Raw genomic sequence first — 115343 nt, 5'->3', positions numbered from 1 at the left:
AATCTGTTTGCGAACGCCAGGACTTACCAGCGAGTCACCTTGTGATGCTAAGAATGATAGCCCTGGGTCGAGGCTTCATCCAAATTTGTTTGCGTGTGACCCATATAATTGTAGATATGCTGCATTTGTCGAGGCTAATGTTCCATCATTAAAGAATGAGATAATTTTCCACGATAATATGATTAAGCATAGGTACTGTGGAGCGACTCAGAAGGAGTATTCGCAGAAACGAATCGCTGAAGCTTTTAAGAGGCTTCACGAGGTTGTAGGGGATGAGGCACATAATTTCCTTAAGCAGGTAGCGAATGGCTAAGCAAGAACTGCTCAACCGGGTATATGGGACTATTTCAGCGCTCCACAGAGGCGGCCGAAAAAAAATATCCGTGATGGAGGTTGCTAAATTATCTGGTGTCGCTCGGGCAACAATCAATCAAAAGCATGATCCTGACTGGGTGAAGGTCAGGGAAGTCATAAAAAGAACAGTTCATTCGGGGGGGGATGTAGAGGATTCAAGTGTGGTTTTCGAACAACCACTCAAAAACTCTCAAGAAATACATCATCGACTGAAAGAGTTGGAGGAGCAGTTATCCCTACTAAGGGAGAGAGCTAACACCACATATAATCAGTTGATCGAGAGGGTGCAATATTACTTTGCGTTGGCTAGTGAAAAGCCAGCTAAGCAAGTTGAGAAGGCTAAGGTCCTTCAAGAGCTAACTCATCAGAAGAATCAGAACGCAATTTTGCGTGCAGATCTCAAGGCGGCTCTTGCTGAATCATTAACTCCTGCGGTATCAGGAATTATTACTTCAAAAATTATTTTGGAAGTGCCTAATGCAGTATCAGAATCTGAGGCCATTCTGAATTTTTTGGAGAAACTGGACTCGTTATCTAATCAAAATCGATCTTCACTTGTTACCACAGTCTACATAATGTTCGGTCTTCCAATGTGCGGCAAGTCATCTTGGATTGAAAACCACAAGCCATCTACTCCAGGTGTATCCTTATATGTTAGTGGAGCAAGTGATACAGTTTCAATTCGGAGTTTGTTAATTTCTAGAATTAGGAAGGAATTTAACGTGCCTGTGCACTGTGTTCGATTTAGTATAGGCCTTGATGTCTGTATCTCTAGGGCCGAAAAACAGTTCAATGGTGCGGCTCTTGAATTGAATATTTTATCCATTAAAGGTGCGGCTGCGCGGCTCGAAGAAATACAATTCAGCGAAAATTTCGACTCAATCATTTTGGCATGAAATCAGTGAATGGTCTGAAGCGTTTCCAATCGTTTGTTGAAGAGCGACGTCGCTTGGGAGACTGGGCGGAATACGGTTCAGCAGATATGACTAGGCTTTCAAGAGTAAAGCTTGTTGAAGCATGTGGGATTAAGCGGAGCTTAATTTATCAAAATTCACAGGTAGTAGCTCTGCTTCGTGACCTAGAATCCGAATTAAGAGCACATGGTGTTCTATATGCGCGCAGTGCGGATAATAATTGTGTTCCCCAGAATGGTTCAACTCATGACGAGGAATTTGAGCTACGGTTAGTTGATTTATCTGCTTCGCTTTGTCAGTTTAATCAGTATTTAAGTGATGTTTCTAAGTCACTTCTGATGTACCCCTTATCGAGGCCAAAATAATTGTGTGTATCCTTCATTTTGGAAACGGTTTGGCCAGCCACTCTGGCTATATGCGAGCGCGCGTAGGAATTTATTTTGATGATAATCACAACGTCCTTGAAGCACCGACCATGTGGGCGATGGCTGTCTCGAAGATACGTTCAAGGAGTGATGAAACGACAAGAAACTATGCGAATATCCTGAGAAGGTTTTTGCAGTGGTTGGACGATAGCCCAATCGAAGGGGGTGAAGTTGTATTTGGTGCGCAGAACTGGCAGTTGGTGGATGAGGATGTTTTTGATGCCTTCCTTGTTCACATAGCATCTCCAACGGATGCGCTTCCTGATGGTCCGTCTCACAAAACCATGTATCACATTGCGGCAAGGGTCTGGAGCTTCTATCAGTGGGCCGAAAGGCAGGGCTATAAACACTATTTGGATATCAGTAGGACTGATATCCGATACATGCTGAAAGACCAGAAACTCCTGGCCCATATCAACCCAGGGGTTAAAGTTACTACCTTGGGATTTAATCTGCCCAGTGGTAGACCAGCAATGCATCAACGAGAAATGCAGAAATTTGTAAGGCAAACTGATTATGAAATAGCTCTCGGTGTGATGAATGATCCTGTTTATCAAATTATCGCAGCGATCATACGAATTACCGGGCTTAGACCGATTGATCTTTTTCAATTGCCCTACCGAGGGAAAAATGAAAATTATGGATTCATTCCTTATGATGAGGGTGAGTACCCAGAAGGGTTAGATAATGGAGCTATCTATTATTATTTTAGGTCCAAGGGAAAATGGCGTTCCATAGACTTTCCAGGGAAGCTGTGGAGAGTTATTTGCGAGTATTATTTACCCTTAAGGCGGCAACGAGCGAAGCTATATGAGGCTAAGCATGGCATTCCACCAAGGAATAGCGACTTGTTTCTTTCCGCTCGTGGTGATGTTGTTACTCATGGAATGCTTGGTTATAACTTTAGCAAGGTGGTTTCTGCAGCGAAGAACTCCGAGAGCGCTACTGATTTTAAAGCCATACGATTCAATGCACGAATGCTCAGGCACACCTGTGCGACATATTTTGTTTATGAGGCGTTGAAAGCCCAGAATAGACTTGGAAGGAGTTTTGTTTACGATGCAGCGCTCGACGAAGATCTCAGGAAAATGCTGGGCCACACTAATGTTAGAACTACACTTGAATACTATGTTCATCTAGTCAACCGATATGTGCACGACAATCTTCTGACTGATCTTCATCGCTCACGCGTTGATGCTGGTTTGTCCGCTATTTTAGACCGACATAATTACTCTGAGATTGTGGTATAGAACAGGCACTAGAGATGCTGCCTTCTTGGTGAGCAGCTCTGGACACGTCGATATGGTCCGCCTTCAGTCTCTTGGGGCGGCATTGGCCTGAACCCGCAGTCCAAGCTTGCCGCAATTTCCCCAATAATTTTCCTACCTGATTCCTGCGTTGGGAGGGTGTTCCGTGTGTTCTTTTTAGCGCAAGGCAGCTCGCGCGGTGAAATTATGTATTTTCACATAATTGCGCATAATTTAGAAATCTTGGCAGCAACGGCTTGATTCACCGCCCGGTTAGCAACTTTTCCATAGGTATTTGTTGGATAGGCGGAAATATTTGCGTGACAGGTGGAAGCTGGAACTATCTTCCGTCCTGGCCAAGTGACAGTATGCTCAATGTCTTGAGCACCTGGTTACTATGCCGAGGTGTCCTTATCTTCAGTAACTGGGCGGCCGCATGGAGGCACCATGACCACAGACCAGATCCCTGCTTCCTCTCTCACCGATAGCCCACCCTTGATCCCAGCGGGGCCTTCCCCCAAAGCAGCTGCAGCTATCGACACCCCACCGATCCGGCTCGCCTGCCTTGAGGTCTGTAATTTTCGACGCCTGGCCAAGACCCGACTTGAGCTCGACGAGGTCACTACCATTTTGGTAGGTGCCAACAACAGCGGCAAAACTTCCCTTCTTACAGTCCTCCGCAACTTCTTGAGCGAGTCACCCGGATTCCGCGCGTTCGACATTAGCCTTTCGCAGTGGGCGAAGCTGCGCGAGGTATGCCACCGCTGGGAGGCACTTGATGAGGATCCCACGACGGACTCCAAGGATGCCGAATCATGGGAGGCCGAGTATCAGGAACTCCAGGCGTGCATGCCCTTCATTGATCTTTGGTTCGACGCTAAGGAGGGGGCGTACAGCCATGTTGCGCCGTTCATCACCTCGCTGAAGTGGTCGGGTGGCGCAGTTGGTGTACGGGTACGGCTCGAACCTGTTGCAGACGCGAACGAACTTCGCAATCTGGCTTGGCGCTACCGTGAGGCGCGCGCCCCGGTCCGAGAGCTTCCGAAGGATGGCCATGCCTGGCCGATAGATCTGCTTGACTACTGGCTTAGACATTCTGCGGATCTGCGACGCATAGCCGCTTACCGTCTCGACCCCGTGAAGGGCCCCTTGGCCGATAAATCGCGCCGTGACTTGCAGGAGCTGCCACTTGGATCACAACCGATCGAGTTGCAGCATCTGCGCAAGCTCATTCGTGTGGATTTTGTACCGGCTCAACGAGGACTCGGTGCCGAAGAAGACGAAATGCGGTCAGAGTCCGCAAGTTCTCGGCCCGGATTGTTCTCAAGCCAACTCATGAAGTTCGCTCGGCAACACTTGAACGTAGCCCCATCCGGTCACGGACATCGAGAAGACTTGGTCAAGGCCGTTGCTAATGCACAAGCAGACCTCGACAAATCTATCTACAAGGCGTTAAAGCCAGCGATGGAGGACGTGGAGATTCTGGGTTACCCAGGCCTGCATGACCCTCACCAGTTCCATTTTCGTACAAGAATCCAGACCGCAGACCTTCTTGCTCACAGCACGGCCGTACAGTACCTCCTGGACAAAACTGCTGTTGATGAGTCCTTGCCTGAACACTCTATTGGCCTCGGCTATCAGAATCTGCAGTCGCTGAGCTTCATGCTCGTGTCATTCCGCGCCGCACGCCTCAATCCGCCGCAGGGCAGTCCGGCGGCAGTTCACCTCGTGATGGTTGAAGAACCTGAGGCCCATTTGCACGTTCAGGTTCAACGAAATTTTTCGAAGAACGCCCACGAGCTCATTCGTCCAAAGGAGCAGGTGCATAGCTACCTCCGCAGTCAGCTGCTGATCAGCACGCACTCGAGCCATCTGGCTCATGGAGACAACTTCACGCGTCTGCGGTACGTGAGGCGGGTGGCCAGCACGGTGCTTGGCGCAAAACCCAGCACGCAGGTCGTTAACCTGGGCGATGCGTTCGGCGAAGACGCTCCAACCAGGACGTTCGCCGAACGCTACTTTCAGGTGCAACACACCGACCTGCTTTTCGCTGACGCCGCCATCTTCGTGGAAGGAACAGCAGAGAGAATGCTGGTGCCACTTTTCATCGAGCGGGATTTCCCCAAACTTGCCAAGAAGTATGTTTCTTTCCTCGACATCGGCGGTAGCCACGCTCACCGCCTTAAACCCCTGGTGGAGCGATTGGGGATTCCGACGATCGTTATCACTGACTTGGATCCGGTTCTGCCAACCCGAACCGATAAGGGGCGCCTAGTCCGGGCAGCGGTGCACATCGCCGGCCAAGAAAAATTGGAGTGTGGGAATGACACATTGACCTCATGGCATCCGATGCTGGCGGAGTTTCAAGCTTTTGGTAAGCCGACGCCTGCCCAGCTGGTGTGGACATCCGACACAGGCGTTCAAGTCCGCTTCGCGTGGCAGCTTCCGGTTGCGGCTGCCAGCGAGCAGTGGCCCAGCTCGTTTGAGGACTCTCTAGTTCTCTCCAACATCGATTGGTTCAAAGCGTTGGAAGAGGAGGTTGACCCAATCACCGCTGCCAAAGTAAAGCACCGCGGCACCTTGGCAAAGGTGATAGGTCTTGTGCTCGACTACCCAGACCACGCCGAGCTGCTCAAGGAACTCCATGCGATGCTCCGCGGGAGCTTCAGTAAAGGAGATTTCGCGGCAACCCTGTTCGAACGGCTAAATGCTGGCCAAGACCTGAAATGCCCCGCATACATCACAGACGCGCTCACCTGGCTGAGCGGGCAACTCAACGTCACTGCGGGAGAGACCCCTTGAGTACCGCTCTGCCATCGTTTGGAAACGATCGCGACGCTCATGTCGTCGAAGATATCTGCGGCTACATCACGACAACCCCGCCTCGGAGTTTCTTTCTCTTCGCTGGCGCAGGGTCCGGAAAGACTCGCACGCTAATTGAGGTTTTGCGTCGAGTTACTGGAGTGATAAAGCATGAAGCGGGGGCTCACTATGCCGAACGACTTAGGTCTCGTGGACAGTCGGTGCGTGTTATCACCTACACCAAAAACGCGACCGCCGTCGTCAACGGTCGTCTCGGCGAAAATTACCTGACCGAAGTATCGACCATCCATTCCTTTTGCTGGGAACTCATCCAGGGCTTTGATGATGACATCCGGGAAGCCTTGCTTGCGTTCAATGCCGAAGATCTTGTGGCTGCCAAGGCCCATGCGATGGGTAAGAAAAGGGGCGAGTCCGACACCGACCGGCGGAAGTATGCGGAGATCGAGGCAGAGGCGGAGGAATTACGAAAGACTGATGAATTTAGGTATAGCCCGGACAGAAACACATTCGGTCCGGGGGCGCTATCGCACACCAACGTCCTGGACGTGACCGCATGGCTAATTGTTAAACGCCCAACGCTGCAGCGCATCCTAGAAGACCGTCACCCCCTCATCCTTATTGATGAATCCCAGGACACGATGAAGGGAGTACTTGATGCACTATTTGAACTCTCCAAAAACCGTCCGGATCGCATCACATTGGGGCTCCTCGGGGATCATCGGCAGCGAATCTACCCTGACGGTCACCACGACTTACCGTCACACGTGCCGGAAGATTGGGCGCGCCCTGCATTGCAGATGAATCATCGTAGCCAAAAGCGCATTGTTGAACTCATTAACAAGATTTGGGACTCGGACATCGAGGGCCGTACTCAGCCCAAGACTGGTGTCCCCCAGCACCCTAGGACAGAGAAAAACGGTGGAACCGTTCGAATCTTTGTCGGCGATGCTAAGACCGATTCCGCCGAAAAGATCCGGAGGGAAACGGAATGCGCGTTGGCCATGTCGGCCGAAACTGCCTTATCCGCCTGGCAAGAGCGTGGGAGTGGCTACAAAACCCTCGCCCTTGAACACAAACTTGCCGCCAAACGAGGCAATTTTTACGAGGCATACCGCGCGATGGAGCTGCTGGACAAGGATGCCGCAGTGCCTAAGAGCAATGGCGAGCGGACGGGGCCCACTATGGTGAGGCCGCTCCTCGGCCCAATGGTTGAACTTGCAGAATGTCTGCAGCCTGATGGTTCAGTGAACGAGTTCGCCGTCATGGATGTGTTGCGTAGGCACGGCGCACTTGCAAAGGTCCCGGAATCTCGCGCCGAGCGTCAGGCCGCGCTGGACAAAGCTCACGCTGCAGTTATGAGGTTCGCATCCGCCGCCACCAAGCCCGGAATAACCGTGCGAGAAGTCTTGGAACCGATCATCGAAGCCAGCCTCTTCGAAGTGGATAGTCGCCTAGTTGAGGCCTACGGTGATTCGTCGCCTCCTCCTCCAGAGCCAAAGACAAGGAGCAAGGAAGCGAAGGAGGACCGACGTAAGCGTGGCTGGCACGCCCTCTTCGGCACGCCCTGGCAAGAAATTGCTCGTTATCACGCCTATCTTGGGGGTGAAACCGAACTCGCGACGCATCAAGTCGTTAAAGGCTCTGAGTTCAAGCATGTCATGGTCATCATGGATGATGAGGAAGCTGGCGGCACGTGGTTCTCCTACGACAAGCTCTTCGGCGCTGAGGAATTGAGCCCGACTGATCTTGAGAACGTTGAAGGGGGAAAAGAGACCACTATTGATCGGACCCTAAGGCTACTTTATGTCACCTGCAGTCGAGCCGAGGAAAGCCTCGCTCTGGTTCTTTGGGCGAAGAACCCCGCTACAGCGCTCGACGCAATCAAACAGTCCGAATGGTTTACCGAGAACGAGCTTACCGCTTTGTAGTAGCTACTGCAGGCGCGTTGCGATGACCACGCGATTTTACAATTGTCGGTTTCCCTGCACTGGCGTTGGGTCTCCCTCAGCCGCTTGCCTTGTTATGCGACTAGATGATCTGTCTCGAAGAAACAAGCTTCAACCTCAGCGAGGTGCGACGGTAACTGCCGAATCAATCGCTGCCAGCCAAAGTGGCAACAGGCTTCGAGAACGGTATGGGAGTGCATACGGTCAGGACAAATCGGGAAGGTGCCGCCGGCTGACTTGCCTCTGTAGATAGGTCTGGACGCATCAGCGCTTTAAACGCCAACGGCTTTGGGTTCGAAGTGATTTCGCCTGCCCCTCTTCAGTTACACTCGGCGCTTTGCACGCCTTTCAAGGAGCAGTTGCGTGAACACGGAAAACCATTCCCAGACGGCCGCTTTCCTCTGGTCGATTGCCGACCTGCTGCGCGGTGATTTCAAGCAGTCCCAGTACGGTCGCATCATCCTGCCGTTCACCCTGCTGCGGCGGATGGAGTGTGTGCTGGAGCCGACCAAGGAAGCGGTGATCCGTGAGTCCTATGCGCAGGAAGGCCGGCCTGATCTGGTGCGTGAGCGTCTGTTGCTACGCGCCGCCGGCCAGCAGTTCTTCAATGCCTCCAAGCTGACCCTCGGTACCCTGTCCGACACCCAGACCGCCGCCGACTTGATGAGCTACGTGCAGTCCTTCAGCAAGGACGCCCGCGAGATCTTCGAGCACTTCCACTTTGAAGACTTCGTGCAGCAGCTCTCTGCGGCCAACCTGCTGTACCAGGTGGTGCAGCGCTTTGCCGCGACTGACCTGAGCCCGGAGCGCATCAGCAACTTCGGCATGGGCATCATCTTCGAAGAGCTGATCCGCAAGTTCGCGGAAAGCTCCAACGAAACCGCCGGGGAGCACTTCACCCCGCGCGATATCGTGCACCTGACCACCTCCCTGGTGATCACCGGGCAGGACGACAAGCTCAAGCCCAACAGCATCGTCACCATCTACGACCCGACTGCCGGCACCGGCGGCTTCCTCTCCGAGGGCGACGAGTACATCCAGTCCATCAGCCAGCAAGTCACCGTGTCGCTGCACGGCCAGGAGCTCAACCCCGAGTCCTATGCCATCTGCAAGGCGGACATGCTGATCAAGGGTCAGGACGTCACCAGCATCAAGCTGGGCAACACCCTGTCTGACGACCAGCTGGCCGACAGCCGCTTCGACTTCATGCTCAGCAACCCGCCGTTTGGCGTGGAGTGGAAGAAAGTCCAGAAGCAGATCACCGACGAGCACAGCGAAAAGGGCTTCAACGGCCGCTTCGGCCCGGGCCTGCCGCGCGTGTCCGATGGCTCGCTGCTGTTCCTTCTGCACCTGGTCAGCAAGATGCGTGACCCGCGTGAAGGCGGCTCGCGCATCGGCATCATCCTCAACGGCTCGCCACTGTTTACCGGCGGCGCCGGTTCGGGCGAGTCGGAGATTCGCCGCTACCTGCTGCAGAACGATCTGGTCGAAGCCATCATCGCCCTGCCCACCGACATGTTCTACAACACCGGCATCGCCACCTATGTGTGGGTGCTGAGCAACCACAAGGCCGCTGTGCGCCAGGGCAAGGTGCAGTTGATTGATGGCAGCCAGCACTTTGCCAAGATGCGCAAGTCCCTCGGCAGCAAGCGCCAGTACCTCACCGAGGAGCAGATCGACGAGCTGGTGCGCCTGTATGGCCGCTTCGAGCAAACCGCGCAGAGCAAGATCTTCCCCGTCGAAGCCTTTGGCTACCGGCGCATCACTGTCGAGCGCCCGCTGCGCCTGAACTTCCAGACCAGCGCCGAGCGCATCGAAAAAGTGCAGGAAGAAAAAGCCATCGAGAAGATGGACGCCCCGGCACGCCAGCGCCTGATCGAAGCCCTGCAGGCGATGGACGAAAGCCAGCTGCACCGCAACCGCGAGCAGTTCAGCAAGCTGCTGAAAAAGGCGCTCAGCGCTCACGATGTATCGCCCAGCACGCCCGAACTGAAGGCCATCCTCAACGGCTTAAGCGAGCGCGACCCCGAGGCGGATATCTGCCTGGTCAGAGGCCAGCCGGAAGCCGATGCCGGCCTGCGCGACAACGAAAACGTGCCGCTGGGCGAGTCGGTGTACGACTACTTCGAGCGCGAAGTAAAACCCCATGTGCCGGATGCCTGGATCGACGAGAGCAAGCGTGATGAACAGGACGGCGAAGTCGGCGTGGTCGGTTTTGAGATTCCCTTCAACCGCCACTTCTATGTGTTCCAGCCACCGCGTCCGCTGGCAGAGATCGACCGCGACCTGAAAGCCTGCACCGACCGCATCAAGCAGATGATCGAGGGGCTGTCGGCATGACGTTTCCGAGTTATCCGGTTTACAAGGATTCCGGGGTGGAGTGGCAAGGGGCTGTGCCTGCTGAATGGCCACGATCCGCATTAAAGTTTCTTGCCGATTATCAAAATGGCTATCCATTCAAGCCTGAGGACTGGGGTGAAGAAGGGCTACCGATTATCCGCATCTCTCAGCTAACAGGTGATACAGCACCAAATTATTACTCCGGCGAGCTTGATTTTCGTGTCAAGGTTGGCGATGGAGATTTGCTTTTTTCATGGTCTGCAACAATCGACTCGTTCATTTGGACGGGTGGCGCCGCCTGGTTGAATCAACACATATTTAAAGTCTCGCCTACAGTCGAAGCTGATCAAAAATTTCTTTTCTATTTGATAAAGCTTGTTGCTCCAAAATTGGCAGACTTTGATGCTCATGGCAGCACCATGAGGCATATAAAAAAGGAGAGCCTTTCTGAGCGTCTCCATGTTCCGACTTTGGTAGAACAAACCCAAATCGCCCGTTTCCTCGACCACGAAACCGCCCGCATCGACGCGCTGATCGAAGAGCAGCAGCGCCTGATCGAACTGCTCAAGGAAAAGCGCCAGGCCGTGATCTCCCACGCCGTCACCAAAGGCCTCGACCCGACGGCGCCGATGAAAGACTCCGGCGTGGAGTGGCTGGGTGAGGTGCCGGCGCATTGGGTTGTTAGGCGCATCAAACACTTGACCGAAGTGATTTCTAAGGGAACTACTCCAACAACCATTGGTGAAGACTTTCAGGACGAAGGTGTTAGGGATGGTCTGAAGTAGCCATGTATTTCCCCGGCATACCACCTAGCGCAACTTTTAAACTCGCCAAATGATCAAAAAACAATCAATTCGACGAGTATTTCTTACGTTTTCGCCACCCGGACCCCACTCCGGTGGCCATTTCCCGCATTACAGGCGCACCTCTCCTGCATTCGTCAGTAAATGTCGGCGCGCCATCCACAGGTTCGACAGAGCGAACAGTGTCACCAGTTGCGCCGTGTTTTTGGCCAAGCCGCGAAAGCGCACCTTGGTGTAACCGAACTGGCGCTTGATTACCCGGAACGGATGCTCGACCTTGGCGCGCACCTGAGCCTTGGCCTTTTCAATCTTGCGCTTGGCTTTGTACAGCACGCTGCGCTTATCGAGTTTTTTGTAGGTGCTGCGGCGTGCCGCCACCTGCCAGATAACTTCACGTCCTTCATGCTCGGGCCGCTTTTCGACACCGGTGTAGCCTGCATCGGCGCAGACCACGTTTTCGTCGCCATGCAGCAATTTGTCCACCTGGGTGACATCCGCCACATTGGCCGCCGTGCCCACTACGCTGTGCACCAGACCCGATTCGTCATCGGCGCCGATGTGGGCCTTCATGCCAAAATAATACTGGTTTCCCTTCTTGGTCTGGTGCATTTCCGGGTCGCGCTTGCCGTCCTTGTTCTTGGTCGAACTGGGCGCATTGATCAGCGTTGCATCGACGATGGTGCCCTGGCGCAGCGACAGGCCGCGGTCGCCCAGATAGCCATTGATGACAGCGAGGATGCCGGCCGCCAGCTCGTGTTTCTCCAGCAAGCGGCGGAAGTTGAGAATGGTGGTTTCGTCGGGGATGCGCTCCAGGTTCAGCCCGGCAAACTGGCGCAGGATCGTGGTTTCGTACAGCGCTTCCTCCATCGCTGGATCGCTGTAGCCGAACCAGTTCTGCAGCAGATGCACACGCAGCATCGCCATCAACGGGTAGGCCGGACGGCCACCTTCACCCTTCGGATAATGTGGCTCGATCAAAGCAATCAAGCCCTTCCACGGCACCACCCGATCCATCTCGATCAGGAACAACTCCTTGCGGGTTTGCTTGCGCTTGCCAGCGTACTCGGCGTCGGCGAAGGTCATCTGCTTCATCGGGAAACTCGGTGGGTGGGGTCGCGGTATTTTGCCAAATCAGAAAGTCTTTTTCAGAGTTTCCCTAGGCTGACAAGCCAAGCGCTGGATCGCAACCATCCATCACCTTATCCAGCTAGATCTGCCTCCTCCAATAAGTGCCGCACAAATCCCGGCGGGTGCAGATTTCCGGGAGGTTTGCGCCAGATCAGTTGGAGACGCTTTTCAAGCCCCGGGATGGGAAGAGCTACCAGCGCGCCACTGCGAACTTCGTCTTGTACTGCGGAAGCCATCACCAACGACACGCCGAGTCCCGCCCTCACTGCTTGTTTGACTGCCTCGGTGCTGCCTAGCTGCATACCGCTGCGAGGCACGCCCAGTTCGCCAAAGTATTCGGTCAGAAGCCGTCCGGTACCGCTACCCGGTTCACCTCCCAGCATCGGCAGGTCCACCAGACGATCACGTTCTATGCACCCTGCTTCAGCCAGCGCATGGTCGGGGCTGACGATAAGCACCAGCGGCTCGACCCGCCAGAGGCGGTGTTCGAAGTCGGGGTGAGGTAGCCACCATTCCATGATCGCGGCGTCGAGCTGGCCCGCCAGTAGCTGGTCGGCCACATCCGGGTTGGCGGCGATGCGCAGATCCACCTCGCCCCTCTCATTTGCGGTCGTCAGATAGTTGCGCACGAATGGCTGGAGAAGGTAGGTGCCGATGTTGGAGCTGGCCCCGACGCGCTCACGATTGCCATGCAGGGCTTCTAGCGCCCGGGCGTGCATGTCGAGCAAGGCGGTCGCATGCGGCATGAAGGCCAGCGCCCGTGTGGTAGGCTGGCAGCCGCTACGACTGCGCTGCACCAGCGTTACGCCGACCTGCTCTTCAAGCTTCTGCAAGTGCTGCGACACCGTCGGCTGGGCCAGCCCCAACGCCCTCGCCGCGCTCTGAAAACTGCCTGTTTGAACGATCGCTACCAGGCTCTTCAGCCAGACCGGATTCAACATGCGGCAGGCTCGGCCTTGGGCAGACGGTTCGCAGCGTTGATTGGGCGCGCACCTGCCAATACCTGGATGATGTTCTGCGCTGCACAACGTTCAATCTCCAGGCGCACCGCGCGCACTGCCGACCCTATGTGCGGAGTGAACAGCGTATTCGGATGCGCGAGCAGCGCAGGATCGATCAGCCGCGGCCGGTCCGCGCGAGCCCAGTCTTCCATTTCGAATACATCCGCCGCATACCCGCCGAGCTGGCCTCGCTCAAGCGCCGCGAGCACGGCGGCTTCATCCACTACCGAACCACGACAGGGGTTTACAAGCAGAGCGCCCGGCCGTACGAGGGCAAGCAGCTCGGCGTTGACCAGATGCTGGGTATCGGCATTCAAGGGAAGCGCCAGCAGGATGAAGTCCGAGCTGGCGAAGAGTTCGCTGCACGCCACCTGGCGCAGGCCGAGCCGTTGCTCGGTTTGTGTATCCAGAGCCTTCGCCTCGTGGTACTGCAGGGTCGCGCCCCATCCCTGCAAGCGATCAGCCATGGCCAGTCCGATGGCGCCCATGCCAAGGATGCCGACCGTAGCGTTATCCAGCCCCGTGCCGTAGAACTGTGGTTGCCAGCCCTGGAACTCGCCAGAGCGGACGAACGCATCTGCTGCCCGCAGATGCCGCCCCAGCCCCACCGCCAGTCCGATCGCCAGCTCGGCAGTCGGGACCGTCAACAGATCAGGCACGAAGGTCAGCCAGACCCCGCGGGCAGTACAGGCGTCCACATCGAAATTGTCGAAGCCCTTGAGCGCGCAGCCGACTACACGCAGCTCAGGGCAGGCTTGAAGAAAGTCTGCATCGACCCGATCGGGCATGAACGCCATCATCGCCTGAGCATCGCGGCAGCGGCGCAGAATTTCCTCGCGCGTCAGCGTGCTGTCGGTCTGGTTGGTCATCAGCTCGCAATGTGGCGCCAGCAGTTGCAGGATCTCATCGTGTACTCGGTGAGTTATAACGAGTTTCGGCAGCATGGTTTGTCCTATTTGAAACGTTTGCGCAGCACGCCACTGAAGGCGTCTACTAGCGTGACCATGGCCAGGATGACCAGCAGGATTGCTGCAACCTCCTGGTACTGCATGATGCGCAGCGAGCCCATGAGTTCGAAGCCGATACCGCCGGCGCCAACCATGCCCATCACGGTGGAGGCGCGAAAGTTGTATTCCCAGCGGTAGATCGCCACGTCGGCGAACTGCGGCGTCACCTGTGGCAAAACCGCGTGCAGCAGCACTTGCATCGGCGTAGCCCCCGCCGCCCGAGCGGCTTCCACCGGCGCTTCGTCGACGTGCTCGATGGCCTCGGCGAAGAACTTGCCGACCATGCCGACCGAATGCAGACCCAGGGCAAGCACGCCCGGCAAGGCGCCGAACCCTACGGCTGCAACGAAGATGATGCCCATGATCAGCTCCGGCACCGACCGCAGGGCATTGAGCAGCACCCGGGCAACACCGAACACAAGGGGGTGCGGCGCCGTATTGCGCGCTGCAACGAAGGCCACCACCAGCGAGAACACCACTGCGATGGCCGTACCGGCGATGCTCATCGCCAAGGTGTCGATCAAGGGGCGAATCCAGCTTCGATAGCCCGAAAAGTCTGGCGGCATGGCCTCGCCTGCCAGGGTCGCGATGGAGGGCAGCCCGTTCAGCAGCGTGGTGGCATCGAGCAGCCCCACGTACCAGCAGGCCAACAGCACCACTCCGAATACAATCGCCACCTGCCCCAGCTGGCGCCACCAACCGAGGCCGAAGCCTCGAAGGATGTGCTCGCGTTGCTCTGCAGGCAGCGCCTGCACGTCGTAATGAGTAGACATATCGGTGCTCACATCGTGGCGAAGTCGAGGCCGAGCAGCGATCCCATGTTGCGGATCACATCGTAGTCGGCGTCGGTGATTGGCGCGAAGGCCTCGGCCTTGAAGTTGCGCAGCACTTCGGGATCGTCGATACCGACGAATACATCCCGCACCTTGGTTTTCAGCTCGGGGCTCAGGTTCGAGCGCATCGCCCAGGGGTACTGGGGGTATTCGCCGCTGTAACCAAGTACTTTCACCTTGCTCGGATCGATTAGGCCACGTTCGGCTACGTGATTGAAAATTACCTCCGACAGCCCACCCGCATCGGCGTTGCCGTTCGCCACGTTGACGGCAACGGCGTCATGCGTGCCCACAAAATGTTGTTCGTAGTCCTGCCCACCCGTCAAATCGGCCGTCTCAAGAAGCACGGTTTTGGGAATCAAATGGCTGGACGTCGATGCCCGGTCACCATAGGCCATCTTCTTGCCCTTAAGGTCGGCATACTCATTCACGCCTGACGCCACATTGGCGATAATCACCGAGCGATAGGTCGGCTTGCCGTCGATGACCATGGCAGCGAAGGGCTCGATGTCGCTTTTGCTTTTGGCCATGACGTAGGACAGCGGACCGAAATACGCCAGGTCGATACGGCCAAAGCGCATCGCCTCAATCATCGAGGAATAGTCGGTGGTTACGATCAGCTGCACCTTCTTGTCCAGATGCTCTTCCAGATAATCCTTCAGCGGCTGGTTACGCTTGATCAGCTCGGAGGCGTTTTCGTCCGGCAGCAGGGCAACCTTTAGCACATCCGGATCGGCATCGGCCGCTAGGGCGGACAAACTTGAAACAGCGGACAGCAAGCAAGTCAATAAGAGCGCGGATAAGCGTTTCATCGGGACATCTCCAGTGAAGGTTCGAGCATGACAGGTGGTTCAGCCGGAGCATTCGCTGGCTGAGTCGTAGAGCGGCCTGCATAGATGCGCTCAAGCTGCGCATCGGTGAGTTCCGAGGGCGCGGCATCGAAAACGATCTGAGAATCGGCCAGCCCGACGACGCGATCGGCGAAGCGGCGGGCATATTCGAGTTGATGCAGCGAAACGATGGCGGTGATGCCGTCTTCCTTGCAGATGTCGCGCAGCAATCCGAGAACACGGACCGAAGTGGCCGGGTCGAGACTGGCTACCGGCTCATCGGCCAGAATGATCGCCGGCTGTTGCGCTAGCGCACGCGCGATGCCTACCCGCTGCTGCTGGCCACCGGACAGTTTGTCCACCCGGCTTAGCGCCTTGTCTGCCAGACCGACCCGAGCGAGGCAACTGAGCGCAATCTCCTGATCGGCACGCGGCAGAGGAAACAGCGAGCGGAGCGTGTTGTGAAAGGCCAGCCGACCGGTAAGCACATTAGCCAGTGCGCTTTGACGTTCGATTAGCTGGTGGTGCTGAAAGATCATGGCGGTACGCCGACGATGCTGACGCAAGGCCGAGCCGCTGCCGAGTTCACCGAGTTCGCTGGTGACACTGCCGCCAGTGGGCGTGACGAGTCGATTGAGACTACGGAGCAAGGTCGACTTGCCTGCGCCCGAGAGACCAAGCAGCACGGTGAACTCACCACGCCGAAATGCAATCGAGGTATCGCGTAGGGCTGTCACGCCGCCTGGATAGACGACGCTCAACCGGTCGACCCGCAGCACGGCGTCCTGTATCGGATGGGGCGTCATTTGATCACCTTTCGCAATATTGCTGGCCGCACAATTGCGGTTCGCGATGCAAAGGGTAGAAATTCCTTGTTAACGCACTGCTTCTAAAGGATGACATTTCGATGAATACTTCGAATCTGCCGTAGCGGGGCGGCAAGCGAAGCCGTGGAAGAACGGGCGCAACGTAGCGTCTTTCTTCACGCGGGATACAGGAGGCTTTGATTGATACTGCTGCGGATTCGCTACAGTAACGTTGGGCCAGAACGTAATGCCATCCAAGCAAGAGAGCGCACACTAGCGGACTATAGGAGACATTCTATTCTTGCCCGTCGATTGACCTAGGCCGTTATGTGGCTGGTCGAAACCTTCAGGTGCCGCCCAACTAGACGTCTGTTGTCGCGCCCAGCTTAATGCTAGGGAAACTCTGAAGAAGACTTCCAGATTTTGGCAAAATACCCGGATTCCACCCACCGAGTTTCCCGATGAAGCAGATGACCTTCGCCGACGCCGAGTACGCCGGTAAGCGCAAACAAACCCGCAAAGAGTTGTTCCTGATCGAGATGGATCGGGTGGTGCCGTGGAAGGGTTTGATTGCCTTGATCGAGCCGCATTATCCCAAGGGTGAAGGCGGTCGTCCGGCCTATCCGCTGATGGCGATGCTGCGCGTGCACCTGATGCAAAACTGGTTCGGTTACAGCGATCCAGCGATGGAAGAGGCGCTGTACGAGACCACCATCCTGCGCCAGTTCGCGGGGCTGAGCTTGGAGCGTATCCCCGATGAAACCACCATCCTCAACTTCCGTCGTTTGCTGGAGAAGCACGAACTAGCCGCCGGCATCTTGGCTGTCATCAATGGCTATCTGGGCGACCGAGGGCTGTCGCTGCGCCAAGGCACGATCGTCGATGCCACGCTGATCAATGCGCCGAGTTCGACCAAGAACAAGGACGGTAAGCGCGACCCGGAAATGCATCAGACCAAGAAGGGTAACCAGTACTGTGTGTCACGAACACAGGTCAGATGACCTGTGCTGCTGTGCCGAAGATGGAAGTAGGCCTTCCGAAGTCGGCTTGCAGGAGCGGACTTCAAACCACCCGGTGCTGCTGCATCCAAAAGGTGTGGTGGTGAGCGACCGAGGAAAAGTCATCCCTGAGGATGGCAGGTGAGTATGGAGAAGATGAGCGAAAGCAAACCGTCCGATGACGCATCGTTATGCCCAAGGTGCTGCCGAAACTGAGGTGGAGTACTGGCTTCAGGACAAGTCGGGGCGTTACCTGCTTACGGACCCGATGGCAGCCGGTGTATAGGCGGCATGATCTTCATACAGGCTTTGGTACGGAACGTGAGAACCTTGTTCCAGATGCGAAGGAAAATGACAAATGGCCAACACCATGAGGAAGAATACCGATGCTGGAACGAGGGGCGGAGCCTCCCGTAGTAGCGATGAAGCCTCTGTAATGGAGGTGGAGCGAAGGGGCGGCGTTATCCGGCCGACGAGCGTTGCCAACCTCCGGGGATGAGTGGCGTGAGCTCGGCGAAACCTTATGACATAGCGAAACGCACGGTATGGGACGCCTACCAGCAGGTCAGGGCCAACCGCGGTGCTGCCGGCATCGACGATGAAACCATCGCCGATTTCGAGCGGGATCTGTCTAAGAATCTCTACAAGCTGTGGAATCGGATGTCGTCGGGGTCGTACTTCCCGCCTCCGGTCAAGCAAGTAGAAATTCCCAAGGCATCGGGAGGCACGCGCAAGCTGGGAGTGCCCACGGTTGGTGATCGTGTCGCGCAAACCGTGGTCAAGCTTCTCATCGAGCCGGAGCTGGACTCGATCTTCCACTCGGACTCCTATGGGTACCGGCCGGGACGATCAGCGAAGCAGGCGGTGGCGATCACGCGTGAGCGCTGCTGGCGATACGACTGGGTGGTGGAGTTTGATATCAAGGCAGCCTTCGATCAGATCAATCATGGGTTGCTGATGAAGGCGGTGCGCCTGCACATCAAGGAGGACTGGATACTTCTGTACATCGAGCGGTGGCTGGTTGCGCCGTTCGAAACGGATCACGGTATGCGCGTCCGACGCGAACGCGGCACCCCGCAAGGTGGAGTGATCAGTCCCCTCCTGATGAATCTGTTCATGCACTATGCCTTCGACACCTGGATGCAACGTACCAGCCCCAACTGCCCGTTTGCCCGCTACGCCGATGATGCGGTGGTGCACTGCCGCAGTCGAAAGCAAGCGGAGTACGTGATGCGCTCCATTGCTTCACGGCTGGCTGCCTGTGGCTTGACGATGCACCCCGAGAAATCGAAGGTCGTGTACTGCAAGGACAGTAACCGTCGCGCAGGTTATCCGCATGTGAGCTTTACCTTCCTCGGCTTCACCTTTAGGCCGAGGAAGGCGCTCAGCAAACAAGACCAGCTCTTCACGAGCTTCCTTCCGGGAGCGAGTGCGGATGCCTTAAAGCGGATGCGGCAAGCGGTACGCAGGTGGCGACTCAATCGCCAAACCCACGTGACGCTGGTCGACGTGGCTCGGCTCTACAATCCAGTGATACAGGGGTGGTCGCAATACTATGGCTCGTTCTATCGGACAGCCATGCTTGGCATCTTCCAGCACATTGACCGCGCGCTTGAACGCTGGGCCCGACGAAAATACAAGGCTCTTCATAGGCGCAAGCGGCGCATTAGCCAATGGCTGGACAAGATGCGGACTGTGGTACCCCGGCTGTTTCATCACTGGCGAGTGACCGGGCAGCAAGGTTGGATAACGGGAGCCGTATGACGCGAGAGTGTCACGTACGGTTCTGCGAGCGGCTGCGGGGGCAGTTCCCGCGGCCGACTCACCACTTCGGCATGAAGGCGCACATCGGTGTCGATGATGAGTCGGGCTTGGTGCACAGCGTGGTGGGCACGGCGGCCAACGTGGCCGATGTCACCCAGGTCGATAAGCTGCTGCACGGCGATGAGAACATGGTCGGTGCCGACGCGGGTTACACCGGCGTCGAGAAACGCCCTGAACATGAAGGCCGGGGGTCATCTGGCAGATCGCCGCCCGCCGTAGTACTTACAAGAAGCTTGATAAGCGCAGTGCTTTGTACAAAGCCAAGCGCAAGATTGAGAAGGCCAAGGCTCAGGTACGAGCCAAGGTCGAGCATCCGTTCCGGGTGATCAAGCGCCAGTTCGGTTATGTGAAGGTGCGCTTCCGTGGTCTGGCGAAGAACACGGCGCAACTGATGACGCTGTTCGCGCTGTCGAACCTGTGGATGGCGCGCCGACATTTACTGGCGAATGCAGGAGAGGTGCGCCTGTAATGTGGAAAATGGCTGCCGCGAGGTGCTCGCGGCGGCTAAAAACACAGAAATAAGCGGGTGATCTGAGCGTTTTTGATCGATTTGCCGCTTTTAAAATCGGCAGGGGCTGAAGTCAGCCAGAAATACACAACTACTTCAGACCATCCCTAGGTTCGTCGGATCCTGCCGATGCTATTTACGGGAGCCCAGTGTACGAGCGATTTTGCGAGGAGATTGATAACCTGCTATCGGGCGAAGCGGCAGACACCAATGCCTACGACTATTCGTGTGAAGATTTTGAGGTGACATCTTCGTCGTATGATGAAACCAAAGGCCTACTGGTACTGGAGGTTTCGTTTACTTACTCGGGTGAGCAGGATCAAGATCGTCCATACGCTGGTTGTGAATTTTATCTGGACGTTGAAGTTACGTTGGTGCGGCGCCCTGGTGAGTGGCTATTCGAAGAGGGCTGGGTAGCAGTAACCAAGATTGAGACAGATCAGGATCGCGACCGAGAGGCTGAGCTTGCTGACATGTACGCAGATTACTTGAAGGATAAAAAGCGAACTGATGGCATGTAAGTAAGAGCGCTGCGTGCGCAAAATGGCCGATAGTGGACTCTGGTGATAGCCGCTGTCGGCCAGGAGCAGACATCTGCGAGCTGCAACTCGGACAGTCAGTACCCGCGAATTACCGCGATCATTGAGCCGTGGCTGGGCAGACCGTGACTGGTCGGAAGCTAGGGGCTCGGGTACGCTGGCGACTCCATGAGTTGTAGTGTTAATTCGAATTTATTCTATTTAGCAATTACGAGAGATCAAAAAAATGCAGGGAGGCGATGAAAAAAGCACTCCAGATGTGCTAGATGTTACTCAACTGATACGCATCGAAGCGGTACACAGAGGATTCTTATATCAGCACCTGTATACCGTTGGTTGCTTGCTATTAGCGCAGGCGGCCGCCGTCGATGTGGTGATGGTTGAGCTTGATGAGGATATTGAGCTTGTTACCGATCAGGGACGAATCTATGTGCAGGTTAAGACCCGTTCAAAACCAATCATTCCCAGCGATATTTCAAGCGCCCTAGAGCGTTTTGAAAACCTGCGAAATGAGCATGCTGAGGGGATGCGCAAAGGCGAGGCTGCCTTTGTTATCGTCGCGAACCAAGCACCGAGCGTTCAGTTCCAGCAGACTATCAACGATAAAAAACTCCCCCCTGATGTTCTTTTCGTTTGGCCCCAATCTACTTCTGAACGCCACCCGGCACTTCCGCCCGCCTGGGAGTCGCTAACTGATGCAGCGGCATGGTGTATCGCCCAAGCGGAGAAGCTGAATTTTTCATTGTTGTCCCCGGATTCCCTGATATGGAAGCTAGCCGGACTGGCGCAGCTTGCAGCCACGGGTAGTGCCCCGAACAAACAGCATGCGTTTCACGCCAAAGACCTACCTGCGCTATTTGAGCAACTCATCGTTCAACTACAGGATTTCCCCGCACCTCCAGCGTTTTACAGGCCACAAAAACTGGAGCCATCTCTCGCATCCGACGAGCGTGTACGTATCATTTGCGGATTATCCGGTGCAGGCAAGACAGCGTGGGCAGCGCAGGCAGCTCTACACTGCTCTCAGCTGTGTGCCTACTATGACACCGGCGACCTTCCGGGCCCTGCTCTGGCGAGCACACTGGTTCGTGAGTTGGCAGCGAAATTTGCAACGCCGGATCGGGATGGTCTGCGAAAAATCCTGCTGCCGGGCGCCAGTGGTTACGAGGCACTCAGAACATTCGACACATTTCTGGATCAGCAAGGAGCCACCCTGCTGCTGATTTTAGATAATGCGCATCGTGTTCCTGTAGAAAATCTGCGCGATACACTGAATGCAACCAAATGCATTCGTTTCGTCCTGCTGTGCCAGCCCCATGACAACGTCCGCGAGCTGGAAGCTGTTACTGGACTGCAGCGTGAGGCACTTTTGGGGTGGGATATTGATACGGTGGCCGCAGCAGTAGACGATCTCGGTGGCTATGCCACCGCTCAAGGCTACGAGCAACTGCGGACTTATACCGGTGGACTGCCGCTGTATGTTCAGAGCGCTGCAAAAATAGCGGTCACAGAATACGGAGGCAATGTCGATGTGCTGTGCGCTGAACTTCAGCAGCAGGAAAACAGTGTCGAGACTGCGCAGGAAGTCATCCTTACCCGTATTTATCAGGGGTTTGATAAGTTAACTCAGGATTCGCTGGCATTGTTCAGCCTGACTGATGTGGGGTTGAGTCGCGAAGAAGTTTGTGAGCTTCTGGTCAAGTCACTAAATGTATCCACAGGTGGCGCTGCCTCAATTCTTAAGAAAATGCGGGCCACCGGCACCGTTGAGATTTTTGGGAACCAGATGCTGAAGGTACATGACGCCGTCAGAGCACTGGGGCTGCAGCACTTGGAGCTTATGGATCCGGCGGTGGCAAATAACGCACTTATGGCATTGAAAGAGCTGCTGGTCGTGAGCCTTCACAAAACTCGCGACACATCAAGATTCGCGTTGTTGACCCAGGTTTATATCAAACTCAACGATGTCATGACACTCATCGCACTTTCAGGCGAGGAGCTATTTTATGAGATGGGTATTAACGTCGACATACTGGCAAGTCTAGAACGAGCAACGAATTCAGATACACTGGAACCTGTTCATAAATTCTGGGCGTTGGATGGACTAGTTTTCTCTGAGCTTCGAGAAGGCCGTCCTGATAAAATCGTCCAGCGACTTGAGGCCATGGAAGCTCTTCTTATTGAGTATAAGTTTGATTTTCGTGAACAAATTGCATATGCAATGAAACGGATATTATTCTCAGCAGAAAATGGTAACGCATACGAGGTTAAGCGGCTTGTAGAGCAGGCCATCACGAAGTTGCCCGATGCTGAGCATGAACGCATATTTGACTATAACCATGCCATAGCTCTATGGAAGTTAAAGAGATATAAGGAGGCAGAAGCGCTGTGCTGGAAGGTCACTGATGGATATTACGACCTGTTCGGTATTCGTCCGGCAGATGTGATGGGTAAAAATGCGGATGTGCTATGGAAAATTATAAAACGCCCAGAAAATGTTCATGAACATCTCAAACATCTCGCCGACGCACTAGAGTTGTACGCAATAATCCTTCAAGCGCGTGGAAAACCAACGCCATTCATCCGTATTCATTCGATGAAGTTCTACAACATGGCCGGTGCGCCAGAGTCTATGGTGCGGGTCGGCCAGGATTTGGCGGATGAATTTGTCGCCAGGAAAGACTATGAAGGCGCCAGAGAAGTCATGGAGCAGCACGTTTTGCCGATTGTAAATACGGCTGGACTGGTGAACAGGCTGGTTCAGGTACGAAGCCAATATGCGGTGATACTGGCACTATGCGGGCGGCACGATGACGCAGATGCTGAAATGACACGTTTGGGTCCTTATTTTGACGGGTTGACTGGCGAGCAACGTCAGGAAGTTGAAAATCAATCAAATTACATTGCCCAACTCGCCTATGAGGCGTTGAAACCTACTATCGGGCAGATGTTCGGTGCGGTAGGAAGAAATGATCGATGCCCCTGTGGCTCTGGCCTGAAATATAAAAAATGTCATGGGGCTTGACGGCCTAAGACTGAACAGGGCGCGAGCCTCTTCAACATCGCAGAAATGTCTGCTCTTGGCCGAAAACTGACCACTCCAAACGGTCAATGAGCCGGTTCGGCCGTACGCTTGTATGGTGGGTTATTAGCAGGGAAGCAGTCTTGGAACTCCTTGTAGATGCCTGCCATCATCCCTGTCTCCGGCGGTACACCACTAAGGATCAAAAGCAGATTGCCTGCGATTCCGAGCAGACCATTCGAGTGCTGGATCTCTGCTAAAACCAGCTCTGGCGGAAACCCCCTTCCGTGACGATTAACTGCATGGATGCCTCCATGCACGTAGGAACTCAAAGGTCTCCAAGAGTAATGCTTAAACTCCTTTAGGTGTGCTACCGGAGCGTGCGGAGCTTTCACCTCAATCTCTTCCAACATTTGGCTGAGCATAGGGATTTTGCTTGCCTGCTTTGCCGTCTCATGTGTGAGCTCAGCAAGCATTAAATCCGCCTGACCATCCTTGGCTACATAAAGCACCCACAGTGCGCGAACTAGTGATTCGTACTGTACTCGCAGCAATGCTGCAGCAGAGGTGTACAGCCCTGCTGCCACCAGATGCTTCAGGCCCCGGGCGTGCTCAAATCCTAGACTAGCTAGAGCTTGGGTTGCCTGCAGGCGACTGGAGGCATTGACCAAGGGCAGGGCGAAAAAGCCGACAAGCCTGTCCTCAAGCATGGCCGACCGTGCCAGTAATTCATCGAAGTGCATACAGATGCCCAAGTCAGAGCAGAGTCATGTAGCCAAGGATTCTATCGACACCGGGCAATGACCGCATCTGGCCGATTCCGGCCTGCTACTACCTGGAACTCCCAGCCAAAAGTGGCATCGTGTGTCTCAAAAGCTGGGACGATTCACTACCTGCAGCCATAAACCTATGACGTAGTGGCAGGTTCGGCTCTGGTCGAGGCTTGTTAAGGAGCCGACATCTGCTGTTAGCTGGGCAGCCAATGCCGATGAGCCCGTTGGCCCTAGGTCACGCCGCGGATGCGATTCATTTCTGTTAGACCCGGTATTTCTACCTCTCCCTGGTGATACCCTCACACATCGGTGTCTAGGGGTTGACTTAATGGATAAAGCATGGATGCCATCAGTGCCGACGCGCACGCCTGTACGGCGATTGCGCTGGAGGACAGCGAGGTGTGCCCCATCCACTTCGCCCACCTGGAGAGTCTGGCCCGCAACCTGCCATCGCTGCAGCACAACTTCAGCCGCTTGCTGAGCCGTGAAATCGTGCGGGACCACACCTTGCTGATGCTGATGGGCAACATGAATTCGGATGAGCGCCTGGTGGCGTTTCTGCTGAACCTGTCGCAGCGTTTCAGCAGCCGCGGGTATTCGGCCAGGCACTTTGTGCTGAAAATGCGCCGCGAGGAAATCGGCTCCTACCTGGGCTTGCGCCTGGAAACCATCTGTCGCGGCATCGCCCATCTGCGTGACCGCGGAGTGGCGCACATCGACGGCCGCAACGTCACAATCCACGACCTGGACGGTCTCAGGCGACTGGTCGCCGGGTGTGATCGTCCGGGCTAGCATTCGCGTCGATCATCTGGAGAGTCTTCATGCGTGCCATGGTTCTGCATACCCCCGGGCAGCCGCTGCAACTTGAGCAGCGCCCCATCCCGATACCTGGCGCCCAGCAACTGCTGATCAAGGTCCTGGCCTGTGGCGTATGCCGCACCGACCTGCACCTGGTGGACGGTGAGTTGCCGCAAGCGCGGCTGCCACGGGTGCCCGGCCATGAGATCGTCGGCGAAGTGACGGCCGTGGGCGCCGCTGTCGAGCCGCACTGGATCGGCCGCCGCGTGGGCGTGCCGTGGCTCGGATGGACCTGCGGCGAGTGTCAGTTCTGCACCTCGGGTCGCGAAAACCTCTGCGACCAGGCGCAGTTCACCGGCTGTCAACTGGACGGCGGCTATGCCGAATACACCCTGGCGGATGCACGCTTTTGCCTGCCGATTCCCGACGGGCTCTCGGACGTGCAGGCCGCGCCGTTACTGTGTACCGGCCTGATCGGGTTCCGTGCCCTGCAAATGGCGCCCCAGGCCCGCCACCTGGGGCTTTTCGGCTTCGGCGCGGCGGCGCATCTGGCGATTCAGGTGGCGCTGGGCCGAGGGCAGCAAGTGTATGCATTCACTCGCCCGGACGACCACGAAGGCCAGGCGTATGCTCGTTCACTCGGCGCCGTGTGGGCCGGCCCCTCGGATCAAGCGCCACCCCACTTGCTGGATGCCAGCCTGATTTTTGCCCCCGTCGGCGCGCTGGTGCCGCTGGCGCTGGAGGCCACCGTCAAGGGCGGCTGTGTGATTTGTGCCGGGATTCACATGAGTGACATTCCGACCTTCCCCTATCGCTTGCTGTGGGGCGAGCGCAGCGTTCGTTCGGTGGCCAACCTGACCCGGCAAGACGGTACGGCGTTTTTCGACACCTTGCAGCACACCCCGGTGCACTGCGACATCACCCGCTTTGCCCTGAGCGACGCCAACGAGGCGCTGGCGTACTTGCGAGCCGGTCAATTCAACGGTGCGATCGTGCTGACACCCTGACCGGCCGCAAGCGCCAGCGTTGCTTATTTCCGGCTGGCTTTGGTCAGCATGCGAATCGCGCGCTCGTTGGCTTCGTCAGCCGTGCGCTGGGCCTGGGCGGCCAGCGCTGCGGCCTGGTCAGCCTTGAGGTAGGCTTCATCGGCGCGCAGGCGCGCGGTGGCGGCGGTGTTTTCTGCGGCCTCCAGGCGCGCGTCGAACTCCTTGGCGGCTTGATGGCTGCACCCGGCAGACGTGGCCAACGCAAGCGCCAGCAGTGAAACGGACAGGTAGTTTTTCATGGTGTTCTCCTCGGCCCATGGCCGTAAGCGGTCAAAAAGTTCGTATCCAGTATCTGAGGCTGGCCAGCGGCCAGCCTGATTTTTATCAACAAATGCTCGCTCCGGACCCAGTTAGCCGTTGAGGCTGGTGGGTGGCTGCCGGATCGCTAACAGGCTGCCCGGCACCGAATACAGCGCCCGTTCGGTGTTGCTGCCGATCAACCGTTCGAGCCCGACCCGATGCGCCGTGCCCATGACCACCACATCGGCCTGGAACTCATCGACAAACGCCTGGATCACCGGCACCGGCTGCCCCATGACAAAGTGCCGCCGCTCCGGCGGTACCCCATAACGGTCGGCCAGGGTGACGAAGGTCTGGTGCAAGGACTGGCGCAACTCTTCGGCGAAGTCCAGGTTCCAGCCGCCCATCACCAGCGGCGCCTCACCGTTGAACGCCGGGGACAGGTCGTAGGCATGCAGCAGATGCAACGGCGCATCGCATTGCAGCGCCAGGGCCAGGGCGCTCTGGATGATCGCATCGTTGAGGCCGCTGATCTGTGTGTCGGGATCGAACGGATCGACGGCGGCCACCACGCGATGGGGCAAGCCGTAACGGGCCTGGCTCACCAGATGCAGCGGCGTCGTGCACTCGCGCAACAGTTGGCAGTCGAGCGGCGTGACGAACACACGCTTGAGCATCGGCTCGGCCTTGACGTCCTTGATCACCAGGTCGGGGTTCAGGTCGGCGATGGCGCGCAGGATGTCCAGCAGGGGGTGGGTGGTGAACACCAGGTCAACCGTGACCTTCAGCCCGTTCCCGCCATGACGCTGAAGTTCTTCGGTCAACCAATGGCGATAACGGTACAGGTAGTCCTGAAAGGCCGACTCGTCGACATGCTCCTCCCACAAATGAATGATCGGTGCAGGCTCGATAAACGCTCTGACATGCAGGGTCGCGCCACACGCCTTGGCCAGCGCCACCGCCCGTAACAGCGCCGGAGAGTGATACAGCGTGCGGTCGGCGATCAGCAGTAGATGTTGGTATTGGCTCATTTCACACCTCTTCAGGCCGCGGTCAACGCGGCCGGCAGGTTCAATGCTTAGCCGCGTGACGGTTTGATCGCCCACATACTGCAAGGCGCATGGTGCAACAGGCTTTCGGCGGTGGTGCCCAACAGCTTGTTCAGCCCGGCGTGCTGCACGGTGCCCATGACGATGATGTCGATCTGATGGTCTTGGGCGAAGTTGCAGATATTCATCAACGGCACCCCTTCGATAAAGTGCCGTTGTTCGGGGGCAATCCCCTGGCGCTCGGCCAACGCACTGAACGCCTCGTGCTGCGCTTCGTTGAGCGCCTCATACAGCCCGGCCGCCAGGGGCACCGCGCCGTAACCCATGTCTTTGGCATACACCGCAGCCCAGTCGTACACATGCAACAGCTCAAGCTGCGCATTGCACTGAGCGGCCAGCTTGGCGGCGGCCTCGACAATCTGGTCATTGAACACTTGGTCCTGCTCCTCGCTGCGCAACACATCGACGATCGCCAGCACCTTGCGCGGCTGCGGATGGCGCGCATCGGTGACCAGATGCACCGGCACCGGGCAGTCGCGCAGCAATTGCCAATCCAGTGGGGTGAAGAACACCCGCTTCAACGCCGGTACGTCCTCGGCATCCTTGATAATCAGGGCCAGCGACATCTCGTTGACGAAATTGAGGATTTCCTCATAAGGGTGATGCACCCACACCACCTCGCTGGTGACCTCGATCCCGTGCTTGCTCATCGAGACGGCCTGTTCGGTGAGCCAGTGCCGATGGGTGTCCAGGTAGCCTTCCCGGGCGCGGGTGATCTGTTCCGGCGCGAACAGCCCGGCAATCGCCAGGGCCTGCAGATAATTGAACGCCACGATGTGCAGCGGCAGTTGCATCGCGCGGGCCAACGCGGCGGCACGGTCGAACGCTGGGGTGCGGGTCATGGTGGGTGGGGCAATCAAGAGTAAACGCGGCGTCTGCAACATGGGGCACCTCGGCACGAGGCCATCTGGGTAGGTGGATTGGCCTTCACATTGAGCCCTGCGCGGCGGCGGCCAATTGATCTTTATCAGCTTGGGCCAGCAAAAGTTGATATTCATCAACAGCCGCCGTTGCCCTTGCTCCTAGCCTGAATCAAGGTTTGCCGTCTCACCAACGCTGTCGGAGGGCATATGATCGAAAATGAGCAGCAACTGTTGATGAGGGCACTGGACGCCGCGGCGAACCCGGTGCTGATCACCGAGAGGACGGGGTGCATCGTGTGGATCAATAAGGCCTTCAGCCTGATCAGCGGCTACTCCAAGCCGGAACTGGTGGGCAAGACCCCGCATTTGTTGTCGTCGGGTCGTCAAACGACGACGTTTTACCGGGAGTTATGGATGACCATCCTGGCGGGCCTGACATGGCAGGGCCAGATGACCGAGCGGCGCAAGGACGGCTCCCACTGCACGATCAACCAGGTCATCACGCCGGTGTGCGACCCCGAAGGAGTGGTCACGCATTTCATCGCCATCCTGCACAACTTTCAGGTGATGGATGAGGAACGGGCGCGCATGCAACAACTGGCTTTCCACGATGGGCTGACGGGGTTGCCCAACCGCAGTCTGTTCCTGAGTTTGCTCAATCAGGCGATCAACTACGCGACCCGGCAGCACAAGCCGCTGGCGCTGATGTTCATCGACCTGGACCGTTTCAAGGCAGTGAACGACACCCATGGGCATGCGTGCGGCGACAAGTTGCTGGTGGCGGTGGCTGAACGCCTGAGCCAGTCGGTGCGCCGCTCCGACGTTGTCTGCCGCTTGAGCGGCGATGAGTTCGCGATTCTTGTGACCGGCATGGAGCAAGCGGCACAGGTTGAGGCCTTGGCGGAAAAACTGATCGGCGCGGTCGACCAGCCCTTCATGATCGACACCCATCGCCTGCGCACGCACATCAGCGTGGGTATCAGCGTGGGCATCAGCCTTTATCCCGCCGATGGGGTGAGCGTCGAGCAACTGCTCGCGCGGGCTGACAATGCGATGTACCAGGCGAAAAGACGCGGTGGCAGCACCTGTCATGTGAGCATGCTCAACCAGCCCGTCGAGTGATCCGCGGGCATCTCAGGCCATGGCCGCCGCGCGGGTGCAGCGGGCCATGGTATGTGTCAAACGCATACCCCATTCTCAAACGTCATAATCCTGGGTTTTGCGGCGTGGTAACCTCCTGCCACTATGAATAGGCATTGATCGTCAGTCGACAATCGCCCCAACCAGGAAAGATCATGCCAAAAAAGTCCCATTCGGCGCTTCGTCGCAATTTCCGTGAACTGCTTGCCACACCGACTTGCGTGGAAACCGCATCGGTGTTCGACCCGATGTCGGCGCGTATCGCTGCGGACCTGGGGTTCGAGGTCGGTATCCTCGGCGGCTCCGTGGCTTCGTTGCAGGTACTGGCCGCGCCCGACTTTGCACTGATCACACTGAGTGAGTTCGTCGAGCAGGCCACGCGCATCGGTCGCGTCGCCCAGCTTCCTTTCATTGCCGATGCCGACCATGGCTACGGCAACGCCCTCAACGTCATGCGGACCGTCGAAGAGCTCGAACGCGCTGGCGTGGCCGCGCTGACGATCGAAGACACGCTGCTGCCGGCGCAATTCGGGCGTAAGTCCACGGATCTGATTTCCATCGAGGAAGGCATCGGCAAAGTCAGGGCCGCCCTGGAAGCCCGTGTCGACCCCGAACTGTCGATCATTGCCCGAACCAACGCGGGCGTGCTGCCCACCGAGGCGGTGATCGAGCGCACCCTGGCCTACCAGAACGCCGGGGCGGACGGGATTTGCATGGTGGGTGTCAGTGACTTCGAGCACCTTGAGCACATCGCGCAGCACCTCACGGTGCCGCTGATGCTGGTGACCTACGGCAATCCGAAGCTCCATGACAGCCAACGCCTGGCCAGCCTCGGCGTGCGCGTGGTGGTGGCCGGCCACGGAGCCTACTTTGCCGCAATCAAGGCGACCTACGACAGCCTGCGTGCCCAGCGTCAACTGACCCACAGCACTTCAAACCTCAGTGCCACCGAACTGACGCACACCTATACGTTGCCGGAAAGCTACGTGGGCTGGGCCGAGAAGTTCATGGATGTCAAAGAGTAATACCCGCGCTGAACGAGGGGGCCATCCCCCCTCCTCCGGCCTCGGACGCCTGGCTCTTGCCCGCGCCGATCAGGGCATCAGCCCACCCAGCCGACCGCGGTTTTGGGAATGACCTCCGATTCATCCATTTTCGACGCGAACATACTCACGGCCTGTACCGCATCGTTGGTGCTGGTACGAATCTGCTGGATCACTGCGCCGGCCTGATCCGCCAGGTTCACGCCGCGTTGCGCGCCTTCCTGAGTGACATTCATGCTGGTGACCGCATCGCGGGTCTCGGCCAGGATCAGGCCGATCATCTCGGCGATTTCCGTGGTGGAACGGCTGGTCCGCCCCGCCAGTTGCCTGACTTCGTCGGCCACCACCGCAAAGCCTCGGCCCTGATCCCCGGCGCGCGCCGCCTCGATGGCAGCGTTGAGCGCCAACAGGTTGGTCTGGTCGGCAATCCCGCGAATGGTGTTGACGATCGCGGTGATCTGCTCGGAGCGCTGCCCCAGTTGCCCCACCAGTCCCGCGGACACCCCGATGTTGTCGGCGATACGGCGCATTTCGGCGGTGGTTTCCTGGATCACCTGGGTGCCATGCTCGGCAAAGCGTTCGGTTTCTGAGGAAATATGGTAGGCCCGCGACGCGCCGCGGGAGTCTTCTTCGAATTTCTCGACGCGCTCGGTGATATCGCTGGCGAACTTGACGATCTTGATCAACGTGCCATCACCGTCGTACACGGGGTTGTAACTGGCCTCCAGCCACACCACCCGGCCGTGTTTGCCCAGGCGCTTGAACTGACCGGTGAAAAACTCGCCGTTGTTCAACCGGCGCCAGAAGTCCGTGTATTCATTGCTGTTGACCAGCGCCGGTTCGCAAAACAAACGGTGCTGTTTGCCTTTGATTTCCGCCAGCGTGTAACCCATCACGTTCAAGAAGTTAGCGTTGGCGTCCAGCACCTGCCCGGTCAGGTCGAACTCGATCATGGCCATGGCCCGGTCCAGCGCCGCCAGCTTGCTACGGGTGGCGGCTTCCTGCTCGACTTTGGTGGTGACATCGAGTGCGTACTTGACCACCTTCAGCACCTGGCCACGCTCATCCAGCACCGGGTTGTAGCTGGCTTCGAGCCAGATGGTCTTGCCGTTGCCGTCCACCCGTTTGAAGGTGCCCGAGACAAACTTGCCGGCCTTGAGCTCGGCCCAGAATTGACTGTAGGCATGGCTGCTGGTCAGCGCCGGCAAGCAAAAGTCGCGGTGGGATTTACCGGCCAACTGGGCGCTGCTGTAACCCAGGGCTTTCTGGAAGTTGTCATTGGCGCGTAATACCTTGCCATTCAGATCGAATTCGACCACCGCCATGGAGCGGTCCAGTGCGCTGATCAATCCCTTGTACTCGCTGATTTCGGCCGTCCTGGCCGCCAGTTCGTTTTTAAGTGTTGTGTTGAACATGACGTAACCTCGGACAGGGGAAAACCAACGCATACCGGGCTATCGGCCGCGAAATACGCGACTTTACGTTACTGAAAGGTTTATTTTCTGGCGTCAAAAAAAACGGACGGGCGCGCCGGCCCGTTTGCCCGGGCCGGCGTTTTCGAGGACCATGGCGCCTTTCTGCCACAGCCATCGAGAGGCACCCATGGCCAACCACGACCTGTCCTACACCCCCGACCCCGATGTCGACTCCATTTCCTCCGATGTCGTCGGCTTCAATGGCATCCTGGTTTCCACCCAGATCCCGACCCGCGCCGATGGCAGCCTTGAGCTGGGCGATATCACCCTGCAAAGCGAATGCACGCTGCAAGCCCTGAAAGTAGCCTTGGAAAAAGCCGGCAGTTCCATGGACCGTGTGATGCACCTGACCATTTATCTGACGGATATGGCCGATCGCGCCGCCTTCAATGAGGTCTACAAGCGCTTCTTCGCCAAGCCCTGGCCCGTGCGCGCGGCGGTGGGCGTTGCTGCCCTGGCGGTCGAGGGCATGCGGGTGGAAGTCACCGCGATGGCCGCCAAAGCCTGAAGAGATGCCGCTCAGGCGTTTCACAGCTACAATGCGCGCCTCAACCGTGACAAGCCTGACTAAAAAAACTATGTCCTTGCCCAAGCATCACCTGGAATTGCTCAGCCCTGCCCGCGATGTCGCCATCGCCCGCGAGGCCATTCTGCATGGCGCCGACGCCATCTATATCGGCGGCCCCAGCTTCGGGGCACGCCATAACGCCTGCAACGAGGTGAGCGATATCGCTCAACTGGTGGAATTCGCCCGTCGCTACCACGCCCGCGTGTTCACCACGATCAACACCATCTTGCATGACAACGAGCTGGAGCCGGCGCGCAAGCTGATCCATCAGCTCTACGACGCCGGCGTCGATGCGTTGATCGTGCAGGACCTGGGGGTGATGGAGCTGGATATTCCGCCCATCGAGCTGCATGCCAGCACCCAGACCGATATCCGCACCCTGGCGCGTGCCAAGTTTCTCGATCAGGCCGGTTTCTCGCAGTTGGTTTTGGCCCGTGAGCTGAACCTGCAGGAAATCCGCGCCATCGCCGACGAGACCGATGCTGCCATCGAGTTCTTTATCCACGGCGCGCTGTGCGTGGCGTTCTCCGGGCAGTGCAATATCTCCCACGCGCAGAACGGCCGCAGCGCCAACCGTGGCGATTGCTCCCAGGCGTGCCGCCTGCCGTACACCTTGAAAGACGATCAAGGCCGCGTCGTCGCCTTTGAAAAGCACCTGCTGTCGATGAAAGACAACAACCAGAGCGCCAACCTGCGCGCCCTGGTGGATGCCGGTGTGCGCTCGTTCAAGATCGAAGGCCGCTACAAGGACATGGGCTATGTGAAGAACATCACTGCCTATTACCGCCAGCGCCTCGACGAGATTCTCGAGGACCGCCCGGACCTGGCCCGCGCCTCCAGCGGCCGGACCGCGCACTTCTTCCTGCCCGACCCGGAAAAAACCTTTCACCGGGGCAGCACCGACTACTTTGTCAGCGACCGCAAGATCGACATCGGCGCCTTCGACACCCCGACCTTCACTGGTCTGCCGGTGGGCGTGGTGGAAAAAGCCGGCAAGCGCGACCTGCAAGTGATCACCCATGAGCCGCTGTCCAACGGCGACGGCCTCAATGTGCTGGTCAAGCGCGAGGTCGTGGGTTTCCGCGCCAATATCGCCGAGCCCAAGGGCGAGTTCGAAGAAGACGGCGAGAAGCGCTACCGCTACCGCGTCGAACCGAATGAAATGCCGGCGGGCCTGCATCAACTGCGGCCGAACCACCCGCTGAGCCGTAACCTCGACCACAACTGGCAGCAGGCGCTGCTCAAGACCTCAGCCGAGCGCCGTATCGGCCTGGCGTGGGTCGCGCGTCTGCGCGAAGCCCAACTGGACGTCACCGCCACCAGCGAAGAAGGCATCAGCGCCAGCGTCACCCTGCCCGGCCCGTTTGGCGTGGCCAACAAGCCGGAACAGGCACTCGACACCCTGCGTGACCTGCTCGGCCAACTGGGCACCACCGAATACCACGCCACCGCCATCGAGCTGGATGCGCCCCAGGCGTTCTTCATCCCCAACTCGCAACTCAAGGCGTTGCGCCGCGAAGTCATCGAAGCGCTGACCGTCGCGCGTGTCGCCGCTCATCCGCGTGGCGGGCGCAAGGCCGAAACCACACCGCCGCCGGAGTACCCGGAAGCGCACCTGTCGTTCCTGGCCAACGTCTACAACCAGAAGGCTCGTGATTTCTATCACCGTCACGGGGTGAAACTGATCGACGCCGCCTTTGAAGCCCACGAAGAAACCGGCGAAGTGCCGGTGATGATCACCAAACACTGTCTGCGCTTCTCGTTCAACCTGTGCCCTAAGCAGGCCAAGGGAGTGACTGGCGTGAAGACCAAGGTGGCGCCGATGCAACTGATCCACGGCGATGAAGTGCTGACCCTGAAGTTCGACTGCAAGCCTTGCGAAATGCATGTGGTGGGCAAGATCAAGGGGCACATCCTCGGTCTGCCACAGCCGGGTAGCGTGGTCGGCTACATCAGCCCGGACGACCTGCTCAAGACCATTCCCCGCGCGCCGCACTGATAGGTAAAGGGGGTGAGCCCGCTCACCCCCGCAAGCCCCTGACCACCGCGATCCCCCGCCCCACCGACCACCCCCGCTGCAACCCCGCTGCCGCCAGCAGAATCGCCGCCACACCCAGCCATTGCAGCCAACCCAGGCGGTGCCCGAAGGCAATCCAGTCGACGAAGATCGCCGCAATCGGGTAGATGAACGACAGCGCGCCGGTCATCGCGGTGGGCAGTTTCTGGATCGCGCCATACAGCAACACATACATGACCCCGGTGTGCACCACCCCCAGCGTGACCAGTGCCGCACAGGCATCGGGCGCGACCGGCAGGCTGTTCCACGGCACCAGGGGCGCCAGCAGCACGGCACCGGTGGTGACCTGAATCAACGCGAGCAAATGCGGCGGCACGTCCTTCAGGCGCTTGATGATCAAGGCAGCGATCGCATACAGAAACGCCGCGCCCAACGCTAACGCGATACCGCCAAGATAATCGTCGCCGCTTCGCGCGTCGCCATGGGCCGTGACGATCGCCAGCATGCCGAGGAACGCCACGCACAACCACGCGAGCGTCTGCAGCGTGATCTTTTCGCCGAGCACCAACGCCGCCAACAGCACCAACAGGAACGGCTGCACGTTGTACACCGCCGTGCTGATGGCAATCGAGGCGCGGGAATAGGCGTCGAACAACAGCAGCCAGTTACCGACGATGGCCACGCCACTGAGCACCGCCAACCCCAGCGTGGCCCGACTGAGCAGGTCCAGGCGCAAGTACCCCAGCAGCGCGCAGACCAGCAGCAAGGTCAGCCCGCCGATCACACAGCGCCAGAACACCACTTCGATGACCGACACCCCCGACACCCGCACAAACCAGCCGATGGTGCCCGAGATCAGCATGGCGCCGATCATTTCCCACGAACCGCGACGGATGGATGTGTCCATGATTGAGGCTCCTCAAGTGAGGCTCAATTATGGCAATCTGCTCGGCAGCGCCTCCAGCGGCTAAAAAAGGCAAACACCCCGGATGACCTTCACTTATTAGGCAAACATCATGATCGACACCATCGACCAGCAACTGATCACCGCTTTGATGGACGACTCGCGCCTGTCCCTCAAGGCCCTGGCCGGCATCACCGGGCTGTCATCGCCCAGCGTCGGCGAGCGCCTGCGCCGCCTGGAAGAGCGCGGCGTACTCACCCACTACACGGTCGACATCGACCCCAAGCATTTTGGCTACCTGCTGCAAGCCATCGTGCGCATCCGCCCCCTGCCGGGCAAATTGCAGGAAGTAGAGCGCCAGATCCAGGCGATCCCCGAATTCACCGAATGCGACAAGGTCACCGGTGAAGACTGCTTTATCGCGCGCCTGCACGTGCGCACGATGGAGCACCTCGACACCCTCCTCGACCGGCTCAATACCTATGCCGAAACCAATACGGCCATCGTCAAGAAAACCCCGGTAAAGCGACGCTTACCGCCGCTGACCAATGACTGAGCGGTCGCGGGCCTGGTGTGGAGAGTGGGGCTTGTTAGTCGTGAAGGGCCTTGGCAGCGGTCAGCAATCCCTGAAACTTGCGATAACGCGCCTCCAGCACCGGCCGTTGCGTCAGGTCAGGCTTATACCGGGCCTTCACCGGCATCCCCGCCGCCAGCAACTGTGCGCCCTGCCCAATCGCCACAAACCCCAGTTTCGCCGCCCCCATGCACGCGCTCAACTCACTGCCCTGCAGGGTGAAGATCTCGCGCTGCAGGGTATTCGCCAACAACTGGGCCCAATATTCACTGCGCGCCCCGCCGCCCACCAGGGCGCAAGCCCCCACGTCGGCGCCCGCTTCTTGCACGGCGTGCAACGCGTCCAGTAAGCCGAAACCCACGCCCTCCATCACCGCGTAACCGAGCATGGCCGCGGTGCAGTCATGGCCCAGGTTCATAAAACCGCCGCGCAGCAACGGGTCGTTATGGGGCGTGCGTTCGCCGGCGAGGTACGGCAGGAACAACGGTGTGGAGAGCGGCACCGCTTGCTCGATGGGCAACTGTGCCTGGACCTGCTCAAGCAGGGTGTGCTCATCCGGCATGCCCGTCAGCCGTGTGACCCAGCGCAGGCAACTGGCGCCGGCCAGCAGGGCGCCCATGGTGTACCAGCGATCGGGCAGCGCATGGCAGAAACTGTGCACGGCGCTGGCCGGGTTACCGGCGGCATGGTCGGTGATCGCTACGATGGCCGCGCTGGTGCCCAGGGTGATGAAGGTGTCCCCGGCGTTGATCGCGCCGATGCCCACGGCGGCCACCGGGTTATCGCCACCGCCACCGGCAATCACCACCCCAGGTGCCAAGCCCAGCCCGGTCGCGGTCAGGACCGCGCTGGCGGCGCCGCCCTCCACCAGCCCGGGCAGTTGCCCGGGCGCCAGGCCGCTGGCTCGCACCATGGGTTCGAACCATTCGCGCCGGGCCACATCCAGCCACAGCGTACCGGCAGCGTCCGACATCTCGCTGATGCGCTCGCCGGTCAAGCGCAAACGCAGGTAATCCTTGGGGGACAGCACGCAATCAATGGCCTTGAACACCTCGGGCTCGTGCTGTTGCAGCCAGAGCAACTTCGGCGCGGTCAACCCGGCCATGGGCAGGCTGCCGGTGATGTCGGCAAACGCGGGCCCCAACTGTTGCGCTTGAGCCACGGCGCGGGCGTCATCCCACAGGATCGCCGGGTACAACACGCGGTCGTCGTCCCCCAGCAACACCGCGCCGTGCATCTGCCCGGACAGGCCGATGCAGGCCACGCGGGCAAACGCCGGATGCGCGCGCAGTTGCGCCAGCGCCTGTACGCAGGCGTGCCACCAGTCTTGCGGTGCCTGCTCGGACCAGCCGGCGTGGCGCCGCGACACACTCAGGCGCACGCCGGCATGGGCCAGCACGTGGCCGTCGATGTCCATAAGAATGGCTTTGAGTTCCGAGGTGCCGAGGTCGATGCCGAGGGAAACGGGACGGTTCATACGTGGGTTATTCCGCTCAAGTACAGCCACAGGAATGGCGCAGTCGCAGAGTGGGCTGCAAGCGCACGCTTTGCACCGGCGCATGCGGCGATGCCATGCGTTGCAACAACAGGTGGACGGCCTGGGCGCCCAGGGCCTGCACCGGCTGGGCAATCAAGGTCAGGCGCGGGACGAAAAAGTCCGCCCAGTCAAAATCATCGAAGCCGACCAGGGCGATCTGCGCCGGCACGTCGAGATGGGCGTCACGCAGGGCCTGCATGGCGCCCAGGGTCATCAGGTTATTCGCGGCCATGATCGCCGTGGGCGGCACAGCCAGGCTCAGCAGTTGCACGGTGGCCGCCCGCGCAGGTTCGGTGTTGGAGCCGCCGTTGACCAGCAACTGCGGATCGAACGCCAGTCCCGCCGCCTGCAATGCCGCCTGGTAACCGGCCACCCGCTCGTCCGTGGTGCTGAACCCCGTGCGCCCGGCAATAAAGCCGATGCGCCGATGGCCATGGTCGATCAGGTGGTGAATCAGGGCTTGGGTGGACTGGGTATTTTCCACGCCCACCTGATCGAACTGCGTACTCATCATCCGATCCACCAGCACCGCCGGGATCTCGTTGGCGTGTAGATAGTCCAGGGCCAGCGAGCCGTTCGACGGCGCCAGCACAATGCCGTCGACGCGCCGGTGATGCAGCGCCGTGACCACGCGCAATTCCTGCTCGGGGTCGTCGTGGGTGTCGACGAACAGCATCATGTAGCCGTGTTTGGCGCACTCGGTTTCAATCGCGTGCACCGTTTCGCTGAAGTAGTGATTGGACAGCGCCGAAATCGCCACGCCGATCGTGCTGGTACTGGAGCGCGCCAGCGAGCGCGCCAGGGTGTTGGGGATATACCCCAGCTCCACGATGGCGCGCTGCACCGCCTGCACCGTGGCCGGGCTGACTTTGCGCGTGCCGTTCAGCACGTGGGACACGGTCGACGTCGACACTCCCGCGCGGCTTGCCACGTCATCCATGGTCACCACAATGCAGTTCCTCTCAACCGATCAATGTTGACTCGACCAGCCGCTGTACGTACCAACGTTGTCGCGGGTGATCAGTCTGGGGGTCAGCAGAGTAACCGCTTCGGTGGGGGCTTTGTCATTGAGCAGGTCATTGCCGACATCCACTGCAGTCTGCGCCATGGCCCATGGGTCCTGGCTGGCCGATGCCTGGATCTGGGTGTCGGTCTTGAGCGCGTTCTCGATATCCGGCGCGCCGTCCACCGAGGTAATGATGATGCCGCTGCGCTTGAGCTGTTTGGCCGCCAGGTCGCTGCCGATGGCTTGCGGGTCGTTGATCGCGAACAGGCCGTCGATTTTCGGGAAGCGCGTGAGGTAACCCTGCATCGCGTTCAGGCCGCCTTCACGCGAGCCCTTGGCGTCCTGGTCGTCGGACAGCACCTTGATGGCCGGCGCAGCGGCCAGTGCGGCCTTGCAGCCTTTGACGCGGTCGGTCACGGCGGTGACCTGCGGGCCGTTCTGGATGATCACATTGCCCTTGCCCGCGAGCTTGTCCACCAGGTATTGGCACGCCAACCGGCCGGCCTCAACGTTATCGGTCTGCACCGTGGCGTTCACGCCCTTGGCGTCGACATCCACGGCCACCACGACGATACCCGCGTCCCGCGCCTTCTTGATCGCCGAGGCCATGGCCGACGGGTCGACGGCGTTGATCAGGATCAGGTCGACCTTGGACGAGATGAAGTTGTCGATCTGCGAGAACTGCTTGCTCAAGTCGTAATCGGCGGACACCGAGGTGACCTTGACGTTGGGATTCAGCGCCTTGGCCCGCGCGGTGGCGCCGTCGGCCAGGGTCACGAAATACGGGTTGCCCAGCGAGCCCATGCTGATGCCCAGGGCCTTGAGTTCGCGGGCTTCGACGGCGTGGGACATCAGGGCAGCCAAGGCGACGACGGGAAAGATATGTTTAAGGTTCATGCCGGTCTCTCTTGTGATTGTTGTAGGAGTGAACTCAGGTCCGCGCACCGGACTGGCGATAGCGATCCAGCGCGACCGCGCCGATGATCACAATGCCCTTGATGATGTATTGCCAGATATCCGACACCCCCAGCAGCACCAGGCCGTTGGTGAGCACCGCGATGATCAGCGCACCGATCAGCGTGCCGCCGATGGTGCCGACGCCGCCGGTAAAGCTGGTACCGCCGAGGATCACCGCGGCAATCGCATCCAGCTCGTAGGATTGCCCCAGTTGCAGGCCGTTGGCGGCGAACAGGCGCGAGGCGCTCATCACCGCACCGAGCCCGGCCAACGCGCCGGACATGGCGTAGACGAACAGCAGCACCTTCCACACCTTGATCCCGGAAAGCCGCGCCGCTTCGGGGTTGCCGCCCACCGAATAGATCTGCACGCCCATCACCGTGCGGCGCAGGATGAACCACGACAGCAGCACCACCGCCACGGCGATCACCACCAGCCAGGGCACGCCGAGGATTGAGTCATTGCCGATAAAGGCGAATGGCAGGTCGGGGTTGAACACGGTTTTGTCGTAGGCCAGCAACCGCGCCAGACCGCGCATGGCGGTCAAGGCACCGAGGGTGACGATAAACGGCGGCAGGCGCATGAACGCGATCAACCCGCCGTTGACCAGTCCCAGCAACAGGCCGAAGCCGATACCGGCGGCAATCCCGAACATACCGAACTGCGGCGACATCGACGCCTGCAACGCCACTACGGCGGACGCCGCGAGGATCGCGCCCACCGATAGGTCGATGCCCGCCGTGAGGATCACAAAGGTCATGCCCGCCGCCAGCACCACGTTGACCGAGGCCTGCTGGGTTATGATCGACAGGTTCTGCACGGTCAGGAAGTTCTCGCTGGCCAGGGCAAACCCCACCAGCAGCAGGATCAGCACCGGCAGCATGCCGACCGTGCGCATCAGCTCGCGCACGCGCTCGGCCTTGCCGGTTGTTGCACTCATCGAATCAGCCATGGGCTACCACCTGATCGCCACCGGTGGCGAGGTCAATAATGCGTTCCTGGGAGATGACGTGGCCGGAGGCCCCGCCGACTTCGGCCACCAACTGGCCTTCGCGCATGATCAACACGCGATCGCAAGTGCCGATGATTTCCGGCAGCTCGCTGGAGATCACCACAATGCCCACGCCAGCCTGGGCCAGTTGATTGATGATGCGGTAGATCTCGGACTTGGAGCCGATGTCCACGCCGCGCGTGGGTTCGTCGAGGATCAGTACGTGGGGCTTGACCTCCAGCAGCCGCGCCAGCAGCACCTTCTGCTGGTTGCCGCCGGACAGCGCGCCGGCATTGACCTTGCCCGAGGCCACACGGATCGACAGGGACTTGATCGCGTCCCGCGCGCGTTGCGCGGCGTGGCCACGGTCGAGCACGCCGCCTGTATGGGCATCGCCCACACAGGCGCAGACGTTGATGTTGTCGGCCACGCTCATGTCCAGGAACAGCCCTTGGGCCTTGCGGTCTTCGGTGAGGTACACCACGCCTGCGCGAATCGCATCGGCGGGGTTGCGCAGTTGCGTGACGGTCTTGCCCACCACTTCCAGGGTGCCGCTGGTGCGCGGGTCGGCGGCGAAGATCAACCGCGCCAGTTCGGTGCGCCCTGCCCCGACCAGGCCGGCAATGCCCAGCACTTCGCCGGCGTGCAGGTCGAAGCTGCACTGGCGCACGCGCTTGCCGTCGGCCATGTCGCGCACGCGCATGACCACGTTGCCGGGGTTATAGGCCGCGTGTTCCTTCTTGTAGAAACCCGACAGGTCGCGGCCCACCATCATTTTCACCAGCACCTCGGCGGACAGCGCGTCACGGCTCAATTCGCCGATGTAGTGGCCGTCCCGCAATACCGACACGCGGTCCGACAGCTCGTAGATCTCGGCCATGCGATGGCTGATATAGATGATCGCCAGGCCCTGGCTGCGCAGCTGTTTGATCAGCGCGAACAGGCGGTCGGTCTCGCGGGACGACAACGGCGTGGTGGGCTCGTCCATCACCAGCAGCTTGGCGTGGGCATGCAGGGCGCGGGCGATTTCCACCAATTGACGCTCGGCAATCGACAGGCTACTGACACAGGTCGCCGGGGTGAATTCGGCGCCCAGGCGTTTGAGCACCTCGACGCAACCGGCCTGCATGCCTTGGCGGTCGATGGTCCAGCCACGGCGCAGTTCGCGGCCCAGGTAGATGTTCTCGGCCACGCTCAGGTTCGGGCACAGGCTCAGTTCCTGGTAGATCACGGCGATGCCGAGGGCTTTGGCGGTGGCGGGATTGAAGCTGGCGACGGGCTGGCCGTCCATGCGGATTTCACCGCCGGGGTCGGCCTGGTAAGCGCCGGAGAGGATTTTCATCAGGGTCGATTTGCCGGCGCCGTTCTCCCCCATCAAGGCGTGGATTTCGCCGGGGTAGACCTTCAGGCCGACATTCCTGAGCACGCGCAGACCGTTGAAGGTCTTGCTGATGCCCTGCATCTCGAGCAAGGGTTCAAGGCTCATGGCTGAGCTCCTGGTTTTATTATTTTTGTGTATCGACCCCCTTGGATCAGAGCCGATTGCCATCGACTCTAATCAGATACATTTACTTACGCAAGCGCTTGCGTGGTCCGTTTGTCGCTAGAAGAAACGTTTCACCAAGCGCCGTAATGTACGAATCAGCGTTTATAACGTTTTGGCAACATGCGCACCAAGGTGTTGTCCTGGACCCAATAGTGATGGAACAGCCCCGCCGCCGCGTGCAGGCCGATCAACCAATAACCCGCGCTGCCCAGCCACTCGTGCCAGTGCTTGAACTGCTTGGCCAGGTCCGGGTCCGGCGCCACCAGTGCAGGCAGTGCGAACTCGAAATACGGCACCGGTTTGCCGCCGGCGCTGAGCATCAGCCAGGCCAGCAAGGGCGTGACGATCATCAACGCGTACAACGCCAGGTGCATCAGGTGCGAAGCGGCTGTCTGCCAGGCGGGCGGGCGCGGCAGGATCGGCGGGCGCGGTGCCAGGCGCCCGAGCAGGCGCAGCCAGACCAGCAGGAAAATACCGATGCCGAACAGCGCATGGCCACCCAATAGCGCACTCCTGAGGGCATGACCCCGTGGCAACAGGCCTTTGAGTTCGATGCAGGCGTACACGCCGACGAACAGCGCCAACATGAGCCAGTGCAGGGTCATCGAAAGCTTCGCATAGCGAGGGGGCAGCAGGGTTTCGGTCATGGAGGGACGCCTTGTGCGTGAGTGGAAAGTCGGGGCCACCCTGCCCGCGCCGCCTTAAGGCAATCTGAAGATGGGCAAAGCGATCATTTTTGCCACCTTCAGACTTCGTTAAGAAATGCCTCGGATACTTCTCCCAACTTCACATGGGAGGCTTTACGCCAATGCCCGGTATTGATTGGAACATTCCCCTGCCCCTGCTTTTCGGCCCTGCCGACGGCGCAAAAATGCGCCTCTCCCGCGCCCTGCCACAAGACGCCGAACGCCCGATGTACGAAGCCTTTATCCAGCAGCGCTTTCGTCTCGCCCACGGTGCCGATATCCGCCATTTCATGCCCCAGCTGTTCGGTGTCAGCCAGGCCGACGGCGAGTTGTGTGCCGTGGCCGGCGTGCGGCTGGCGGGAGACGAGCCGTTGTTCCTGGAGCGTTACCTGGATCACCCCATCGAGCCACTGATCAGCGCCGCCGCCGACCAACCCGTGGCACGCAACGCCATCGCCGAGGTGGGCAACCTGGCCGCCAGCGATACCGGCAGTGCACGCCTGAGCATCATCGCGATCACCTGGCTGCTGGCCACGGCCGGCCTGGAATGGGTGGCGTTCACCGGCAATATCGGCCTGGTCAACAGTTTCCACCGCCTCGGTTTGAAGCCGGTCACCCTGTGCGCGGCCGACCCGCAGCGCCTGGGCGACGAGCGTCATCAGTGGGGCAGTTATTACGAAAGCCAACCCTGGGTGCACGTCGGCAATATCCGCGCCGGGTTCACCCATTTGCGCAACATGGGCCTGTTTTCGCGCCTGGGGTTGCCAACCACGAATGAGGACACCAGCCATGTCGCCTGAAACCCGCCGTTTCCATGCCGTGCTGCGCGGTTATGCCGAACGCAATGACGGCACCATCGCCCTGTGGGGCGATAGCCTGAAAATGGATTACACCGCGCTGTTCGCCGAGGTCGCGTATCGCCAGCAACGCCTGAGCGATGCCGGCGTGAAGGTGGTGGCGCTGGCCCTGGACAATGGTGTGGACGCCATGCTCTGGGACCTGGCCGTGCTGTTCGAGGGGTTGACCTGCCTGACCCTGCCGCCGTTCTTCAGCCCGGCCCAGCGTGCCCATTGCCTGGCGCAGAGTCACGCCGAACTGGTGATCGCCGAGCCGGAACTGGCGGGCGAATTGCTCGACGCCGGTTACCGTCAATCCGGCGAGTTCTGGCGCCGCAGTTTCACCGGCCACCCCGCGCTGCCACTGGACACCGCCAAGATCACCTTCACGTCCGGCACCACCGGCGCGCCCAAGGGCGTGTGCCTGAGTGCCGACAGCCTGTTGCGGGTTGCCCGCGAGTTGCATCAGGCCAGCCATGTGACTGATCCACGCCACCACCTGGCGCTGTTGCCGATCGCGATTCTGCTGGAAAACCTGGGGTGCTACGCCGCCCTGTATGCCGGCGCCACCTTGAGTGTGCCGAGCCAGAAGACCCTTGGCATCCACGGCGCCAGCGCGGTGGACGCGGCGCAGTTGCTCGGTTGCCTGGCGATGCGCCAGCCCCACAGCCTGATCCTGGTGCCACAGTTGTTGCTGATGCTGGTGATCGCCGCCGAGCAGAAGGCCTTCAGCCCCCAGGGCCTGCGCTTTGCGGCGGTGGGCGGTGCTCGGGTGTCCAAGGCTTTGTTGCAACGTGCGCAGCGCCTGGGCGTGCCGGTGTTCGAAGGTTATGGGCTGTCGGAATGCGCTTCGGTGGTCTGCCTCAACCTGCCCGACGCGCAGCGGCCAGGCAGCGTCGGCAAACCCTTGCCCCATGTAGAAATCCGCCTGGCCGAAGACGGTGAAGTGCTGATCAAGGGCTCGACCCTGCTCGGTTATCTGGGACAAGCCGAACCGCCAGCACAATGGTGGCCCAGCGGCGACCTCGGCGCCTTCGACGAGGACGGGTTTCTCTACCTCAAGGGCCGCAAGAAACATCAGTTCGTCACCAGTTATGGGCGCAACGTCAACCCCGATTGGGTCGAGGCCGAACTGACCCAGGGTGGCGTCATCGCCCAGGCGTTCGTGTACGGCGAAGCCCTGCCACAGAACCACGCCCTGCTCTGGCCCCATCGCCCCGACTGCAGCGACGCCCAACTGGCCGCCGCCGTGGACGCGGTCAACGCCGGTCTGCCCGACTACGCCCAGGTGCATGGCTGGACGCGCCTGCAAGAACCCTTTACCGCCGCCAATGGCTTGCTCACCGCCAACGGCCGGCCACGCCGCGACGCCATCGTCGCGCGTTATCAAGCCCGATTTACCCCTGCACTCAACGAGGAAACCTCATCGTGAATTTTTTCGACACGCTGCAAGACGCCACCCAACAGGAACGCCAGGCGCTGTTCAGCCTGCCGATCATCCGCGATGCCCTGGAGGGCAAGGTCGCCCTGGAAAGCTATCGCCAATTTCTCGCCCAGGCCTACTACCACGTACGCCACACCGTGCCGTTGATGATGGCCTGCGGCGCGCGCCTGCCTTCGCGCCTGGAATGGCTGCGCAAGGCCGTCTGCGAGTACATCGAGGACGAGTATGGCCACGAACAATGGGTGCTCAATGACATCGCCGCCTGCGGTGGCGACGCAGACGCGATACGCGACGGACGTCCGGGCCTGCCCATCGAGTTGATGGTCAGCTACCTCTATGACTTGATCGCCCGTGACAACCCGGTCGGCCTGTTCGGCATGGTCAACGTGCTGGAAGGCACCAGTATCGCCCTGGCCACCCATGCCGCCGGCAGCATCCGCGACCACCTGCAACTGCCGGAAGCGGCCTTCAGCTACCTGAGTTCCCACGGTTCCCTGGACATCGGGCACATGGAGACCTATCGCCGCCTGATGAACACGCTGGACGATCCCGACGACCAGGCGGCCGTGATCCGCGCTTCCAAGGTGGTGTACGCGCTCTACACCGACATGTTCCGCAACCTGCCGCGTATCGGGGAGGCTCCCCATGCGCCTGTCTGACGCTCGCGTGGTGCTGACCGGCGCCAGCGGCGGCATTGGCCTGGCGATTGCCACCGCACTGTGCGCCAGAGGTGCCCATGTCCTCGCCGTGGCCCGTCATCGCGCACCGCTGGAAGTCCTGTTGGCGCAGTACCCCGAGCAACTGTGCTGGGTGAGCGCCGACCTGACCTTCCTCACCGACCGGCGCAAAGTGCTGGCCGCCGCCGAAGCCATCGGCGGCGTCAACCTGCTGGTCAACGCCGCCGGGATCAATCACTTCACCATGCTCGAACAGCTCGATGACGCCGAAATCAGCGAGATGCTCGCGTTGAACATCACCGCGCCGATCTGCCTGACCAAGCTGCTGTTGCCGCTGCTCAAGCAAGCGGCGAGCGCGATGGTGGTCAATGTCGGCTCCACGTATGGCTCCATCGGCTACCCCGGCTATGCCACCTACTGCGCCAGCAAGTTTGCCTTGCGCGGGTTTTCCGAAGCTTTGCGCCGGGAGTTGGCCGACACGCGGGTCGGCGTGCTGTATGTGGCACCGCGCGCCACCCGCACCAGCATGAACAGCTCAGAGGCACAGGCCTTGAACGATGCGCTCAAGTCCAACGTCGACGACCCGCACACCGTGGCGTCGGCGGTGGTCCAGGCGATTGCCAGCGAACGCCGCGACTTGTACCTGGGCTGGCCGGAGCGGTTCTTCGTACGCCTCAATAGCCTGCTGCCGAACCTGGTGGACCGTAGCCTGCGCAAACAACTGCCGCTGATTCGTCGATTGAGCGCCAAACCCGTGAAAAAGGACCCTACTCCATGAAACGCCTGTTCGCCGCACTGCTCCTGATTGCCTTGAGTCCCCTTACCTGGGCGCTGGACGCCAGCGACCAACAACGCCTGGCGGACATCCAGACGCGTTGGGCGCATATTCAATACAACTTGCCCGAGGAACAACGCCCCCAGGCCTTTGAGCAACTCGCCGGCCAGGCGACGGCCTTTACCCAGGCACGTCCGCAGGTGGCCGAAGCCTGGATCTGGTCCGGGATCGTCAGCAGCAGTTGGGCCGGCGCCCAGGGCGGGCTGGGTGCATTGAGCAAGGTCAAGGCGGCCAAGGCCGATCTGGAAAAAGCCCTGGCGCTGGACCCCAAGGCCCTGCAAGGTTCGGCCTACACCAGCCTCGCAGCCCTGTATGATCGCGTGCCCGGCTGGCCGATCGGCTTCGGCGATGCCGACAAGGCGGAACAGTTACTCAAGCAGGCCTTGCAACTGAACCCGACGGGCATTGATAGTCTGTACTTCTGGGGCGACCACCTGTACCGGCAGAAACGCTACCCCGAAGCCCGTGACGCCCTGCAAAAAGCCCTGCAGGCCGCGCCTCGGCCGGGCCGGGAAACCGCCGACGCCGGGCGCCGCAAAGAAATCGAAAGCGTGCTGGCCGACATCAACAAAAAACTCAACTGACAGGAGTCTGCGTGCGCCTATTACTGATCGAGGATGACGTGGCATTGGGTGAAGGTATTCACCAGGCGCTGGTTCGCGAGGGATACACCGTCGATTGGCTGCAAGACGGCAGCAGCGCATTGCATGCGCTGCTCAGCGAAACGTTCGACGTGGTGGTGCTCGACCTGGGCCTGCCGCGCATGGACGGGCTGGAGGTGCTGCGTCGCCTGCGCGACAGCGGCGGCTGCTTGCCGGTGTTGATTCTCACCGCGCGTGATGCCACCGAAGACCGCATCGCCGGGCTGGACGCCGGTGCCGATGACTACTTGATCAAACCCTTCGACCTGGCCGAACTCAAGGCGCGCTTGCGCGCCTTGCTGCGGCGCAGCGCCGGGCGCGCACGGGTACTCATCGAACACGCCGGCATCAGCCTGGACCCCAGCACGCAACAGGTCAGCTACCACGGCGAACCGGTGCTGCTGACCCCCAAGGAATACCAGCTACTGCATGAATTGCTCTCGCCGCCGGGTCGCGTCATGACCCGCGACCAGTTGATGCAACTGCTTTACGGCTGGAACGAAGAAGCCGAGAGCAACACCCTGGAGGTGCATATCCATCACCTGCGCAAGAAATTTTCCAGTGACCTGATCCGCACCGTGCGCGGCGTCGGCTACCTGGTGGAGGAGCAACGATGACCTCCATCCGGCGCCGTACCCTGACGCTGATCATCGGCTTGCTGCTCGCCGGGCTGCTGTTGATCAGCGCGCTCAACCTGCATGACAGCAACCACGAAATCGCCGAAGTCTATGACGCCCAACTGGCGCAGAACGCCCGATTGCTCCAGGGCGTGATGAGCATGCCGCTGGCCAGCCAGGACCGTTCCGAGTTGTATCGCGCCTTCAACAAAGCCCTCGCCGATGCCGTGCCTAAGGTAGATGGGCACCCGTATGAAAGCAAAATCGCTTTCCAGGTCTGGAATGCCCAGGGCGAACGCCTGGTGTTCACCCGTAGTGCCCCGTCGTTTACCACACCGCCCACCGAGCCGGGCTACAGCAATGTCGACGACGTGAGCGGGCGCGAATGGCGCGGCTTTGTGCTCAAGGACAAGGACAACGGCCTGCGGATCTGGGTCGGTGAGCGTGACGATGTGCGCTCGGATCTGGTCGAGCGCATTGTGCGTCACACGTTATGGCCCAATGTGCTGGGCAGCCTGATCCTCGCGGCAATGGTCTGGCTGGCCATCGGCTGGGGCCTCAAGCCCTTGGCCGATATGGCGGCCACCCTGCGCGCGCGGCACTCCGGTTCCCTCGAACCGATGCTGCTCACCCCGCTGCCCACGGAGCTTGAGCCGATGCAGGCGGCGTTGAACCGCATGCTCGCGCAAATCCAGGACATGATTGGCCGCGAACGGCGCTTTATCGCCGACGCCGCCCACGAAATGCGCACGCCCCTGGCGGTATTGCGGGTGCATGCGCAGAACCTGCTGGAAGCCGGGACCGAAGCCGAGCGGCGCGAATCCCTGGCCTTTCTGATCACCGGCGTCGACCGTACCAGCCGCCTGGTCAACCAACTGCTGACCATGGCGCGCCTGGAGCCGAGCGGCGGGCGGCCACCGGTACAGACGATCGACCTGGCGGCCACGGTACGCGAAACCTTGATCCAACTGACGCCGTGGCTGCTGAGCAAGGGCCTGGAATTAGTGTTCGATGTCGACGACGACGCCTACACCGTCAGCACCGATGCCTCCGCAATCAATATCGCCCTGACCAATCTGGTCACCAATGCCGCGAACTTTTCCCCGGAAAACGGAGTGATCACCGTGGGATTGCACAAAAACGCCCAGCGTTTCGTCCTGACCGTCGACGACCAGGGCCCCGGCATCGACGAAAGCCAGCGCGACCGGCTCTTCGAGCGTTTTTACAGCCGCGGTAATGCGCAGGGGGCGGGACTGGGCCTGACCATCGTACAAACCATCGCCCAGCGCCTGGGTGGGCTGGTGCGTCTGGACAACCTGGCGGCCGGCGGCCTGCGGGCCAGCCTGGAAATTCCGGGCTGATCGGGTTTTCAGCGCCGGCTAGCTGGCCAGTGTGCCCAGCCACATCGCGCCGGTCAGCAACACCTGGCCGGCGATCACATAGGCCGCGAATCGACGCCCGCCGCTGACCCAGGCCACCAGGCACTTACTCACCGAGTTGCAACTGATCGCCAGCAATATGGGGATGGCCGCAGCGTCCAGGGAGAGCTGGCCGCTGGTAGCCAGGGCGGCAATCGAGGCGGTAGACGCGTGGGCGTCGGCGAAGCCGCTCAGGGTGGCGGTCAACATCACGCCCACTTGACCGAAGTGATGCAGCATCACCGATGACACAAACGTAATTCCGGTCAGCATCAACACCATGAGCAGCGCCAGCTTGAGATCGAACGCGCCGCCGACTTCAATGGCCTGGCGGGCCGGCACCGTCCCCGTGCGCAGCATCAAACCCGCCCCGTACAGCAGCGTAGCGGCCAGCCCGGCGAGCAGCGGCCAGGCCATCTTCACCAGCAACGCCGGCCCCACGGTACCGAGGATCATCCCCGCCTGGGCCACCGTCGCTATATTCGAGAAGATCGCCGCAGCTGCGAGCGTGCGTAAGTGGTCCGGCTCCTTGGCGACAAGCCGGCCCATGGTGGCAATGGTCACGGTACTGGAGGCGAACCCCGACGCAATGGCGCCGACGGCGTAGCCGTAACGAGGGCCGAGGGCGCGCACGGCAATATGCCCCACCGCGCCGATCGCCATCAACAACACGGTCAGGGTGCAGATGGTGCGCGGGTTCAGCGCGCCATAGGGGCCGATGTAACGGTCCGGCGCCAGTGGCAACACCACCAGCGCCACAATCAGCAGCAACAGGCCGTCACGCATCTCGGCGTCGGTCAATTGACTGCGGGCGAACTCATGCAGCCTCTGGCGGTACACCAACAGGCCGGCTATGACCACGCCGATGGCCGTGGCCAGCGCGGGAGCGATCCCACACAGGGCGCCGAGCACCAGCACCGTGAACAACGCCACTTCACTGGTAATGCCGGGGTCTTTGTCCTGGGTCTTCCAGTAAGCGGTGCTGGCGAGCACGGCCAGGCACACCGCGATCAATCCCAACAACACGGCGCCGCCGACCTGCAAGGTGACGTAGCCAAGCAGCGCGGTGATCGAATAGGTGCGAAAACCGGCAAAGGCCCGGTGCTCGCCCTGCCCCTTGTGACGCTCGCGCTCAAGCCCCACCAGCATGCCGATGCCCAGCGCGGCGGCGGCGCCGGCCAGTCCCAAGGTGTCTGTCATCCCGGCATCCTTGGCCTCGACTGGCGCCCCACGGGCGCCCTCACGGAGTAATCGCGACTTTCAACACGCCGTCGCGCTGGTGGGCAAACAGCTCATAGGCGGCTTCGATCTCGTCGAGCTTGAAGCGGTGCGTCACCAGGGGCGACAGGTCCACTCCGCCGCTGGCCACCACGGCCATCAAGCGCCGCATGCGCTCCTTGCCGCCAGGGCACAGGGTCGAGACGATGCTGTAATCCGCCAGCCCTGCGCCGAATGCGTCATAGGGAATGTGCAAGTCGCTGGAGTACACCCCCAGGCTGGACACCCGTCCACCGGGGCGCAACACCCGCAGTGCCGACTCGAACGTGCCTTGGGTGCCGAGGGCCTCGATGGCGACATCCGCCCCTCGACCGTCGGTCAACGCCATGATCTGCTCGACCACGTTGCCTTTCTTGAAGTCGACGATATGGGTGGCACCGAGGCCGCGCGCGACGTTCATGCGTTCGGCGACACCGTCCACGCCAATGATCATGGACGCGCCTTTGAGCCGTGCCCCGGCCACCGCACACAGGCCAATCGGGCCCAGGGCGAACACCACCACCGTATCGCCGATGTTCACCTCGCCGCGCTCGGCGCCGGAAAACCCGGTAGACATGATGTCCGGGCACATCAGCACTTGTTCATCGCTCAGGCCGTCGGGGATCGGGCACAGGTTGGCCAGTGCATCGGGCACCAGCACATATTCGGCCTGGCAGCCATCGAGGGTATTGCCGAATTTCCAACCGCCGGCCGCACGAAAACCGTGGCGCGTGTCGGGACCGTCCTGGGAGCCGCAGCCGCACAGGCAGGCATAACTTTGCCCGCTGGGGGTGATGGCCCCGGCAATCACGCGTTGGCCCTCGACGAAACCGCGTACCTGAGAGCCCAGCCGCTCGATCACGCCCACTGGTTCGTGGCCCACGGTCAACCCTTTGGCCACCGGGTACTCGCCACGCAGGATATGCACGTCGGTGCCGCAGATCGTCGTGGTGGTGATCCGCACCAAGGCGTCCAGCGGACCGACTTCGGGGATGGGCTTGTCCTCCAGCACGATGCGGTTTTTCTCAACGAAAACAGCTGCTCTCATGGTTGCCACGGGGGTGATCTCCTGCGCCTGGGAAAATCCGATGGGTGACCAGACTGCCCCGTGCCGCCCCCACACGAGTTGATCACGATCAACTATCCCCGGATTGATCGACCCGCCCGACCGGGTGTCGCTGAGCGTGCCCCAGGCGCAAGCCGACTTGATGCAAATCAAACCGCCGACGACGCCCGACGCCATTATTTAAAGCAGGCATCACTGCCGATGCTATCCACGGGTTACCCAAGGGAGATCGCCCATGTCCGCTCAAGATCGTTACTTGCTGCTGGTTTCGCCATTGATGGAGCACAGCCCGGCGTTCGACCGGGCCGCCGCCCTGGCCAAAGCTGACGGCGCGGCGCTGCACATCCTGGCCTTCGACTACCTGGAAGGTCTGGCCACCGCTGGCCTGGTCAACGAGCAGGCGCTGGAACAGATGCGCATCGGCTACGTGGAGCGTCATCACCAGTGGCTGGAAGATCAGGCCAGGCCCTTGCGCAAACTCGGCCTGACCGTCACCACCGAAGTGGCCTGGGTGGAGCGCCCGTTGCAGGAGATTCTGGTGCGCCTCAAGGAAGAGCCGATGGCCGTGGTGATCAAGGCGTTGGAGCATCAGTCACTGCTGTCGCGGTTGATGTTCACGCCGCTGGACGTGCACCTGATTCGCGAATGCCCGGTGCCGCTGCATTTTGTCAGCACCGCGCTGCACGCACTGCCGCGCAGGATTGTGGCGGCGGTCGACCCGTTTCATCACGAGGAAGCCTATAACAGCCTCAACGATCGCATCCTGCACGAGGCCGCCAAGCTGGCCACGGCCTGCAATGCCGAGGTGGACGTGATTTATGCCCATGACCTGTCGGACCTGAGCGCCCAGCAGTATGGGTTTGGCACCGGCGCCGGGTTTTTCTCTTCGGTGGCCGCCAAACGCCTGTTCGATGAACAGGGCCAGGCGTTCAATGAACTGGCTACACGCAACGGTATCCCGCCGGCGCAACGCCATATGATCCTGGGCAACCCGGCGAAAGTGCTGTCCAGTTATGCCGATGCCTATAACGTCGATGTGATCGTCATGGGGCGCGTCGGTCATCGCGGCTTGTCGCGCCTGCTGGGTAGTACCGCTGAATCGCTGTTGTACAAGATGCCGTGCAGCGTGTGGATGGTCGAACCGCAGATGATCGACTGAAACGGCGTAGATCCGCGCCCCTCGCTGCAACGTTCGCAGCGGGGGAAACCCGCCAATACACTCGTTTGAATAGATGTATTGCGGCACTTTCCGCTCGAATACAACGAGGAACTTGCGGAAGTCGAACTTGCACCTATCTTTTCCTGGCGCTTGGATGTTTAGTGGAAAGAGAATCTCTGTGTGCAAGAGGCTTTCGGCATGAAGTCAACACCTTTTCTTGTACAAGCCCAACATTTAAAAACAGCCTGCGCCAATTGCAGCGTTTTGGAGTTGTGCTTGCCCATCGGCCTGACAGAAGCCGAAGTGGGCCGCTTGGATACGCTGATTCCCCAACGGCTCAAAATCAAAAAAGGCACTTCGTTGTATCGCACCGCAGACCCTCTGCGCTCGTTGTATGCGGTGCACACCGGTTTTTTCAAGACTTGCATACTGTCCGTGGACGGTCGTGAACAAGTCACCGGCTTTCAAATGGCCGGGGAAATGCTCGGCCTGGACGCTATCAGCGCCGACAAGCACGCCTGCCATGCCATCGCCCTAGAAGACAGCGAAGTGTGCCCGCTGCATTTCAGTCAACTGGAACGACTGGCCAGTCAGATACCGTCGCTGCAACATAACTTGAACAAAATCATGAGCCGCGAAATCGTTCGCGATCACAGCATGTTATTGCAAATGGGCAATATGAACGCCGACGAGCGACTGTCTGCCTTTGTATTGAACCTGTCGGCGCGGATGAGTCGGCGCGGTTATTCGGCGCGCTCTTTTGTATTACGCATGAGACGCGAAGAAATCGGCTCCTATCTGGGCCTGCGACTGGAGACGGTGTGCCGCAGTATCGCGCAGTTGCGCAAACTGGGCCTGGTGCATATCAGCGGGCGCAACGTCGAGATTCTCGACCTGGCGCAACTCAAGGGGTTTATTGCCGGCTGTCATCGCCATGGTCCGGAGTAACACTGATCTGATCCATATCAGCTTTGCCGTCCGGTAAAGGCGTACAAACCAACTGAAAGGGCGCTGTCCCAAACCCGTCCCATCCCTGGAGGTTACGCTATGCCCACCATTGCAGAACACAACAGGCAAGCCGCTGCCGCCTATGCGGCCATTCCCCATGAACACTGGATCGAACAACTCGACGATGGCCGCCATGTGCTGGTGCGTCCGCTGACGGTCGAAGACCGTGAACGGGAGTACAACTTCATCAAGGGGTTGTCTCGCGAGTCGCGGCACGCGCGCTTTCTGGGGGAAATCAACGAGCCCGGCAAAAACCTGCTCGATCAACTGATGGATGTCGACAATCAGCAACGCGTGGCATTTATCGCGCTGGTGCACGACAACGGCCAGTTGATCGAAATCGGTGTCGCCCGTTACGCCGCCGCCCGTGAGGAAGAATGCGAGTGTGCGGTGACCGTCGCCGACCCTTGGCAGCATCTGGGGCTGGGCCGCATTTTGATGCAGCACCTGATGACCGCTGCCCGCAAAAACGGCTTCAAGTTGATGTACACCGTGGATGCGGCGACCAACACAGCGCTGCGTGAGCTGACCCACGCTCTGGGGTTTCATACCATCACTGACCCGGACGACAGCACCCAGGTGATCAGCAGCATCGTGCTCTGAGCCTCGTCACGCGATAAAAAGGGCGGGCTGCCGCCCTTTTCCGTCATACACCCGTTTGAGTGTATGTGTAACGTGCTGCGCGCGCGATCTGCTATTGTCCAGGGACCTCATCTCCTCCTCATCGCGTTCACGCGATTTTCTGTGAGCATGCTCTGCGGCCCTGTCACCGACGCGGCCAGGCCTGACCTGCATGGAAAACAGCGCAGTGGACAAACCAGCCCTTGGCACCCCGCCCGAAGCCCAATCACGGGCCGAAAAGATCGTCGAGTTCAAACGCCAGAAAACCCTGCTCAAGGCCGGCGCCCTGCAAGACGCGATCTTTAACAGCGCGCACTTCTCCAGCATCGCCACCGACGAAAAGGGTGTGATCCAGATCTTCAATGTCGGCGCCGAACGCATGCTCGGCTATGCCGCCGCCGATGTGCTCAACCGCATCACCCCCGCCGACATCTCCGACCCTGTCGAATTGATCACCCGCGCCGCGGCCCTCAGCCTGGAACTCGACACCCCCATCACGCCAGGTTTCGAAGCCTTGGTGTTCAAGGCGTCCCGTGGCATCGAAGACATCTACGAACTCACCTATATCCGTAAGGATGGCAGCCGCCTGTCGGCCATGGTCTCGGTGACCGCCCTGCGCAACCGCCATGACACGATCATCGGCTACCTGTTGATCGGCACCGACAACACGGCGCGCAAGCAGGAAGAAATCGAGCGCAAGGGTTTTGAACGCGCCCTGGAAGAAAAGAATCTGGAACTGGAACATGCCAGCCACATGAAGTCCGAGTTTCTCGCCACCATGTCCCATGAACTGCGCACCCCGTTGAATGCAGTCATCGGGTTTTCCGAGGCCCTGAAGGATGGGCTGGTGGGCGAGATGAGCGAAGTACAGCGCGAGTACATCGGCGACATTTTCACCAGCGGCCAGCATTTGCTGTCGCTGATCAACGACATCCTTGACCTGTCCAAAGTCGAGGCCGGGATGATGGACCTGGAGCTGGAAGTCGTGGAGCTCGCCGGCTTGCTGGCCAACAGCCTGTTGATCGTGCGCGAAAAGGCCGCCCTGCAGCGTATCCAGTTGAAGCTCGACTGCCAGGACGACTTCGGCACGCTGCTGCTGGACCTGCGCAAGACCAAGCAGATCGTCTACAACCTGCTGGCCAATGCGGTGAAGTTCAGCGAACACGGCAGCTCGGTGACCCTGGCGGTGCGCCAGGTGGCCCGCGAACAGGTCGGCCGGATTCCCGGCGACTGGCCGGTACACGGTTTTGCCTTGCAGCCCAGCGCCCAGCAGTCATTTCTCGAATTGAGCGTCAGCGACACCGGTATCGGCATTGCCGAGGACGACATGGGCAAGCTGTTCAAGGCCTTCAGCCAGATCGACAGCAGCCTGGCGCGCAAATTCGAAGGCACGGGCCTGGGCCTGGCGATGGTCAAGCAACTGACCGACCTGCACGGCGGCAGCGTCGCGGTCGCCAGCCAGGCCGGCCTGGGCGCGCGGTTTGTGGTATGGCTGCCGTTGCACCGCGCCTCGGAGGCCGCATGGCCAACATCCTGATCGTCGAAGACAACGAGGCCAATATGCGCCTGGCGCGACTGTTGCTGGTCAACGCCGGGCACACGGTGCAATGGGCCGCCGATGCCGAGACCGGCCTGACCCTGGCCCGTGAACAGCAACCGGCGCTGATCCTGATGGATATCCAGTTGCCGGGCATGGACGGCCTGGCCGCCACCGCGCTGCTCAAGCGCGATCCGCTCACCGCCCATATCCCAGTGATCGCCCTGACCGCCATGGCCATGAAGGAAGACCGCGAAAAGACCCGGCTGGCCGGCTGCGACGCCTACATCATCAAGCCGCTGCGCTACAAAGAGCTGTACCAGGTGATCGACACACTGCTGCAAGACAACAACACACCCCTCACATGAGTCCTCTCCATGGCCAGCCAACCCGCAACGCTCTTGATCGTCGATGACGAACCGCAGATTCGCAAGCTGCTGGAAACCCTGCTACAGCACGAGGGCTACCAGACCATGAGCGCGGGCAGCGGCGAAGAAGCGCTGGACCTGATTGCACGGCGCCCTCCCGACTTGATCCTGTTGGACATCATGATGCCGGGCATGGACGGTTACGAAGTCGCCAGCCAACTCAAGGGCGACGAGACCACGGCCAGCATTCCGATCATCATGCTCTCGGCCCTGAGTGAATCGAGCGCCCGTATCAATGGCCTGCAGACCGGCGCCGAGGAATTCATCAGCAAGCCCGTGGAACGCATCGAGTTATGGTTGCGGGTCCGCAACCTGCTGCGGCTCAAGGCTCACGGCGACCAGTTGAAAAACCACAGCCTGATGCTCGAACAGCAACTGCGCCATCAGAACGACGAAACCGCGCACATGCATGTGCACGACCTGGCCCGCCAGGATCTGGAAAACGCCCTGCGCCAAGCGGTGGCACGCCAGGAATTCACCCTGCATTACCAACCCAAGATCGAACTGGCCAGCGGGCGGATCTGCGCGCTGGAAGCACTGCTGCGCTGGGATCGACCGGGTTATGGCGCGGTGTCTCCGGCCGTGTTCGTGCCCATCCTGGAAAGCCTGGGATTGATCGTGGCGGTGGGACGCTGGGTGATCGACAGCGTTTGCCAGCAGATTGCAACGTGGCAACGCACCCCGATCGGTGCCGTGGAAGTCTCCGTGAACGTATCCGGCCATCAATTGATCGAGGGCGACCTGATCGCCGACATCGCCTCGGCGCTCGCCACGCTCGGGGTAGCGCCCCATTGCCTGGAGGTCGAGCTGACCGAAGGCTCGCTGATGGAAAACACCCAACACACCATCGCCAGCCTGCAGCGCCTGCGCGCCATGGGCGTGAAGATCTCCATCGACGACTTCGGCACCGGGTACTCCAGCCTGGCGTACCTGCGGCGCTTTCCCATCGACACGCTGAAAATCGACATCGCGTTCATCCGTGAAGTCACCAGCAACCCACAGGATGCGGCCATCACCCGCACCATTATCGAACTGGCCCATAGCCTGAACTTGCGGGTGGTGGCCGAAGGCGTGGAAACCCAGGCGCAACTGGCGTTCTTGAAAGAAGCCGGCTGCGACCAGATTCAGGGCTACCTGTTCAGTCGCCCGCTGCCGGTCGCAACCTTAGAGCGGCTGTTACTGGAGCGCTAGGACGGTTGCCGATCTACAACGGTTTGTTGAAAAGGCCAATGGGGTTCACCCGCCCGCTGTGGAGGTAGAAATCGGTATCCTTGAACTCGCTCACGTCGTACTTCGGTAGCGCCGGGTCATTGCCGAACGGTTTGCGGGTCCGCCCCACCTTGCCGCTCCTCAGCAGGCTGTCGAGCCCTTGCTCCATGGAGGCCTGGGTCGGGAATTTCGCCATCCCGAAGTTCGGGTCATAGAAGAAGAACGATTTATTGTTGTTATCGACGGTGACGCCCGCAATGACCCCATGCCCCTCATCACTGATCCTGAGCGTTTTGGAATGGGGAGCATTGGCCAGTTCGGACATGATCTCCCGATGTGTGAGCCGGCTGACCTTCGCTCCGCTGTGATAGTTATAGGCCAGGTTGGTGTGCAGTGAATCCAGGTCCTTTCTGAATTTGGCCACTGCCGGGTCTTTCGACCGCGCGGCAGCCTTGAACAAGTTGTCGATGAAGACATCTTCCTTGCCTTGCTCGATCGCCAACGCCATCGTGTTCGACAACGCCGCACATTCCCCGGTGCTCAGCACATCGACGTTACTCAAATAGAAGTCCTGGGGCATTCCCCTGGCGCTTCCGCCGGCGGCTTGGGTTTCGGTCTTGAAATGCAGGTAATCATTGAGGCTTTTTGTCGACTTGATTTTCTCCAGACCCTTGACCAGTGCGCCTACTTCTTCAGGTGTCCTCTCTGGTTTCAACGCCAGCGTTTTGATTTCATTGGCTTTCATTCCCGACGAATAGCCCGGAATATCTTCCGGTTTACCGCTGGTATACCCCCGCTCATAAGCCTGGGCTTGGGCACCGCTTTGCATCTCTTCGACCCGGATTCTGAAGTGGTCGTTGAGGTGGATATTAGGCGGGGTGCTATGCCTACCGAACCAACTGTCGAACAGACCGTCGAGCAAACCGTCGACACGCCCGGGGGGGGCGACCTTGGCGACCGAGGGGGGTTCAGGTAGCTCAATGGGTTTATTGAATCGGGCGGGCACTGGCGATGGCTTCGCCGACAGGTTTCTTCTGGCCAGGCTGTCAGGTTTGAGCGCCAGACTATCGGCGAGGTCACGTGTCTCCTGGTCACTGAGGGGCTCGTTTTTAAGCGCTTTGGTCAGCAAACCGCCGAGCATTCTAGCTTGGCCGTAGCTTGGAACGAAGCCCTGGGCGAAGTCTCCGGCGCTTTTGAGATCGGCGTCCATGGAGGCTTTGTCCAGACCGAACACCTTGCCGATCTGGTTGTTTTTGTTCAAATCGACCAGCAATGCGCTGAACGGGTTGTCGAAATACCGCTCAACGGTGTCTGCGGTATTTTTATTCACGCCGAACACCTGCAATGCATCGCCCATCCCGTAAAAAGGATGTTGAAGGTGAGCCAGCAACTCGTCGTAGAGCCCGCGGATATCGTTGGCCCCCACGTTGTTGGCAGCTTCGTTCTGAACCTTGGTTTTGAACTCATCAATGGTCATGGGCATCAGTGGCTTGTGACTGTTCAGGCCGTTCTTCACAAAATAGAAGTTCTTTTTCTGGTCTTCGCCCAGCAGGTTGCCGTAGGCGTCATACATAAATAAGACTTTCTCGCCATCGGCACGTTGCCCGGAATACAGCACCCGCCCTTCAGGACTGAAGCGCTCTTGCTTGATATTCGTCAAACCATTGACTGAACCCGGCGGGGCCGAGGGGGCGTTATCCAGGCGCTTGAAGATATCGCTGCCTTCATTGGCGTAGGGGCCCACGATGGCGTTGATGTCGTCGTCTTTGAAGCGCGTCATCGTATCGATGAGCCGCGCCTGCCTTGCCGGCGACCCGTCCTCGGCAAAGTGCTGACTGAAGGTCTCCAGCCGTTTTGGATCGGCGGCCAGCGCTTTCAACCAGGCGTTCATGTCCTTGAGCGTGTTGAACGCCTGAAACGAGCTGCCCTCTTTCTCCGGGATGTACAGCACGATATTCGGGCCATCGGGTACCGGCGGTTCGCGCTGGATAACCATGATGTCCTTGGCCTGGATGCCATCCACGGCGAAGGTCTTGACCTGCACTTTAGGCAGGCCGCGCTTGCCTGGCGACAATACGGCATCGAGCAGCGCGTTCGCCTCGGGACGCAGGCTGCCGCTGTTCACATCCTTCGTGATGTTTTCGATGAACCTGTCCTGAGTAGTTTTCAACGTATAGGTATCGGCGGCGCGCTCCCAGCCTTTGGAGGACGGCGCAGTGACAACGGGCGTGAGAGCAGATGAGTTTGGCGGTTGGATAGTCATGATCAGCCAAGTGCGAAAGTTTGACGGAGAGATTTCCCAACATCGCGTGATGTCTTCCAGCGATGCTGTCGTTATTGGGTGATCACTGCGTACGAAATTGTTCCAACTTGGGCTGCTACCAGATGTTTCAACGGTTTGAGTCAGATTGAACCCACCGCCGGCTGCGGTCCTCGAACCGGTGCCGGCGGGGTTGCGTCGAAAACGCCTATGAGGGCGTTACTTGGGTGGTTGTGTCTCGCCTGCATCGGCCGTTTCATCGGGCTCGCTGAGCGGCACTTGTGCATCGTCCATCAGTGAACCTGGGTCTTCATTGCCCGGGTCGTTGAGTTCTTCTTCCGGTTCTGTTTGCGGTTTTTCTGACATGACCGTCTCCTTTGTCCGCCTTGGGGGTCGATATCGGCATCGGTTTCAGGCTTGGGCTTGAAGTCTGGACTGTAGTCGTTTTCCGGGACCTCGGGGGCGGCGGTTTCTTGCACCAAGTTGGGGCGCAGGGCTTCACTGGAGGAGCGAGCTTGCTCGCGAAGGTCGCTGACGATGACGCGCGCATTTTGGATAAATGCGGTGTTCTTGGGTTTTTCGCGAGCAAGCTCGCTCCTACGGGGAATTGATAGCGGGCTGAAGGGGGTTTCGGCACAGGCATTGCTTTATGTGTTCATCTGCCCGAATACAGGAACATTCGTTACCCCCCGACCCAGAGCCGACCCCATAAGAAAGTAAGGACCAGGCCTGTTGGCACCCTCTGCCACGGGCTCATAAAAAAATGCGTTTTTTAAAGCGGCAGTGCCACCCAAGGCTTCCTTTGGCACTGACAAGGTAATGAAATGGCTCGATCTTTCTTTGATGAAATGAATGACGCAAACGGCGTGTGCCGTGCGCACTATCAGGATTTCTCCCGCTGGCTGGCCAATACGCCGCCAGAATTGCTGGCCCAGCGTCGTCGCGAAGCCGATTTGCTGTTCCATCGCGCCGGGATCACCTTCACCCTCTATGGCGACGAGCAAGACACCGAACGCCTGATCCCCTTCGACATCATCCCGCGCAGCATCCCCGCCAGCGAATGGAACGTGATCGAACGCGGCTGTATCCAGCGGGTCAATGCGCTGAACATGTTCCTCGCCGACATCTACCACGACCAGCGCATTATCAAGGCCGGGATCATTCCGGCGGACCAGGTGCTGGGCAACGAGGGCTATCAGAAGGCCATGGTCGGCCTGGACCTGCACCGTGATATCTATTCGCACATCTCCGGCGTCGACCTGGTACGCGACGGCGACGGCACCTACTACGTGCTCGAAGACAACCTGCGCACTCCCAGCGGCGTGAGCTACATGCTCGAAGACCGCAAGATGATGATGCGCCTGTTCCCCGAAGTGTTCGCCAAGCAGCGCATCGCGCCGGTGGACCACTACCCCAACCTGCTGCTCAAGACCCTCAAAAGCTCAAGCCGCCTGGACAACCCCAACGTGGTGGTGCTGACCCCCGGACGCTTTAACAGCGCATTCTTCGAACATGCGTTCCTGGCGCGGGAAATGGGCGTGGAGCTGGTGGAAGGCGCCGACCTGTTCGTGCACGACCTCAAGGTCTTCATGCGCACCACCGACGGGCCCAAGGCGGTGGACGTGATCTACCGCCGGATCGACGACGCGTTCCTCGACCCACAGGCGTTCAACCCCGACTCCATGCTCGGCGTGCCCGGCCTGGTCGCGGCGTATTGCGCCGGCAACGTGGTGCTGGCCAATGCCATCGGCACCGGCGTCGCGGACGACAAGTCGATCTACCCCTATGTGCCGGAAATGATCCGCTTCTACCTGGACGAAGAACCGATCCTGCAAAACGTGCCGACCTTCCAGTGCCGCAAGCCGGATGAACTGTCCCATGTGCTGGCCCATCTGCCGGAATTGGTGGTCAAGGAAACCCAGGGCTCCGGTGGCTACGGCATGCTGGTGGGGCCCGCGTCCACCGCCGCCGAAATCGAAGACTTCCGCCAACGCATCAAGGCACGTCCTCATGCATACATCGCCCAACCGACCCTGAGCCTGTCCACCTGCCCCACCTTTGTCGAAAACGGCATCGCGCCCCGGCATATCGACCTGCGGCCCTTTGTGCTGTCGGGCAAGGAAACCCGCCTGGTGCCCGGTGGTCTCACGCGGGTCGCCCTGCGTGAAGGCTCGCTGATCGTCAACTCGTCGCAAGGCGGCGGAACCAAGGACACCTGGGTGGTGGAGGGCTGAGTATGTTGAGTAGAACCGCCGCGGATCTGTACTGGATGTCCCGTTACCTTGAGCGCGCCGAGAACCTGGCGCGCATGTTGGAAGTCAGTTATTCACTGTCATTGATGCCCCAGGCCGGGCGCAACGATGGCCTGGACGAACTGGCGATGTCATTGCTCAGCAGCGGCACCCTGGACAGTTACCTGGAACGCCACCAGCAACTGGATGCCGAGCGCATGCTGCACTTCTTCGCCCTCGACGAAGAAAACCCCGCCAGCATCTACAACTGCCTGCGCGCCGCACGGGGCAATGCCCATGCGGTGCGCGGGCGCATCACCGCCGACATGTGGGAAAACCTCAACGCCACCTGGCTGGAAATGCGCAGCATCGCCGCCGGCGGCCTGGCGCGACATGGCATCAGCCACTTCTGCGACTGGGTCAAGCAGCGTTCGCACCTGTTCCGCGGTGCGACCTCCGGCACCATCATGCGCAACGACGCCTATCGGTTCATTCGCCTGGGCACCTTCGTCGAGCGCGCCGACAACACCCTGCGCCTGCTGGATGCGCGCTATGAGATGTTCGGCGAGGAATCCGAAGAAGTCAGCGACCTCTCGGCACGCGGTTATTACCAGTGGAGCGCCCTGCTGCGCGCGTTGTCATCATTCGAGGCCTATACGGAGCTGTACCCGAATGCGTTGAATGCACGCTCGGTATCCGAGTTGCTGCTGTTGCGCAGTGATGTGCCGCGTTCGTTGCATGCCTGTATCGAGGAACTGAGCCATATTCTGGCGGACTTGCCGGGCAGTTATGGCCGCACCGCGCAGCGCTTGGCCGCAGAGTTCGAAGCGCGGCTGCGTTATACCGGCATCGACGAAATCCTCGAAGATGGCTTGCACAGCCGCCTGACGGAATTCATCGACACTGTGCGCGAGTTGGCGCGGGCGATTCATAGCTCGTATCTGGAGGTGGTCTGAATCAGGCGGCGTAACGCGGTCAGTCGGTCGCTATCGCCCACCATCGCGGCAACAGTTGCCGCACCCGCGCTTCGCCGAACCGATCGTCGATCAACATCACCACGCCTTTGTCCTGCTGGCTGCGGATCACCCGACCCGCCGCCTGCACGACTTTCTGGATACCGGGGTACAAGTAGGTGTAGTCGTAACCGGAGCCGAAGATCGCGCCCATGCGCTGCTTCATCTGTTCGTTGACCGGGTTCAGTTGCGGCAACCCCAGGGTGGCGATGAACGCGCCGATCAAACGCGCGCCGGGCAAATCGATGCCTTCGCCGAACGCACCGCCGAGCACGGCGAAGCCGATGCCCTGGCTGTGTTCGGTGAACTGCTCGAGAAACGCCCGGCGCTCGGTTTCGGCCATACCGCGTGACTGCTGCCACAGCTCGATCTGCGGGTGCCGTTCGGCCAGCCGTTGCGCCACCTGTTGCAGGTAATCGAAGCTTGAGAAAAACGCCAGGTAATTGCCCGGTTGCTGCATGAACTGGCGGGCAATCAGCTCGACGATGGGGGCCAGTGAGGCGTCCCGATGTACGAAACGGGTGGAAATTTCATCGACGATGCGCACGCGCAGTTGCTCGGATTTGAACGGCGATTCCACATCGACCCAGGCCGTGTCCGCCGGCAGCCCCAGCAGGTCGGCGTAGTAATGGCGTGGGCTCAGCGTGGCGGAAAACAACACGCTGCTGCGCGCCGCCGTCAGTCGCGGGCGGATGAATTCGGCGGGCACCACATTGCGCAGGCACAGGGTCGAGCTGCTGCGCGTGGCGCTGAACGCGCGCTTGCTGATATCGAAGATGAAGTGCTCGTTGAACAGTTCGGCGACCTTGGCAAATTGCAGTGCTTCAAAGTAGAAGGCTTGCAGCTCCCCGGCCAGCGCCTCGGGATGGTCATTGAAGTAGTCGCCCATGGCGCTGGCGCACAGGCTCAGGGCTTGCAGGAGTTTTTCCGGGCGGGCGGCGTAGGCCTGATACGGCGCGACCTGGTCCTTGTGCAAGGCATTCCATTCACGGTTGAGGCGCTGCAAGGGTTTCTTCAGGGGCTCGGGGGCACTGGCGCGCAGGGTCTTGAGGCTGTACTGATCGAGGCTGGCGCTGTACATCGAGCGGGCGCGCTCCACCAGGTTGTGGGCCTCGTCCACCAGCACCGCCACACGCCATTGGTTGAGCTGCGCCAGGCCGAAAAGCATGGCGCCAAAATCGAAATAGTAGTTGTAGTCGGCGACCACCAGGTCGGCCCAGCGCGCCATTTCCTGGCTCAAGTAATAGGGGCAGACAGCATGGGCCAGGGCCACGTCGCGCAGGTTGCGCTGGTTCAGCAGGCGCACGTTGGCGGCGGCGATGCGGGCGGCGGGCAAGCGATCGTAGAAGCCCTTGGCCAAGGGGCAGGAATCGCCGTGGCAGGCTTTGTCCAGGTGTTCGCAGGCTTTGTCCCGCGCCACCAGCTCCAGCACGCGCAGTTGCAGGTCGGGGCTGCTGGCGAACAGTACCTGTGACGCGTCGAGGGCGAGTGTGCGCCCTGGGGTCTTGGCGGTGAGAAAGAACACCTTGTCCAGTTGCTGGGGCGCAAGGGCCTTGAGCAGCGGGAAGATCGTGCCGATGGTTTTGCCGATGCCGGTGGGCGCCTGGGCCATCAGGCAACGGCCGGTGCTGACGGCCTTGTACACCGATTCGGCGAGGACGCGCTGGCCGGGACGGAAGTCGGCATGGGGGAACGCCAGGCTTTGCGCGGCACGGTTACGCGCGTCGCGGTGCTGCATTTCCTGCTCGGCCCAGCCGAGGAACAGCGTGCATTGACGGTTGAAGAACGCCTCCAGCTCGGCGGCCTGGAAGCGTTGGCTGAGCAGGGTTTCGCCTTCGCCGACGATGTCGAAGTACACCAGCGCCAGGTTGATCTCGCCGAGGCCGAGTTTCTGGCACATCAGCCAGCCATAGACCTTGACCTGGGCCCAGTGCAGTTGCCGGTGGTTGGCGGGCTGGGCGTCGAGGTCGCCGCGATAGGTCTTCACTTCATCCAGGCGGTTGGCGTCCGGGTCATAGCCGTCCGCCCTGCCCTTGACCTTGAGTTGCCGGTACTCGCCTTCCAGGGCCACTTCGTTCTGGTAATGCGCGTTGCGCCGCGAAGCCACGGTGCGGTGGCCGACGATGCCTTCCTGGGCGCTGGGCGACGGGGTGAAGCGCAGGTCCAGGTCGCCGACCTTGGCAGTGAACTCACACAACGCCCGCACGGCCACGTGATAGGTCAAGCCGGTTGCTCCGCCCAGCGCACGTAGCAGACGGTCACGGGCATCTGGTATTCGCCGCAGAATTCCAGCCAACGTAGCTGGTTGTCCTGCAGGCGGTCACCGGGGCCCTTGACCTCGATCATGCGGTAGGTCTTCTGCGCCGGCCAGAACTGGATCAGGTCCGGCATGCCGGCGCGGTTGGCGCGGATATCCAGCAGCAGCCGCTCGAACCAGCAGCGCAGGTGCTCGGCGGGCAGGCAGGCCAGGGCCTGTTCCAGCAGGTCCTCGCTGAGCAGGTTCCAGAACACGAACGGCGACTGGATACCGCATTTTTCGCGGTAGCGCTGGCGAATGGTGGCCTTGTAACGCTCATCCCGCAGTTGCTCGAAACACGCGGCGAACAAGGGCGCCCGGCGTTGATGGAAGTCTTCGCTGTGCAGGTCCGCCGGCCCGCGCTGGAACGGGTGGAAAAACGCGCCCGGCAGCGGCGCGAAAATCGCCTCCCAGCACAACAGGCCGAACAACGAATTGATCAGGCCGTTTTCCACGTAGTGCACGGGCGCATCCGGTTCGCTCAGGTGGGCCTGCACGCAGTATTCCACCGACATCGGCGGCTCCGGCGGCGTGAGGGCCAGGTCCAGGCGCGTGACCGCCCGAGGCTTGGCCTTGGGCATGGCCGGCTCGCCCAGTTTGCGCCGCAGGCGTGGCAGCACACGCAACAGGTGCTGCTGCTCGGCGGCGCTTTCCGGAGCCTGGTGTGCGGCGTTCGCCAGGGCCAGGGCCTGGGCGTACTCCTCCTGGCGCTCCAGCACACGAATCAGCCGCGACCTGGCGCCGGGATAGGCGCAGGCGCGGTAGATCTGCTCGGCCAGGTCCAGGTCGGCGCAGCGCTCGCAATACTGGCCCGCCTGGAACAACAGTTTGGCCCGGCGTTTTTCCAGCCAGGGGTTGTCGGTGCTCAGCGTTGCGACACGGGACAACACGTCCGCCAACGCCTCACCGCTTTCAAACGCCTGCTGACAGTGGTGCAGGAACAGAAACCCGTGTACGTCCGCACGGCTGCGCAAGCCCCGGGACTCGGCGCAGAACGCGACTTTTTCATAGGTATAGATGCCCAGATCGGCCAGCACGAACTCAGACCAGTCCTGATGCAAGTTGCCGAAAAACATCAGGCGCAGGCGGTCGCACAAGTCCATCACCGTGAGGCTGTACAGCGTGTCGGCCAGGTCGGGGCACCATTGGGCAAAACTGCGCGATTCGCCCAACTGCGCCGCCAATCCCACCAGCCAGTCGGCTTTGTTGCCCTTGGGCTGGTCGATCCAGGGCTTGAACGCCGCCAGGATTTCGCCCTTCTGCAGCAAGGCGAACAGCGCCTCGAACGTCAGCGGGCATCCTGCGTCGAGCCAACCCAGTTCCAGCAGCGGCCCGGCTGCCGCGTGAGGGCAACCGATCTCCAGGTAATTGAGTTTGCTCGCACGGAAATGCACGCCCTTGCGCATCACCATGCGCACCAGCAGCGCCTGGGAGGGCTGCGGCAACCTGTCAAATTGCTGAATGAAATGCTGTTCGTCAGGATCAAGCAGATCGGCATAGCGTTGCCCCAGCCAATGCAGGACCTGACGGAAGTTATGCAGGTAATAGAGCGGGTCTTCGAGGGGATTGGCCATGGTGCGCATTGATCAAATACTGGTTATGCATACAGAGTGACGTTCCTAAAGCCTTGTTGCAATCGGTAATAGATAAATGGCGCAGGCAACTTTTTGCATAAAAGCGATCAGATGGGGAGTCGATGGCGTACCATTTGTCGCCCGCGCCTCAGGCGTGGGATTTTTCAAGGTTAAAGGTAAGGGTTATGAACATGAAGAATTGGGGTCTGCCCCTGGTTGCACTCACTTTTCTGGTAATGGCCGGTTGCGCGACGCAAACCGTGGTGACGCTGCAAAATGGCACACAGTATTTGACCAAAGACACACCCAAAACCAAGACCGCCGATGGGTTCTATGAATTCACCGACATTGCCGGCAAACACATCCGCGTCAAGGCCGACGATGTCGCCACGGTGCGCAAGGAAGACTGATCCCAGACAACACGCAATCCCCTGTGCCTGCACAGGGGACGCCACTCAGCGTCATCCCCTGCGCACATCAGCGCACGCCTTTAACGGGCGCTCGCCAACCGCTGTCATGCAGTGCCTTCAATAAGGTTTCGCCCGGCAGGTCGGGCACCTGGATACCGTCGTCGGTGACCATGGCTTCACCGGCCAGGATCGCATGGACGATCGCCTCCTCCACCGCCTCCGCTGCCGCACTGAACAACGGCGAGATATGGTCGTTGTTGACCATCTGCAACGCCGTGCTCAAGGGCAGGCCCTTGCGCCCATAATCCGCCGGCGGCAAATCGCGGTTGCCGGTGGCGAACGCCAGGAACAGATCGCCGCTGGAGTCCTCGGTGCCACCGCCGGTGCGCGCGATGCCGATGGACGCGCGCTGCGCCAGGCGTTGGCATTGGTGCGGCAATAAAGGCGCATCGGTGGCGATGATCACCACGATCGAGCCCATGCCCGGCGTGCCCCGTTCGGCAAACGGTGACGGGATGCCCATCAACTGGCGCCCCACCGGGTAGCCATCGACGCGCAGCTCCTGGCGCTTGCCATGGTTGGCCTGCACCAGCACGCCGACGGTCCAACCGCCCTGCTCCGCCGACAAACGCCGCGAAGCCGTGCCGATACCGCCCTTGAATTCATGGCAGATCATCCCCGTGCCGCCGCCCACGGCGCCTTCCGCCACCGGACCGCTGGCGGCGTTGTCCAGCGCCTGGCGCACATGCTCGGGCTTGACGTGCTGACCCCAGATGTCGTTGAGCAGGCCGTCGTAGGTCTCCATCACCACCGGCATGCACCAGTACACCGCCGGGTCCGCCAGGCGCTCGCGCTCCAGGGCGATCAGGGTGTCGCGCACGATACCGATGCTGTGGGTATTGGTGATAGCCAGCGGCGTGGTCAGCAGACCGGCTTCGCCGATCCATTCCAGGCCGGTGGCGTCACCGTTGCCATTGAGCACGTGGTACCCGGCAAAGCACGGCTGCTGCCGCGCCTCGCCGGCCCGCGGCTGGATCACACTGACGCCGGTGCGCACCTGCTTGCCGTCGATGCGGGTCTTGAGCGTGCAATGACCGACCCGGACGCCCGGCACATCGGTGATGGCATTCAACTCACCGGGCGTGCCCAGCCCCAACGTGATGCCCAATTGACGTGCGCGCATAACCACTCCTTACAATTTCTGAAAGACCGGACTCAACCGGCCACTGATGCAATACAGAATCACCGACAGCGCCAGCAGGCCGATGATGATCATGATGTCCCGCACCGAGGCCACCATGAGCGAGGTCACCAGCAGGTAGCCGGCGCCCAGCACGGCCGCCAGCGCCGGTAACGGCCACAGCGGCATGCGATAGGGATGCTCGCGGTCGCGCAGCAGCACCCGGCTCATCAACGCGCTCAACGCCACCACCAGGTACACCATGATGATCAGCAGCACGCTGAACGAGGTGAGGTCGGCCAGGTTGGAACTGAAGCTCAGCAGCGCCGAGGGGATCGCCAGGAACAGCGTAGCCAACCAGGGCGAATCCCAACGCGGATGAATGCGCGTGAACAGTTTATTGATGGTCGGCGTCCACAGCGCATCGCGCCCGCTGCTGAACACCACGCGGCCGATCTGGATGACGATGGCGACAATGGCGTTGAACACCGACAGGAAGATCCCGGCGCTGACCAGGCGCGACAGGGTTTCGTTGCCATGGCTGGTCAGTAGGTAGCCGATGGGGTCCGGGCTGCTGATCATCGCACTCAGGGACGGCGCGCCGATCAGCAGCGCGGTGATCGGCACCAGCTCGATCACCACCACCAGGCCCAGGGACCACAGCACCGCCTTGTGCACGCCCTTGCCGCCGCATTTCATGTCTTCGGCCAGCAACACCGCCGGTCCGTAACCGTTATAGGAAAACAGACCAATGCCCACCGCGCCGATCACCAACGCCCACGGCGCCAGGTGCATGACGCCGTTCTCGACGATCTGCGGCTGGAACAGCACGCTGGCCGGCTGTACCGGGTTACCGAAGCCGATCACCACGATCACCAGCAATGCCGCCACTTCCAACAGCAGGCAGGTGCCGGTGATCCAGGCGTTGAGCTTGATATTGAGGATGCCCAGGGCGTAACTGCACACCACGATGACCAGGGCGACGGTTTGCGAGTCGAACTTCGTGCCCAGGGCATTATTCAGGTACGTCGCCGCGCCCGTGGCCAAGACCGGCGGGATAAACAACAGCATCACCAGCACCGTCAGGAAGGTCGCGTAGCCGGCCATGCCGCCGAACACCCGCTTGGCGTACACGTACTCACCGCCGGCGCTGTTGTGGGCGCGGCCCAGTTCGGCGTAGCAAAAGGCAAACATCAGCGCGAGCAGCCCGGCGATCACAAAGGCCAGGAACACACCGCTGCCGGCTTGCTGGATGGCAAAGGGGGCGATCACGAACACGGAACTGGCGGGCGTCACCGCTGACACGGTGATGGTCACTACATCGAAGACGCTCAGGGTGGGTTTCAACACGCCGTCGGGCGTGGGGGAAGTGCTCATATCGTTATCCTCTGTCGTTTTTTTTGGTGTGAGGCAGAAATGAGTGCGAACAAGGCTGCTCGCAAAAAGGACTGACGTTGACTCGGGCGTCTTCGATGTACGCGGCGCTCTCGTTTTTTTCACGAGCAAGCTCGCTCCTACAGATGCGAAGGTAGGCGCTGGGTTGATGTCAGCCAATTCCCCTATTGGCGTACTCCCCTTGACGATACCCGGCAAAAGCCGAACCCTTGGCCGATCTTTTGCGGGTGGGAGCCTGAACCATGAGTCTGTTTCGGGAAGTCGGCATGCACGCAGGCCTGGGCCGCACCATTGCGCACATCGGCACCGAGCGCTTCTGGAAACAACTGGTGCTGTTGCTGCGCCAATGCCTGCCGTTCGATAACGCGCTGGCGATCTTCTACCCCCTCGATGGCGCGCCCCAGGCCCTGGAAGAATATGACGCCCAGCCCAGCAGCAAGCCGGCGTCGATGCTGGCGTACCTCAATGGGTTGTACTTGCTCGACCCGTTTTTCCAGGCCTGCCGCGAAGGTTATGCCAGCGGCGTATACCGTCTGGAGGAAGTGGCGCCGGACCATTTTCGCCAGAGCGAATACTTCCTCAACTACTTCCACGACAACGTGCTGGAAGATGAGGTGCAGTTCATCCTGCAACTGCCTGGTGCGGGGACGTTATCGCTGTCACTGGGCATGCAGCGGCGCTTCAGCGTGGATGAGACCGGGTTGATGACCACCCTGGCGGCGTGGGTGCTGCCGTTGATGCAGCAGCACTGGCAACAAAGCACCCGGCGCGTGCCGGCGATGGACAGCCAGATCCGCGATGCCTTGAGTCAATTCGGCTGCGGCGTGCTCTCGGACCGTGAACTGGAAATCGCCCGTCTGGTACTGCGCGGGTTCTCGTCCAAGGCCATGGCCGAGCGCCTGAACATCTCGCCGGACACCGTAAAAGTGCACCGCCGGCATTTGTACGCCAAGCTGGATATCTCGTCACAGCCGGAGCTGTTTTCGTTGTTTATCCAGTCATTGGGACATGACCTGGAAAAGCCCTGAGGTTTTACGTGGCGAGCGGGCTTGTCCCGCTCGTCACCGTCACAGATACAACCCCACTCCCCTCACCGCCCAGTCCGAATGGTGTTCCACACCCGCGTACGCACCCGGTCGATATTCAGCGGCATCGCTTCCAGCGCGAACAGCTTGCCCATCATCGCTTCGCTCGGGTAGATCTTGGTGTCGGCCTTGATCTCGGGGTCTACCAGGCTGTCGGCGGCGCTGTTGCCGTTGGCGTAGTGCACGGAGTTGGTGATGTCGGCCATCACTTGCGGCTCCAGCAGGTAGTTCATGAACGCATAACCGGCCTTCTCATCCGGCGCATCCGCGGGCATGGCCACCATGTCGAACCAGATCGCCGCGCCTTCCTTGGGAATCTGATAGCCGATCTTCACGCCATTCTTGGCTTCCTTGGCGCGGCTTTCGGCCTGCAGCACGTCGCCGGAGAAGCCGACGGCCACACAGATATCACCGTTGGCCAGGTCGCCGGTGTATTTCGAGGAATGAAAGTACGCCACATAGGGCCGCACTTTCATCAGCAGCGCCTCGGCCTTTTTGTAGTCCTCGGGCTTCTTGCTGTGAGGCGGCAGCCCCAAGTAATTGAGCGCGATAGGCAGCAATTCCGGGCCGTTGTCCAGGATCGCCACCCCGCATTTGCTGAGTTTTTCCATGTACTCGGGCTTGAAGATCAGGTCCCAGGAATCCACTGGCGCGTTGTCACCCAGCACGGCCTTGACCTTGTCGATGTTGTAGCCGATACCGGTGCTGCCCCACAGGTACGGGAAGCCGTGGGCATTGCCCGGGTCGTTGTTTTCCAGGGCCTTGAGCAGCACCGGGTTGAGGTTTTTCCAATTGGGCAACTGGCTCTTGTCGAGCTTTTTCAAGGCGCCGCCCTGAATCTGCCGGGCCATGAAGTGGTTGGACGGAAACACCACGTCATAACCCGAGTTGCCGGTCATCAGCTTGCCATCGAGGGTCTCGTTGCTGTCATACACGTCATAGCTGAAGCCGATCCCGGTCTGCTTCTGGAAATTCTTCGTGGTGTCCGGCGCGATGTAGCTGGACCAGTTGTAGATTTTCACCGTCTCGGCGGCCTGGCCGAGAGAGGCCACCAACATCAAGGGCAACAGGGCAATGGCTTTCATGGTTCGATTTCCTGGCGGTTTTAGGGCTGTTTTTATGGCAGGCGATCAAGGATCAAAGCGTTACAGAATCAATACGTAGGTCTTGCGCACGGTTTCCTGGATATCCCAGATTCCGGTGCTATTGGCTGGCAACATCAGTGCGTCGCCGGCTTGTATGTGAAGGGTTTCACCGTTGTCAGGGGTGAAAGTGCAGCGACCCTGGATAAAGTGGCAAAACTCCTGGGATTTGATCTGCCGGCGCCAGCGCCCCGGCGTGCATTCCCAGATGCCGGTTTCCACACCGTCGTTGCGTTCGACGCTCAGGGTCGAGGCCACGGCGACCGGTTCCCCCAAGGGCACAGCCACGGGTGCGGAGTCCGGCAGGTGGGTATTCAGCGTGTCTTTGAATTGCGTGATGCTCATGGTTTTTCCCGTGTGAGTGAAACGGCTCAGTGCATGAAACCTTCCATGAACCCGGCCACGCCGGACGCCAGCTTGCGGCGCCAAGGAGCGGTGTTGGGGTTGGCCAGCACCTGGTCTTCATGGACAAAACTGCGAATGATTGCGTTGTAACCCAGCCAGCGGCAGGGCTCGGGCTCCCAGGCTCTGAGCGCTTCCAGGCCGCGCTCGCGGATCACCCAAGGTTGGTGGGTCAGCGCGGTGTCACGGCCAAGAATCAGGTCGGCCAGGGTGCGGCCGCCCAGGTTGGTCGCGCCGACGCCCTCCCCGCCGTAGCCGCCGGACAGCGCGATGCCGGTCCGGTGATCGCACAGCATGTGCGGACGGAAATTGCGCGACATGCCCAGGTTGCCGCCCCAGGAATGAGTAATCCGCACCTGCTTCAATTGTGGGAAGAGTTCGCCGAACAGGTAGCGACGCAGCTCGACTTCGCTGTCGGTCAAATCGAAGTTATGGCGCAATCGGCCAGCGAATTGATAGCCGCCACGGGCACCGAACACCAGGCGGTTGTCGGCAGAGCGTTGCCCGTAGGTGACCTGGCGGCTGCTCTCGCCGAAGGCCTGCCCCTGGCTCAAACCGATTTCATCCCAGGTACTGGCGGGCAATGGCTCGGTGGCGACGATCAGGCTTTGCACCGGCAGTTGGTACTGGCCCAAAGGCGGCAAGGTAGTGGCATAGCCCTCGACGGCCGGCACCACCCACGCGGCGCGCACATTGGCCTTGGCGGTGCGCAGGCTACCGGACTGCCAATGGCTGACCGGGCTGTTTTCATAGATTGTCACGCCCATGCCTTCAACGACCCGCGCCAGCCCGCGCACCAGCTTGGCCGGTTGGATCGTGGCGACATGGGGGGCATGGATACCGCCATAGGGCCGGGCGATGCGAATTTGCTCGGCCAGTTGCTGCGGGCTGAGCCAGCGGTAGTCGGCTTCCGTCAGGCCTTGGGCGTAGAGTGAATCCAGGTAGCCGCGCAGGCTGCTTTCCTGCTCGGGATAACGCGCCGCGCAGTACAGGGCGCCACCCTTGCGGTAGTCACAGTCGATACCTTCACGGGCCAGCACTTGGGCGACTTCGTCGGGGATGGCGTGCAACAGGTCGAACGAGGCGCGGCGCTGATCAGGCGTCAAACCGGCCAACAGGCGGTCTTCGCCCAGCAGATTGCCCATCAGCCAGCCGCCGTTACGGCCCGATGCGCCGAAACCGGCGGTTTGCGCTTCGATGATCGCGATATTCAGTTCGGGCGCCTGGCGCTTCAGGTAGTAGGCGGTCCATAGCCCGGTGAAACCAGCGCCGATAATCGCCACATTGACGTCCAGGTCATGCTCAAGGGCCGGCCGCGCCACCAGCGGGTCGTCCAACTGCTGCATCCATAAACTGATATTGCGCCATGCCGGCATGCCAAGCTCCCCTACCTCGTTTCGATAGGGGCGATCCTAGAGCGTGGTGTCAGTGACTGTCTTGTGCGCGTGCACGCAGAGAAATTTGTTTGACGTAGGCCTTGGGCGACTGGCCCGTGTGCTGGCGGAACGCGCTGTAGAACGCCGACAGCGAATTGAAACCGGCCGCGAACGCCAGATCGTCTATCTTGATCGGCGGCACGGCAGTGTCCAGGGCCGCCAGCAAATGCTGGAGCCGCGCCTGGTTGACGTAGCGGTAGAAACTTTGCCCCAGCACCTGGTTCAGCAAGTAGGAAATCTGGTTGCGGCTGTAACCACACTCCTTGGCGACGCGCTGCAGGTCCAGCTCCGGGTCCAGGTAGGGTTGCTTGAGCTCGAAGTACTGCTGCAGGTCATTGGCCATATGCCCCAATTGCTGGGGTGACAGGCCCAATCGGCTGACCGTCGGGCGCAGCGACTGGACGAGCTGTTCATGCACCAGGGACGCGTATTCATTGACCCGCCAGATCAACCCATCGCGCACCGTAATCGCCTCGCTGGTGCGAAACGACACCAGGCCCTGACTGCCACGCAAGGTGATGCGGTACTGAATGAAGGCCGTGTCGCCATCGGCGCGAATGCGGTCGATGTGTTCAATCGCCTCGTCGGCGGCACGGGGCATGCTCGCTTTCAGGTATTCGCGCAACTCGGCGTAACCGATGACCCGGTTCTGAAAGAAATCGTGGTACTGGATAGCCGGGTGATAGTAGGCCATCACGCCGTCAAGGTCCCGATGACGCCAGCACAGGTGGTGACGCAGCACCAGGTCACCGGTGGCTTGGGTTTGCTGGCTATCCTCAGCGTGGGCGATGTCAGGCATGAAACGCTCGTTGGCGGGTAAACCGTGGAGATTGCCGAAATTCGGCGAGGCCTTCAATGGCCGGTGGCAACTTCTGACTGATGGCCTTTAGCCTGGTTCCCCCGATAACGTGACGTGCATCAAATGAATGGATACCAACCGTCCAACGGGGCGAAAAAAGTCACCTTGCATGGACAGGCGAATGCTACTTTTAAAGCTCTTCGACGCCACGACCAGTGACGGTCCTGGCCCCCTGCCGCGAGCTAAAGGAAGCGCTCAATGAACAAGGTGGGCAACATGAATAAAGTGACGTTCCCCAACGCCTGCCAACTGATGCGCTGGCATTTTCATCCGATGGGCTTCGAGGCAAGCATGGACGCGCCCGGCAGTATGATCGCCCGCCTGTTCGACCGCGCCAGCGGTGAGACCTTGATTGCGATCGCCGGCATCCCCTGCGCCACCGTGATGAATGCCGCCGATGTAGAGCGCATCATCGAGGCGGTGGAGGATGAGCTGGAGTCCTTTGTGCCGCCGCTGTCATTGCGGGCCTGAGCCCCCTTCGATCAGCGCACTCAAGTGCGCTGATCGTCGAAAAACGCTTTCTTCCCATCGACCCGCTCCGAGGCCTTCGGCCCATTCATTGCCTGGCCTTCCGGCTTCTCCACATACCAATAACAGTGGCTCACCGCGCGGGTAATGCCGACGTAGGCCAGGCGCAGCACCTCGTCCTTTTGCGCCGTGTCATAGGGTTCGCGGTCACCGTTATTGCCCAGGCCGGCCATGCGATAGACCTGATTCTTATAGGGCGAGCTGGTCATGTGCTGACAATCCCCGAGCAGAAATACCGCGTCTGCCTGTAGCCCCTTGGCGCTGTGATAGGTCAGCTGTTTCAATCTACGCGACAAGGGCGGCAAGCTAGAATCAACATTAACTACAGACTTAATATGCTCTTGAATCAGTAACTTATCACTGCTTTTTCGATAAAGCATTAACACTGAATCGCCCTTCTGATAATGCTCCAGCAGTTGCCGTCCCAGCGCTGCATCGTCCCGCTCCAGCACCACCACAGGCACCAACGCCTTGGGTGCGCCACTGGCCTTGGCCTTCTTGCCGGGAATCGACGGCGCGGCCCGCACGATATGCTCGGCGGCGTCGATGACGTGCTGATGGCTGCGGTAGTTCTCGCTCAGCAACACACGGGTGGTGCTTGGCGAGGGGAATTCCTGGTTGAACTCCATGAAGTACTTGGGCGAACTGCCACGCCAACCATAGATGGACTGCCAGTCATCCCCCACACACAGTAACGACGAACGTTGCGCGCCCCGGCCGACGTGCATGGCCGGGCCGCGGCTGCGGATCTCACGCAGGCTGGCGCGGATCCACGAGACGATCTGCGGCGAAACGTCCTGGAATTCGTCGATCATCAGGTGGGACAGTGGCCGCAGCAGCGCATCGCTGAGCAGCTTGAGGTTTTCCGGAGTGTTTTCCCCGAATAGCGAGAACATCCGGTTGTAGGTCATGATCGGGGGCGATTGATCCAGCAGGTGATCTTCCAGGGCTTTCCAGAAAATACTCAGGGCTTCGAAGAAGAACCGGTCCGGATCGTCCTTGGCGAAGCTCATCTGGCCGACCGCGGTCGGCACATCCAGCCCGAGGTTCTCGATAAACCCGGCGGCCATGACGAAGCAGTCCAGTAGCGGCGCCGAGGCCAGTTCGCCCTTGACCTTGTAATCGAAGCCGGGCCCGGCGCTGGCATCACCGGACAGGCTGCTTAAAAGACGCTTGGATGACTCATAATTATCAAGCCATATCAAAGGCTTACGACAGAAAGCTTGAAACAGGGTGCGTTTTACCGCCCACTCGGCGCGGACCGACAGTTTCGCATTCGGGCGGCTGAGCTGCGGGTTCTCCCGCGTGTCGAAACCCAGCACGACCCAGGCATCGAGTTCTGCAACGTAGCCATGGCAATGAAATCGAGCGCCATTGATGTCGAAGGTCTGGCGATTGGGGGCGATGCCCTTGATGGGCCAGGCGCCAGCGCGAAACCACAGGTCTTCGATCACATCGCAGAGTTCTTCATCGCGCTTGGCGGCCAGTTCGGTCACGGCCATGCGCTTTTGTACATCCGGGTGATCGCGCTCCAGCTCCTTGAGTTGCAGCCCATGACGGGCCAACGGCGCGATCAGCTCGCGGAACCGTGCATGACGCCCCTGCAGGCGGTGGTAGCAGGTATTCATGTGTTGGCGCTGGGCATCGCTGATACGCAGGTCGAACGGGTTGCTGTCAGGGTCCTCGATACCGGCGCCGAGGTTTTCGAACGCCTGCAGGCGCTCGAAGCCCGGCAGGCTGCGCACCATCGGCAGGATGCGTGAGTGAAAGGTCCGCACGACAGTCTGGGCGTGTTTTAAATCAATGGGTTGCCCCCACAGACTCAGTATTTCCATGAGCTTGTTGATGAAGTCTTTACGCGACTCGCGGGTAAAGGTCACCACGGTCATCGAACTCAGCTCGAACCCCAAATAGTGGGTAAGCAGCAGGATGCGCAGCACCAGCGCAGTGGATTTACCCGCACCGGCGCCGGCGATGACCGAGGTTGACGGCGTATCGCTGAAGATCATCTTCCATTGCGCCGTACTCGGTTGCCCATGGGCCGGCAGTAAGCGGGCCACATCGGCCTTGATACGCTTCTTGATCTCGGCGGTCAGGGGCAGGCGCCAATCATCGAACAGGTTATCGTCGACGCCCGGCGCACGGTGCTCGTCGGAACGGAAGTCGCGAATCAGCAGGACTTGCCGGCCTTCCTCGATGCCATCGGCCTTGCCCTCGCGATAACCGTACTCCACCCCGGCTTCATGGCCGCTGCGGAATCCGTCAGCCTGCCCATGCAACCAGGAGAACCGGTGCTGGGCGCGCAAGCGGGTCAGGCCGTGGCCAAACAAGCGTGCGGCAAGGCGTTTGAACAGCGGCATGTCTGCCAACGGGCGCAGTTCGGGGGGCAAATCGGGCGTTTGTTGCGGCACGCGGACTCCTGCGATGAGCTTGGCTTTGACAAGGCGGCCATGGTCGCCGGAATCGACGCTCAGTACCAGCCAATTGCTTTGCGGTCATGCAGTTAGGCGATGAAGTGAAAGTCAAAACGCCTGCATTCAATCCGATTTATCGATAGATTTAACGCACTCTTTACGCTTTTTTTCGATCATGTACTGCCGGATCATAAGCGCCATCCACAGGAGACGATCATGCTTGAACTTCGACCTTTCAACGCCCTGGGCGGCGCCCACCATGGCTGGCTTGACGCCCATCACCACTTTTCATTTGCCGAGTACCACGACCCCAAGCGTATGCACTGGGGCAACCTGCGGGTATGGAACGACGACATCATCGCCCCCGGCACCGGCTTCCCACAGCACCCGCACCGCGACATGGAGATCATCACCTACGTGCGTGAAGGCGCCATCAGTCATGCCGACAACCTGGGTAACAAAGGCCGCACCGAGGCCGGCGACGTGCAGGTGATGAGCGCAGGCACCGGGATCGCCCACAGCGAGTACAACCTGGAAGCTACGCCGACCAAGATCTTCCAAATCTGGATTATCCCCAACGAAGCGGGCCTGCCGCCGTCGTGGGGGGCCAAGCCCTTTCCCAAAGGTGATCGCCAAGGGTTCGTCACCCTCGCCAGCGGCAAAAGCGGCGACAGCGAAAGCCTGCGCATCCGGGCCGATGCCCGCCTGGTGGCGGCCAACCTCAAAGCCGGGGAAAGCGCCGAATACCACCTGGACAGCGGACGCCGTGCGTACCTGGTACCGGCTACAGGGGTGATTGAAGTCAATGGCTTGCGTGCGCAAGCTCGAGACGGTGTGGCGATTGAGGACGAGCAGGTATTGCGGGTGACGGCGATTGAAGACAGCGAGATCGTACTGGTCGACCTGGCCTGATACGCCCCATTCCCCCGTAGGAGCGAGCTTGCTCCTATAGGGGGTGGGGTTGCGCTTAGGGGTTACTGGCTGATTGCACCGTCCACCAACACCTGCGCCTCTTCCACCAGTTGCTTGAGGTGGTCTTCGCCAATAAAGCTCTCGGCGTAGATCTTGTAGATGTCCTCGGTGCCCGAGGGCCGCGCGGCGAACCAGCCGTTTTCGGTCATGACCTTCAGCCCGCCAATCGCCTGGTTGTTGCCCGGCGCGTGGCTGAGGATCTGCTGGATGGTTTCTCCGGCCAGTTGCGTGGAGGTCACCTGCTCCGGCGACAGCTTGCCCAACAGGGCTTTTTGCGCCGGGGTGGCCTTGGCGTCGACCCGAATGGCGAACGGTTCGCCCAGGGCGTCGGTCAGCCCACGGTAGATCTGGCTCGGGTCCTGGCCTTTGCGCGAGGTCATTTCAGCGGCAAGCAAGGCCGGAATCAGACCGTCCTTGTCGGTGCTCCACACCGTGCCGTCCTTGCGCAGGAACGAGGCACCGGCGCTTTCTTCGCCGCCAAAACCCAACGAACCGTCGAACAGGCCATCGGCAAACCACTTGAAGCCCACCGGCACTTCATACAGGCGACGGCCAATGCGGGCGGCCACGCGATCAATCAGGCCGCTGCTGACCACGGTCTTGCCCACGGCCGCGTCGGCGCGCCAGTCGGGACGGTTCTGGAACAGGTAGTCGATGGACACCGCCAGGTAGTTGTTCGGCGCCAGCAGGCCGCCGGACGGGGTCACGATGCCGTGGCGGTCGTGGTCCGGGTCGCAGGCGAAGGCCACGTCGAAGCGGTCCTTGAGGCCGATCAGACCTTGCATGGCGTAGCTGGAGGACGGGTCCATGCGGATCTGGCCGTCCCAGTCGACGCTCATGAAGCGAAACGTCGCGTCGACTTCGGTATTGACCACGTCCAGGTTCAGGCGGTAGTGCTCGGCAATCGCCGACCAGTAGCGCACCCCTGCTCCGCCCAACGGGTCCACGCCCAGGCGCAGGCCAGCGCTGCGGATGGCGTCCATGTCGATCACATTGATCAGGTCGGCCACATAGCTGTTGAGGTAGTCATGGCGATGGGTGGTGTCGGCCTTGAGCGCCTGGGCGTGGGTGATGCGTTTGACCCCGGCCAGTTTATTGGCCAGCAGTTCGTTGGCCTTGGCTTCGATCCACTTGGTGACGTGGGTATCGGCCGGGCCACCATTGGGCGGGTTGTACTTATAGCCACCGCTTTGCGGTGGGTTGTGGGACGGCGTAATCACGATGCCGTCCGCCAGGCCGCTGGTGCGGCCACGGTTGTAGCAGATGATGGCGTGGGAAATCGCCGGGGTCGGCGTGTATTCATCGCCTTCGGCCAGCATGACGTGCACGCCGTTGGCGGCCAGCACTTCCAGGGCGCTGGCACCGGCCGGGGTCGACAGCGCGTGAGTATCCAGGCCGACAAACAGCGGGCCGTCGATGCCCTGGGCCTGGCGATACAGGCAGATGGCCTGGCTGATGGCAAGCACGTGCCATTCGTTGAAGCTCAGCTCGAACGAACTGCCACGGTGACCGGAAGTACCAAAGGCCACGCGCTGGGTGGAGATTGCTGCATCAGGCTGGCCGGTGTAATAGGCCGTGACCAGTCGCGGGATATCCACCAGCAACTGGGCTGGCGCCGGTTTGCCCGCAAAAGGACTGATTGTCATGCATAAACCTCGGAAAGAAGGAGTCGGAAAAAACGGCAGTTTACTGAGAGTTTGACTGCTACGCGACGTTATAAATCCTACAACACCAAGAGAAATTTCACGCACCTAGCCCATCTGCGCGTGCCTCAGTGCCTCGCCCAATGCAGACAGCGCACTATTGAGGTTGGGCTGCCCGTGGAAGGTATGGCTCAAGCGCAGGTGCTGATGATGCAGGCCCCGGACGCTGAACAGCTCACCGGGCGCCATGACCACCTGCTCGGCCAGCAGGCGCTGGAACACCTGGCGCATATCCACCGCCCGCGTGGAGCCCAGCCAGAACGTCGAGCCGGCGCACGGCGGCCGATAGGTCACGTGATCGCCGAGGTGCTCGTCCAGGCGCTGGCTCATCTGCGCCGCCTGCTCGCGCAGCAACTGGCGCAGGACGCGCAAGTGCTGGTCGATCCGTCCACTTTGGTACAGGCGAGCAATGGCGCGCTGACGGATCGACGACAAACGGAACGAACGCAACAGGAACTGGCGCTGCAATTCACTGCTCATGCGCCGGGACAGCAAATAGCCATAGGGCGCTTCCGAACCGAGGATTTTGTCGAATGCCGAAAACACGATCAGCCGCTCAGGGTTGACCAGCTCACGCAGCGCGGTTTGCGGCGCATTGAAGCTCAATTCGCCAAAGGTGTCGTTTTCCAGCAACCAGCAACCGTGGTGCTCCAGCAGTTGCGCCACGCCGAGGCGGTCGCTGGCCGGCATGACCACCCCCGAGGGCAGGCTGACGGCCGACGACAGCATCACCAGGTGCACCGGCTCATCGTGCAACAGCTGATCGAGGGTGATCCTGTCGAGGCGCCCTTCCGGTGTCCAGGGCAACTCGATGATGCGCACGCCCGCCTCTTGGAACAGCCGCAGGATCAACCAGTCACAGGGCGATTCCACGATCACCGTGGTCCCCCTAAGCCCCAACACTTCCACCAGGATCTCCAGCACACCGCGCAGATCGGCGCCGATATAGACATCATCGGCATGCCAGCAGCGCGTGGGCGACGAGGTGTAGCGCGCCGCCAGTGCCGCACGCAGCTCCCACACACCGCACGGTTGGGACCAGGGTTGCAAATGGCGCGGGTACTGGCGCACCAGTTCCCGCTCCAGGCGCAACAAGGTTGCATCCAGGGAGGCCAACAGTGCGGGTTCATCGCCACTGAGCACCACCATGCCGGGACTCCGTGCCGCAGCGTAGAGCCGATCAAGCAAGTCGCCGCCTCCGGCCGGCGGGCTCGTCGAGATAGGCCAGGCGTAATACCCTGACTTGGCCACTGAATAGACCCTGCCCTCCTTCTCCAGCAGCGAATAGGCATACTGGATCGTCGAAATCGACACGTTCAAGCGCACCGCCAATTGCCGCAGGGAGGGCAGCTTTACCCGCCCATCGGTACTGACTTCGTTAATCAGGTTGATCATGTAGCGATAGACCGCCTGATACGCAAAGTCCGCCTGCCGTTCGCCGCGCAGGATCATCGCCCGGACAATTGACAGGCCCGCGCTTGGCCGCGCGGCGTTGCGCAGGCACCGCGCAACTGGACGCCCGCCAGTGGCCGCTTGCGGTACAGGTGCTGTAGCAAGGGCATGGACAAGCCACTGGTGTCAGTGACCCACTGCTGCAGCATCTCGGAGGACGGCTTGCCCTGCAGCACCTTGTGCAGCTCAGGCAGTGCCACCAGCATGCCGGGGTGGCATTGGCGCAAATAGCCTTCCAGCCGCTCACCATGGTGGATGAATGGTGAAAACAGCAGGCAGGTCAGTTGAGTTTCATCCAAGCCAAAGAACTGATTCGCATAGGTACTCGACAGCATGCGACCTTCGCGGGTGCTTGCCTGGGCGAGCAACTCCTCGGACATGTGCAAGCGCCGCATATACGGCGCTGCCTGCTGGATAAACCCTTCCACACCCTCGCCGTAGTCGAGTTCTCGCAAGCTCTGCGCCTGCAAACCGCGCAGGTGGGCCATCAGCAACGGGTTGGAATAGGACGGGTAGCTGAAGTGAAAGCCCAGCGGGTCGGGAGCGTAGGCCATGAATTCACTGAGCAACGTCGATGTTGCTGGGTCGGCGTCCGACAGCAAGTCGGCAACACCGATGTAGGCCAAGTGGCGATGACTCGCTTTGCTGGGATTATCGCTGGCCACGTAATACTCGCCGTAGACATCGCGGTAGTAACCGGTGCTCCACTCCTCCATTCGCGCGAACAACCCATTGAGCGAGCGCGGCCAGCCCCGGGCGACTGAGATGCCACTTCCCTGGGCGGTTTTCTTGAGCCAAGCCAGCAAGTGGCTTTGCTTGCGCGGCGAGTCACCGCTGACCAGCGCATGCACACCGCCGTTCCAAGTGCTGACACGCTGGTAAAAATCCCCCAGGGACAGGTAGGTGTCATTGCACAGCGTCGCGCGACAGTCTCCAGACGTCACGTGCCCCACCATCAGCATATTGCGCTGGCTGACTTCCCGGCCTACGGCAGAGGCCGGGCGCTGATGATTGAACGGTTGGACATCCTGGTTTTCCACCATCAGTAACTCCACCCGTGAATCATCGTGGAGAAACAAGCGGCTGTAGCCTCGATTGATGGTGTCGAGCCGGCCCTCGGTCATGCCTGAGTGACGCAACGTCGCGACCCGCAAATGAAAGGTGCGCGGGGCTCGCATGGCGATACTCAATTGCGCTGCGCGCAGCAATGCCAGGGTGTAGCTGCTGACTTCGCCGCCGCCGTGGGCCACCAGTACCCTGTAATCCCCGACCTGCTCCATTCCTCCGGCCGCCACAACTATTCGCTGCACCAACAACTGCAGTGCCGTCCGTTCCGCACGAGTAAAGTGCCCGATCAAACGCTGCAGAACTTGCTGGTAAACATAATTCATAGCCTGTTCGTGAATAGTGCTCATCGTTCTACTACCTGAGTTGAAATATCAGTTTCAAGCAAGTGTCGACAGGACTTGCCCGACTTAATGACTTGCGTGAGTAAGAAGTTCGTGTGCCGCCTTGTGCGCCGACGAATAAACACTAGCACCGCGCAACAAAACGACACGGGTCCCCTTGGAGGCTCCCCATTGCCCAATAAACGCATCAACGCCAGGCTTTACTGGGCAGGAACGGATCAAGGCAACAGCCTTAGGACCCTTCCGACAAGCTCCTACACATCGTTAACCAACAACTTAAAGAAGCGTCCGACAAATAGAGCCCGACAACTTCCCCACTTGCCGACTTTAGACTTTTCATGGAATTCCCTATTCCTCTGGCACCACGCCGTTACCGCACCGTTAGTTCGAGGAACCCGTGACAGCGGCGTTAGACATTTATTCATTGCTCAGTCCTTGAGATGAAAGTGAAGGTGTAATTATCAGTGCTGGAATAATGATTAATAGATACAGAAGCCGGAAGGAAACCAGTGCAGATGAGCGGCGCGCAACACGTGAATCGCGCGCATACGACGACGCCGCACTGGAATTCAGGGCGGCGTCAGGGAGTAAGGATAGAGTTCAGGGGCTAAAGGGCCAGGTAGGCGCTTCAGTGGCGGTGCGGGTTCAGCCCTGTCAAATGGCGCATTTGCCCCATGCGCCCCTTGCCGGAAATACTCGTTTTGCGAATGTTCCTACACCTTAAACAGCTTCAACCTGCAACGCGACCCGCTCGCGGCATGGGCATTCATCCATATAACGGTGCGCTTCCACAAATTGGCTGAACGGAAACACCGTGGTTTTCAGTGGCACGAGCACACGATCAGCGGTCAACTGGTTGATATCGCGCAGGGCACGCTGCATCGCCACCGCGTCCTGGGCGATGCCCAGTTCAGGCTTGCCGGTGAAATTACCGATGCAGTGCACGAAAAACTGAATGTTTTTCTGGAACGCCGCACACGCCGGGAAAGGTGTCTGGTTGCCGCCCTGCAGGCCATACAGCACCAGGCTGCCACGGGGCGCCAGTACATCACCGAGCAACGACATCTGCGGGCCGCCCAAGCCATCGAACACCACGTCGACGCCACGGTTGTCGGTAAACTTGTTGACTTGCATCAGCAGGTCCTGCTCTTCGGTGACGATGACCTTTTCCGCGCCCAGGGACAGCAGGTACTCACGCTCCTCGCTGTTCTTGGTCGCCGCAATCACCCGCACACCCAAGGCCTTGCCCAATTGCACGAACGACGGGCCGGCGCAATGGCTGGCGTCGGTCACCAGGGCGAACTGCCCAGGTTTGACCCGTGCCAGGTCGATATACGCAAAGTAAGCGATCAGCAACGGCGTGTAGTGCACGCTGGCTTCGATGGGGCTCAAGACATCCGGGTAACGGGTCAGGGCCGAACGGGGCAGGACGATCTGCTCGCCATACACCGGATAATCGTTGGGGCTCTCGGCGGGAAAACTGGCAACTTTATCGCCCACGCCCAAGTCATCCACGCCTTCGCCCACGGCGGTGACGACACCGGCCATCTCATGACCAAGGCCGGACGGCAGACGTGCATGGGAAGACGCCAGGTTCTGGCGCCACAAAATGTCATACCAACTGATGCCAATCGCTTCGACACGCACCTGCACTTCGCCCGGTGCGGGCAGTGCGGCTGCATGCTCTTCGCATTTGAGCACCTCGGCCGGACCAAACTTGTGAAAACGAATCGTGCGGGACATCGCAAACCTCGTCAAAGTAACCTCTAATGCCATGAACTTTATCTGGGCTTTCCGGGTAAGACCACCGGTCGCCGTTAATAGTCGACATGTCTGTCATTGATTCCGCATCTGAGGAATACACCTCAAGTATCGTAGGAAAACTCAATAATCCAATGCAGAGTACCAGTCTTTCCCCGTAAGATTCATGCCGTTCATGCGTCTGACTAGAGCCCAAGGGTTCTTAAAAGGCCGCTCTCGTCAAGTAAGCTGACTCTTCCAGGACACAAGATGAACCGTAACGACCTGCGTCGTGTCGACCTGAACCTCTTGATCGTATTCGAAACCTTGATGCATGAGCGCAGCGTAACCCGCGCCGCCGAAAAACTGTTCCTCGGCCAGCCAGCCATCAGTGCCGCCTTGTCGCGCCTGCGCGGCTTGTTCGATGACCCACTGTTCGTGCGCACCGGACGCAGCATGGAGCCGACGGCGCGTGCGGTAGAAATCTTCGCCCTGCTCTCCCCGGCCCTGGACTCGATTTCCACCGCCGTCAGCCGCGCCGCCGAATTCGACCCGGCCACCAGCACCGCGGTGTTCCGTATCGGCCTGTCCGACGACGTCGAATTCGCCCTGCTGCCCCAACTGCTCAAACGCCTGCGCGCCGAAGCCCCAGGCATCGTGCTGGTAGTACGTCGCGTCAACTACATCCTGATGCCCGGCCTGCTGGCCTCCGGCGAAATCTCCATCGGCGTCAGCTACACCGCCGACCTGCCGGCCAACGCCAAGCGCAAGGTACTGCGCCGCAGCCTGCCGAAACTGCTGCGCGCCGACAGCGTACCGGGCTCCCTGAGCCTGGACGACTTCTGCGCCCGCCCTCATGCGCTGGTGTCGTTTGCCGGGGATTTGAGTGGGTTTATCGACGAAGAACTCGAAAAGCTCGACCGCAAACGCCATGTGGTACTGGCCGTGCCGCAATTCAACGGGCTGGGTACCCTGCTTGCCGGCACCGACATCGTCGCCATCGTGCCGGACTACGCCGCCGAGGCCCTGACGGCCGCAGGCGGCTTGCGGGCTGAAGAACCGCCGCTGCCGGTACGTTCGTTCGAGTTGCACATGGCGTGGCGTGGGTCGCAGGATAATGACCCGGGGGAACGGTGGTTGAGGTCGCGGATTCAGATGTTTTTCGGCGACCCTGAGAGTCTTTAGGCGTCGTCTGGCAGGCTGTTAATCTGATCATTTTTTGCCTTTCCACAAACCATGTAGCTCCATTCACTTCCAGTGGATTGCGACATTGGGGGCATATTTGAGGGCATGCTTTGGATGGTTTGAAAAGGATGCCCCCAGCCTGAGGCCAAGCAGGCTATGGATGAGGATGGTTGGACTGAGGGAGATATGAACCCTCGGCCCTACCCCCGTATCAATGGCCGAGCCTTAGTGAGCGCACCACCCACCACGCTGGACAAATGCGTGCAAATGTAAAAAATTATGATGGCACAATGCCTCGGAAACCGGCAATATCCACACGTTCCCAACGGATTTGAAGGAGCGGTTCCGATGACATGGCCTGTCACGCTGAAACTCGACAGCGAAGCCTACCCGCTCAGCGTGGTGCAACGCGCCGCTTATTCCCTTGCCGACACTGTCGCGATCCAGGTCGGTATTGAAACCAATCAGATAAGTCTCACGGCCCACCCCGCTGAAGCAAGGCTAACGCTTTCCCCGGAGCAGACTCACTCGCTGATCCTCCAGCATCTGAACGACTTCGCCCTACGCGACCATATCAACCGCGAAACAGTAGGGTTGCGCGAAGTCCTGGCCCGAGCCGCGCTCGCTGGATGTGGGGTTTCGCAGTGACACTGATTGCGACAGACGCCAAGCACTACCGCTTGCTGCCTTTTCGATTCATGCGCATGAACACGGGACATGACCGTGACATCCTACTCACCTCCGATACCGGTGAGTACATGCACGTGAACGACGCGCAATTACGAGCCCTCAGTTACTTCGACGTTCCAGCAAGTACGCCTTTTTACAAGGACCTGCTGGCCCGCCACTTCATCTATGAACCATGCCGCCACGACCCGTTCCCTGAAATGGCCGCGCAGTATCGCAGCCGCAAGGACTTCATTTTCCAGGGCCCTGCACTGCACTTGTTCGTGGTTACATTGCGCTGCAACCACACCTGCCAGTACTGCCAAGTGTCGCGGGCCCCTCTGGGAGGATCCGGCCACGACCTGTCGGAAGCGGATGCACAGTCGGCGGTCGATCGCCTGTTCGAATCGAACGCTCCCGCCCTGACTGTGGAGTTTCAGGGTGGCGAGCCACTTCTGGCCTTCGAGCGCGTCCGCCAGATTGTCGAATGGATCGTTGAACGGAACGTGGTCGAACAACGGGATATCCAGTTCGTCGTCACCACCACGCTGCACCACCTGACGGAGGAAATACTCGACTTCGCAGAACAAAATCGCATCCAGTTTTCGACTTCGCTCGATGGGCCGGCGCCCTTGCACAATGCCAACCGCCCTACCCCGTCACGAGACTCCTACGAGCGCACTGTAAAAGGCATCCAGTGGGTCCGTGAGCGCCTTGGCCATGATGCAGTTTCCGCGTTGACCACGCTGACTTCAAGAAGCCTCGAACAGCCTGAGGCGATCATCGATGAGTATGTAAGCCAGGGCTTCTCCAGCATCTCGCTTCGGCCTCTGAGCCCTTATGGGTTTGCCACCAAGAGTGCCCATCGACTTGATTACCCTATTGAGCGATACCTGGCCTTCTACAAGAAGGCACTGGCCTATTTGCTGCATATCAACCAACAGGGCGTATACCTCTCAGAGAGTTATACGAGCCTGTTGCTGAAGAATATCCTGACACCCTTCTCCTCCGGCTATGTAGACCTCCGCTCCCCTGCTGGCGCAGGCACTGCAGCGCTGGTTTACAACTATGACGGTTACGTCTATCCATCGGACGAAGCCCGAATGTTGCTGGAGATGGGTGAAGAAGGCTTTAGGCTCGGCACCGTACACCAACCCTTGTCTGAATTACTCGCATCGCCCGTTATTAATGCGTTGCTCGCCAGTGGTGTAGCAGAGGCGCTGCCGGGCTGCTCCGACTGCGCACTTGTCCCGTACTGTGGTGCCGACCCTATCGAACACTATGCCCGCCAAGCTGACCCGATCGGACACCGAGTGTTCAGCAGCTTCTGCAAAAAGAACATGGGGCTGCTAAAGCATCTTTTCGGCCTGCTTTGCGATGGCGACGACAACGTCCAAAGGGTGCTGCTGTCTTGGTTGAACAGGCGCTCTTACAACGATGTTCGATTTCCGGGTTACAGGGGCTGATGGCGATGCTACGCAAAGATACCCACTTCGAAATCCATCATCTTAATGAGCCGAAACTGCTCAAGGTCATCACTCTGGATGAGTTCATCGAACAAGGCTTGGCTGTTTGTGCCGGAAACGCTGACTTCGGTGAGCTGCTACTTTGGCTACCAAACCAAGAAAGGCTACGAAGCCCGAACTTGCTTTCATTGCCAGTGGGTGGATTCCTGACCCCAGAGCCATTGATTGGCGACTTCGATAGCGCGCACCTACACCTGCACACACCCAAAGATGCGGATGTCGTGCAGCCCGGCGATGTCATTGCCATCACACCCGGCAACGCGTTGGTGCGAGTGCTCTATCGACGAGGCTCGGATAGCAACCTGCTGTTTATGACCGATCGTTGCAATAGCCTCTGTCTAATGTGCCCGCAGCCGCCCAAAGATATTGATGACCGTTGGCATATCGAGGAGAACCTACGGCTAATCGACCTGATGGACCAGGGCGAGGAAAATCTGGGAATCAGCGGCGGAGAACCAACGCTTTATCGCGATGGCCTGCTCGAAATTCTGGCCAAGTGCAAAGCCGTTTTGCCGCAGAAATCCATTCATGTGCTCAGTAACGGGCGTCTGTTCCAAGACCCGAGCTGGATCGCTGCGCTTTCTTCCATCGGTCACCCTCAGTTGAGCTGGGGCATCCCGCTGTATGCCGACAATGCCGAAGACCATGACCATGTGGTGCAGGCTCCCGGCGCGTTTAGCGAAACCCTGCAAGGCCTTTACAACCTGGCGCGCGCCAACCAGATCATCGAGATACGCGTGGTGCTCAATCGCCTGACCGCGCCACGCTTGCCAGAGCTCGCCCACTACGTGTTCAGGAACCTGTCCTTCGTGCGGCATGTTGCGCTGATGGGTATCGAAAGCACCGGCCTGGCCAGGAAAAACTACGAAGATCTGTGGATTGACCCGCTGGACTATCAGGAGTCGTTGAGCCAGGCCGTGTATTTCCTGTTCAACCGAGGAGTGCCGGTTTCGATCTACAACCTGCCCCTGTGCCTGATCCCGGCCCACCTCTCGCGTTTCGCCCGGCAGAGCATCTCGGACTGGAAGAACCTGTTCATCGATACCTGCCAGCAATGCGCAGCCGTCAAACATTGCTCCGGCTTCTTCAAATCCCACACCGACCGCTGGCAGAGCCGCGGCGTACGACAACTATCGACCGAGGCCTTTAGCGCCTACGCAAGGAGTGCACAGTGAAATTGCTTGACCGCTGGAAAGTCCTGATCAGTGGGATCACCCTGCTGCCGATGGCAGGTACCACCCTGGCCCAGGCAGGCAATATGTCGCTCGCCGATGCGAACTGGCAGCCTGCCGACAAGCTGCAACCCCCGGTATTTGCCGATACGCTCAATGTGCCAGACGCCGTGAACATCTATGCGGCACATCGCTCGCACAGTTCACATAGCTCCCACAGCTCGCACAGTTCTCACTACAGCGGCTCGGGTGGCTATAGCGCACCTCGCTACTACAGCCCACCCGCTACCAGCACCCGAAGCTACAGCGCGCCGAGTGCTTCGAGCAGCACCCCAAGCAGCAACAGCCTTTATCAGTCGTCTGGCACTACCAGCGGGACAAGTTCGAGCACTTCTAAGAGCCGCGCGACCAATGAGCAGAAAAGCAACTTGGTCACCCGTGTGCAGACCGCGCTTATGGTGCGCCATTATTACCAAGGCTCCATTGATGGGGTGATGGGCAAAGCAACACGTGGGGCGTTAATGGCCTTTCAGATGGACAGTGGGCTGACCGTGAATGGCCGGATGGATACACCATCGCTGAATGCGTTGGGGATCAAGATTCCATAAGTCGATTCAGGTTAAAGCTCGCGCCCGTTCAGCAACGAAGGAACTATCCCATGCAGCACATCACTCAAGTCGACAACACTCTCTGGGCATTGATCAGCCGCCTGCAAGGCAAGGAACTGCAAACACCGTCGCGTAGCGCCCGTTTCCGTATCACGACCGTTGACGCAAATCGTGTTGTGATTGAGACCGGATCGAAAGACTCGCAGTTGGCGCTGACTCGAACAGCTTTCCAGCAAACGTTGGACTACCTCGCCGGTAACAATCATTTCGGCCAAGCACAAGCTGTGGAAATCAGCTCCAACCATACGTACGAAAACGCCGGCCCACTTTGCCAAGCGGCTCGTTACAGAGCAAAAGGCAAGCCGGGCCGTACCAACATCACCTACATTCTGCCGATTCTGGAGCATTGCCAGGCAGTCGGCATCCGGTCCACTACCCCAAACAGCACTTGGCTGCTGCCCTGAGCCGAGTTATAGGCCTCCTTTTAAGGCCTAAACTTGGTCGACCTCAGATAACAGCCATAGTCGGTTAGCAGGCAACATATACAGACTGATTGAAGACCCAACCATTGAGCGCAGTTATGAATTAACCTCTGACCAAGACAGACCAGCGGGCTATTGCAGCACATCCCGCCATCAACCTGCTTTGTCGCTCTTTTTTTAGAACTCGAAGGTCCCCAACAAAGCTAGAAGGCTCTAGCATGGGATCTGACGCTTACTGATGAGCAATACGTACGGATACAGAAATGGCAAGGATTGATCTAAAAGTCCCCTTCTCAGAAAAAGATGAAGCGAAATCACTCGGTGCCAAGTGGGACCCGGGCCTGAAGACTTGGTACATCCCCGAGGGTGTCGACATCGGCCCCTTGGCTCAATGGCTACCCGTAACAGAGCAGGCAGACCTCGAGCACGGACCTGAATTTAGGGTCAGAGCACCGTATTACTACATCATAGAGTCAGTGTCCGACTGCTGGGGCTGTTCTAATTTGACCCGCGTGTTTTCGTTCAAGCTGCCCGAGCAACACGAAGAGTTCGATTACTACGAGGATGAGGACGAAGATTTCGCGCTCACAAGCAACCTCGGCGAATGGAAGTGCCATGGGTATCGCGGAACGGTCTCCAATATCGCCAGCCTCTCTCCCGGGGTCACGAAGCAGATCCATCACTTCACTAACAAGTTCAAGCAGGCCTACAGCAAAACGGTAGGCAGCCGTTACCTGATGAATCACTGCGAAAACTGCGGAGCCAAGCTCGGCGATTTTTTCATGCACAGCGAACCTGGTGGAGCTTTCTTCCCAACCTCACCACAAGAAGCTCAGCGGATGACTCTAATCAGAATCAACGAGCGGTTCGACGCGAACTGCAGCGTCGGCTTTGCATCCGAAGATTTTTTCGAATGGATGCAGGTTCGCGAGCAACCCTAATTACCCTATCCAATACCGTACGGCTCGAGGACCTCAGCTTTTCACGACAGCGGACCGTACTGAGCTTTCCAAGCCGTCAGGCCGGAGTGATTGTAGTGGTCAACTGATCCCGGACACGACGTTAAGTCTTTTTTCGGACTGAGCTGGTGCCAGCCCGTTATTGAACTGGTGTGGCCGAATCCAGTTATAGCGATGCATCAAATAATGACTGATATCGCGCTGAGCCTCTTGGGCCGTCATGTAGCCCACGGTCGGTATCCACTCAGTTTTCAGGCTCCGAAAAACACGTTCCATCGGCCCAGCCCATTCCGTGCCAGCCAATTCTCAAAATCATAGAATCAATGCCAGATTCTATCAGGCCTCGTAACTCCCTTATTTTGTGTATTATCGATTTCTTTATGAGCTTAGCCACAATTTACTGGATTTAACCATCATAAATTCCAAGAAAAACATCCAGCCAGACCCGCGGTTCAGCCTGGTAAATGTCGTCGAAGGGACTGCTTTCGCCGCCCACCAACAACACGTCCGAAACTTTCGCCAGGCGCCCGGGCCCGATGATGTGTGCCAGGCTGTACGCGCCGTCCTAGAAGAAGCCTAGCGGCCGTCGCTGATCTCGAGGATCGACATCCTTCGCGACCAGCGCCCTGTGGGATTTTTTATGTCAGCAACAGAAGGCGAATACCCACTTATCCATCAGCCAATAAAAAGCTCAGTCCGCCGCCCTCTCGCCCACATATTGACGTGACACATTCAGCGCCACTGACAACGCCAGGATCGCCATGAGAATCCCCGCAAGAAACCCGCCGCTATAGCCCACCTGCGCAGTCAACCCCACCAGCAATGTCGAAGACAGCATCTCCCCCAAATCACGCGTGCTTTGCACGGCGGTCATGTCCGTACCGGCCTGGTCGCTTTGGGCGGCGAAAGCCATGGACGCGGTCATGATCACCACCGAGGTAGCGCCGGTACCGAACGAGCCCAGGCCCACGGCCAGCCAGATCAGTCCGGTTTGCGTGGCGAGCAGGCCGCTGGCTTGAAGCAGCCAGGTCAACGCAGCAACGCCGGCCATGCCCACCGCCAGAATGAAAGTCGGCCACAACCCCAACACACGGATCAACCACGCGCCGCCACCGCAGCCAAGGACGATGGTGACCACGCCGCCGCTCATGCCCAGCTGGCCGATAGCCTGCAAAGACCAACCCGCGTCATTCAGGAATAGCTTTGACAAGCCAAAACCTGAGACTGAAGTCATGGCCGACAACAAGGCCAGCACCACCAGCGCCAGCGCCTTCGGCCGCTTGATAAACCGCCATAAGGAGGCATGTGCCACATCTGGCTGTTTCTCCTTGGTCGGTGCCACGTGCAACCAGCCGACGCACACCAAACTCAACGCCGGCACTAAAGCCAGCAGACTGAACGCGCTTTTTTGCCCCAGGTAGCCACTAAGCAGCAAGGTGCCGGCGCCGCCAACAAAGAAGCCGACCATGGTGCCGCCCACTTGAATGGCGTTGATCCGCGCGAGCATGTTGCCTGTAAAGTACTCGGCGGCCATGCCGTCGGTGGCGATGTCCTGGGTGGCGCTGGCCAGCGAGGCAACAATCAGCAGGCCCACGGCGATGCCTGCCGTCTCGACGCGCAGGCCGATGCTTGCCAGGCAGGCAATGCACAGCAGCACCAGTATCTGCATGGGAATGATCCAACTGCGCCGCCGTCCCAGGCGTGGGCTCCAATGGTTATCCACCTGGGGCGCCCAGAGGAACTTGACCACCCACGGTATCCCCACCAACGGCAGGAAGGCCAGGGCGTGGAGCGCCGCGCCGTCATGACGCAGCAGGGTTGGCAAGGCGTCCATGGCGATGCCGAAGCAAATGCCTTGGGACAGGTACAGCAGTGCAAAGGTCAGCACCATGCGCCAATGTTTCAACAGATCCAGCATTACAAGTCTCCCCTCAGGCAACATTGGCGGCGGCAGACCGTGCCGCACGCGTAAAAGAAATCAGGCGACGCAACGCCCACAGGGCACTGGCCGCGCACAGCAGCAACACAAGATCGATGGGCCACAGCGGCACGCTGCCTTGTTTCAGGCTGCCGGCCAGGTGCAGCAGCGCCGCCGCCAGGAAGCCCAGGCCCGTCACGGCCAGCAGCAGGTGCAGCGGTTGACGCCTGGGGGGCATCAGGCAGGCCAGCAGCAGGCTGGCAAGCCAACCGCCCCAGAACCACCACGCCAGGTTGGCACTGCCCAGCGCCCCCGCGCAGAGCAATACCGCCGTGGCTGCCAGCAACCCGCCGCCGCCGCCGATCACCAGGCGCAGTAGCACCTGCCAACCGCCGCCGGCCTTGAGGCGCCGACGCTCCAGCCACAGGTACAAGCCGCTGAGCACCAACCCCGCCGCCGCCAACGCCATGCCGAAATGCACGGCACGCAGCAGTGACCCGCCAACAGGCACCCAGCGGTAGTCGGCAAAGTGCAGCGGCTGCACCGCAATAAACGCCTGCAACCACAGCCCGCGCCCGCTGGCGCTGCTGGAACCGACGACGAGGCCGTCAGCGGCGCGATAGGCATGCCGTTCAAAGACGGCCGTACTGGGCAGGCCTTGTTGGATACCGCTCACTTCCACCCAGGCATCCGGCTCACCCCAGTGGTGCAAGGCGACGTTTTGAGCAGAGAACCCCGGATGGGCGACGGCGTCCTGGTGCAGCAACTGATCCAGATCGACCGCCGGCGCCGAAGCCGTTGTTCGGCCGACCTGCGGCGGTGCCCCCAGCAACTGCATGAACGCCTGCTGCGGAGCGCCCGGGAACGCCTGTGCGGCAAGACCCAAGGTGCCGAGCGCCCCCAGGCCGGACAATGCGCCAGTGATACCAAACAACAGCAACCAGGGCCCGCACCAACGGCCGATCAGGCTGTGCAAGTCATGGGCGAACACCCGTGCCCCACGGTCGCGTCGCAGGCGCTTGAGGTCTTGCAGGCGCCCAGTGTGTAATGCACTGCCCGCCCAGATCATCAGCAACAACACCACGCCCAACAAGCTGATCAACACCCGGCCGGGAAAACCGATGAACAGACTTTTGTGCAGGTTGAACAGGATATCGGCCGCGTTGCCTGACGCCAGCTCACGGCCGTTGACGGGGTCCAAGGCGACCGTGCAGTCCTTGGGCGATGCACACAACTCGACCACCGAGTGGCTGCTGTCCGGCAAACGAATGCGCAATTCACCGAGCGCCAGGCCGCGCTGGCGAGCGATAGCCGGCCATTGCGCGACCGGTAGCGCCGGCCCGTGAGCCAACGCCGCCGGGCCGCGAAACCAGGCGCGCAAGTCTTCATGGGCCATGCTCCATGCCCCCGTCAGCAGGATCACGAACAGCAGCACCCCAAACACCCCGCCTGCGCCGGCGTGTACACGCTGGACCAATGCCCTCGGTGCGCCCATCAGGTTCATCGCCAGGCTCCATCCCAAAGCAGCCAGGGCGTAAACAGCAGCAGCCAGACGCTGGAGCGACACATCACGCGTTTGCGATCCGGCGCCAGCAACGACCACAGCAGTACCGTCACCAGAAACCCCAAGCCCACGAACACGCCGGCATACAGCCGCTCCAGCCCACCGCCCCACGGATAATGCCGCGCCAGCAGGACGGCCAGTTGCAGGCTGCTGAGCACACTGCCCGCCAGCGCCAGGCAAATGCGCAGCGGCCAGGAGCCAAGGGCCGGCGCGCCCATCAGAATGTACCTCGCAGGGTCAGATTGAGGCTGCGCGGTTCGCCATAGCGGTTGTTCCAATTGACGTTCGACAGGCTCTGGTAGTACTTGCGGTCCGCCAGGTTGTTGCCGTTGACCGCGGCAGTCCAATGCTCGTCGATGCGGTAGGCGACCCGCGCATTGAGTAAGGCATAGCCGCCCTGCTCCAGGGTTACGGCCCCGGATTGGGTGGAGTAATCACTTTGCGCCTGCACGCCGGCGCCGACACTCCAGCGACGGTCCTGCCACGGCAACTCGTACTGGGTCCACACCCGCGCCATGTGGCGCGGCGTGAAGCTGGCATAGCGCTCACCCGAAGCGTTGGTGTCCTTGAGGTACTCGGTGCTGGTGTAGGTATAACCGGCGGAGACGTTCCATTCGGGGGTGATATAACCGCTGCTCTCCAGCTCGAAGCCCTGGCTGCGCACCTTGCCGCCGCTGATGTAATAGGTGGTCGACCCCACACCCGGATGGTCCGGGTCGACTTGCGGGTTGTTCTCCAGGTCGATGCGGAACACCGCCAGCGACACATTCAAACGCCCGTCCGCCAACTCGCCCTTGATCCCGGTTTCATAGGTCTTGCCCTCCACCGGTTTGAGCAGGTCGCCGCTCCAGGTTTGCCCGGTCTGCGGCTGGTAGACCTCGGCGTAGCTGGCGTACCACGACCAGTTCTGTGCAAAGTCCCAGATCAAGCCGCCATACGGGGTTATTTCCCGGCCGGGGGTGAAGTGGCTGGTCGGTGCGTCCTGGTCCCACCAACTGGCCCGGCCGCCGATGACCAGGGTCAACGGATCGAGCAGTTTGTAGCGGGTCAGCGCGTAGACGCCCTTGGAAGTGGTCGTCGTGGAACCGGGCGACTTGTAGGCGTCGATACCGGGTTTGGGCACACTGCTCGGGTCCCAGCGATAGACATTCACCGGCACATTGAGCGATGTGGTGAACTGGGCGGTGCGCTGCTCGGTTTCGCCGTGGCTGTAGTTGGTGCCCAACAACAACTCATGGCTGCGGCCAAATAATGAATACGGCCCATTGACCGAGGCATCAACGCTCTTTTGGGTGCTGCTGAATTTATACGCAGCGCCCGTCAAACGGCCGCCATCGCCGGTGAGCGGGTCGATGGCGCCAAAAGCACCGGCATAGCGCAGGCTTGAGTCGGCATCCTGGTATTCGGCGGCGACCTTGGCTTTCCAGTCGTGATCCAGTTGCTGCTCAAGAGAGCCGAACACCCGGCGTGTGGTCCACTTGAAGCGGTCCCAATCCACATCCAGATAGGTGGAGCGCGACAGGTTCAGGCTCGAGCCATCTTTGGCCATGGGCACGCCGGCCATGTTGGTCACCGAGTCGATGGTCTGGTATTGCGCGCCCAGGGTCAGCAGAGTGTCGGGGCTCAGGTCGAATTCGGTAATGCCGTAGAGCAACTGGGTGTCTTGCTTGCCGACGTCGTAGAAGTAGTCGCGATCCTCGTAGGCCGCCACCACGCGCCCACGCACGTTGCCAGTCTGGGTCAGCGGCCCGCCGACATCCACTTCGCCACGGTAACGGTCCCAGGTGCCGCCGCTGAGGGTGGTGCTGGCGGCGAATGCCTTTTGTGGGCGCTTGCGCACCAGGTTGACCGTGGCCGCCGGGTTACCGCTGCCGTGCAGCAAACCATTGGAGCCACGCAGGATTTCGACGCGCTCATACACCGCCATGTCCTGAGGCGAACCGGCGGTTTCACCGAGCATCGCCGGCACACCGTCCAATTCGAAAGAGTTGATCTTGAAGCCACGCACGTAGTACGCGGTAGTCAGCAACTGGAACGGCTGCACCGTCACACCCGTGGCCTGCTGCATCACTTCATCGAGGCTGAACAGGTTTTGCTGCTCAATGCGCTCGTGGTCGATGACGCTCACCGACTGCGGCGTTTCCCGCAGCTTAAGCGGTAGCTTGCCAATGGTGGTCACGCCGGGCGGGGTCACCTCGCCCGAGGTGTCGTCACCCGCGACCTTGATGTCAGGCAGTTGCACGGTCGCAATCGCCTGCGCCAACGGACTCAAGCCCAGCACCAGCACCATCCCAAGTTGGGCCCCATTACGTTTGAAATCCCGCCCCGCCTTTGTTGCTCCCCGGTGTGACATTGCCCAGCCTCATTATCGATAATAATTCGCATTAGTATCGTTTAAACGAACGCTGCGACTTTTCGATTAAGGGACTTTTTCAATGGCTGCCCGGCAGGTTTTGCTCGACGAACTGCCCATACCAGCGGTGCGTGGCCAGCAAGTGCTCATGACTGCCGCAGCCACTGACGCTACCGCGTTCCAGCACCAGGATCTGATCGGCATCGCGCACCAGTGTCGGATTGTGCGACACCAACACCAGGGTGCGCCTGCCACGCAGCGCCTGCAGGCTGCGATTGACCCGCGCCTCACTGCGCGCATCGAGGCTGGCGGTGGGTTCATCGAGCAACAGGATCGGTGCCGTCGACAACAGCGCACGCGCCAGGCCGACCCGTTGCCGCTGGCCGCCCGAGAGTAATGCACCGTCCGGCCCGACTTCGCTATGCCAACCCTGCGCCAGGCTGGCGAGCACATCATCCAATGCGGCTTCCCTGGCGGCTTGCTGCAATTGCGCAGACGTGGCTTGCGGCCGGGACATGCTCACATTCCACTGCAGACTGCCAGCAAATAGTCCGCTGTCCTGGAACACTTGGGTCAACTGGTTGGCCAAGGTGCGTTCGCTGAACTGGCGAATATCCACCTGGCCGAGTCGCACTTCGCCGGTGTGTGGGTCCATGCGCCGGCCCAGCAAGGCCAGCAGGGTGCTTTTGCCCGCCCCCGACGGGCCGACAATGGCCGTGAACGTGCCGGGCGCGCAGTGCATGTCCAAATCCTTGAGCAAGTGCTCGCCGCCTTCGCCGAAGCTGTTCAACCCTTGCCCCTGCACACTTGCATCCTGAGGTTGCCCTCCGGACTGCGGGCTGTGCAGCGTCGGTGCGGCCAACACCGCGAGTACCTGAGATAACGCCTCCCATGCCATGCGCAAAGCCTGGTCCAGATAAGCCAGTTGTGACAGCGGTTCGACGAACCGCACCAGCAACACCAACACTGCCACCAACAGCGCGCCGGATAACTGTCCCGCCGCCACCGCCTGCACGCCACCTGCCAGCACCAGCGAAAACACCATCTGCACCGCCGCCGCAAAACCAAGCCCGCTGGGCAGCGCGCGGCGGTTGAGACGGCGCGTGGCCTGGTGTTGCTCATGCAGGGCCTGACGTAGCGCCAACTGGCCCTGGCTGGCATCAGCGGCGCTGCGGATCAAGGCCTGTTGCTGCGCGAATGTCTGCAACAGTTGCCCGGCGCGACGGTCGACTTTCTGGCGCAGTTGCTCCAGCGCCAGGCTACGTCGCCCGGCCCAACGCAACAGGGCGAACAACGGCAGATAAGCCAGGGCCAACGCCAGCGCCAAACGCGGTTCAATAAAGAACAGCCCCAGCACCACTATCGTCGGCGTCACCAGCGCAGTTACCAGCGGCGCCAGCAAGTGCGCCGGAATGCCCATGCTGTTGAACACCGGCCCGCGCACCAAGTCTTCCAACCGGCCCTGGCGCGCCAATGGCAAGCGCGGCAGGTGTTGCACCAGTTGCGAGACCAGGCCGGCCGCCAGCCCGGCTCCCGCCAGATAGCCACGGCGCTGGGCAACGTAGCTGACCAAGGCCTGCAACAACGTCAGCCCCAGCAACAGCAGCGCGCTTGGCTGCACACTCTGTTGATCGAACCAGGCCAGTATCAGCGGCACCAACGCCAGCCCCGCCAAGCCATCCAGCATGGCGGCCAGTAGCATCCAGCCCAGGGCGCCGCGCAGTGCGCGTCGGGCCTGGTCGGGCAAATGACGCAACGGCGAAAGTACACTCATGACACGAACTCCAGTTGATCAGCCGTCGACATTTGCTCGTTCCATAGCTGGCGGTACAGGCCGTCCATGGCCAACAAGTGCGCATGACATCCGCGCTGCACAATGCGCCCTTCGCACAGCACCAGGATCTGCTCGGCATGGACGATGGTTTCCAGCCGATGGGCGATGATCAGCCGCGTGCGCCCGGCCGCGTCATCACGCAGGGCAGAACGCAAGGCGCGTTCGGTCTGCGGGTCGATGGCAGAGGTGGGTTCGTCGAGCAACAGGATCGGCGCATTCGACAGCAGCGCCCGCGCAATCGCCAGGCGCTGTAATTCGCCGCCGGACAGCCGCACATCATCGTCCACCACACTGGCGTAGCCCTTGGGCAACCCCATGATCCAACTATCCAGGCAGGCGGCCTTGGCCACCGCACGGATTTGCTCTTCACTGGCAGCCGGTCGATACAGGGCGATGTTCTGCGCCAGAGACAGGCGCAACGCGCCCGCCTGCTGAAACACCAGTGCCAGATGCTGCTGCAATTGGCGGCTGGCGATCTGTCGAACATCCACCCCGCCCACGCGCACTTGCCCGCTGTCCACGTCCATAAAGCGTGCGATCAAACCGGCCAAGGTACTTTTACCCGCGCCGGACGGCCCTACCAGCGCAGTGGTAGTGCCCGGTTCCAGGCGCAGGTTGATCGACTTCAGTATCGCAACGTCATCCTGGGCGAAGCTCACATCGAGCATCTCCACGCTGGCGTCCCGGGGTGATTGCGGCGCATCGGGCTCGCTCAGCGGCGGCGTACTCAACACCTCCTGCAAACGCTGGGCGCTTACGTGCGCATTGTTCAGTGCATCAAACCCGTGCCCCATCGCCAACACCGGCGCCGCCAGGGCACGCACCAGCAGCAAAAAGCCGCATACCTGCACTGCGCCCACCTCGGTCACGCCGATAAATAGCGTGCCGAGTACCACCCAGGCCAACAGCCACGGTGCGCTCAGCAGGACTTGGATCAACGCGCTAATGTGACCGGCGCGGCTCACCCAATGGCTGAAACGCTGATCAAACTGCTGCACCGCCTCCTGCACACGGCGATGAATGCCCGCGTCGGGAAACTGCCGGACCAGCCCCAGGTTGCCGGCGAACTGGCTGTAGTCGCTGAACAAGCGCTGGATCGCGCCATTGCGCCCGGCCACGTCTGCGCGGTAATGCGCCGAGCCCAGGCGCCAATAGCCCAACATACCCAATGCCAACGGCAGCAGGCACCAGAGCGCCAGGGCACTGTTGCTCCACAGCAGGTAGGCCAGGGTCGCCAGGGGAATCAACAGCAGGTTGACCAGATCGGTCGGCGCATGGCCTACCAGTTGGTGCAAGGCCCGCACATCCTGCTCGGCATAACGGGTGACACCCTCGGGCCCCAGCCGTGCAAACCAGCCCAAGGGCAAACGTTGCAGATGCTCGGCCAGGCGCACGCGCAGACGGTCACACAGGTCGGCGTCTACCTGATGGGTCAGGTGCAAGGCCAGGGTCTGGCCGCACAACCACAGCGCCGACGCCGCCACCGCCACCACCACCCAGTTCAGTGCCGAAGACGCCAGCGGCGGAGCCTGGCGCAAGCTGTCCGCCAGTTGCGCCAAGGCTATCAGCGGCAGCAGCGAGCAGATCCCGGCGACGGCCTGCAACGCGATCGCCAACCCTAAGCGCGCACGGAAAGGGCGCAGCATTTCGCTCAAATGGCTCATCGGGCGTGCTCCAATGCCTGGGCCAGGCCGGCCGCAGGTAACGTGAGCGATGGCTGCTGCGGGAAGCCGAGCGCCACCGTTACCTGCTGCCATAGCCTCACCACTTCCAGGCTGCGCTGTTGCAGGCGCGCCAGCCCCACCCCCGTGATCAGCGGTTGCAATGCACTGGCCGCAGCTGTCGGCCAGACGCGGCGATAAACCTGCGCCCAATCCGCCGCCGCAGCCTCCAGCACTTCGGCGCACGGCAGCGGCTCATCGGCCTGCGGCCCAAACAGGTCGAACACCCCATCGGCATCTTGCACCGGCGCACGCACGGCCGGCAGCCACAGCAACGGCCCGTGGGGCGAGGCCAACAGCAACGTGCCGCTGTCAGTGGCGATGCTGATGCGCTGCAGCTTCTGCATGCGCCCGTCATCATTGGCGGCCAACTCATTGAGCACGCGCAACGACACCGGCACTTGCGCCATGACCAGGCTGATATCCCGCCAGGCCGACAGCGCCGGGGCAACGCAGTCCAGCGACCATGGACCTACCGATTCCAACACCGCCGCCAGCACATCGAGGGTCGCGTAACTCACCTGCACCGCGCAGTCGGCGTCGATATGACGAATGCCCTGTTGACGATGCAACTGCCGCGCCAGCTCGATGAACCGCGCCACGCACGGCAATTGCGGGTAGAAACTGTTAAGCAGGCAGCGCCGATGCAGGCGCGCCGCCGTGCTCAGTAAGTCTTGCAGTTCCTGGGGCAGCAACGGGTGCTCGATCAGCACATCGATGCCCCGCTCCATCAGCGCTTGCGCCAAGGCCGGGCCCTGCTCGCCCCTTGCCGCGCCGCCCACCGCAACGCAGGCCAGTTGTGTGTCGGCGGGTACGTGGGCCAAGGCGTCGAAACACGGCACTTCGAGATGGCGTGCCAGTGAGCGCGAGCGACCACCGCCCTGCCCCAGCACCCCGACCAACTCCAGGTGCTCGGCCGCAGCCACACCAACGGCGTAGAACTGGCCGAAGCGCGAGCCCACCACCAGGGTTTTCACAGGCATAGTCATGGGCGTTCCTCCAGCAAGTAACGACTCAGCCCAGCGTTCAAGCACTCGAAGTGATTGCCGCACAGGGTCTGCACAGTCAGCGGCGCCAACGACGCCGCCTGCCACCAGGCTTGCAGAGCGGCCTGGTGATCGGGGATCAACGGGTTGGCGACACTTGGCACAAACAGGCGGATGGCGCCCACATACGGCGCGCCATCACTGTAGTGACTGGCGCGCACGGAATGAGCGAACACCCGATACAACTGCTCATCGGCAATGCCCTTGGCCGCCGCCAGTACGCGGGATTTGAGCGCGGCAGCGTCCAGATCCAGGTGTTTGTCGAGCAGTTGTTCAGCCGTCGGCAAGCCCAGCGCAGTGGCGTCCAGCCCCAGGGTGCCGGCGAAGCTGTAGAGCATCTGCACGTCATCCTCCACCAGGTACGGAATGCGGTAGCTGGACACGATGTCCACATGACGCACCTCGGCGCCCAATTGCAGCAGAGCCTTGGCGAGTTCCAGCGTTACCAGCCCGCCGGAGCAATAGCCCAGCAAGTCGAAGTGGCGCCGGCCGCTGTCCCACAGCGCCTGGGCATACCGTTTGCCGAGGGTGGCGTTGATATGCTCCGGGGGCAGGCTCAGGTAATCGTCGCTGTCATGCACCGCCAACCCCAGCAACGGACCGCTGCCGGCCAGTTCAGCGATCAATCCGCGATACGGCAGCAGCGTGCCGAGCCCTTCATGCACCAGCACCCGCGCGGTGCCTTCACCTGCGGCCAGTTCCGTCAGCGCATCCACCCGCCCACGCCCACCCAGCGGCGCACGGCGGGTGTCCATGGAGTGCACCCCTGCGGGGGCCTCACTGCTCGACTCACTGCGCAAGCGCTGGGCCAGGCCTTCCGGGGTCGGCTGGCTGAGGGCCCAGCGCAACAGGCGGTCGAAAGGTTGCGCACGGGCCAATGGCTCTTGCTCGCGCAAGCCGGTGATCAATTGCGCGATCAGCAGTGAGTCACCACCGGCGCCGAAGAAATCCTGATCCGCCGACACCCCGCTGCAATCGAGTACGCGCTCCCAATGCGCGATCAAGCGCTGCACCAGCTCATCCGCCACTTCCGTGCGCGCAAGGCGTGCCGGTTCGAGCTGGCGTTGCTCGGCTTGGGTGGTCAGCGCGCGGCGGTCAATCTTGCCATTGGCGGTGACCGGCAAGCGGTCAAGTATCCGCACCTGCGCCGGCACCATATAACGCGGCACGCGCTCGGCGATGAAGGCCAGCAAGGTCTCCTGGCTCAGTAATGGCCGGTCGGTTTTCACGCGTGCGACCAACAGATCGTAGCCCAGCAGGTGCAGCACACTGTCGGCCGACGCCAGCGATTGGGCCTGGTCGCCGGCCTCGCTGTTGAGCCACGCCAGCCACTGGTCCGTATGCACAAACAACTGCCCGGTGGTGGCGCGCACGTCCTGCGGCGTCTCCATCATCAGGCTTTGGCTGATGCTGATTTCGCGGTGTTCGCGGGTCAGTTCCTGGATCACCAGCCAGGCATCGGCTTGCAGCAATTGGCGTAGACCGGTGAGCAGGCGCGGTGTATCCAGGGCGTTGTTCAATGCACCGGAGCTGAGCAGCAGGTCCAGGGACCCGGCGCAAAGCCCCTGTTCGCAGGCGGGTTTGTTCATGTCGAACGGCATGAAGCGCACCCACGGATACGCGGCAAAGCGTTCGCGCGCAGCGTTAAGGAAATAGCTCGATACGTCGGAAAACACATAGTCGATCTGCACCCCGTCCGCCACCAACGGCGCCAGCGCGGGGATAATCAACGCACTGGCGGCACCGGTACCGGCGCCCACTTCCAGGATGCGCCAGCGGCGCTGGCGCTGGCGCGCAACAATCGCGCTGACCGCCTCGGCCATGGCCTGATGCAATACTTGGGCATGTTGGCCGCGGCTGTACATCGCCTCGGCAATATGCGCCGAGCCTTGCGGGAACATCAGGCTTGCCGGGCTCAGGCGCCCGTCCAATTGCTCGGCCAGGCGGGTCGCGCTGGTGCGCAGGTAATCGACCAATGCCAGTGGCCAAAGACCGCTCGGCGCCAGGCGGGCGAACTGTGCCCAGGCATCGTCCTGATTCAGGTCTGCCGTGCTGACCTGGCAGCGCCAGCCATCATTGTCTGCGCACAGGTAGCCGCTGTCGGTCAACAACGTCAGCCAATGCCGCAACAGGCGATGCTGACCCGCGTCGAGTTGCAACGCCTGGCACAGCGGTGCGAATGCCACGGCCTGCCCTCGGATCAGCAAACCGCTGCCGGCCAACCAGTGCAGCAACGACACATCCGCCGCTCGATCCAGCGCAGCCAGTGCCGCCTCGATGGCGGCGCGCGAGCCGAAACTCGCGTGCTCAAGGGTGAGGCGTGCCTGGCGCACAACCTCGCCCAGTTCCGTGCTCAGGTGAGGCGCAGGCGCGCTGGTGTGCACGGTGACGAAGCTGCACAACGAACGTTCGTGACGTTCCCCGAGCAACACTGTGGTACTCGCGGCGATCTGCGGATGGGCCAGCCAGCTCGCGTCGATTTCCGCCAGTTCGATGCGGTGACCGCGAATCTTCACCTGGTCATCCTGGCGCCCAAGAAACTCGATCAAGCCATCCGCATTCAGGTAGCGCCCCTGGTCACCGGTGCGGTACAAGCGACGCCCGCTGGCATGGGTGATAAACCGCTCGGCGCTGCGTTGCGGGTCTTCGGCATAACCCAGGGCCAGGCCGAGTCCGCCGATATGAATCTCGCCGCGCACGCCCACCGGGCACTGGCGCCCCAGCGCGTCGAGCACTTCCAGGGTCTGGTGCTTGAGGGCACGACCGTAGGGAATGCTCGGCAACGTCGTATCTTCGGCGCGAATCGGATGCTCCACCGACCAGATCGCCGCTTCGGTGGCGCCGCCCAGGCTGAACAACTGGCTTTCGGGCCAGCGTTGCCACCAACGGGTCGGCAGTGTGGTGGGGATCCAGTCGCCGGACCACATCACGCAGCGCGGCCCGGGGATGGCGGCGGGCTCGGTCTCCAGGTAATCCACCAGCATCTGCCCTTGTGCGGGCACCGAGTTCCACAAGGTGATGCCGTGTTCCAGCATCAATTGCGCCCAATGCGAAGGATCGGCGCCGCGCTCGGGGTCGGGCAGCACCACCTGCGCACCGACCGCCGTAGCGCCGAAGAAGTCATACACCGACAGGTCGAAACTCAACTCCGCCAGGCCCAGCACGCGGTCATCGACGTTCACCGCGTAGCGTTGGTTGATGTCATCGAGGGTGTTGACCACCGCGCCATGGCTGAGCATTACGCCTTTGGGCGTGCCGGTGGAGCCTGAGGTGTAGATGATGTAGGCCAGGTCCGCAGCCTCTACCGCCAGCGGCTCACGGGGTGGCCAATGTAGGTCGGCGGCAAGGGTGTCGATGGCAAGCCGTGGTAGCTCAAGGGTATCCGGCAATGCCTGGGCTTGCAGGGTAACGACCGCCGCGACCCCGGCGTCGCGCAGGATGGCTTCACGGCGTAGTGCCGGCTGGCGAATATCCACCGGCACATAGGCCGCGCCCATCTGGGTGATGCCCAGCACCGCCATCAATTGCCAGGCGCTCTTGGGTAGCATCACCGCCACTCGCGCACCGGGTTCAACGCCGAGCGCTTCAAGGGCTTCGCGCACGGCGCCGGCATGTTGGGCAACCTGGCGATAGTTGTAGCGACCATCGCGGTCAATGATTGCGGGGGCATCCGGGCTACGCAGTGCCTGCAGGGCAAATCCGGCGGCGATATTGCGCCTAGGCGCGCTGGCGCGGATCGGCGTGTTTGCCTGTTGCCCGGGCAGCACGATATCGCCACGGACTTGCCACAGTTGTGGGTCACAGGCCAGGCGTTGCAGCAAGTCGACATAGGCTGCGAACATCTGCGCGGCCATGCCCTCGGGCAGCACACCGATGCGCACATCCCAGCCGATCTGCAAACCGCCGTATTGGTCGCTGACCTGGCAGTCGATCCACACCTGCGGGGTTTGGCTAATCATGTAGCTGGGCGGCTGCAACACTTGCCCGGCATCGCCGAGCATGCGCTCGACGCTGCCGATGCCACTGGTGAACACCACCGGCATCAAGTCGGCGCCACGCCCTCGCACACGAGCCAGTTCGCGCAGCACATCAACGCCGGTGAAGCGGCTGTGGTCGAGGTCATCGAACAACTGCGCACCGATACGCCGCGCACGCCGGACAAAACTGGCCCCTTCGGTGCCATCCACCGCGAGCAGGCTCAAGGCGGTGAAGTCCCCCACGACCTGGTCCAACTGCGGGTGCAGGTTCGGCCGGTTGAGCACGGTGAGGTTCAGGCAAAAGTCCGGGCTTTGGCTCCAGCGCCCGATCACCTCGGCGAATGCGGCCAGGGTCACGCCCGCCGCGCTGAGGCCTTGGGCGCAGGCGAGGGCGCACAGGGCGTTCCATTGCTCGGTGCTCAACACGCCATGGTGATGGGCAAAACGCGTGGAGCCCAGGCCCGCGTGTTCACTCAGCGGCAGGTCCGGACGCCCCGGCAGGCTGTCCAGGCGCGCCAGCCACCAGGCCTTGTCGCTGTGCCAGGCCACGCTGTTGCGCGCTTGCTGTTGGTGCTCAAGGTAGTCGCGAAAGGTCGCTTCCAGCACCGGCCAATGGCGCGTCGGTTCCAAATAGCGCTGGGTGAGTTCTGCCAACAGCAGTTGCAGGCTGGCGTAGTCGAACAAGGTGAAATCCACCGAGCAATGCAGGATCGCCTGCTCGCGTCCCACACTCAGTTCGGGCAGCAGGATCGGCCACTGATCGAGCGCATGGCAGGCATGGTCCAGGCGCTTGCGCACGCTGTTCAGGTGCGCCTCGAATGCCTCGGGCGTGGCGTCGCGGCGGTCATGCACCGGCAGCTGTTGCCATGGCACCTGGGCTTGCACACGTTGCTGATGGTTATCGACCACCGCGCGTAGCATCGGGTGACGCTGCACCACGGCGTTCCAGGCCTGTTCAAGGTGTTCGGTGTCAACGTTCGCCGGCCACGGGTATTCGACATACACGTGGCAAGCGTTGCCGCCATACTCAAAGGCCGGGTTGCGCCCCAGTACATAGGCGCCCTGCACCGCGCTCAAGGCGAAGGGTTGCAGCGCCTGCTCCGGCTGTGCGCGCCATTGTTGGGGCGCGAGATGCACCATCAGCGCATCACGCTCTGCGCGAATGCGATCGGCCAGGGCCGCGTCCATTGCGCCTTGCGGTGCGCGAAAATGCAGCTTGCCGTCAGTGGCCCAGAGTTCGATCTGGCGTTCACGGCAGATGTGCAGCACATCATCCAGGCTCATAACACGCCCTCCTCGATAGCCACTTCGCCGCTGCGCACCAACAGCGCGGCCATGCCGGCCAATGTCGGCCGCAGGTAGAAATCGCTCATGCGCAGGCTGGCGCCCAGTTGTTCACGCACGCTGGCCAGCAGCCGCGTCGCCAGCAGGCTGTCGCCGCCCAGGCTGAAAAAACTCGCCTGGGCACTGCGTACCGGCCGGCCCAGGATGGCCTCCCAGCACGCCGCCAGTGGCTGTAGCTCGGCACTGAGTTCGCCGTCTTCGTTGTTCGGTTGCCTGCGTTGCAGCGCGTCGCTGAGGCTGGCGTGCAGGCGCGCGCGGTCGATCTTGCCATTGGCATTCAGTGTCAGGCGCGGTACAGACCACAGATGCTCGGGCCGCATCGCCTGGGGCAAGCGTTGTTGCAGCCATTGGTCGAGACTTTCAGCGCTCAGGGTTTCATCCGCCGCACGTGCACTCAACAGCAGCATCGCGGGGTTTTGCCACAGGCATTGCAGGTGGCTGAAACCGCTCTGGCCGAGCAGGCGCGCGAGTTCGGCAGCGTCAGGCAATACCGGTGCGCGCTCATCCAGCAGCGCCGCGCTGACCAGCCGCAACGGCGAGTCGCGCAGCAGGTCGGCCAGCAACAGGCGACCTTGCGGCTTGAGCAGTGCCTGCGCCAGATTCAGCCCATCGCCGGGCTGAGCATAACTGTGCAAGGCGGCGAAGCTGATCACCACGTCGTACTGTGACCAGTGTTCAGCGGGCAGCACGCCCTCCACCAGTAGCTGGCTCGCCACGCGCTGGCGCTTGCCCACGCTGGCGGCCAGCAGGCCGGGGCTGCTCTCGAACAAGGTCAGTTGCACGTCGCGCGAACTCGCGTGGTTCAGCCATTGCTCCAGCAACTGCCCGCCGCGCACATCCAGCACCGCTACCTTCAGCGGTGTGCCGCTGTGTTGTTGGAGCGCCTGGCTCAGGGTGTCCAACACCTGGCGGCCCGCCGGCAGGTTCAACGCCATGGCCTGCGGTGCCAGCAACGGATCGAACAACACTTGCGAGGCGCCGCCTTCGGTACGCAGCAGCACCTGCAAGGCACCGACCATGCGGTGCAGATCCGCCTCGCGCCACCCTAAGTGCGCCAACGCGTCGTGCAGGCTGAGCGACTCGACATGCTCGGCCAGCCACCCGCGCCACGTGTCGAGCAGTATGGTGGGCGGCGGGTCTTGCAGCAGGCGGTGCAACAGTTGCGCGGTGACCCGGTGTTCTGCGGCCAAGGTGTCGTCGAGCATCGAGATAGCCGGCAACACCTGCGCCGATACAGATTCAGGGCTGATCACCACGGCCGCGCCAAGGCTGCCGTTCAACACGGCAGCACAAGCGCTTTCAACCCGTGGGTGGGCGGTGAGCGCCGCTTCGATTTCCCCCAGTTCGATACGCTGCCCGCGCAGCTTGACCTGCTGGTCCATACGCCCGAGAAACTCAAGGGTGCCATCGGCCCAGAAACGCCCGCGATCGCCGGTGTGGTACCAACGCCCGTGCTCATCACTGCGAAAGCGCTGTGCGGTCAGCAGCGGGTCATTGCGATACCCCCGCGCCAGGCTTGCGCCACCGATCAACAGTTGCCCGATCACCTGGTCCGGCACATCGCGCCCGGTGGCATCCACCACCCGATACGCCTGGCCGGCCAAAGGTTTGCCATAGGGAATCGACGGCCAGTGGCCGGGGACCTCATCAATGCTTTGCAGGTTCGACCAGATACCCGCCTCGGTGGCGCCGCCCAGGCCATACACGCGGCACTGCTGGGTGGCGTGGCGCCGCAGACGCGCGGCGAGGTCGAGGGCAATCCAGTCGCCTGACAGCAACACCGCCCGCAGGCTTTGGTAATGACAGGCATCGGCACCGATACTCAGGGCCATTTCCAGCAACGCCGGGGCCGAATTCCACACGCTCACGCGGTGTTCGGCGATCAACTGCGCCCAGCGCGCCGCATCGCGGGTTTCTTCAGGTTGTAGCAGCACCAGGCGAGCGCCCTGCCCCAGCACGCCAAACAGGTCGTACACCGACAAGTCGAAATCCAGCGCCGACACGGCCAGCAGGCAATCGTCCGGCGTGACCTGCAGTTGCGCCTGCACAGCATCAATCGTGTTGATTGCAGCGCCATGGCTGACTTCAACACCTTTGGGAATGCCGGTGGAGCCCGAGGTGTAGATCACATACGCGCTGGCGTGCGGCGATAGCGTTTTCGGCGCGGCCAATGGCGCGGACTGCTCAAGCACCGCCGGGTCAAGCCATTGCAGCGCGTTGCCCGGCGGCTGATCGGCAATCACCCGGGTGATGCCCGCCGCCGATTCGATCAGGCGGCGCCGCGCAGCCGGCTGTGCGGTGTCCACCGGCACATAGCAACCACCGGCCGCCAGCACGCCGAATACCGCGGCGATCTGGCGAGGCCCACGCGGCAGGCAAACCTCCACCGCCTCGCCCTGACGCATACCGGCATCGAGCAAACCCGCCGCAATGCGCAGGGCTTGGGTGGCCAGGTCGTTATATGTCCAGCGTTGCGCGCCGCAGATCAGTGCGAGCGCGGCGGGTTGCCGGGCACTTTGGATAAAAAAGTCTTCGAGCAGGCCACGCCCCGGCGCCAACGACGGCAGGCTGTTCTGGAGGTCGCGGCGGGCCTGCTGCGCCAGCGGCAACAGCACCGGTTGCGGCTGGTTCCAGTCGCTGTCGGCGAGACGCTGCACCAGTTCGACATAGGCGCTGAACATCGCCTGCGGCACGCCTTGCGGGAACAGTTCGGCAACACTGTCCCAGGCCAGCAACACGCCGTCCTCAAGCCGATACAGTTGGTGGTCGAGCCACACTTGCGGGGTTTGCGAGAGCATGTCGTGCAGGTCGCCGAACACCTCGCGAAAGCTGGCGGGGACAAAACCCGAATCGCTCAGGTTGCAGGAAAACACCACCGGCGCGGAACGCGGATGACCTTGGCGGCGCGCTTCACGCAGCACTTCCAGTGCGGGAAACGCCGCGTGGTCGATGGTGGCGTGCAAGTCGCGCTGGTAGCGTCGGGCGCCTTCGGCAAACGGCAACTGCGGCGCGTCTTCACACGCCACCAGCAGCAAGGTGGTGAAGTCGGCGATCACCTGGTCGATGGATTGCTGATCATCGTGGCGATCGAACAACGGCACATTGAGCAGGAAGCTCGGCTGTTCGCTCCAGCGTGCCAACACCGCGTTGAACGCTGTGGCGAACACGCTGGGCAACGTCAGGCCATGGGCCGTCGCCTGGCGTTGCAGGCGTTCGACTTCTGCGTGACTGAGTACGTAAGCCTGGCGGGTAAACCGTGGCGCACGGATCGATTCCGGCGCACAGGCCAGCGGCAGTGCGGGGCCGTCCGGCAACTGCGCAAGGCGTTGGCACCAATGCTCACGATCTCGCGCATACGCCTCTGCGCGACGTTGGCGGCGCCGGCTCAGGTAGTCGGCAAACTGCACGCCCGGCGCGGGTGCAAGCGCGGCCGGCGCCTGATAGGCCTGGCCGAGTTGCGCCATCAACAGGCGCAGGCTTTCCACGTCGACGGCCAGCAGGTCGACACTCAACCACACACGATCACGGCCTTCAGGCAACTGCACCAGGCCGACCAGCAACACCTGCCCCGCGTCCACGGCCAGGCATTCATGGGATCGCCATTCACGCAGCGCGTGCCAGGCTTCTTGCGCAACCGCTTGAGCGTGGTGACGCCAATCCTGATGGTCGAAAACCGGCAATTGCGTTGCGCCAAGAATGCGCTGACGACCGTCGTTGAAACTGGCACGCAACATCGGGTGACGCGCCTGCACACACTTGACCGCCGCTTCCAGGCGTTGCGGATCGATGCCCTGGCAATCGAACTCCAGCCACGCGTGGCAACTGATATTACCCAGCACTTCGGCGGGCCCGCGCCCCAGCCAGTACGCCTGTTGCACCGCGCTGAGTTCAAAACTGTCGTCGGCTGCGCTCAACGGGACGATATCAGCCACCACAGGCCGCACCGCCTGGCCATGCAACAGGCCGAGCCAGGCCGCAAGGCTGGGTTCGGCGCTGAGTTGGGCGAAGTCGACCTGCAACCCATGACTGCGCAGGCGCTCTTGCAAGTACATCAGTCGGATGGAATCCAACCCGCAGCCCAAGAGGTTTTCCTCATCGCCCAGGCTGTCGATTTCTTCCACGGTAGCGCCCAGCAACTGGGCAAGGTGTTCGGTCAGCCATCTGCGCAGTGCGGTGGTGTCTGCTGTTGTCAGCTCGCTCATGAAAAGCATCCTGTGGCCCGTCTGGATAAAGTCCCTGGCTCACCAAGATGGAAGCCATTCTCAATTGGAACTCTATCGCAAGCGGTTTTTCAGAAAGCGCTCAGGGCTTTAGATAAACAGGCCTTTTCATTCGATTCAGAGACACCGTGCCGTGATTAACGGATTTCGCTGGGCGATACACCGTAGCGCTTGCGAAAGGCGATGGAAAAATGCGCCGGGCTGAATCCCACGCCGTAGGCGACGGTAGACACATTGCTTTCCTCATCGCTGAGCATGCGGTGGGCTTCGTTGAGACGATGTTCGTGCAGGTAGCCGAACACGCTGGTACCGAACACTTTGCGAAACCCCGCCGTCAGTTTGCGCGGGCTCATGCCCACGTGACTGGCCAGGGCGTTCAGGCTGGGCGGTTCGAGCAGCGAGCGCACCAGACGGTCGCGGGCGGCGTGTACACGCTCCACATCCGACGAGGTGATGCGCAGCTTATGCTCCGGCTGCCCGCGCTCACCGAGCAGGAACTGCGCGCTCAACGCGGTCAATTCCAGCGCCTTGCCACCCAGGTACAACGAGCGGCTCGGCCCCTGCATCGGGCATGTCGCAATTTGCGTGGCCAGTGCCTGCATCGCGCGCGGAGCCGGGCGCACCATCATGTACGGGTCACCGCCGCCATTGCCGAGCAGCTTGCGCGGGGCCAGGCCGAGATGGCGGTCGAGGGATTCGAGGTCCAACTGGACGATGGTGTAGCGCAGTGGCGTGGTGGTGCCGTAGATCTGCGACGAGGTGAATTCGCCGTCGTTGACGATGGTGCACAGACTCGGCCCCTTGATCGACTGCTCGCGGTGCCCGGGGATACGGCACGACAGCTCGCCACTTTGCACCAGGATCAACTTGAGGCCGCGCTCCAGCGGGTCCTCGACCCAGTTTTCGCTGTCTGACCACAACGTGCCGGTGACCAGGGTCATGTGCGGTTCCAGGTAGACCGTTCCGGGTTGGTTGCCCTTGGGTTCGGCCTGCGTCTCTTGTCGACTGGAGGCGATGATCGTAATAGTCATTGGGTTTTCCCTTGATCCTGAGGCCATTACGCGGGGCCTGACCTGAAATGAGGAGGAGGCTTTTAAACCGTAAACCTCCCTGTTTATAGCCGCTGGGTATTTCATCTAATGAAAAAGTCACAGGTCCGAAAGCCTTGGCGTTGAGAAGCACTCGGCGAAGGACAATGATAATAGATCTCATTTAGACATTTGTAGCCAATTATTTCTACAAATAGGGGATTCCATGTCATTGCACACCTGCGCACCCGATTCAGACAGCGTTGGCGACGCGCCCGACTGGCCTGCCGCATTCGCCGAACGCTACCGCCAGGCCGGTTACTGGCACGACCAGACCTTCGCTCAGGCCCTCGATGCGGTCGCCGCGCGCACCCCATCGGCCATTGCGATAACCGACGGCCCCTTGCACCTCAATTACCGCAGCCTGGCAGACCGCTGTCGGCGCCTGGCTGGGGGGTTGCACGCGCTGGGGGTCGCGGAGGGCGACAATGTGGTGGTGCACTTGCCCAACGGCGCTGCGTTTATCGAAGTGTGCTTTGCGTTGTTCCGCCTGGGCGCTCGGCCGATCCTCGCCCTGCCCGCCCACCGTCAACATGAGATCGGCGGCTTTTGTGGGTTTGCCCAGGCCTCGACCTACATCGGCGGCGCTCAATTGGAGGGCTTTGATTGCCGCCCGATGGCGCGGCGATTGGTTGCTGCCAACCCGCAGTTGCGCCACGTGGTGATCGACGGCGACGCGCAGGAATTCACCGCGTTGAGTGGGCTTTACAACAGCGCGCCGCTGGAACGGGACGCCGGTCGCGCCGACGCTGTGGCGTGTTTCCAGCTGTCGGGAGGCACCACCGGCACGCCAAAATTGATCCCGAGGCGCCACGCCGAATACCTCTATAACGTGCGCGCCAGCAGCGAAGTCTGCGAGCTGGATGCGCGTACCGTTTACCTCACCGCGTTGCCCATGGCGCATAACTTCACCCTGTGTTGCCCGGGTGTGATCGGCACGCTGATGGCCGGTGGGCGCGTGGTGTGTACGCGCCGCTCGGACCCTGAGTCCTGCTTTGCGCTGATCAGCGAGCAGCGTGTCACCGTCACCGCCCTGGTGCCACCGCTGGCGATGCTCTGGCTGGACGCCCAGGCCCAGCGCCAGGCGGACCTGTCCAGCCTGCGCGTGCTGCAAGTGGGCGGTGCGAAATTGCTCAGCAGCGCGGCAGAACGGGTCACGCCGACGCTGGGCTGCACCTTGCAACAAGTGCTGGGCATGGCCGAGGGGTTGCTGTGTTTTACCCGCCTGGATGACCGCCCGGATCTGCTGCTGCATACCCAGGGCCGTCCGCTTTGCGCCGATGATGAAGTACGCATAGTCGATGAGCAGGGCCAACCGGTACCCGAGGGTGAAGTGGGTGAACTGCAAGTGCGTGGCCCGTACACCATTCGCGGCTACTACCGCCTGCCCGAACACAATGCCCGGGCGTTCACCGCCGATGGTTTCTATTGCAGCGGCGATCGGGTCAGGCGCACCGCCGACGGTTACCTGGTGGTCGAAGGTCGTGACAAGGACCAGATCAACCGGGGCGGTGAAAAAGTCGCTGCCGAAGAAGTGGAAAACCTGCTGATCAGCCATCCCCAGGTACACGACGCCGCACTGGTGGCGATGCCGGATGCGGTGCTCGGCGAATCCACCTGTGCGTTTATCGTCGCCCGTGACCCGGTGCCCTCAGCCTTCGCACTCAAGCACTACCTGCGCGGCCACGGCCTGGCGGCGTTCAAGGTGCCGGACCGCATCGAGTTCGTCGCGCACTTCCCGCACACCGGCGTGGGTAAAGTCAGCCGCAAAGACCTGCGCGAGCGCCTGCGCCAGGCCTGGTTGCAGAGTGCCGCTTCGTGAGCCTGCACGACGAACGCTGGGTCCGCGCTTATCGACTCACACCCATGCCACGCTGGCGATGGGTGTGTTTCGCACATGCCGGGGGCAGTGCGAGTTTCTTCCGCGACTGGGTCCACGCCCTGCCCGCCGACATCGACCTGTTGGCCATTCAATACCCGGGCCGCGAAGACCGTTTCAGCGAGACGTGCCTGACCGACATGCAGCGCCTCGCCGACGGCGCCGCACACGCGTTGTCGTGTTACGCCGACCGGCCGCTGGTGTTGTTCGGCCATAGCCTGGGTGCGGTGGTGGCGTATGAAGTGGCGACGCGCCTGGAACAACGGGCAATCGCCGTCGACCACCTGTTCGTGTCCGCCCACCCGGCGCCGCAGCGCCAACGCGGCGGGCAGTTGCACCTGAGTCCCGACGCGGCCTTGCTGGACGATGTGCGGCGCCTGGCCGAGCGCCCCAATGCGTTGCTGGAGAACCCGGCCCTGTGCGAACTGTTCCTGCCCGGCTTGCGCAACGATTACCGCATCGTTGAAACCTACACCTGTGCACAACCGCAGCCACTCAACAGCCGCATCGGGGTGTTCTACCCCGAGCAAGACCCGGAAATCGAGCTTGATGAAGCCATGGCCTGGCAAGCCGCCAGCCACCAGCCACTGCACCTGCAGCGCTGGCAAGGCGGACATTTTTACCTGGTCGAGCAGCGCCAGGCACTCATCGACGCCATCGTCGCGACGCTGTCGACCCTATCGCCCTCCTTGAAGGAAACCTGTCAATGAAAACCCCCGACGCCTGTGATGGCCTTCAGGACATCCGTCACGCCATCGATTCACTGGACCACCAGATCATCGACCTCATGCGCCAACGCATGGCGTACGTCAAAGCCGCCGCGCGCTTCAAGCCGACCGAAAGCAGCATCGCCGCGCCCGAACGCGTTGCCCGGATGCTCCCGCAACGCCGCGAGTGGGCCGAGCAGGCCGGGCTGGACCCGCACT

General features: G+C 60.8%; 88 protein-coding genes and 7 pseudogenes (2 of these 95 running past the window's edge). 48 read left to right on the top strand and 47 right to left on the bottom strand.

Going from position 1 to position 115343, the window contains the following annotated elements; genetic code table 11:
- From ACLH0J_RS18605 to ACLH0J_RS18575, 7 genes and pseudogenes are all read left to right on the top strand, one after another.
- Window positions 1-313: the end of a tyrosine-type recombinase/integrase gene (locus tag ACLH0J_RS18605; RefSeq protein ID WP_033988177.1), read on the top strand. 1790 nt of this gene lie to the left of the window's left edge; 313 of the gene's 2103 nt are visible here — the last part of the coding sequence; the start codon falls outside the window, past its left edge; it ends in the stop codon at window positions 311-313.
- The gene (locus ACLH0J_RS18600; RefSeq protein WP_058410472.1) at window positions 306-1250 is read left to right on the top strand and encodes a hypothetical protein; all 945 of its coding nucleotides are present in this window, start codon (window positions 306-308) and stop codon (window positions 1248-1250) included. Before ACLH0J_RS18605 ends, ACLH0J_RS18600 begins: the two co-directional genes overlap by 8 nt.
- A 412-nt stretch (window positions 1251-1662) precedes the next feature.
- Window positions 1663-2943 (top strand): tyrosine-type recombinase/integrase, encoded by a 1281-nt coding sequence (locus ACLH0J_RS18595; protein ID WP_169882235.1) that lies wholly within the window; start codon window positions 1663-1665, stop codon window positions 2941-2943.
- Between the two features lie 444 nt (window positions 2944-3387).
- Window positions 3388-5742, top strand: a complete 2355-nt coding sequence (locus ACLH0J_RS18590; protein WP_033988180.1) for an AAA family ATPase — start codon at window positions 3388-3390, stop codon at window positions 5740-5742.
- Complete coding sequence (locus ACLH0J_RS18585; RefSeq protein ID WP_033988183.1) at window positions 5739-7691, top strand: UvrD-helicase domain-containing protein; 1953 nt, start codon at window positions 5739-5741, stop codon at window positions 7689-7691. Before ACLH0J_RS18590 ends, ACLH0J_RS18585 begins: the two co-directional genes overlap by 4 nt.
- A gap of 381 nt (window positions 7692-8072) precedes the next feature.
- A complete protein-coding gene (locus ACLH0J_RS18580; RefSeq protein WP_033988186.1) occupies window positions 8073-10049 on the top strand; it encodes a class I SAM-dependent DNA methyltransferase in 1977 nt (658 codons plus the stop codon).
- Window positions 10046-10742: pseudogene (locus tag ACLH0J_RS18575) on the top strand (restriction endonuclease subunit S); the annotation flags it as partial. The gene ACLH0J_RS18580 and the pseudogene ACLH0J_RS18575, both read left to right, overlap by 4 nt.
- A gap of 221 nt (window positions 10743-10963) precedes the next feature.
- Here the strand turns inward: ACLH0J_RS18575 and ACLH0J_RS18570 are convergent.
- The 6 genes from ACLH0J_RS18570 to phnC form a co-directional block, all read right to left on the bottom strand.
- Complete coding sequence (locus ACLH0J_RS18570; RefSeq protein WP_010466230.1) at window positions 10964-11944, bottom strand: IS5-like element IS1384 family transposase; 981 nt, start codon at window positions 11942-11944, stop codon at window positions 10964-10966.
- A gap of 107 nt (window positions 11945-12051) precedes the next feature.
- Window positions 12052-12921: a LysR family transcriptional regulator gene (locus tag ACLH0J_RS18565; protein ID WP_010466239.1), complete on the bottom strand. Its 870-nt coding sequence runs from the start codon at window positions 12919-12921 to the stop codon at window positions 12052-12054.
- The gene (ptxD, locus tag ACLH0J_RS18560; protein ID WP_003118429.1) at window positions 12915-13925 is read right to left on the bottom strand and encodes a phosphonate dehydrogenase PtxD; all 1011 of its coding nucleotides are present in this window, start codon (window positions 13923-13925) and stop codon (window positions 12915-12917) included. Before ptxD ends, ACLH0J_RS18565 begins: the two co-directional genes overlap by 7 nt.
- Before the next feature lie 8 nt (window positions 13926-13933).
- On the bottom strand, window positions 13934-14761 hold the full coding sequence (gene phnE, locus ACLH0J_RS18555; RefSeq protein ID WP_010466252.1) for a phosphonate ABC transporter, permease protein PhnE: 828 nt from the start codon (window positions 14759-14761) through the stop codon (window positions 13934-13936).
- Between the two features lie 8 nt (window positions 14762-14769).
- A complete protein-coding gene (phnD, locus tag ACLH0J_RS18550; protein ID WP_010466255.1) occupies window positions 14770-15633 on the bottom strand; it encodes a phosphate/phosphite/phosphonate ABC transporter substrate-binding protein in 864 nt (287 codons plus the stop codon).
- Window positions 15630-16457, bottom strand: a complete 828-nt coding sequence (gene phnC / locus ACLH0J_RS18545) for a phosphonate ABC transporter ATP-binding protein (protein WP_003118432.1) — start codon at window positions 16455-16457, stop codon at window positions 15630-15632. Before phnC ends, phnD begins: the two co-directional genes overlap by 4 nt.
- A gap of 461 nt (window positions 16458-16918) precedes the next feature.
- Between phnC and ACLH0J_RS18540 the strand changes: the two are divergent.
- The 5 genes and pseudogenes from ACLH0J_RS18540 to ACLH0J_RS18520 all read left to right on the top strand — a co-directional run.
- Window positions 16919-17431: pseudogene (locus tag ACLH0J_RS18540) on the top strand (IS5-like element ISPre1 family transposase); the annotation flags it as partial.
- A gap of 519 nt (window positions 17432-17950) precedes the next feature.
- Entirely contained in the window at window positions 17951-19219 is a 1269-nt protein-coding gene (gene ltrA, locus ACLH0J_RS18535) for a group II intron reverse transcriptase/maturase (protein ID WP_010466266.1), read from the top strand.
- A gap of 59 nt (window positions 19220-19278) precedes the next feature.
- Window positions 19279-19748 (top strand): annotated as a pseudogene (locus ACLH0J_RS18530) (IS5 family transposase); the annotation flags it as partial.
- A gap of 188 nt (window positions 19749-19936) precedes the next feature.
- Window positions 19937-20308, top strand: a complete 372-nt coding sequence (locus ACLH0J_RS18525) for a hypothetical protein (protein ID WP_051488632.1) — start codon at window positions 19937-19939, stop codon at window positions 20306-20308.
- A gap of 244 nt (window positions 20309-20552) precedes the next feature.
- Window positions 20553-23351: an SEC-C metal-binding domain-containing protein gene (locus tag ACLH0J_RS18520; RefSeq protein WP_033987773.1), complete on the top strand. Its 2799-nt coding sequence runs from the start codon at window positions 20553-20555 to the stop codon at window positions 23349-23351.
- 83 nt (window positions 23352-23434) lie between these two features.
- Here ACLH0J_RS18520 and ACLH0J_RS18515 read toward each other — a convergent pair whose 3' ends face one another.
- Window positions 23435-24091, bottom strand: coding sequence for a DUF6988 family protein (locus ACLH0J_RS18515; protein ID WP_058410394.1), 657 nt, complete (start codon window positions 24089-24091; stop codon window positions 23435-23437).
- Between the two features lie 369 nt (window positions 24092-24460).
- On the opposite strand from ACLH0J_RS18515, the pseudogene ACLH0J_RS18510 reads away from it, so the two are divergent.
- Window positions 24461-24913 (top strand): annotated as a pseudogene (locus tag ACLH0J_RS18510) (helix-turn-helix domain-containing protein); the annotation flags it as partial.
- Window positions 24914-24942: 29 nt separating this feature from the next.
- Window positions 24943-25926, top strand: coding sequence for a zinc-dependent alcohol dehydrogenase family protein (locus ACLH0J_RS18505; RefSeq protein ID WP_411388492.1), 984 nt, complete (start codon window positions 24943-24945; stop codon window positions 25924-25926).
- A gap of 23 nt (window positions 25927-25949) precedes the next feature.
- Here the strand turns inward: ACLH0J_RS18505 and ACLH0J_RS18500 are convergent, their stop codons facing one another.
- From ACLH0J_RS18500 to ACLH0J_RS18490, 3 genes are all read right to left on the bottom strand, one after another.
- Window positions 25950-26204, bottom strand: coding sequence for an Lpp/OprI family alanine-zipper lipoprotein (locus ACLH0J_RS18500; protein ID WP_411388491.1), 255 nt, complete (start codon window positions 26202-26204; stop codon window positions 25950-25952).
- A 111-nt stretch (window positions 26205-26315) separates the two neighbouring features.
- Entirely contained in the window at window positions 26316-27236 is a 921-nt protein-coding gene (locus ACLH0J_RS18495) for a universal stress protein (protein ID WP_411388490.1), read from the bottom strand.
- A gap of 47 nt (window positions 27237-27283) precedes the next feature.
- On the bottom strand, window positions 27284-28198 hold the full coding sequence (locus tag ACLH0J_RS18490) for a universal stress protein (protein ID WP_411388489.1): 915 nt from the start codon (window positions 28196-28198) through the stop codon (window positions 27284-27286).
- A gap of 186 nt (window positions 28199-28384) precedes the next feature.
- Here ACLH0J_RS18490 and ACLH0J_RS18485 point away from each other — a divergent pair, with 186 nt between their 5' ends.
- Together ACLH0J_RS18485 and ACLH0J_RS18480 are read left to right on the top strand one after the other, a co-directional pair.
- Window positions 28385-29299, top strand: coding sequence for a diguanylate cyclase domain-containing protein (locus ACLH0J_RS18485; protein WP_411388488.1), 915 nt, complete (start codon window positions 28385-28387; stop codon window positions 29297-29299).
- 173 nt (window positions 29300-29472) lie between these two features.
- Window positions 29473-30342, top strand: coding sequence for an oxaloacetate decarboxylase (locus ACLH0J_RS18480; RefSeq protein WP_411388487.1), 870 nt, complete (start codon window positions 29473-29475; stop codon window positions 30340-30342).
- 77 nt (window positions 30343-30419) lie between these two features.
- Here ACLH0J_RS18480 and ACLH0J_RS18475 read toward each other — a convergent pair.
- Window positions 30420-30896: pseudogene (locus ACLH0J_RS18475) on the bottom strand (methyl-accepting chemotaxis protein); the annotation flags it as partial.
- Between the two features lie 111 nt (window positions 30897-31007).
- Window positions 31008-31775, bottom strand: a pseudogene (locus tag ACLH0J_RS18470) (PAS domain-containing protein); the annotation flags it as partial.
- A gap of 187 nt (window positions 31776-31962) precedes the next feature.
- Here ACLH0J_RS18470 and ACLH0J_RS18465 point away from each other — a divergent pair.
- A complete protein-coding gene (locus ACLH0J_RS18465) occupies window positions 31963-32343 on the top strand; it encodes a RidA family protein (protein WP_411388486.1) in 381 nt (126 codons plus the stop codon).
- A 70-nt stretch (window positions 32344-32413) separates the two neighbouring features.
- Window positions 32414-34402 (top strand): peptidase U32 family protein, encoded by a 1989-nt coding sequence (locus ACLH0J_RS18460; RefSeq protein WP_411388485.1) that lies wholly within the window; start codon window positions 32414-32416, stop codon window positions 34400-34402.
- Window positions 34403-34424: 22 nt separating this feature from the next.
- On the opposite strand, the gene ACLH0J_RS18455 is transcribed toward ACLH0J_RS18460, so the two are convergent.
- Window positions 34425-35327, bottom strand: coding sequence for a DMT family transporter (locus ACLH0J_RS18455; protein WP_411388484.1), 903 nt, complete (start codon window positions 35325-35327; stop codon window positions 34425-34427).
- 109 nt (window positions 35328-35436) lie between these two features.
- Here ACLH0J_RS18455 and ACLH0J_RS18450 point away from each other — a divergent pair, with 109 nt between their 5' ends.
- Window positions 35437-35880: an Lrp/AsnC family transcriptional regulator gene (locus tag ACLH0J_RS18450; RefSeq protein ID WP_411388483.1), complete on the top strand. Its 444-nt coding sequence runs from the start codon at window positions 35437-35439 to the stop codon at window positions 35878-35880.
- Window positions 35881-35914: 34 nt separating this feature from the next.
- Here ACLH0J_RS18450 and xylB read toward each other — a convergent pair whose 3' ends face one another.
- The 6 genes from xylB to ACLH0J_RS18420 form a co-directional block, all read right to left on the bottom strand.
- Window positions 35915-37375: a xylulokinase gene (xylB, locus tag ACLH0J_RS18445; RefSeq protein WP_411388482.1), complete on the bottom strand. Its 1461-nt coding sequence runs from the start codon at window positions 37373-37375 to the stop codon at window positions 35915-35917.
- A gap of 16 nt (window positions 37376-37391) precedes the next feature.
- A complete protein-coding gene (locus ACLH0J_RS18440) occupies window positions 37392-38384 on the bottom strand; it encodes a LacI family DNA-binding transcriptional regulator (RefSeq protein ID WP_411388481.1) in 993 nt (330 codons plus the stop codon).
- A 21-nt stretch (window positions 38385-38405) separates the two neighbouring features.
- A complete protein-coding gene (locus tag ACLH0J_RS18435; protein ID WP_411388480.1) occupies window positions 38406-39338 on the bottom strand; it encodes an ABC transporter substrate-binding protein in 933 nt (310 codons plus the stop codon).
- Window positions 39339-39372: 34 nt separating this feature from the next.
- Complete coding sequence (locus ACLH0J_RS18430) at window positions 39373-40350, bottom strand: ABC transporter permease subunit (RefSeq protein ID WP_411388479.1); 978 nt, start codon at window positions 40348-40350, stop codon at window positions 39373-39375.
- Entirely contained in the window at window positions 40343-41875 is a 1533-nt protein-coding gene (locus ACLH0J_RS18425) for a sugar ABC transporter ATP-binding protein (RefSeq protein ID WP_411388478.1), read from the bottom strand. The genes ACLH0J_RS18430 and ACLH0J_RS18425 overlap by 8 nt, the downstream gene beginning before the upstream one ends.
- Before the next feature lie 155 nt (window positions 41876-42030).
- A complete protein-coding gene (locus ACLH0J_RS18420; RefSeq protein ID WP_411388477.1) occupies window positions 42031-42582 on the bottom strand; it encodes a cytochrome b in 552 nt (183 codons plus the stop codon).
- A 161-nt stretch (window positions 42583-42743) separates the two neighbouring features.
- On the opposite strand from ACLH0J_RS18420, the gene ACLH0J_RS18415 reads away from it, so the two are divergent.
- The 7 genes from ACLH0J_RS18415 to ACLH0J_RS18385 are packed head-to-tail and all read left to right on the top strand — an operon-like array spanning window position 42744 to window position 49032.
- Window positions 42744-43421 carry a thermostable hemolysin gene (locus ACLH0J_RS18415; protein WP_411388476.1) on the top strand — a complete coding sequence of 226 codons (678 nt, stop codon included), beginning with the start codon at window positions 42744-42746 and terminating at the stop codon, window positions 43419-43421.
- Window positions 43411-44889, top strand: a complete 1479-nt coding sequence (locus ACLH0J_RS18410; protein WP_411388475.1) for an AMP-binding protein — start codon at window positions 43411-43413, stop codon at window positions 44887-44889. The genes ACLH0J_RS18415 and ACLH0J_RS18410 overlap by 11 nt, the downstream gene beginning before the upstream one ends.
- Window positions 44886-45560 carry a TenA family transcriptional regulator gene (locus ACLH0J_RS18405; protein ID WP_411388474.1) on the top strand — a complete coding sequence of 225 codons (675 nt, stop codon included), beginning with the start codon at window positions 44886-44888 and terminating at the stop codon, window positions 45558-45560. The genes ACLH0J_RS18410 and ACLH0J_RS18405 overlap by 4 nt, the downstream gene beginning before the upstream one ends.
- Window positions 45547-46356 (top strand): SDR family oxidoreductase, encoded by an 810-nt coding sequence (locus tag ACLH0J_RS18400; protein ID WP_411388473.1) that lies wholly within the window; start codon window positions 45547-45549, stop codon window positions 46354-46356. Before ACLH0J_RS18405 ends, ACLH0J_RS18400 begins: the two co-directional genes overlap by 14 nt.
- On the top strand, window positions 46353-46997 hold the full coding sequence (locus tag ACLH0J_RS18395; protein WP_411388472.1) for a tetratricopeptide repeat protein: 645 nt from the start codon (window positions 46353-46355) through the stop codon (window positions 46995-46997). The genes ACLH0J_RS18400 and ACLH0J_RS18395 overlap by 4 nt, the downstream gene beginning before the upstream one ends.
- A gap of 11 nt (window positions 46998-47008) precedes the next feature.
- Entirely contained in the window at window positions 47009-47671 is a 663-nt protein-coding gene (locus ACLH0J_RS18390; protein WP_411388471.1) for a response regulator, read from the top strand.
- Entirely contained in the window at window positions 47668-49032 is a 1365-nt protein-coding gene (locus ACLH0J_RS18385; RefSeq protein ID WP_411388470.1) for an ATP-binding protein, read from the top strand. Before ACLH0J_RS18390 ends, ACLH0J_RS18385 begins: the two co-directional genes overlap by 4 nt.
- A gap of 18 nt (window positions 49033-49050) precedes the next feature.
- Here the strand turns inward: ACLH0J_RS18385 and ACLH0J_RS18380 are convergent, their stop codons facing one another.
- Together ACLH0J_RS18380 and ACLH0J_RS18375 are read right to left on the bottom strand one after the other, a co-directional pair.
- Complete coding sequence (locus ACLH0J_RS18380; protein ID WP_411388469.1) at window positions 49051-50289, bottom strand: MgtC/SapB family protein; 1239 nt, start codon at window positions 50287-50289, stop codon at window positions 49051-49053.
- Window positions 50290-50329: 40 nt separating this feature from the next.
- Window positions 50330-51403, bottom strand: coding sequence for an NAD(P)-dependent alcohol dehydrogenase (locus ACLH0J_RS18375; RefSeq protein ID WP_411388468.1), 1074 nt, complete (start codon window positions 51401-51403; stop codon window positions 50330-50332).
- Between the two features lie 244 nt (window positions 51404-51647).
- Between ACLH0J_RS18375 and ACLH0J_RS18370 the strand changes: the two genes are divergently transcribed.
- From ACLH0J_RS18370 to ACLH0J_RS18345, 6 genes are all read left to right on the top strand, one after another.
- Window positions 51648-52571 carry a universal stress protein gene (locus ACLH0J_RS18370; RefSeq protein ID WP_411388467.1) on the top strand — a complete coding sequence of 308 codons (924 nt, stop codon included), beginning with the start codon at window positions 51648-51650 and terminating at the stop codon, window positions 52569-52571.
- Between the two features lie 198 nt (window positions 52572-52769).
- Window positions 52770-53519 carry a helix-turn-helix domain-containing protein gene (locus tag ACLH0J_RS18365; RefSeq protein ID WP_411388466.1) on the top strand — a complete coding sequence of 250 codons (750 nt, stop codon included), beginning with the start codon at window positions 52770-52772 and terminating at the stop codon, window positions 53517-53519.
- A gap of 99 nt (window positions 53520-53618) precedes the next feature.
- Window positions 53619-54182: an N-acetyltransferase family protein gene (locus tag ACLH0J_RS18360; protein WP_411388465.1), complete on the top strand. Its 564-nt coding sequence runs from the start codon at window positions 53619-53621 to the stop codon at window positions 54180-54182.
- A 190-nt stretch (window positions 54183-54372) separates the two neighbouring features.
- Window positions 54373-55737 carry a sensor histidine kinase gene (locus ACLH0J_RS18355; RefSeq protein ID WP_411388464.1) on the top strand — a complete coding sequence of 455 codons (1365 nt, stop codon included), beginning with the start codon at window positions 54373-54375 and terminating at the stop codon, window positions 55735-55737.
- A complete protein-coding gene (locus ACLH0J_RS18350; RefSeq protein WP_411388463.1) occupies window positions 55722-56105 on the top strand; it encodes a response regulator in 384 nt (127 codons plus the stop codon). The genes ACLH0J_RS18355 and ACLH0J_RS18350 overlap by 16 nt, the downstream gene beginning before the upstream one ends.
- Before the next feature lie 9 nt (window positions 56106-56114).
- Window positions 56115-57356, top strand: coding sequence for an EAL domain-containing protein (locus ACLH0J_RS18345; RefSeq protein ID WP_411388462.1), 1242 nt, complete (start codon window positions 56115-56117; stop codon window positions 57354-57356).
- A gap of 13 nt (window positions 57357-57369) precedes the next feature.
- On the opposite strand, the gene ACLH0J_RS18340 is transcribed toward ACLH0J_RS18345, so the two are convergent.
- Together ACLH0J_RS18340 and ACLH0J_RS18335 are read right to left on the bottom strand one after the other, a co-directional pair.
- A complete protein-coding gene (locus ACLH0J_RS18340; protein WP_411388461.1) occupies window positions 57370-59637 on the bottom strand; it encodes a dermonecrotic toxin domain-containing protein in 2268 nt (755 codons plus the stop codon).
- Window positions 59638-59853: 216 nt separating this feature from the next.
- Complete coding sequence (locus tag ACLH0J_RS18335) at window positions 59854-60000, bottom strand: hypothetical protein (RefSeq protein ID WP_411388460.1); 147 nt, start codon at window positions 59998-60000, stop codon at window positions 59854-59856.
- A gap of 458 nt (window positions 60001-60458) precedes the next feature.
- On the opposite strand from ACLH0J_RS18335, the gene ACLH0J_RS18330 reads away from it, so the two are divergent.
- Both ACLH0J_RS18330 and ACLH0J_RS18325 read left to right on the top strand, forming a co-directional pair.
- Window positions 60459-61868 (top strand): circularly permuted type 2 ATP-grasp protein, encoded by a 1410-nt coding sequence (locus ACLH0J_RS18330; protein ID WP_411388459.1) that lies wholly within the window; start codon window positions 60459-60461, stop codon window positions 61866-61868.
- A gap of 2 nt (window positions 61869-61870) precedes the next feature.
- Window positions 61871-62821, top strand: coding sequence for an alpha-E domain-containing protein (locus ACLH0J_RS18325; protein ID WP_411388458.1), 951 nt, complete (start codon window positions 61871-61873; stop codon window positions 62819-62821).
- Window positions 62822-62840: 19 nt separating this feature from the next.
- Here the strand turns inward: ACLH0J_RS18325 and ACLH0J_RS18320 are convergent, their stop codons facing one another.
- Both ACLH0J_RS18320 and ACLH0J_RS18315 read right to left on the bottom strand, forming a co-directional pair.
- Entirely contained in the window at window positions 62841-65102 is a 2262-nt protein-coding gene (locus ACLH0J_RS18320) for an ATP-dependent DNA helicase (protein ID WP_411388457.1), read from the bottom strand.
- Window positions 65099-66748, bottom strand: a complete 1650-nt coding sequence (locus tag ACLH0J_RS18315; protein WP_411388456.1) for a VRR-NUC domain-containing protein — start codon at window positions 66746-66748, stop codon at window positions 65099-65101. The genes ACLH0J_RS18320 and ACLH0J_RS18315 overlap by 4 nt, the downstream gene beginning before the upstream one ends.
- Before the next feature lie 185 nt (window positions 66749-66933).
- Here ACLH0J_RS18315 and ACLH0J_RS18310 point away from each other — a divergent pair, with 185 nt between their 5' ends.
- Window positions 66934-67158, top strand: coding sequence for a YgdI/YgdR family lipoprotein (locus ACLH0J_RS18310; RefSeq protein WP_411388455.1), 225 nt, complete (start codon window positions 66934-66936; stop codon window positions 67156-67158).
- Between the two features lie 67 nt (window positions 67159-67225).
- Here the strand turns inward: ACLH0J_RS18310 and ACLH0J_RS18305 are convergent, their stop codons facing one another.
- Together ACLH0J_RS18305 and ACLH0J_RS18300 are read right to left on the bottom strand one after the other, a co-directional pair.
- A complete protein-coding gene (locus tag ACLH0J_RS18305) occupies window positions 67226-68341 on the bottom strand; it encodes a P1 family peptidase (protein ID WP_411388454.1) in 1116 nt (371 codons plus the stop codon).
- Window positions 68342-68350: 9 nt separating this feature from the next.
- Window positions 68351-69715, bottom strand: a complete 1365-nt coding sequence (locus ACLH0J_RS18300) for an APC family permease (RefSeq protein WP_411388453.1) — start codon at window positions 69713-69715, stop codon at window positions 68351-68353.
- Between the two features lie 260 nt (window positions 69716-69975).
- Between ACLH0J_RS18300 and ACLH0J_RS18295 the strand changes: the two genes are divergently transcribed.
- Window positions 69976-70761, top strand: coding sequence for a response regulator transcription factor (locus ACLH0J_RS18295; RefSeq protein ID WP_411388452.1), 786 nt, complete (start codon window positions 69976-69978; stop codon window positions 70759-70761).
- A 62-nt stretch (window positions 70762-70823) separates the two neighbouring features.
- Here the strand turns inward: ACLH0J_RS18295 and ACLH0J_RS18290 are convergent, their stop codons facing one another.
- Genes ACLH0J_RS18290 through ACLH0J_RS18275 form a run of 4 tightly spaced genes read right to left on the bottom strand, consistent with a single transcriptional unit; the run spans window position 70824 to window position 74597 of the window.
- Entirely contained in the window at window positions 70824-71903 is a 1080-nt protein-coding gene (locus tag ACLH0J_RS18290; protein WP_411388451.1) for a polyamine ABC transporter substrate-binding protein, read from the bottom strand.
- Between the two features lie 60 nt (window positions 71904-71963).
- A complete protein-coding gene (locus tag ACLH0J_RS18285; protein ID WP_010562973.1) occupies window positions 71964-72305 on the bottom strand; it encodes a cupin domain-containing protein in 342 nt (113 codons plus the stop codon).
- Between the two features lie 26 nt (window positions 72306-72331).
- A complete protein-coding gene (locus ACLH0J_RS18280; protein ID WP_411388450.1) occupies window positions 72332-73738 on the bottom strand; it encodes an NAD(P)/FAD-dependent oxidoreductase in 1407 nt (468 codons plus the stop codon).
- Between the two features lie 49 nt (window positions 73739-73787).
- Entirely contained in the window at window positions 73788-74597 is an 810-nt protein-coding gene (locus tag ACLH0J_RS18275; RefSeq protein ID WP_411388449.1) for a helix-turn-helix domain-containing protein, read from the bottom strand.
- A 258-nt stretch (window positions 74598-74855) separates the two neighbouring features.
- On the opposite strand from ACLH0J_RS18275, the gene ACLH0J_RS18270 reads away from it, so the two are divergent.
- On the top strand, window positions 74856-75128 hold the full coding sequence (locus ACLH0J_RS18270) for a DUF1652 domain-containing protein (RefSeq protein ID WP_003217129.1): 273 nt from the start codon (window positions 74856-74858) through the stop codon (window positions 75126-75128).
- A 20-nt stretch (window positions 75129-75148) separates the two neighbouring features.
- Here the strand turns inward: ACLH0J_RS18270 and ACLH0J_RS18265 are convergent, their stop codons facing one another.
- The gene (locus ACLH0J_RS18265; RefSeq protein ID WP_411388448.1) at window positions 75149-77596 is read right to left on the bottom strand and encodes a UvrD-helicase domain-containing protein; all 2448 of its coding nucleotides are present in this window, start codon (window positions 77594-77596) and stop codon (window positions 75149-75151) included.
- 219 nt (window positions 77597-77815) lie between these two features.
- On the opposite strand from ACLH0J_RS18265, the gene ACLH0J_RS18260 reads away from it, so the two are divergent.
- Entirely contained in the window at window positions 77816-78511 is a 696-nt protein-coding gene (locus tag ACLH0J_RS18260) for a pirin family protein (protein WP_411388447.1), read from the top strand.
- A 62-nt stretch (window positions 78512-78573) separates the two neighbouring features.
- On the opposite strand, the gene pgm is transcribed toward ACLH0J_RS18260, so the two are convergent.
- The 4 genes from pgm to ACLH0J_RS18240 all read right to left on the bottom strand — a co-directional run bounded on the left by pgm (window position 78574) and on the right by ACLH0J_RS18240 (window position 84878).
- Complete coding sequence (gene pgm / locus ACLH0J_RS18255) at window positions 78574-80217, bottom strand: phosphoglucomutase (alpha-D-glucose-1,6-bisphosphate-dependent) (protein ID WP_411388446.1); 1644 nt, start codon at window positions 80215-80217, stop codon at window positions 78574-78576.
- 105 nt (window positions 80218-80322) lie between these two features.
- A complete protein-coding gene (locus ACLH0J_RS18250; RefSeq protein ID WP_411388445.1) occupies window positions 80323-81726 on the bottom strand; it encodes a PLP-dependent aminotransferase family protein in 1404 nt (467 codons plus the stop codon).
- On the bottom strand, window positions 81723-83141 hold the full coding sequence (locus tag ACLH0J_RS18245; protein ID WP_411388444.1) for a hypothetical protein: 1419 nt from the start codon (window positions 83139-83141) through the stop codon (window positions 81723-81725). The genes ACLH0J_RS18250 and ACLH0J_RS18245 overlap by 4 nt, the downstream gene beginning before the upstream one ends.
- A gap of 714 nt (window positions 83142-83855) precedes the next feature.
- Window positions 83856-84878, bottom strand: coding sequence for a zinc-dependent alcohol dehydrogenase family protein (locus ACLH0J_RS18240; protein WP_411388443.1), 1023 nt, complete (start codon window positions 84876-84878; stop codon window positions 83856-83858).
- 267 nt (window positions 84879-85145) lie between these two features.
- On the opposite strand from ACLH0J_RS18240, the gene ACLH0J_RS18235 reads away from it, so the two are divergent.
- The 7 genes from ACLH0J_RS18235 to ACLH0J_RS18205 all read left to right on the top strand — a co-directional run bounded on the left by ACLH0J_RS18235 (window position 85146) and on the right by ACLH0J_RS18205 (window position 91455).
- Window positions 85146-86060 carry a LysR family transcriptional regulator gene (locus ACLH0J_RS18235; RefSeq protein WP_411388442.1) on the top strand — a complete coding sequence of 305 codons (915 nt, stop codon included), beginning with the start codon at window positions 85146-85148 and terminating at the stop codon, window positions 86058-86060.
- 348 nt (window positions 86061-86408) lie between these two features.
- Window positions 86409-86708, top strand: a complete 300-nt coding sequence (gene hxsD, locus ACLH0J_RS18230) for a His-Xaa-Ser system protein HxsD (protein WP_411388441.1) — start codon at window positions 86409-86411, stop codon at window positions 86706-86708.
- The gene (gene hxsB / locus ACLH0J_RS18225) at window positions 86705-88192 is read left to right on the top strand and encodes a His-Xaa-Ser system radical SAM maturase HxsB (protein ID WP_411388440.1); all 1488 of its coding nucleotides are present in this window, start codon (window positions 86705-86707) and stop codon (window positions 88190-88192) included. The genes hxsD and hxsB overlap by 4 nt, the downstream gene beginning before the upstream one ends.
- Entirely contained in the window at window positions 88192-89427 is a 1236-nt protein-coding gene (hxsC, locus tag ACLH0J_RS18220; RefSeq protein WP_411392858.1) for a His-Xaa-Ser system radical SAM maturase HxsC, read from the top strand. Before hxsB ends, hxsC begins: the two co-directional genes overlap by 1 nt.
- A complete protein-coding gene (hxsA, locus tag ACLH0J_RS18215; RefSeq protein WP_411388439.1) occupies window positions 89424-90032 on the top strand; it encodes a His-Xaa-Ser repeat protein HxsA in 609 nt (202 codons plus the stop codon). The genes hxsC and hxsA overlap by 4 nt, the downstream gene beginning before the upstream one ends.
- Window positions 90033-90082: 50 nt before the next feature.
- Window positions 90083-90496, top strand: a complete 414-nt coding sequence (locus ACLH0J_RS18210; RefSeq protein WP_253507533.1) for a hypothetical protein — start codon at window positions 90083-90085, stop codon at window positions 90494-90496.
- Window positions 90497-90777: 281 nt separating this feature from the next.
- On the top strand, window positions 90778-91455 hold the full coding sequence (locus tag ACLH0J_RS18205; protein WP_411388438.1) for a DUF5710 domain-containing protein: 678 nt from the start codon (window positions 90778-90780) through the stop codon (window positions 91453-91455).
- 99 nt (window positions 91456-91554) lie between these two features.
- Here ACLH0J_RS18205 and ACLH0J_RS18200 read toward each other — a convergent pair.
- The 11 genes and pseudogenes from ACLH0J_RS18200 to ACLH0J_RS18150 all read right to left on the bottom strand — a co-directional run.
- Window positions 91555-91752, bottom strand: a pseudogene (locus ACLH0J_RS18200) (IS3 family transposase); the annotation flags it as partial.
- A 412-nt stretch (window positions 91753-92164) separates the two neighbouring features.
- The gene (locus ACLH0J_RS18195; protein ID WP_411388437.1) at window positions 92165-93391 is read right to left on the bottom strand and encodes a RhtX/FptX family siderophore transporter; all 1227 of its coding nucleotides are present in this window, start codon (window positions 93389-93391) and stop codon (window positions 92165-92167) included.
- Between the two features lie 13 nt (window positions 93392-93404).
- Window positions 93405-94895, bottom strand: coding sequence for a PepSY-associated TM helix domain-containing protein (locus ACLH0J_RS18190; RefSeq protein ID WP_411388436.1), 1491 nt, complete (start codon window positions 94893-94895; stop codon window positions 93405-93407).
- Window positions 94892-95173, bottom strand: coding sequence for a hypothetical protein (locus tag ACLH0J_RS18185; protein WP_411388435.1), 282 nt, complete (start codon window positions 95171-95173; stop codon window positions 94892-94894). The genes ACLH0J_RS18190 and ACLH0J_RS18185 overlap by 4 nt, the downstream gene beginning before the upstream one ends.
- Entirely contained in the window at window positions 95173-97245 is a 2073-nt protein-coding gene (locus tag ACLH0J_RS18180; RefSeq protein ID WP_411388434.1) for a TonB-dependent siderophore receptor, read from the bottom strand. The genes ACLH0J_RS18185 and ACLH0J_RS18180 overlap by 1 nt, the downstream gene beginning before the upstream one ends.
- A 142-nt stretch (window positions 97246-97387) precedes the next feature.
- Window positions 97388-99082, bottom strand: coding sequence for an ABC transporter ATP-binding protein (locus ACLH0J_RS18175; RefSeq protein WP_411388433.1), 1695 nt, complete (start codon window positions 99080-99082; stop codon window positions 97388-97390).
- Complete coding sequence (locus ACLH0J_RS18170) at window positions 99079-100806, bottom strand: ABC transporter ATP-binding protein (protein WP_411388432.1); 1728 nt, start codon at window positions 100804-100806, stop codon at window positions 99079-99081. The genes ACLH0J_RS18175 and ACLH0J_RS18170 overlap by 4 nt, the downstream gene beginning before the upstream one ends.
- Window positions 100803-101852, bottom strand: a complete 1050-nt coding sequence (locus tag ACLH0J_RS18165) for a Gfo/Idh/MocA family oxidoreductase (protein ID WP_411388431.1) — start codon at window positions 101850-101852, stop codon at window positions 100803-100805. Before ACLH0J_RS18165 ends, ACLH0J_RS18170 begins: the two co-directional genes overlap by 4 nt.
- A complete protein-coding gene (locus ACLH0J_RS18160) occupies window positions 101849-107170 on the bottom strand; it encodes an amino acid adenylation domain-containing protein (protein WP_411388430.1) in 5322 nt (1773 codons plus the stop codon). The genes ACLH0J_RS18165 and ACLH0J_RS18160 overlap by 4 nt, the downstream gene beginning before the upstream one ends.
- Window positions 107167-111432 (bottom strand): amino acid adenylation domain-containing protein, encoded by a 4266-nt coding sequence (locus ACLH0J_RS18155; RefSeq protein WP_411388429.1) that lies wholly within the window; start codon window positions 111430-111432, stop codon window positions 107167-107169. The genes ACLH0J_RS18160 and ACLH0J_RS18155 overlap by 4 nt, the downstream gene beginning before the upstream one ends.
- Before the next feature lie 155 nt (window positions 111433-111587).
- Window positions 111588-112481 (bottom strand): helix-turn-helix transcriptional regulator, encoded by an 894-nt coding sequence (locus ACLH0J_RS18150; protein WP_411388428.1) that lies wholly within the window; start codon window positions 112479-112481, stop codon window positions 111588-111590.
- Between the two features lie 223 nt (window positions 112482-112704).
- Here ACLH0J_RS18150 and ACLH0J_RS18145 point away from each other — a divergent pair, with 223 nt between their 5' ends.
- The 3 genes in view from ACLH0J_RS18145 to ACLH0J_RS18135 are tightly spaced (each overlapping or abutting the next) and all read left to right on the top strand, a layout consistent with a single transcriptional unit that may run on beyond the window.
- Window positions 112705-114360 (top strand): (2,3-dihydroxybenzoyl)adenylate synthase, encoded by a 1656-nt coding sequence (locus ACLH0J_RS18145; protein ID WP_411388427.1) that lies wholly within the window; start codon window positions 112705-112707, stop codon window positions 114358-114360.
- A complete protein-coding gene (locus ACLH0J_RS18140) occupies window positions 114357-115127 on the top strand; it encodes a thioesterase II family protein (protein ID WP_411388426.1) in 771 nt (256 codons plus the stop codon). Before ACLH0J_RS18145 ends, ACLH0J_RS18140 begins: the two co-directional genes overlap by 4 nt.
- Window positions 115124-115343: the 5' portion of an isochorismate lyase gene (locus tag ACLH0J_RS18135; RefSeq protein WP_411388425.1), read on the top strand. 86 nt of this gene lie beyond the right edge of the window; only the first 220 of its 306 coding nucleotides appear in the window; it begins with the start codon at window positions 115124-115126; its stop codon lies beyond the right edge, outside the window. The genes ACLH0J_RS18140 and ACLH0J_RS18135 overlap by 4 nt, the downstream gene beginning before the upstream one ends.

Source organism: Pseudomonas sp. MPB23 (genome assembly GCF_046605395.1).
Classification (GTDB): domain Bacteria; phylum Pseudomonadota; class Gammaproteobacteria; order Pseudomonadales; family Pseudomonadaceae; genus Aquipseudomonas.
The sequence above is the reverse complement of the archived record's forward strand: the minus strand, read 5'-3'. Positions and strand labels throughout refer to the sequence as shown.

Bases quoted from the DNA above. Each gene is read 5' to 3' on its own strand.
- ACLH0J_RS18260 (WP_411388447.1), top strand. From the start codon at position 77,816: ATGCTTGAACTTCGACCTTTCAACGCCCTGGGCGGCGCCCACCATGGC.
- ltrA (WP_010466266.1), top strand. From the start codon at position 17,951: ATGAGTGGCGTGAGCTCGGCGAAACCTTATGACATAGCGAAACGCACG.
- ACLH0J_RS18515 (WP_058410394.1), bottom strand. From the start codon at position 24,091: ATGCACTTCGATGAATTACTGGCACGGTCGGCCATGCTTGAGGACAGG.
- ACLH0J_RS18455 (WP_411388484.1), bottom strand. From the start codon at position 35,327: ATGGACACATCCATCCGTCGCGGTTCGTGGGAAATGATCGGCGCCATG.
- ACLH0J_RS18500 (WP_411388491.1), bottom strand. From the start codon at position 26,204: ATGAAAAACTACCTGTCCGTTTCACTGCTGGCGCTTGCGTTGGCCACG.
- ACLH0J_RS18240 (WP_411388443.1), bottom strand. From the start codon at position 84,878: ATGTCCCGCACGATTCGTTTTCACAAGTTTGGTCCGGCCGAGGTGCTC.
- ACLH0J_RS18175 (WP_411388433.1), bottom strand. From the start codon at position 99,082: ATGAGTGTACTTTCGCCGTTGCGTCATTTGCCCGACCAGGCCCGACGC.
- ACLH0J_RS18180 (WP_411388434.1), bottom strand. From the start codon at position 97,245: ATGGTGCTGGTGCTGGGCTTGAGTCCGTTGGCGCAGGCGATTGCGACC.
- ACLH0J_RS18465 (WP_411388486.1), top strand. From the start codon at position 31,963: ATGGCCAACCACGACCTGTCCTACACCCCCGACCCCGATGTCGACTCC.
- ACLH0J_RS18310 (WP_411388455.1), top strand. From the start codon at position 66,934: ATGAACATGAAGAATTGGGGTCTGCCCCTGGTTGCACTCACTTTTCTG.
- ACLH0J_RS18570 (WP_010466230.1), bottom strand. From the start codon at position 11,944: ATGAAGCAGATGACCTTCGCCGACGCCGAGTACGCTGGCAAGCGCAAG.
- pgm (WP_411388446.1), bottom strand. From the start codon at position 80,217: ATGACAATCAGTCCTTTTGCGGGCAAACCGGCGCCAGCCCAGTTGCTG.
- ACLH0J_RS18350 (WP_411388463.1), top strand. From the start codon at position 55,722: ATGGCCAACATCCTGATCGTCGAAGACAACGAGGCCAATATGCGCCTG.
- ACLH0J_RS18195 (WP_411388437.1), bottom strand. From the start codon at position 93,391: ATGCTGGATCTGTTGAAACATTGGCGCATGGTGCTGACCTTTGCACTG.
- ACLH0J_RS18430 (WP_411388479.1), bottom strand. From the start codon at position 40,350: ATGGCTGATTCGATGAGTGCAACAACCGGCAAGGCCGAGCGCGTGCGC.
- xylB (WP_411388482.1), bottom strand. From the start codon at position 37,375: ATGAACCGTCCCGTTTCCCTCGGCATCGACCTCGGCACCTCGGAACTC.
- ACLH0J_RS18295 (WP_411388452.1), top strand. From the start codon at position 69,976: ATGAGTCTGTTTCGGGAAGTCGGCATGCACGCAGGCCTGGGCCGCACC.
- ptxD (WP_003118429.1), bottom strand. From the start codon at position 13,925: ATGCTGCCGAAACTCGTTATAACTCACCGAGTACACGATGAGATCCTG.
- ACLH0J_RS18460 (WP_411388485.1), top strand. From the start codon at position 32,414: ATGTCCTTGCCCAAGCATCACCTGGAATTGCTCAGCCCTGCCCGCGAT.
- ACLH0J_RS18335 (WP_411388460.1), bottom strand. From the start codon at position 60,000: ATGTCAGAAAAACCGCAAACAGAACCGGAAGAAGAACTCAACGACCCG.
- phnE (WP_010466252.1), bottom strand. From the start codon at position 14,761: ATGTCTACTCATTACGACGTGCAGGCGCTGCCTGCAGAGCAACGCGAG.
- ACLH0J_RS18505 (WP_411388492.1), top strand. From the start codon at position 24,943: ATGCGTGCCATGGTTCTGCATACCCCCGGGCAGCCGCTGCAACTTGAG.
- ACLH0J_RS18165 (WP_411388431.1), bottom strand. From the start codon at position 101,852: ATGACTATGCCTGTGAAAACCCTGGTGGTGGGCTCGCGCTTCGGCCAG.
- ACLH0J_RS18290 (WP_411388451.1), bottom strand. From the start codon at position 71,903: ATGAAAGCCATTGCCCTGTTGCCCTTGATGTTGGTGGCCTCTCTCGGC.
- ACLH0J_RS18450 (WP_411388483.1), top strand. From the start codon at position 35,437: ATGATCGACACCATCGACCAGCAACTGATCACCGCTTTGATGGACGAC.
- ACLH0J_RS18365 (WP_411388466.1), top strand. From the start codon at position 52,770: ATGAAGTCAACACCTTTTCTTGTACAAGCCCAACATTTAAAAACAGCC.
- ACLH0J_RS18280 (WP_411388450.1), bottom strand. From the start codon at position 73,738: ATGCCGGCATGGCGCAATATCAGTTTATGGATGCAGCAGTTGGACGAC.
- ACLH0J_RS18425 (WP_411388478.1), bottom strand. From the start codon at position 41,875: ATGAGCCTTGAACCCTTGCTCGAGATGCAGGGCATCAGCAAGACCTTC.
- ACLH0J_RS18480 (WP_411388487.1), top strand. From the start codon at position 29,473: ATGCCAAAAAAGTCCCATTCGGCGCTTCGTCGCAATTTCCGTGAACTG.
- ACLH0J_RS18210 (WP_253507533.1), top strand. From the start codon at position 90,083: ATGCAGCACATCACTCAAGTCGACAACACTCTCTGGGCATTGATCAGC.
- hxsD (WP_411388441.1), top strand. From the start codon at position 86,409: ATGACATGGCCTGTCACGCTGAAACTCGACAGCGAAGCCTACCCGCTC.
- ACLH0J_RS18345 (WP_411388462.1), top strand. From the start codon at position 56,115: ATGGCCAGCCAACCCGCAACGCTCTTGATCGTCGATGACGAACCGCAG.
- hxsC (WP_411392858.1), top strand. From the start codon at position 88,192: ATGGCGATGCTACGCAAAGATACCCACTTCGAAATCCATCATCTTAAT.
- ACLH0J_RS18300 (WP_411388453.1), bottom strand. From the start codon at position 69,715: ATGAGCACTTCCCCCACGCCCGACGGCGTGTTGAAACCCACCCTGAGC.
- ACLH0J_RS18400 (WP_411388473.1), top strand. From the start codon at position 45,547: ATGCGCCTGTCTGACGCTCGCGTGGTGCTGACCGGCGCCAGCGGCGGC.
- ACLH0J_RS18160 (WP_411388430.1), bottom strand. From the start codon at position 107,170: ATGAGCCTGGATGATGTGCTGCACATCTGCCGTGAACGCCAGATCGAA.
- ACLH0J_RS18270 (WP_003217129.1), top strand. From the start codon at position 74,856: ATGAACAAGGTGGGCAACATGAATAAAGTGACGTTCCCCAACGCCTGC.
- ACLH0J_RS18565 (WP_010466239.1), bottom strand. From the start codon at position 12,921: ATGTTGAATCCGGTCTGGCTGAAGAGCCTGGTAGCGATCGTTCAAACA.
- ACLH0J_RS18485 (WP_411388488.1), top strand. From the start codon at position 28,385: ATGATCGAAAATGAGCAGCAACTGTTGATGAGGGCACTGGACGCCGCG.
- ACLH0J_RS18170 (WP_411388432.1), bottom strand. From the start codon at position 100,806: ATGAGCCATTTGAGCGAAATGCTGCGCCCTTTCCGTGCGCGCTTAGGG.
- ACLH0J_RS18190 (WP_411388436.1), bottom strand. From the start codon at position 94,895: ATGAACCTGATGGGCGCACCGAGGGCATTGGTCCAGCGTGTACACGCC.
- ACLH0J_RS18395 (WP_411388472.1), top strand. From the start codon at position 46,353: ATGAAACGCCTGTTCGCCGCACTGCTCCTGATTGCCTTGAGTCCCCTT.
- ACLH0J_RS18490 (WP_411388489.1), bottom strand. From the start codon at position 28,198: ATGTTGCAGACGCCGCGTTTACTCTTGATTGCCCCACCCACCATGACC.
- ACLH0J_RS18275 (WP_411388449.1), bottom strand. From the start codon at position 74,597: ATGCCTGACATCGCCCACGCTGAGGATAGCCAGCAAACCCAAGCCACC.
- ACLH0J_RS18205 (WP_411388438.1), top strand. From the start codon at position 90,778: ATGGCAAGGATTGATCTAAAAGTCCCCTTCTCAGAAAAAGATGAAGCG.
- ACLH0J_RS18250 (WP_411388445.1), bottom strand. From the start codon at position 81,726: ATGATCCTGCGCGGCGAACGGCAGGCGGACTTTGCGTATCAGGCGGTC.
- ACLH0J_RS18380 (WP_411388469.1), bottom strand. From the start codon at position 50,289: ATGACAGACACCTTGGGACTGGCCGGCGCCGCCGCCGCGCTGGGCATC.
- ACLH0J_RS18420 (WP_411388477.1), bottom strand. From the start codon at position 42,582: ATGACCGAAACCCTGCTGCCCCCTCGCTATGCGAAGCTTTCGATGACC.
- phnD (WP_010466255.1), bottom strand. From the start codon at position 15,633: ATGAAACGCTTATCCGCGCTCTTATTGACTTGCTTGCTGTCCGCTGTT.
- ACLH0J_RS18435 (WP_411388480.1), bottom strand. From the start codon at position 39,338: ATGAACCTTAAACATATCTTTCCCGTCGTCGCCTTGGCTGCCCTGATG.
- ACLH0J_RS18360 (WP_411388465.1), top strand. From the start codon at position 53,619: ATGCCCACCATTGCAGAACACAACAGGCAAGCCGCTGCCGCCTATGCG.
- ACLH0J_RS18245 (WP_411388444.1), bottom strand. From the start codon at position 83,141: ATGAGCACTATTCACGAACAGGCTATGAATTATGTTTACCAGCAAGTT.
- ACLH0J_RS18385 (WP_411388470.1), top strand. From the start codon at position 47,668: ATGACCTCCATCCGGCGCCGTACCCTGACGCTGATCATCGGCTTGCTG.
- ACLH0J_RS18495 (WP_411388490.1), bottom strand. From the start codon at position 27,236: ATGAGCCAATACCAACATCTACTGCTGATCGCCGACCGCACGCTGTAT.
- ACLH0J_RS18370 (WP_411388467.1), top strand. From the start codon at position 51,648: ATGTCCGCTCAAGATCGTTACTTGCTGCTGGTTTCGCCATTGATGGAG.
- ACLH0J_RS18340 (WP_411388461.1), bottom strand. From the start codon at position 59,637: ATGACTATCCAACCGCCAAACTCATCTGCTCTCACGCCCGTTGTCACT.
- ACLH0J_RS18330 (WP_411388459.1), top strand. From the start codon at position 60,459: ATGGCTCGATCTTTCTTTGATGAAATGAATGACGCAAACGGCGTGTGC.
- ACLH0J_RS18185 (WP_411388435.1), bottom strand. From the start codon at position 95,173: ATGGGCGCGCCGGCCCTTGGCTCCTGGCCGCTGCGCATTTGCCTGGCG.
- ACLH0J_RS18600 (WP_058410472.1), top strand. From the start codon at position 306: ATGGCTAAGCAAGAACTGCTCAACCGGGTATATGGGACTATTTCAGCG.
- ACLH0J_RS18150 (WP_411388428.1), bottom strand. From the start codon at position 112,481: ATGACTATTACGATCATCGCCTCCAGTCGACAAGAGACGCAGGCCGAA.
- ACLH0J_RS18520 (WP_033987773.1), top strand. From the start codon at position 20,553: ATGCAGGGAGGCGATGAAAAAAGCACTCCAGATGTGCTAGATGTTACT.
- ACLH0J_RS18325 (WP_411388458.1), top strand. From the start codon at position 61,871: ATGTTGAGTAGAACCGCCGCGGATCTGTACTGGATGTCCCGTTACCTT.
- phnC (WP_003118432.1), bottom strand. From the start codon at position 16,457: ATGACGCCCCATCCGATACAGGACGCCGTGCTGCGGGTCGACCGGTTG.
- ACLH0J_RS18235 (WP_411388442.1), top strand. From the start codon at position 85,146: ATGAACCGTAACGACCTGCGTCGTGTCGACCTGAACCTCTTGATCGTA.
- ACLH0J_RS18145 (WP_411388427.1), top strand. From the start codon at position 112,705: ATGTCATTGCACACCTGCGCACCCGATTCAGACAGCGTTGGCGACGCG.
- ACLH0J_RS18315 (WP_411388456.1), bottom strand. From the start codon at position 66,748: ATGGCCAATCCCCTCGAAGACCCGCTCTATTACCTGCATAACTTCCGT.
- ACLH0J_RS18590 (WP_033988180.1), top strand. From the start codon at position 3,388: ATGACCACAGACCAGATCCCTGCTTCCTCTCTCACCGATAGCCCACCC.
- ACLH0J_RS18415 (WP_411388476.1), top strand. From the start codon at position 42,744: ATGCCCGGTATTGATTGGAACATTCCCCTGCCCCTGCTTTTCGGCCCT.
- ACLH0J_RS18305 (WP_411388454.1), bottom strand. From the start codon at position 68,341: ATGCGCGCACGTCAATTGGGCATCACGTTGGGGCTGGGCACGCCCGGT.
- ACLH0J_RS18285 (WP_010562973.1), bottom strand. From the start codon at position 72,305: ATGAGCATCACGCAATTCAAAGACACGCTGAATACCCACCTGCCGGAC.
- ACLH0J_RS18155 (WP_411388429.1), bottom strand. From the start codon at position 111,432: ATGAGCGAGCTGACAACAGCAGACACCACCGCACTGCGCAGATGGCTG.
- ACLH0J_RS18410 (WP_411388475.1), top strand. From the start codon at position 43,411: ATGTCGCCTGAAACCCGCCGTTTCCATGCCGTGCTGCGCGGTTATGCC.
- ACLH0J_RS18355 (WP_411388464.1), top strand. From the start codon at position 54,373: ATGGAAAACAGCGCAGTGGACAAACCAGCCCTTGGCACCCCGCCCGAA.